At 55.6% G+C, this 115,343-nt stretch carries 102 protein-coding genes, 3 tRNA genes and 4 pseudogenes (1 of these 109 running past the window's edge); 42 read left to right on the top strand and 67 right to left on the bottom strand.

Going from position 1 to position 115,343, the window contains the following annotated elements; genetic code table 11:
* A protein-coding gene (locus tag H3L92_RS02145; RefSeq protein WP_085364969.1) for an S-methyl-5'-thioinosine phosphorylase crosses the window boundary here: on the top strand, positions 1-299 show its final stretch. 415 nt of this gene lie to the left of the window's left edge; 299 of the gene's 714 nt are visible here — the last part of the coding sequence; its start codon lies off the left edge, out of view; it ends in the stop codon at positions 297-299.
* Positions 300-409: 110 nt separating this feature from the next.
* The gene (gene mog, locus H3L92_RS02140; RefSeq protein WP_115336276.1) at positions 410-991 is read left to right on the top strand and encodes a molybdopterin adenylyltransferase; all 582 of its coding nucleotides are present in this window, start codon (positions 410-412) and stop codon (positions 989-991) included.
* Positions 992-1,214: 223 nt separating this feature from the next.
* Here mog and xerD read toward each other — a convergent pair whose 3' ends face one another.
* The 5 genes from xerD to H3L92_RS02115 form a co-directional block, all read right to left on the bottom strand.
* Positions 1,215-2,105 carry a site-specific tyrosine recombinase XerD gene (gene xerD, locus H3L92_RS02135; RefSeq protein ID WP_085364971.1) on the bottom strand — a complete coding sequence of 297 codons (891 nt, stop codon included), beginning with the start codon at positions 2,103-2,105 and terminating at the stop codon, positions 1,215-1,217.
* Positions 2,106-2,114: 9 nt separating this feature from the next.
* Positions 2,115-2,315, bottom strand: a complete 201-nt coding sequence (locus tag H3L92_RS02130; protein ID WP_085364972.1) for a hypothetical protein — start codon at positions 2,313-2,315, stop codon at positions 2,115-2,117.
* Positions 2,316-2,364: 49 nt separating this feature from the next.
* Complete coding sequence (locus H3L92_RS02125) at positions 2,365-2,826, bottom strand: methylated-DNA--[protein]-cysteine S-methyltransferase (RefSeq protein WP_085364973.1); 462 nt, start codon at positions 2,824-2,826, stop codon at positions 2,365-2,367.
* A 131-nt stretch (positions 2,827-2,957) separates the two neighbouring features.
* A complete protein-coding gene (locus tag H3L92_RS02120) occupies positions 2,958-3,542 on the bottom strand; it encodes a GNAT family N-acetyltransferase (RefSeq protein ID WP_085365141.1) in 585 nt (194 codons plus the stop codon).
* An 11-nt stretch (positions 3,543-3,553) separates the two neighbouring features.
* Positions 3,554-3,994, bottom strand: coding sequence for a peroxiredoxin (locus H3L92_RS02115; RefSeq protein ID WP_085364974.1), 441 nt, complete (start codon positions 3,992-3,994; stop codon positions 3,554-3,556).
* A 234-nt stretch (positions 3,995-4,228) separates the two neighbouring features.
* On the opposite strand from H3L92_RS02115, the gene H3L92_RS02110 reads away from it, so the two are divergent.
* From H3L92_RS02110 to H3L92_RS02095, 4 genes are all read left to right on the top strand, one after another.
* Entirely contained in the window at positions 4,229-5,509 is a 1,281-nt protein-coding gene (locus H3L92_RS02110) for a NupC/NupG family nucleoside CNT transporter (RefSeq protein WP_085364975.1), read from the top strand.
* 111 nt (positions 5,510-5,620) lie between these two features.
* Positions 5,621-6,229: a riboflavin synthase subunit alpha gene (locus tag H3L92_RS02105; protein WP_085364976.1), complete on the top strand. Its 609-nt coding sequence runs from the start codon at positions 5,621-5,623 to the stop codon at positions 6,227-6,229.
* Positions 6,230-6,674: 445 nt separating this feature from the next.
* Complete coding sequence (locus H3L92_RS02100; protein ID WP_085364978.1) at positions 6,675-7,409, top strand: glutathione peroxidase; 735 nt, start codon at positions 6,675-6,677, stop codon at positions 7,407-7,409.
* Positions 7,410-7,634: 225 nt separating this feature from the next.
* Positions 7,635-9,089 carry a dihydrolipoyl dehydrogenase gene (locus H3L92_RS02095; protein WP_085364979.1) on the top strand — a complete coding sequence of 485 codons (1,455 nt, stop codon included), beginning with the start codon at positions 7,635-7,637 and terminating at the stop codon, positions 9,087-9,089.
* A 249-nt stretch (positions 9,090-9,338) separates the two neighbouring features.
* Here the strand turns inward: H3L92_RS02095 and H3L92_RS02090 are convergent, their stop codons facing one another.
* On the bottom strand, positions 9,339-9,911 hold the full coding sequence (locus tag H3L92_RS02090; protein WP_085364980.1) for an ACP-like domain-containing protein: 573 nt from the start codon (positions 9,909-9,911) through the stop codon (positions 9,339-9,341).
* 361 nt (positions 9,912-10,272) lie between these two features.
* Between H3L92_RS02090 and H3L92_RS02085 the strand changes: the two genes are divergently transcribed.
* Positions 10,273-10,638, top strand: a complete 366-nt coding sequence (locus tag H3L92_RS02085; RefSeq protein WP_174222534.1) for a DUF4870 family protein — start codon at positions 10,273-10,275, stop codon at positions 10,636-10,638.
* 124 nt (positions 10,639-10,762) lie between these two features.
* A complete protein-coding gene (gene trmA, locus H3L92_RS02080; RefSeq protein WP_085365143.1) occupies positions 10,763-11,854 on the top strand; it encodes a tRNA (uridine(54)-C5)-methyltransferase TrmA in 1,092 nt (363 codons plus the stop codon).
* Between the two features lie 56 nt (positions 11,855-11,910).
* Here trmA and H3L92_RS13100 read toward each other — a convergent pair.
* Positions 11,911-12,071 (bottom strand): annotated as a pseudogene (locus tag H3L92_RS13100) (signal peptidase); the annotation flags it as partial.
* Here H3L92_RS13100 and recO point away from each other — a divergent pair.
* Positions 12,060-12,806, top strand: a complete 747-nt coding sequence (gene recO / locus H3L92_RS02075; protein WP_085364981.1) for a DNA repair protein RecO — start codon at positions 12,060-12,062, stop codon at positions 12,804-12,806. The pseudogene H3L92_RS13100 and the gene recO sit on opposite strands and share 12 nt — an antisense overlap.
* Before the next feature lie 70 nt (positions 12,807-12,876).
* Positions 12,877-13,608 carry a pyridoxine 5'-phosphate synthase gene (pdxJ, locus tag H3L92_RS02070; protein WP_085364982.1) on the top strand — a complete coding sequence of 244 codons (732 nt, stop codon included), beginning with the start codon at positions 12,877-12,879 and terminating at the stop codon, positions 13,606-13,608.
* Here the strand turns inward: pdxJ and H3L92_RS02065 are convergent.
* Positions 13,602-13,756, bottom strand: a pseudogene (locus H3L92_RS02065) (lipoprotein signal peptidase). The gene pdxJ and the pseudogene H3L92_RS02065 sit on opposite strands and share 7 nt — an antisense overlap.
* Before the next feature lie 26 nt (positions 13,757-13,782).
* Here H3L92_RS02065 and acpS point away from each other — a divergent pair.
* The 4 genes from acpS (at position 13,783) to H3L92_RS02045 (ending at position 19,850) form a co-directional block, all read left to right on the top strand.
* The gene (gene acpS / locus H3L92_RS02060; RefSeq protein ID WP_085364983.1) at positions 13,783-14,160 is read left to right on the top strand and encodes a holo-ACP synthase; all 378 of its coding nucleotides are present in this window, start codon (positions 13,783-13,785) and stop codon (positions 14,158-14,160) included.
* Between the two features lie 123 nt (positions 14,161-14,283).
* Positions 14,284-16,722 (top strand): NAD-dependent DNA ligase LigA, encoded by a 2,439-nt coding sequence (gene ligA, locus H3L92_RS02055; RefSeq protein WP_085364984.1) that lies wholly within the window; start codon positions 14,284-14,286, stop codon positions 16,720-16,722.
* Between the two features lie 145 nt (positions 16,723-16,867).
* Positions 16,868-17,740: a UTP--glucose-1-phosphate uridylyltransferase GalU gene (gene galU, locus H3L92_RS02050; protein WP_085365144.1), complete on the top strand. Its 873-nt coding sequence runs from the start codon at positions 16,868-16,870 to the stop codon at positions 17,738-17,740.
* Positions 17,741-17,867: 127 nt separating this feature from the next.
* Positions 17,868-19,850, top strand: coding sequence for a DNA topoisomerase IV subunit B (locus H3L92_RS02045; protein WP_085364985.1), 1,983 nt, complete (start codon positions 17,868-17,870; stop codon positions 19,848-19,850).
* A gap of 97 nt (positions 19,851-19,947) precedes the next feature.
* Here the strand turns inward: H3L92_RS02045 and H3L92_RS02040 are convergent, their stop codons facing one another.
* A complete protein-coding gene (locus H3L92_RS02040) occupies positions 19,948-21,609 on the bottom strand; it encodes an electron transfer flavoprotein-ubiquinone oxidoreductase (RefSeq protein WP_115336275.1) in 1,662 nt (553 codons plus the stop codon).
* A 412-nt stretch (positions 21,610-22,021) separates the two neighbouring features.
* Here H3L92_RS02040 and H3L92_RS02035 point away from each other — a divergent pair, with 412 nt between their 5' ends.
* Positions 22,022-24,778 (top strand): S8 family serine peptidase, encoded by a 2,757-nt coding sequence (locus tag H3L92_RS02035; protein WP_085364987.1) that lies wholly within the window; start codon positions 22,022-22,024, stop codon positions 24,776-24,778.
* Positions 24,779-25,100: 322 nt separating this feature from the next.
* On the opposite strand, the gene H3L92_RS02030 is transcribed toward H3L92_RS02035, so the two are convergent.
* Positions 25,101-25,904, bottom strand: coding sequence for a competence/damage-inducible protein A (locus H3L92_RS02030; RefSeq protein ID WP_085364988.1), 804 nt, complete (start codon positions 25,902-25,904; stop codon positions 25,101-25,103).
* A 140-nt stretch (positions 25,905-26,044) separates the two neighbouring features.
* Here H3L92_RS02030 and argG point away from each other — a divergent pair, with 140 nt between their 5' ends.
* Together argG and H3L92_RS02020 are read left to right on the top strand one after the other, a co-directional pair.
* Positions 26,045-27,394 carry an argininosuccinate synthase gene (gene argG, locus H3L92_RS02025; RefSeq protein WP_085364989.1) on the top strand — a complete coding sequence of 450 codons (1,350 nt, stop codon included), beginning with the start codon at positions 26,045-26,047 and terminating at the stop codon, positions 27,392-27,394.
* 482 nt (positions 27,395-27,876) lie between these two features.
* Complete coding sequence (locus tag H3L92_RS02020) at positions 27,877-28,560, top strand: pseudouridine synthase (protein WP_085364990.1); 684 nt, start codon at positions 27,877-27,879, stop codon at positions 28,558-28,560.
* Positions 28,561-29,589: 1,029 nt separating this feature from the next.
* Here H3L92_RS02020 and H3L92_RS02015 read toward each other — a convergent pair.
* The 11 genes from H3L92_RS02015 to H3L92_RS01965 form a co-directional block, all read right to left on the bottom strand.
* Positions 29,590-30,291 carry a hypothetical protein gene (locus H3L92_RS02015; RefSeq protein ID WP_085364991.1) on the bottom strand — a complete coding sequence of 234 codons (702 nt, stop codon included), beginning with the start codon at positions 30,289-30,291 and terminating at the stop codon, positions 29,590-29,592.
* 84 nt (positions 30,292-30,375) lie between these two features.
* Positions 30,376-31,605 (bottom strand): HlyD family type I secretion periplasmic adaptor subunit, encoded by a 1,230-nt coding sequence (locus H3L92_RS02010; RefSeq protein ID WP_085364992.1) that lies wholly within the window; start codon positions 31,603-31,605, stop codon positions 30,376-30,378.
* Between the two features lie 88 nt (positions 31,606-31,693).
* Positions 31,694-33,844 (bottom strand): type I secretion system permease/ATPase, encoded by a 2,151-nt coding sequence (locus H3L92_RS02005; protein WP_085364993.1) that lies wholly within the window; start codon positions 33,842-33,844, stop codon positions 31,694-31,696.
* A gap of 42 nt (positions 33,845-33,886) precedes the next feature.
* Complete coding sequence (locus H3L92_RS02000) at positions 33,887-35,143, bottom strand: TolC family protein (protein WP_115336355.1); 1,257 nt, start codon at positions 35,141-35,143, stop codon at positions 33,887-33,889.
* 346 nt (positions 35,144-35,489) lie between these two features.
* Entirely contained in the window at positions 35,490-36,062 is a 573-nt protein-coding gene (locus tag H3L92_RS01995) for a 50S ribosomal protein L25/general stress protein Ctc (protein WP_085364994.1), read from the bottom strand.
* Positions 36,063-36,129: 67 nt separating this feature from the next.
* Positions 36,130-37,116: a ribose-phosphate pyrophosphokinase gene (locus H3L92_RS01990; RefSeq protein ID WP_115336354.1), complete on the bottom strand. Its 987-nt coding sequence runs from the start codon at positions 37,114-37,116 to the stop codon at positions 36,130-36,132.
* 208 nt (positions 37,117-37,324) lie between these two features.
* Positions 37,325-37,400: transfer RNA gene (locus H3L92_RS01985), tRNA-Gln, on the bottom strand.
* A gap of 9 nt (positions 37,401-37,409) precedes the next feature.
* A tRNA-Gln gene (locus tag H3L92_RS01980) sits at positions 37,410-37,485 on the bottom strand.
* A gap of 17 nt (positions 37,486-37,502) precedes the next feature.
* On the bottom strand, positions 37,503-38,345 hold the full coding sequence (gene ispE / locus H3L92_RS01975) for a 4-(cytidine 5'-diphospho)-2-C-methyl-D-erythritol kinase (RefSeq protein WP_174222546.1): 843 nt from the start codon (positions 38,343-38,345) through the stop codon (positions 37,503-37,505).
* Between the two features lie 15 nt (positions 38,346-38,360).
* Positions 38,361-38,954 carry a lipoprotein insertase outer membrane protein LolB gene (lolB, locus tag H3L92_RS01970; RefSeq protein ID WP_085364997.1) on the bottom strand — a complete coding sequence of 198 codons (594 nt, stop codon included), beginning with the start codon at positions 38,952-38,954 and terminating at the stop codon, positions 38,361-38,363.
* Between the two features lie 147 nt (positions 38,955-39,101).
* Positions 39,102-40,958, bottom strand: coding sequence for a tetratricopeptide repeat protein (locus tag H3L92_RS01965; protein WP_085364998.1), 1,857 nt, complete (start codon positions 40,956-40,958; stop codon positions 39,102-39,104).
* Between the two features lie 169 nt (positions 40,959-41,127).
* On the opposite strand from H3L92_RS01965, the gene H3L92_RS01960 reads away from it, so the two are divergent.
* Positions 41,128-41,730: an NUDIX hydrolase gene (locus tag H3L92_RS01960; RefSeq protein WP_085364999.1), complete on the top strand. Its 603-nt coding sequence runs from the start codon at positions 41,128-41,130 to the stop codon at positions 41,728-41,730.
* A gap of 457 nt (positions 41,731-42,187) precedes the next feature.
* On the opposite strand, the gene H3L92_RS01955 is transcribed toward H3L92_RS01960, so the two are convergent.
* The 3 genes from H3L92_RS01955 to H3L92_RS01945 form a co-directional block, all read right to left on the bottom strand.
* Positions 42,188-43,963, bottom strand: coding sequence for a transferrin-binding protein-like solute binding protein (locus tag H3L92_RS01955; protein ID WP_085365000.1), 1,776 nt, complete (start codon positions 43,961-43,963; stop codon positions 42,188-42,190).
* A gap of 489 nt (positions 43,964-44,452) precedes the next feature.
* Entirely contained in the window at positions 44,453-45,985 is a 1,533-nt protein-coding gene (locus H3L92_RS01950; protein WP_085365001.1) for a phospholipase D family protein, read from the bottom strand.
* A 242-nt stretch (positions 45,986-46,227) separates the two neighbouring features.
* Positions 46,228-47,649, bottom strand: coding sequence for an MFS transporter (locus H3L92_RS01945; RefSeq protein ID WP_085365002.1), 1,422 nt, complete (start codon positions 47,647-47,649; stop codon positions 46,228-46,230).
* Positions 47,650-48,072: 423 nt separating this feature from the next.
* On the opposite strand from H3L92_RS01945, the gene dapC reads away from it, so the two are divergent.
* Both dapC and H3L92_RS01935 read left to right on the top strand, forming a co-directional pair.
* Entirely contained in the window at positions 48,073-49,263 is a 1,191-nt protein-coding gene (gene dapC / locus H3L92_RS01940) for a succinyldiaminopimelate transaminase (protein WP_115336274.1), read from the top strand.
* 346 nt (positions 49,264-49,609) lie between these two features.
* The gene (locus H3L92_RS01935; RefSeq protein ID WP_085365004.1) at positions 49,610-50,509 is read left to right on the top strand and encodes a DMT family transporter; all 900 of its coding nucleotides are present in this window, start codon (positions 49,610-49,612) and stop codon (positions 50,507-50,509) included.
* 334 nt (positions 50,510-50,843) lie between these two features.
* Here the strand turns inward: H3L92_RS01935 and ilvC are convergent, their stop codons facing one another.
* From ilvC to H3L92_RS01910, 5 genes are all read right to left on the bottom strand, one after another.
* Positions 50,844-51,857, bottom strand: coding sequence for a ketol-acid reductoisomerase (gene ilvC / locus H3L92_RS01930; RefSeq protein ID WP_085365005.1), 1,014 nt, complete (start codon positions 51,855-51,857; stop codon positions 50,844-50,846).
* Between the two features lie 33 nt (positions 51,858-51,890).
* A complete protein-coding gene (locus H3L92_RS01925) occupies positions 51,891-52,196 on the bottom strand; it encodes a putative quinol monooxygenase (protein WP_085365006.1) in 306 nt (101 codons plus the stop codon).
* Positions 52,197-52,310: 114 nt separating this feature from the next.
* Complete coding sequence (gene ilvN, locus H3L92_RS01920) at positions 52,311-52,802, bottom strand: acetolactate synthase small subunit (protein WP_085365007.1); 492 nt, start codon at positions 52,800-52,802, stop codon at positions 52,311-52,313.
* Complete coding sequence (ilvB, locus tag H3L92_RS01915) at positions 52,802-54,580, bottom strand: biosynthetic-type acetolactate synthase large subunit (protein WP_085365008.1); 1,779 nt, start codon at positions 54,578-54,580, stop codon at positions 52,802-52,804. The genes ilvN and ilvB overlap by 1 nt, the downstream gene beginning before the upstream one ends.
* A 368-nt stretch (positions 54,581-54,948) precedes the next feature.
* Positions 54,949-55,024: transfer RNA gene (locus H3L92_RS01910), tRNA-Arg, on the bottom strand.
* A gap of 253 nt (positions 55,025-55,277) precedes the next feature.
* On the opposite strand from H3L92_RS01910, the gene H3L92_RS01905 reads away from it, so the two are divergent.
* Both H3L92_RS01905 and H3L92_RS01900 read left to right on the top strand, forming a co-directional pair.
* Positions 55,278-56,132 carry a c-type cytochrome gene (locus H3L92_RS01905; protein WP_085365009.1) on the top strand — a complete coding sequence of 285 codons (855 nt, stop codon included), beginning with the start codon at positions 55,278-55,280 and terminating at the stop codon, positions 56,130-56,132.
* 172 nt (positions 56,133-56,304) lie between these two features.
* Positions 56,305-57,738 carry an NAD-dependent succinate-semialdehyde dehydrogenase gene (locus H3L92_RS01900; protein ID WP_085365010.1) on the top strand — a complete coding sequence of 478 codons (1,434 nt, stop codon included), beginning with the start codon at positions 56,305-56,307 and terminating at the stop codon, positions 57,736-57,738.
* Positions 57,739-58,208: 470 nt separating this feature from the next.
* Here H3L92_RS01900 and H3L92_RS01895 read toward each other — a convergent pair whose 3' ends face one another.
* Complete coding sequence (locus H3L92_RS01895) at positions 58,209-59,336, bottom strand: NAD(P)H-dependent flavin oxidoreductase (protein WP_259345790.1); 1,128 nt, start codon at positions 59,334-59,336, stop codon at positions 58,209-58,211.
* Between the two features lie 92 nt (positions 59,337-59,428).
* Positions 59,429-61,891 carry a heavy metal translocating P-type ATPase gene (locus tag H3L92_RS01890; RefSeq protein ID WP_085365011.1) on the bottom strand — a complete coding sequence of 821 codons (2,463 nt, stop codon included), beginning with the start codon at positions 61,889-61,891 and terminating at the stop codon, positions 59,429-59,431.
* Between the two features lie 314 nt (positions 61,892-62,205).
* Between H3L92_RS01890 and H3L92_RS01885 the strand changes: the two genes are divergently transcribed.
* Entirely contained in the window at positions 62,206-62,355 is a 150-nt protein-coding gene (locus H3L92_RS01885) for a hypothetical protein (protein WP_169710483.1), read from the top strand.
* 188 nt (positions 62,356-62,543) lie between these two features.
* The gene (gene pyrG, locus H3L92_RS01880) at positions 62,544-64,172 is read left to right on the top strand and encodes a CTP synthase (protein WP_085365012.1); all 1,629 of its coding nucleotides are present in this window, start codon (positions 62,544-62,546) and stop codon (positions 64,170-64,172) included.
* A 230-nt stretch (positions 64,173-64,402) separates the two neighbouring features.
* Here the strand turns inward: pyrG and H3L92_RS01875 are convergent, their stop codons facing one another.
* From H3L92_RS01875 to H3L92_RS13555, 3 genes and pseudogenes are all read right to left on the bottom strand, one after another.
* Positions 64,403-65,023, bottom strand: a complete 621-nt coding sequence (locus H3L92_RS01875) for a Smr/MutS family protein (protein WP_085365013.1) — start codon at positions 65,021-65,023, stop codon at positions 64,403-64,405.
* Positions 65,024-65,136: 113 nt separating this feature from the next.
* Entirely contained in the window at positions 65,137-65,865 is a 729-nt protein-coding gene (locus tag H3L92_RS01870; RefSeq protein WP_085365014.1) for an SDR family NAD(P)-dependent oxidoreductase, read from the bottom strand.
* Positions 65,866-65,997: 132 nt separating this feature from the next.
* Positions 65,998-66,144 (bottom strand): annotated as a pseudogene (locus tag H3L92_RS13555) (signal peptidase); the annotation flags it as partial.
* A 103-nt stretch (positions 66,145-66,247) separates the two neighbouring features.
* Between H3L92_RS13555 and H3L92_RS01865 the strand changes: the two are divergent.
* Both H3L92_RS01865 and H3L92_RS01860 read left to right on the top strand, forming a co-directional pair.
* On the top strand, positions 66,248-66,643 hold the full coding sequence (locus H3L92_RS01865; protein ID WP_085365015.1) for an energy transducer TonB: 396 nt from the start codon (positions 66,248-66,250) through the stop codon (positions 66,641-66,643).
* 74 nt (positions 66,644-66,717) lie between these two features.
* Positions 66,718-67,128 carry a hypothetical protein gene (locus tag H3L92_RS01860; protein ID WP_085365016.1) on the top strand — a complete coding sequence of 137 codons (411 nt, stop codon included), beginning with the start codon at positions 66,718-66,720 and terminating at the stop codon, positions 67,126-67,128.
* Positions 67,129-67,197: 69 nt separating this feature from the next.
* Here the strand turns inward: H3L92_RS01860 and H3L92_RS01855 are convergent, their stop codons facing one another.
* A complete protein-coding gene (locus H3L92_RS01855) occupies positions 67,198-68,268 on the bottom strand; it encodes an AI-2E family transporter (RefSeq protein WP_085365017.1) in 1,071 nt (356 codons plus the stop codon).
* 143 nt (positions 68,269-68,411) lie between these two features.
* Between H3L92_RS01855 and purM the strand changes: the two genes are divergently transcribed.
* The 4 genes from purM to H3L92_RS13090 all read left to right on the top strand — a co-directional run bounded on the left by purM (position 68,412) and on the right by H3L92_RS13090 (position 71,696).
* Positions 68,412-69,449 carry a phosphoribosylformylglycinamidine cyclo-ligase gene (gene purM, locus H3L92_RS01850; protein ID WP_085365018.1) on the top strand — a complete coding sequence of 346 codons (1,038 nt, stop codon included), beginning with the start codon at positions 68,412-68,414 and terminating at the stop codon, positions 69,447-69,449.
* A gap of 78 nt (positions 69,450-69,527) precedes the next feature.
* Entirely contained in the window at positions 69,528-69,764 is a 237-nt protein-coding gene (locus tag H3L92_RS01845; RefSeq protein WP_085365019.1) for a hypothetical protein, read from the top strand.
* A gap of 263 nt (positions 69,765-70,027) precedes the next feature.
* Positions 70,028-71,563, top strand: coding sequence for a BCCT family transporter (locus H3L92_RS01840; RefSeq protein WP_085365020.1), 1,536 nt, complete (start codon positions 70,028-70,030; stop codon positions 71,561-71,563).
* A gap of 4 nt (positions 71,564-71,567) precedes the next feature.
* Entirely contained in the window at positions 71,568-71,696 is a 129-nt protein-coding gene (locus H3L92_RS13090) for a hypothetical protein (RefSeq protein ID WP_257066568.1), read from the top strand.
* A 203-nt stretch (positions 71,697-71,899) separates the two neighbouring features.
* On the opposite strand, the gene rpoD is transcribed toward H3L92_RS13090, so the two are convergent.
* The 8 genes from rpoD to H3L92_RS01800 form a co-directional block, all read right to left on the bottom strand.
* Positions 71,900-73,855: an RNA polymerase sigma factor RpoD gene (rpoD, locus tag H3L92_RS01835; RefSeq protein ID WP_085365021.1), complete on the bottom strand. Its 1,956-nt coding sequence runs from the start codon at positions 73,853-73,855 to the stop codon at positions 71,900-71,902.
* 154 nt (positions 73,856-74,009) lie between these two features.
* Positions 74,010-75,785 (bottom strand): DNA primase, encoded by a 1,776-nt coding sequence (dnaG, locus tag H3L92_RS01830; protein WP_085365022.1) that lies wholly within the window; start codon positions 75,783-75,785, stop codon positions 74,010-74,012.
* Between the two features lie 73 nt (positions 75,786-75,858).
* The gene (locus H3L92_RS01825; protein WP_085365023.1) at positions 75,859-76,305 is read right to left on the bottom strand and encodes a GatB/YqeY domain-containing protein; all 447 of its coding nucleotides are present in this window, start codon (positions 76,303-76,305) and stop codon (positions 75,859-75,861) included.
* Between the two features lie 252 nt (positions 76,306-76,557).
* Complete coding sequence (gene rpsU / locus H3L92_RS01820; RefSeq protein WP_085365024.1) at positions 76,558-76,770, bottom strand: 30S ribosomal protein S21; 213 nt, start codon at positions 76,768-76,770, stop codon at positions 76,558-76,560.
* A gap of 717 nt (positions 76,771-77,487) precedes the next feature.
* Positions 77,488-78,288 carry a pyruvate formate lyase 1-activating protein gene (gene pflA, locus H3L92_RS01815; RefSeq protein ID WP_085365025.1) on the bottom strand — a complete coding sequence of 267 codons (801 nt, stop codon included), beginning with the start codon at positions 78,286-78,288 and terminating at the stop codon, positions 77,488-77,490.
* Positions 78,289-78,441: 153 nt separating this feature from the next.
* Complete coding sequence (gene pflB, locus H3L92_RS01810; protein WP_085365026.1) at positions 78,442-80,727, bottom strand: formate C-acetyltransferase; 2,286 nt, start codon at positions 80,725-80,727, stop codon at positions 78,442-78,444.
* A gap of 411 nt (positions 80,728-81,138) precedes the next feature.
* Positions 81,139-82,512: an FAD-binding oxidoreductase gene (locus H3L92_RS01805; protein ID WP_115336273.1), complete on the bottom strand. Its 1,374-nt coding sequence runs from the start codon at positions 82,510-82,512 to the stop codon at positions 81,139-81,141.
* 135 nt (positions 82,513-82,647) lie between these two features.
* Positions 82,648-82,941, bottom strand: coding sequence for a hypothetical protein (locus H3L92_RS01800; RefSeq protein ID WP_085365028.1), 294 nt, complete (start codon positions 82,939-82,941; stop codon positions 82,648-82,650).
* Positions 82,942-83,420: 479 nt separating this feature from the next.
* On the opposite strand from H3L92_RS01800, the gene H3L92_RS01795 reads away from it, so the two are divergent.
* Positions 83,421-83,900 (top strand): FKBP-type peptidyl-prolyl cis-trans isomerase, encoded by a 480-nt coding sequence (locus H3L92_RS01795; RefSeq protein WP_085365029.1) that lies wholly within the window; start codon positions 83,421-83,423, stop codon positions 83,898-83,900.
* A 151-nt stretch (positions 83,901-84,051) separates the two neighbouring features.
* On the opposite strand, the gene H3L92_RS01790 is transcribed toward H3L92_RS01795, so the two are convergent.
* From H3L92_RS01790 to pyrF, 9 genes are all read right to left on the bottom strand, one after another.
* On the bottom strand, positions 84,052-84,897 hold the full coding sequence (locus tag H3L92_RS01790) for an RnfABCDGE type electron transport complex subunit B (RefSeq protein WP_115336272.1): 846 nt from the start codon (positions 84,895-84,897) through the stop codon (positions 84,052-84,054).
* Between the two features lie 363 nt (positions 84,898-85,260).
* The gene (locus H3L92_RS01785; RefSeq protein ID WP_085365030.1) at positions 85,261-85,986 is read right to left on the bottom strand and encodes a GntR family transcriptional regulator; all 726 of its coding nucleotides are present in this window, start codon (positions 85,984-85,986) and stop codon (positions 85,261-85,263) included.
* A gap of 87 nt (positions 85,987-86,073) precedes the next feature.
* Positions 86,074-86,493, bottom strand: coding sequence for an OsmC family protein (locus H3L92_RS01780; protein ID WP_085365031.1), 420 nt, complete (start codon positions 86,491-86,493; stop codon positions 86,074-86,076).
* Between the two features lie 3 nt (positions 86,494-86,496).
* A complete protein-coding gene (gene rraA / locus H3L92_RS01775) occupies positions 86,497-86,991 on the bottom strand; it encodes a ribonuclease E activity regulator RraA (protein WP_085365032.1) in 495 nt (164 codons plus the stop codon).
* A 155-nt stretch (positions 86,992-87,146) separates the two neighbouring features.
* Positions 87,147-88,148, bottom strand: coding sequence for an ADP-glyceromanno-heptose 6-epimerase (rfaD, locus tag H3L92_RS01770; protein WP_085365033.1), 1,002 nt, complete (start codon positions 88,146-88,148; stop codon positions 87,147-87,149).
* Between the two features lie 43 nt (positions 88,149-88,191).
* A complete protein-coding gene (locus tag H3L92_RS01765) occupies positions 88,192-88,776 on the bottom strand; it encodes an ATPase (protein ID WP_085365034.1) in 585 nt (194 codons plus the stop codon).
* Complete coding sequence (locus H3L92_RS01760) at positions 88,757-88,939, bottom strand: hypothetical protein (RefSeq protein WP_085365035.1); 183 nt, start codon at positions 88,937-88,939, stop codon at positions 88,757-88,759. The genes H3L92_RS01765 and H3L92_RS01760 overlap by 20 nt, the downstream gene beginning before the upstream one ends.
* Before the next feature lie 33 nt (positions 88,940-88,972).
* On the bottom strand, positions 88,973-89,935 hold the full coding sequence (rfaE1, locus tag H3L92_RS01755; RefSeq protein ID WP_085365036.1) for a D-glycero-beta-D-manno-heptose-7-phosphate kinase: 963 nt from the start codon (positions 89,933-89,935) through the stop codon (positions 88,973-88,975).
* A gap of 70 nt (positions 89,936-90,005) precedes the next feature.
* Entirely contained in the window at positions 90,006-90,743 is a 738-nt protein-coding gene (pyrF, locus tag H3L92_RS01750) for an orotidine-5'-phosphate decarboxylase (RefSeq protein WP_085365037.1), read from the bottom strand.
* A 200-nt stretch (positions 90,744-90,943) separates the two neighbouring features.
* Here pyrF and mnmC1 point away from each other — a divergent pair, with 200 nt between their 5' ends.
* On the top strand, positions 90,944-92,581 hold the full coding sequence (mnmC1, locus tag H3L92_RS01745; RefSeq protein WP_085365038.1) for an FAD-dependent 5-carboxymethylaminomethyl-2-thiouridine(34) oxidoreductase MnmC1: 1,638 nt from the start codon (positions 90,944-90,946) through the stop codon (positions 92,579-92,581).
* Between the two features lie 157 nt (positions 92,582-92,738).
* Here the strand turns inward: mnmC1 and H3L92_RS01740 are convergent, their stop codons facing one another.
* The 4 genes from H3L92_RS01740 to H3L92_RS01725 all read right to left on the bottom strand — a co-directional run bounded on the left by H3L92_RS01740 (position 92,739) and on the right by H3L92_RS01725 (position 95,604).
* On the bottom strand, positions 92,739-93,173 hold the full coding sequence (locus H3L92_RS01740; RefSeq protein ID WP_085365039.1) for an ExbD/TolR family protein: 435 nt from the start codon (positions 93,171-93,173) through the stop codon (positions 92,739-92,741).
* 3 nt (positions 93,174-93,176) lie between these two features.
* The gene (locus H3L92_RS01735) at positions 93,177-93,836 is read right to left on the bottom strand and encodes a MotA/TolQ/ExbB proton channel family protein (protein WP_085365040.1); all 660 of its coding nucleotides are present in this window, start codon (positions 93,834-93,836) and stop codon (positions 93,177-93,179) included.
* Positions 93,837-93,927: 91 nt separating this feature from the next.
* The gene (locus tag H3L92_RS01730) at positions 93,928-94,857 is read right to left on the bottom strand and encodes an energy transducer TonB (RefSeq protein WP_085365041.1); all 930 of its coding nucleotides are present in this window, start codon (positions 94,855-94,857) and stop codon (positions 93,928-93,930) included.
* Between the two features lie 294 nt (positions 94,858-95,151).
* Positions 95,152-95,604: an RrF2 family transcriptional regulator gene (locus H3L92_RS01725; protein WP_085365042.1), complete on the bottom strand. Its 453-nt coding sequence runs from the start codon at positions 95,602-95,604 to the stop codon at positions 95,152-95,154.
* Positions 95,605-95,682: 78 nt separating this feature from the next.
* On the opposite strand from H3L92_RS01725, the gene H3L92_RS01720 reads away from it, so the two are divergent.
* From H3L92_RS01720 to H3L92_RS01710, 3 genes are all read left to right on the top strand, one after another.
* On the top strand, positions 95,683-96,045 hold the full coding sequence (locus H3L92_RS01720; protein WP_085365043.1) for a hemerythrin domain-containing protein: 363 nt from the start codon (positions 95,683-95,685) through the stop codon (positions 96,043-96,045).
* A gap of 171 nt (positions 96,046-96,216) precedes the next feature.
* The gene (locus H3L92_RS01715; protein WP_085365044.1) at positions 96,217-97,371 is read left to right on the top strand and encodes an NnrS family protein; all 1,155 of its coding nucleotides are present in this window, start codon (positions 96,217-96,219) and stop codon (positions 97,369-97,371) included.
* Positions 97,372-97,558: 187 nt separating this feature from the next.
* A complete protein-coding gene (locus H3L92_RS01710; protein WP_085365045.1) occupies positions 97,559-99,427 on the top strand; it encodes a potassium transporter Kup in 1,869 nt (622 codons plus the stop codon).
* A 71-nt stretch (positions 99,428-99,498) separates the two neighbouring features.
* Here the strand turns inward: H3L92_RS01710 and H3L92_RS01705 are convergent, their stop codons facing one another.
* The 4 genes from H3L92_RS01705 to H3L92_RS01690 are packed head-to-tail and all read right to left on the bottom strand — an operon-like array spanning position 99,499 to position 104,155.
* Complete coding sequence (locus H3L92_RS01705; RefSeq protein WP_085365046.1) at positions 99,499-100,728, bottom strand: glycerate kinase; 1,230 nt, start codon at positions 100,726-100,728, stop codon at positions 99,499-99,501.
* A 38-nt stretch (positions 100,729-100,766) separates the two neighbouring features.
* A complete protein-coding gene (locus H3L92_RS01700; protein WP_085365047.1) occupies positions 100,767-102,365 on the bottom strand; it encodes an SLC13 family permease in 1,599 nt (532 codons plus the stop codon).
* A gap of 21 nt (positions 102,366-102,386) precedes the next feature.
* A complete protein-coding gene (locus H3L92_RS01695; RefSeq protein ID WP_085365048.1) occupies positions 102,387-103,877 on the bottom strand; it encodes a sensor histidine kinase in 1,491 nt (496 codons plus the stop codon).
* On the bottom strand, positions 103,874-104,155 hold the full coding sequence (locus H3L92_RS01690) for a hypothetical protein (RefSeq protein ID WP_143824301.1): 282 nt from the start codon (positions 104,153-104,155) through the stop codon (positions 103,874-103,876). The genes H3L92_RS01695 and H3L92_RS01690 overlap by 4 nt, the downstream gene beginning before the upstream one ends.
* Positions 104,156-104,493: 338 nt before the next feature.
* Here H3L92_RS01690 and argC point away from each other — a divergent pair, with 338 nt between their 5' ends.
* The 6 genes and pseudogenes from argC to H3L92_RS01660 all read left to right on the top strand — a co-directional run bounded on the left by argC (position 104,494) and on the right by H3L92_RS01660 (position 108,172).
* Positions 104,494-105,537: an N-acetyl-gamma-glutamyl-phosphate reductase gene (argC, locus tag H3L92_RS01685; RefSeq protein ID WP_085365050.1), complete on the top strand. Its 1,044-nt coding sequence runs from the start codon at positions 104,494-104,496 to the stop codon at positions 105,535-105,537.
* A gap of 57 nt (positions 105,538-105,594) precedes the next feature.
* Complete coding sequence (gene grxD / locus H3L92_RS01680; protein WP_085365051.1) at positions 105,595-105,903, top strand: Grx4 family monothiol glutaredoxin; 309 nt, start codon at positions 105,595-105,597, stop codon at positions 105,901-105,903.
* Between the two features lie 188 nt (positions 105,904-106,091).
* Positions 106,092-106,748 (top strand): 7-cyano-7-deazaguanine synthase QueC, encoded by a 657-nt coding sequence (gene queC, locus H3L92_RS01675; RefSeq protein WP_085365052.1) that lies wholly within the window; start codon positions 106,092-106,094, stop codon positions 106,746-106,748.
* Positions 106,745-107,167 carry a 6-carboxytetrahydropterin synthase QueD gene (queD, locus tag H3L92_RS01670; RefSeq protein ID WP_085365053.1) on the top strand — a complete coding sequence of 141 codons (423 nt, stop codon included), beginning with the start codon at positions 106,745-106,747 and terminating at the stop codon, positions 107,165-107,167. The genes queC and queD overlap by 4 nt, the downstream gene beginning before the upstream one ends.
* A 3-nt stretch (positions 107,168-107,170) precedes the next feature.
* A pseudogene (locus tag H3L92_RS01665) lies at positions 107,171-107,543 on the top strand (DUF1304 domain-containing protein).
* Positions 107,540-108,172 carry a 7-carboxy-7-deazaguanine synthase QueE gene (locus tag H3L92_RS01660; RefSeq protein ID WP_085365054.1) on the top strand — a complete coding sequence of 211 codons (633 nt, stop codon included), beginning with the start codon at positions 107,540-107,542 and terminating at the stop codon, positions 108,170-108,172. The pseudogene H3L92_RS01665 and the gene H3L92_RS01660 overlap by 4 nt, the downstream one beginning before the upstream one ends.
* Before the next feature lie 211 nt (positions 108,173-108,383).
* Here the strand turns inward: H3L92_RS01660 and H3L92_RS01655 are convergent, their stop codons facing one another.
* The 7 genes from H3L92_RS01655 to H3L92_RS01625 form a co-directional block, all read right to left on the bottom strand.
* Positions 108,384-109,178 (bottom strand): ABC transporter ATP-binding protein, encoded by a 795-nt coding sequence (locus tag H3L92_RS01655; protein ID WP_085365055.1) that lies wholly within the window; start codon positions 109,176-109,178, stop codon positions 108,384-108,386.
* Entirely contained in the window at positions 109,175-110,080 is a 906-nt protein-coding gene (locus tag H3L92_RS01650) for an ABC transporter permease (protein ID WP_085365056.1), read from the bottom strand. The genes H3L92_RS01655 and H3L92_RS01650 overlap by 4 nt, the downstream gene beginning before the upstream one ends.
* Positions 110,081-110,189: 109 nt before the next feature.
* Positions 110,190-111,203 carry an ABC transporter substrate-binding protein gene (locus H3L92_RS01645; RefSeq protein WP_085365057.1) on the bottom strand — a complete coding sequence of 338 codons (1,014 nt, stop codon included), beginning with the start codon at positions 111,201-111,203 and terminating at the stop codon, positions 110,190-110,192.
* Positions 111,204-111,583: 380 nt separating this feature from the next.
* A complete protein-coding gene (locus H3L92_RS01640; RefSeq protein ID WP_372338516.1) occupies positions 111,584-112,255 on the bottom strand; it encodes a hypothetical protein in 672 nt (223 codons plus the stop codon).
* Between the two features lie 429 nt (positions 112,256-112,684).
* On the bottom strand, positions 112,685-113,023 hold the full coding sequence (gene erpA, locus H3L92_RS01635) for an iron-sulfur cluster insertion protein ErpA (RefSeq protein ID WP_085362710.1): 339 nt from the start codon (positions 113,021-113,023) through the stop codon (positions 112,685-112,687).
* A gap of 170 nt (positions 113,024-113,193) precedes the next feature.
* A complete protein-coding gene (hemH, locus tag H3L92_RS01630; protein WP_085365059.1) occupies positions 113,194-114,204 on the bottom strand; it encodes a ferrochelatase in 1,011 nt (336 codons plus the stop codon).
* Between the two features lie 121 nt (positions 114,205-114,325).
* A complete protein-coding gene (locus tag H3L92_RS01625) occupies positions 114,326-114,754 on the bottom strand; it encodes a YqaA family protein (RefSeq protein ID WP_085365060.1) in 429 nt (142 codons plus the stop codon).
* 258 nt (positions 114,755-115,012) lie between these two features.
* On the opposite strand from H3L92_RS01625, the gene H3L92_RS01620 reads away from it, so the two are divergent.
* Entirely contained in the window at positions 115,013-115,261 is a 249-nt protein-coding gene (locus tag H3L92_RS01620) for a hypothetical protein (protein ID WP_085365061.1), read from the top strand.
* Positions 115,262-115,343: the final 82 nt, after the last annotated feature.

Below are 115,343 nucleotides of genomic sequence, written 5' to 3'. Positions count from 1 at the left end.
TGCTCGAACACGCCGCAAGCCACAACACGCCCGTGCACAGCCGCGCCGTTTACGGCTGCCTGCAAGGGCCGCGCATGCCCACCCGCGCCGAAGTGCGCCGCTACCGCAACGACGGCATCGACATTATCGGCATGACCGGCATGCCCGAAGCCGTGCTCGCCCGCGAACTCGGCCTGCCCTACGCCCACCTGTGCGGCGTAACCGGCATCGCCTGCATGAACGGCGGCCGCGAAGCCGCGTGCAACCTCGACGACATCCACGCCATCGAAAAAATCCGCCGCCTGCTGGTGGATTTGTAAACTGCCGTTTCAGACGGCCCTAGGGTCTGTTGACAATGAACCTTGGCAAAACCCCAATCAGGCCGTCTGAAAACCAAGCACCGCCACCGCGCACCAAACAAGGAGCCGCCATGCCGCACCCCCTTCCCACCGTTACCGTCGGCCTCGTTTCCGCCAGCGACCGCGCCAGCAGCGGCGTGTATGCCGACGAAGGCATCCCCGCCCTGAAACAATGGCTGCAAGCCGCCGTAAAAAACCCGCTCAACTTCGCCGAAGCGCTGGTTGCCGACGAACAGAGCGCCATCGAAGCGGTGCTGCGGCGCATGGCCGACAGCGACGGCTGCGACCTGATTTTCACCACCGGCGGCACCGGCCCCGCCCCGCGCGACGTTACCCCCGAAGCCACGCTGGCGGTTACCGACAAAGAAATGCCCGGCTTCGGCGAGCAGATGCGCCAAATCAGCCTTTATTATGTGCCGACCGCCATCCTGTCGCGCCAAACCGCGGGCATACGCGGCAAATGCTTAATCGTCAACCTGCCCGGCCGTCCCAAAGCCATCGCCGAAACCTTGGGCGGCGTACGCGGGGAAAGCGGGGAAATCAAAGTCCACGGCCTGTTTGCCGCGATTCCGTATTGCGTCGAACTAATCGGCGGGGCGTTTATCGAAACCGACGAAGCGGTGTGCAAAGCGTTCAGGCCGAAACAGAAATAACGCCGAATGCCCCGTTTATCCTAACTATTTTTATAGAAACAAAAAGGAGGCCGTCTGAAAACCTTTTCAGACGGCCTTCGGCCTTTGCAAAATCACTTTCAATATCTTAAAACCTCTGCGTCATGCTCGGGCTTGACCAAGTATCTTTTTGCTTCAAAAGAAATACCCAACACTCGAATCAAGCCCGAGTATGGCAGCATTTGGGCATTTCAGACGGCCTGCCCTAACCTCGCGGATGGTGTTCCCGCACGATGCTCTTCAGCCGCTCGTTGGCAACATGGGTGTAAATCTGCGTGGTGCTGATGTCGGCATGGCCGAGCAAGAGCTGCACCACGCGCAAATCGGCGCCGTGGTTCACCAAATGGGTGGCGAAGGCATGGCGCAGGCCGTGGGGGCTGAGGTGCTGTATGCCGGCGCCCTCGGCATATTTTTCCACTATCATCCATGCCAGTTGGCGGCTGATGCCGGCACGTTTCTGGCTCACAAACAATTCGTCGCAGATTCGGTTTTTCAATAATTGCGGCCGCGCTTCGGCCAGATAGCGCTCTATCCAATACACGGCTTCGGCACCCAGCGGCACGATGCGCTGTTTGCTGCCTTTGCCGATGGTATTGATGATGCCTTTGCCGAGGTTGGCTTCGTTCACTTTCAGCTTCACCGCTTCGCTCACGCGCAGGCCGGTGGCGTAGATTAATTCGAGCAGGGCTTTGTCGCGCAGGCCGTGCGCCGATTCGGTGTCGGGCGCGTTTAACAGCGCCTCGATTTGCGCTTCGGTAATCAGTTTGGGCAGCGTTTGCGCCTGCTTGGGCGCGCTGAGGCGGCGGGTGGGGTTGTCGGCGCGCTGTTCGGTTTCGAGCAGCCAGCCGTAGAGCCGCTTGCAGGCCGACAGCGCGCGGGCCTGCGAGCGTGTTTTTTCGTCGGGGTGGTAAACGGCGGCGGCCAAATCGGTACTTTGCGCGGTCTGCCAGTCCAACCCCTGCGCGCGCAGGCGGCCGGCGATTTTTTCCAAATCGCGGCGGTAGGCATCGAGCGTGTTTTGGCTCAAACGGTGGTTCAGCCACAGGTGTTCGAGCAGGCGTTCGGCAAGGGTGTCGGGGTGTTTTTCAGACGGCATAAACGGGGTTCACAGGGCGGCCGTTACGATAATCAAGGCAAAAACCGCAACGATGGCCGCCAGAACGCTTAACATGGCGGCTTTGGCGGCTTTGGCCTTAACCGCCGCCAAATGCGCTTCCGCCCGCGCTTTGCCGGCCTGCGCTTCGGCCAAAAGGATTTCCGTCTCGGCCAGGCGTTTCTGTAAATCGGGTTGGTGGTTTTCGTTCATATTTAAATTTAAAGCATTGCGGTTGCGTTTTTTTCAGACGGCCTGCGGGTTATATGTCCACGCCTTCGTGTTTCAGCAGCCAGCGTTTGATATTGAGCGCGTCGCCCTCGCCGCTGGAAAAGCCGCCCAAGCCGTGTTTGGCAACAACGCGGTGGCAGGGCACCACCAGCGCCAGCGGGTTTTTGCCGCACGCGCCGCCGACGGCGCGCGGGTGGCTGCCGATTTTGCGGGCAATGTCTTGGTAAGTCATCACCTGACCGGCGGGGATTTCGGCAATCGCCTGCCACACTTTGCGCTGGTAGGCCGTGCCCTGCTCCGAAACGGGCTGGTTAAAGTTTTTCAGACGGCCTGCAAAATAGTTGTCGAGCTTGTTCTGCCACGCTTCGGGCAGGGGATACGGCGCATATTCGGGCTTGCCGGAAAGATGCAGTTCGAGCAGGTTGTTTTGCCCGTCGAAAACCAGCGTGATGTTGCCGAACGGGGCGGCGTATAAACAGGGATAGCGGTTCATAATGCCTACTTATGCTTACTTTGGCCGTCTGAAAACCCGCAGCCGGATTTTCATTGTTTTTTAAACCATAGGGCGTGCAGTCAGAAAGCGTTGCGGCGTTATGACTACACGCCCTAGCGAATAACACGCGTTCAGCCGGCCAAACCCAAACGCGCCGCCAGCCGTTCTTTAACCTGCGGCCATTCGGCGTGGGTCAGGCTGTACATCACGGTGTCGCGCACACTGCCGTCGCGGCGCACCTGCTGGCCGCGTATCACGCCGTCTTTTTGCGCGCCCAGCCGTTCGATGGCCTGTTGCGAGCGGGTGTTCAGGTTGTCGGTACGCCAGCCCACGGTTTGCACGCCCAGCGTGTCGAAAGCATGGCGCAACAGCAGGTATTTGCAGGTGGTGTTGGCGCGGCTGCGCCAGTAGCTTTGCGCATACCATGTGTAGCCGATTTCCAGGCGTGCGGCGGCGGGAATGATGTCGTGATAGCTGGTGCTGCCGATAACTCTGCCGCAGGTTTCGTCTATCACGGCGAAGGCCAGACGGTCGGGGGTGAGCAAGGCTTTGCGGATATAGTCGGCGGTTTCGTGCGGCTCGGGCACCGAGGTAACCACCAGCCGCCACAGTTCGCCGTCGGCTGCGGCTTCGCGCAGGCCGTGTTCGTGCTGCATACCCAGCGGCTCCAAACGGATGCCGTTCAAGCCGAGGGTTACGGGTTGCGGGGTATTCACGGCTGTTGCTTTCAAGACAGGTTTTGCAGGGTTTCCAGCACTTCCTGCGCATGGCCGGCCACTTTCACTTTGCGCCATTCGCGGATGATTTCGCCGTTGCGGTCGAGCACGAAAGTGCTGCGCTCGATGCCCAGCGATTCTTTGCCGTAGAGTTTTTTCAGTTTGATTACGTCGAACATTTTGCACACGGTTTCGTCGGCGTCGCTCAACAGCTCGAACCGGAAACCCTGTTTGGCGCAGAAATTCCGGTGCGACTTCACGCCGTCGCGCGAAATGCCTGCCACGGTATAACCCAATGCTTCAAACTGCGCCAGGCGGGTGTTGAAATCCAAACCTTCGGTGGTGCAGCCGGGCGTGCTGTCTTTCGGGTAGAAATAAACCACCAGCGGCAGATGTTCGGACGACACGAAATCGCGGCCGGCGCTGGAAGGCAGGGTGAAGTGGTATGCCATATTTGCCCTTTCTTGAAGAAATGTTTTCAGACGGCCTTATCTTATATCATTTCGGGCGGGTGCAAAAAGCCTTATATAGCGGATTAAATTTCAATTAAGACAAGGCAGGCAGCACAAATTAAAGGCAGCGCCGTATTATTTGAAATCCAACCGCTACCGGCCGTCTGAAAATTCCGCCACGGCTTTACGCGCTCCTTTATAATGTGGGCAATTCGTCAAAAAAGGAAAAGCGAAATGGGCGTTTTGAACAGTTTGTTGGGCATGGCGGTGCTGATTGCGATTGCGGTGCTGCTCTCCACCAACCGCAAAGCCATCAATATCCGCACGGTGGCGGGCGCGTTTTTGATCCAAGTGGTGCTGGGCGCGCTGGTGCTGTATGTGCCGTGGGGGCGCGACGGCCTTTTGGCGGTGTCGGAAGGCGTGGGCAAGGTGATTGCCTACGGCGGCGACGGTGTGAGCTTTTTGTTCGGCGGTTTGGTGTCGGACAAAATGTTTGAGGTGTTCGGCGGCGGCGGTTTCGTGTTCGCCTTTCGCGTGCTGCCGATGATTGTGTTTTTCTCGTCGCTGGTGGCGGTGCTGTATTACATCGGCGTGATGCAGATTCTGATTAAAATCATCGGCGGCTTTCTGCAAAAAATGCTGGGCACCTCGAAAGCCGAATCGATGTCGGCGGCGGCGAACATTTTCGTGGGCCAAACCGAAGCGCCGCTGGTGGTGCGCCCGTTTATCCGCAAAATGACCGAATCGGAACTGTTTGCCGTCATGAGCGGCGGCCTGGCTTCGGTGGCCGGTTCCGTTTTGGGCGGCTACGCGCAGATGGGCGTTCCGCTGCCCTACCTGATCGCCGCTTCGTTTATGGCCGCGCCCGGCGGCCTGCTGTTTGCCAAACTGTTGGTGCCGGAAACCGAAAAACAGCAAACCGAAGCGGAAATCGACGCCGCCGCCGATGAAGAGGAAAAACCCGCCAACGTGATTGATGCGGCAGCGGGCGGCGCGGTAACGGGGGCGCAGATTGCCATGGCGGTAGGCGCTTCGCTGCTGGCGTTCGTGGCCTTAATCGCCATGCTCAACGGCCTAATCGGCGGCGTGGCGGGCTGGTTCGGCTACGGCGGCCTAACCCTGCAAACCATTTTGGGCTGGCTGTTTGCGCCGCTGGCGTGGGTAATCGGCGTGCCGTGGCACGAAGCGGGCATCGCCGGCTCGTTAATCGGCCAAAAAGTGGTGGTGAACGAATTTGTGGCCTATTCCGAATTCGTGAAATACTTACGCCCCGAATCGGCCGTTAAGCTGAGCGAAAACACGCAGGCGATTATTTCGTTTGCCTTGTGCGGCTTCGCCAACCTGGGTTCCATCGCCGTGCTGGTGGGCGGCCTGAGCATCATGGCGCCCAACCGCCGCAAAGACGTGGCGCGCCTCGGCCTCAAAGCGGTGGTGGCCGGCTCGCTGTCGAACCTGATGAGCGCGGTGATTGCCGGTTTGTTTATCGGTTTGTCGGGCGCGGCCATTATCGGTTAAAACCAGGGCAAGGCCGTCTGAAAACGCAGTTTCCGAAAGGAAACAAGTTTCTGCGAAGCTAAAACAAACTTTCAGACGGCCTGTTTGATTGATAAAAGGAAACCACAGTTTATGTTTACCGGCATCGTTCAGGGCATGGGGCACATCGCCGCCGTGCACGCGCCCTCCCCCGACTTCCGCACCTACACCGTCGAGCTGCCCGAAGAAATGGCGCACAACCTGCAAACCGGCGCTTCCGTTGCCAATAACGGCTGCTGCCTCACCATCACCAAAATCAACGGCCGGCTGGTGGATTTCGACCTGATGGGCGAAACGCTGGCCAAAACCAACCTCGGCGCACTAAGCGTGGGCAGCCCCGTCAACCTCGAGCGTGCCGCCCGCTTCGGCGACGAAATCGGCGGCCATCTGATGAGCGGCCACATCATCGCCACCACCACCATCACCCGCATCGAAGAGAGCGCACACAACCGCACCGTATGGTTCGCCCTGCCGCCCGAATTAAAGCCCTATATCCTCACCAAAGGCTTTGTGGGCTTAGACGGTTGCAGCCTCACCATCGGCAGCGTAACCGACGGCGAATTCAACGTGCACCTGATACCCGAAACCCTGCAACGCACGCTGTTCGGCAGCCGCCGCGCAGGCGACGTGGTCAACATCGAAATCGACCCGCAAACGCAGGCAGTAGTGGACACGGTGGCTAGAATGTTGGCGCAGCGTTAACCCGCTTGAATAGGCTTTGTGCAACCCTTATCGGTTTTTAAACGCTGGTTTCATACCCGAAATTAATCCGAATATCTTATTGTTTAAAACGCCAACTACTCCGGATGCCATAGGGTTTTGCCGGCTTTCAGACGGCCTTCCCGTATTTGCCCGGAGGCCGTCTGAAATCTTTTGCTTGAACACTATGCCATACTGCCTCGACCGTAAATTCCGGTAAACCCAACTGGCCTTCTCTGCAAGCGCCCTGATATCTGAAACCTGTCGCCAAACTAAAATTTAACATTTTGTTGTCTTGATATTTTATCAACCTCTTATCAAATAGTTTTTCATAATTAAGATTATTTGAACTATAAATTATCCAAATCAACATGAAGGGCGTACAATCCGCTCCAGCGCTTTTGATGCACCTTTTTTTATCAACCTTATCATTGTTTAGGAGTTCCAAATGGCATTAGTAGACCGCACCGGCCAACAAGTCCCCAGCGTTGTATTCCACACCCGCGCAGGCGATGCTTGGAAAGACGTTTCCACCGACGATTTGTTCAAAGGCAAAAAAGTAGTGGTGTTCTCGCTGCCCGGCGCATTCACCCCCACCTGTTCTTCCACCCACCTGCCCCGCTATAACGAGCTGGCCAAAGAATTCAAAGCCCGCGGCGTTGACAGCATCTTGTGCGTATCCGTAAACGACACTTTCGTGATGAACGCATGGCTGGCCGACCAAGAAGCCGAAAACATCATCGTTGTGCCCGACGGCAACGGCGAATTCACCAAAGGCATGGGTATGCTGGTGAGCAAAGAAGGTTTGGGCTTCGGCGACCGCTCTTGGCGTTATTCTATGCTGGTTAACGACGGCAAAATCGAAAAAATGTTTATCGAGCCGGAAAAAGAAGGCGACCCCTTTGAAGTTTCCGATGCCGACACCATGCTGAAATTCATCGACCCCAACTGGAAACAGCAAGAATCCGTTGCCATCTTCACCAAACCCGGCTGCCCCTTCTGCGCCAAAGCCAAGCAACTGCTGCAAGACAAAGGCTTGGACTACGAAGAAATCGTTTTGGGCAAAGACGCCACCACCGTTTCCGTGCGCGCCATCACCGGCAAAACCTCTGCCCCGCAAGTGTTTATCGGCGGCAAATACATCGGCGGCAGCGAAGAGCTGGAAGCTTTTCTGGCCAAATAATCCGCTGATTACCGTGGTTTGAACGCCACCTGCAAACGTGCCGTTATCCACCCGTAACGGCACGTTTTTCAAATATTCAGACGGCCAAAATGCAATGCAGGCCGTCTGAAAAACCGCAGCAGATTTACGCAAACCGGCATTGCAGGCCGTGGTTCCGGTTTTCTTAAATTTCTTGCTTATCCGTTTTAAAGGCCGTCTGAAACGGCACCCCAAAAGGACAACATCATGAAACAACTCCAAGCAGACGTAGTGGTTATCGGCGGCGGCACCGCCGGCATGGGCGCGTTCCGCAACGCCCGCTTCCACACCGACAACGTTTACCTGATCGAGGGCCACGCTTTCGGCACCACCTGCGCCCGCGTCGGCTGTATGCCCTCCAAGCTCCTGATTGCCGCCGCCGAAGCGCGCCACCATGCCCTGCACACCGATCCGTTCGGCATTCATTTAGACAAAAACAGCATCACCGTTAACGGTGCAGAAGTGATGAATCGCGTGAAATCAGAGCGCGACCGTTTTGTCGGCTTTGTGGTCAGCGACGTAGAAGAATGGCCGGCCGACAAACGCATCATGGGCAACGCCAGATTTATCGACGAACACACCGTCCAAATCGACGACCACACCCAAATCAAAGCCGACCGCATCGTGATTGCCACCGGCTCGCGCCCCGTTATCCAGCCGCAATGGGAAGCGTTGGGCGACAAGCTGATTATCAACGACGACGTATTCTCTTGGGACACCCTGCCCGAAAGCGTGGCCGTATTCGGCCCCGGCGTAATCGGTTTGGAACTCGGCCAGGCCCTGCACCGCTTGGGCGTGAAAACGGAAATCTTCGGCGTGGGCGGCTCATTGGGCGGCATCACCGACCCCGTGGTGCTGGCCGAAGCCAAAGCCATTTTCAGCGAAGAGCTGCCGCTGCATTTGGATGTTGATCCCGAAAAAACCGAAGTCAAACTCAATCAGGAAGGCAAAGTGGAAGTACACTGGGTGTGCGGCGGCGAGCGCGGCGTGTACACCGCCGACTACCTGCTGGCCGCCATCGGCCGCCGCCCCAACGTCGATAAAATCGGGCTGGAAAACTTAAACATCGAATTGGATGAGCGCGGCGTGCCCAAAGCCCACCCGCTTACCATGCAAACCAGCATTCCGCACATCTTTATCGCAGGCGACGCCTCCAACCAGCTGCCGCTGCTGCACGAAGCCAGCGACCAGGGCAAAATCGCGGGCGACAATGCCGGCCTCTACCCCAACATCGCCAACGGCCTGCGCCGCAGCCCGCTGGGTGTGGTGTTCACCAATCCGCAAATCGCCATCGTCGGTCTGCGTTATGCGCGCGTGTTCGAGCGCTATAAAAACCCCGAGTGCGTGGCAATCGGCGAAGTGTCGTTCCGCAACCAGGGCCGCAGCCGCGTGATGCTGGTTAACAAAGGCCACATGCGCGTGTATGCCGAACAAGGCACCGGCCTGTTTATCGGCGCCGAAATCGTCGGCCCCGCCGCCGAACATCTGGCGCACCTCTTGGCTTGGGCACACCAGCAAAAGATGACCGTGCCGAAAATGCTCGATATGCCCTTCTACCACCCCGTTATCGAAGAGGGCCTGCGCACCGCCCTGCGTGATGTGAACAGCAAACTGAAGCTGGGCGAAGTGCATACCGAATGTGCCGAATGCCCGGGCGCATAAGCCTGAGACCAAGGCAGTTTTGCAAAGGTCTCGAAACGGTTACTAAACAAGTGGAGGCCTTTGCAAAATTCTTTGAGGCCGTCTGAACATCCAGTTATCGTCATTCCCGAGTAGGCGGGAATGACGGAAATCAGGTTTTTCAGGTGGTGTTGAATTTTGCAAAGGTCCCAAGTGGCTTTGCTATAGCATCAAACATCAAACAAGGCCGTCTGAAAATATTCAGACGGCCTTGTTTGATTTCACGGGCGTTTATTTTTTAGCCGGTGCTTTTTTCGCAGGCGCTTTGGCGGGCGCGGCGGCTTTGTTCAGTTTGGCGGTGGCCGCTTTGTCGAGCACGCAGCCGCGGGTTACGATTTGCGACACTTGCTGCTGTTGGCCGTTTACGGTTTCCACAGCCGCTTGGGTGAGCATATTGCCGTCCACTTTATCCACATTGGCGGCAGTGGCTTTGCTTGCCGACCAAGTGATGCCGCCGCCGGCGAAGATGTTTTGGTCTTCATTGCCCACTACGCGGAACAGACCGGGAGAAACCTTGTCTTGATATTTAACTTGGGCAACCACTACTTCGCCGTTTTTGAAACCATACATCACGTTCAACGGGTTTTGGCCTTTGTCGCCGCATTTGTAGGCCACTTCTTTTTTACCGTCGATGGAATCAACCTGAACGGTTTGCGGGCCTTGGGCTTGGGGTGCCGGCTGCTGTTGCGCGGCAGGCGCGGGAGCGGGTTGGGCTTTGGGCTTGTCTTTGCCGAACATACCGCAGGCGCTCAGGGCGGCTACCATGGCCAGAGCGGGAACAATGGTTTTCAAATTTGATTTCATAAAGTTACTCCGTTAATCGTTTTATTCAAATTGCGCCGGTACGGCACAGACGGGTATTGGGCAACCATAACAGATAAAAAGTTCCTTGTCTTTTGCGCGCCGCGCCGCAAAAAGGGCTTGTGTGCGCAAACCGTGCCGTCTTTGTCCTTATGCCGTTGATTTGGCTTTTGTTTTATGCCGTATGAAAAAACAGTTCAAAACAAGTAAAGATTTCCCCTGCCCAGCCCGTGCGGCAAAACGGCGGCCGCTGCGGCTTGCGCCGCCTATAGACAACAACCGCGCCCGGTTGCTTTATAATAGGCTTGCGGTCTGCTGTTCCAGCCTGCCTCCGCCCGCGATCCAACCGAGAAAGGAAACTGCCATGAGCAACAATGTTATCGAACACAACAGCCCCTCGCCGGGCGACAGCCTGCGTACCTACACCATCATCATCTACGCCCTTTACGCCCTGTCGCTGGTTAACGGCGTCACCGCACTGGTGGGCGTGATTATGGCCTATTTGAAGCGCGACGAAATGGCGGGCACGGTTTACCACAGCCATGCGCAATATCTGATTAAAACTTTTTGGTACACCCTGCTGGGTATGTTAATCGGCTGGATCACGATGTTTATCTTTATCGGCTTCGCGGTTATTCTCGCGGCGAGCGTGTGGTTTATCTACCGCATGGTGGCCGGATTTATAAAACTGCTCGACAACCAGCCCGTTTCGCCCGACGGCTGGCTGTAAACCAATGTTGGGCTTGTTTTCAGACGGTCCCTCCCTTACAGGCCGTCTGAAAACAAACTGCCCGAAAGCGGAAAAACCGTATTTCCGCTATATAATCACCCTCTTTCCCACGATTGCCGCAACCATGACCGATTCTGCCTACCAGCAACAGCTAAACGGAAAAATCCGCCGCATCGAGCAACTGTTCGCGCCGCTGCCCGTGCCCGATTTGGAAGTGTTCGACTCCCCCGAACGGCACTACCGTATGCGCGCCGAGTTCAGGGTTTGGCACGAAGGCGAAACCATGTTTTACGCCATGTTCGAGCAGGGGCGCAAAGCCGGCGGGGCAACCATGCGGCGCTGCGACAGCTTTGCCCCCGCCTGCGAAGCCATCAACCGCCTGATGCCGCGCCTGCTCGCAGCGGCCGACCGTGTGGGCGTGCTGAAAAACCGCTGGTATCAGGTGGAGTTTCTCGCCACCCTGAGCGGCGAAATGCTGGTTACGATGATCTACCACAAAAAGCTCGACGACACCTGGCGCGCCGCTGCCGAAGAGATGCAAAACGAGCTAGGCATCGCCGTTATCGGCCGCAGCAAAGGGCAGAAAATCGTGCTGAAGCAGGATTTCGTTACCGAAAAACTGCATGTAAACGGCAACCCGTTCGTTTACCGCCAATACGAAGGCAGTTTCACCCAGCCCAACGCCGCCGTTTGCGAAAAAATGCTTGCCTGGGCGTGCGGGGTGGCGCAGCACATCGGCGGCGACATGCTGGAACTCTATTGCGGCAACGGCAACTTCACCCTGCCGCTCGCGCGCAGTTTCGATAAAGTGCTGGCCACCGAAGTGTCGAAAACCTCGGTGCAGGCGGCGTTGTGGAATATAAAAGCGAACGGCAGCGGCAACGTGAAAATCGCCCGTTTGTCGGCCGAAGAATTTACCGAAGCCTACACCGGCGCGCGCGAGTTCCGCCGCCTGCAAGAACAAGGCATCGTGCTGGCCGACTACCGCTTTTCCACTATTTTCGTCGACCCGCCGCGCGCCGGCATCGACGGCGAAACCCTGAAACTGGTGCGGCAGTTCGACCATGTGATTTATATTTCGTGCAACCCCGAAACCCTGCGCACCAACCTCGACACGCTGGCGCAAACCCACCGCATACGCCGCATGGCGCTGTTCGACCAGTTTCCGTTCACCCCCCACATCGAAAGCGGGGTGTGGCTGGAAAAGTGCAGATAAAGCGCATTCAAGGCCATCTGAAAGATTTCAGACGGCCTGAGACCTTTGCCCCCCGGATGTGGATACCGTTCAAGGCGTAGCAGCGCAGCGAGTGCGGCCATACCACACGATAGGCAGGCGAGCGAGCAGCACACAACGCAGAAATGCGCCGCAGATGGGGGTTTTGCAAAGGTCTAGGCCTGCCGCAACCGGATAAACCGTTAATATGCCCGCCCAAACCCACCGCATCAACCACGAACCCGCTTTCCTGCTCACCGCCAAACCCTGGCGCGAAAGCAGCCTGTGGCTGGAAATGTTCAGCCGCCGCTACGGGCGCGTGGCCCTGCTCGCCCGCAGCGCCCGCACGCGCCAGAGCGAGCTGCGCGGCGTGTTGGTGCCGTTTGTGCCGGTGAGCGCATCGTGGTACGGTTCGCAGGAGCTGAAAACCCTGCACCGCGCCGAATGGCTGGGCGGCTGGCGGCAGCCGCAGGGGCGGTCGCTGTTCAGCGGGCTGTATGCCAACGAATTGGTATATAAACTCACCGCCCGCGAAGACCCGCACCCCGCCCTGTACGACGCACTCCACACCCTGATGCGCGTGGTGGCCGAAGAGCCGAACCACGTTGCCGCCCTGCGCCGCTTCGAGTGGGCGTTGCTAACCGAACTGGGCTTCGCCCCCGACCTGCAAAACGACGAACACGGCCAACCCGTTACCGCCGGGCAAACCTACTGGCTGCGCCCCGAGCACGCCCCGCTGCCGCTGGCACAGGCCGGCGGTTTGCCGCAGCACGAAGCGCAAGGCGTTGCGGTGGACGGCAGCACCCTAATCCAACTGCGCAACGGCATTTTCGACAACGGCGAAAGTTTGCAGCAAACCCTCAAACTCACCCGCATGCTGTTGGATTTCCGCCTGCCCGAAGGCATCAAATCGCGGCAGGTTTTACAGCAGATGCAGGCGTTTCAGACGGCCTGAATCTTGTGCCCAACCCGCACAGGCCGTCTGAAAACACAACCGAACACCTTCAAAAAAAAGGAACCGAACCATGTTACTAGGCGTAAACATCGACCACGTCGCCACCCTGCGCAACGCCCGCGGCACCCCCTACCCCAGCCCGCTCGAAGCCGCACTGATTGCCGAAACCCACGGCGCCGACCTGATTACCCTGCACCTGCGCGAAGACCGCCGCCACATCAAAGACGCCGACGTATCCGCCATCAAAAACGCCATCCGCACCCGCATGAACCTCGAAATGGCGCTCACCGAAGAAATGCTCGAAAACGCCCTTAAAGTGATGCCCGAAGACGTGTGCATCGTGCCCGAAAAGCGCGAAGAAATCACCACCGAAGGCGGCCTCGACGTTTTGGCGCAGCAAGACAAAATCGCCGCCTTCACCAAAACGCTCACCGAAGCCGGCATCCGCGTTTCCCTGTTTATCGACGCCGACGAAGCGCAAATCCAAGCCGCCCGCGACGTGGGCGCGCCCGTTATCGAGCTGCACACCGGCGCCTATGCCGATGCCGAAACGCCGCAGGCGCGCGCGATGCAATTGCAGCGCATCGAAGAAGGCGCAAACTTCGGCAGCGATTTGGGGCTGGTTGTGAATGCAGGCCACGGCCTCACCATCCACAACGTAACCCCGATTGCCAAAATCCTTGCCATCCATGAGCTGAACATCGGCCACTCGCTGATTGCCCAAGCCCTGTTTCTCGGCCTGCCCGAAGCGATACGGCAGATGAAAGAAGTGATGTTCAGGGCGCGCTCGCTGCCTTATTGAGGCCGTCTGAAAAACCGAGACCTTTGCAAAACTTCCAGATGTGGATGCAGTTCAAGGCGCAGCAGCGCAGCGAGCGCAGACATAACATAGAGTTAGGCGAGCGAGCAGCGCACAACGCAGAAATGCGCCGCAGATGGGAGTTTTGCAAAGGTCTCAACCCGCAAAGGAAACCCTATGATCTACGGAATCGGCACCGACATCGTTGCGCTGGAGCGCATCGAAAAACTGCACAAAAAATACGGCCAAGCCTTCGCCCAGCGTCTGCTCAGCCGCATCGAACTGCTCGAATACCCGCAATCGGGCAGGCCGGCAAACTTTCTTGCCAAACGCTTCGCCGCCAAAGAAGCCTTCGCCAAAGCCGTCGGCACCGGCCTGCGCACGCCCGTGAGCCTGCGCAACATCGGCGTGGGGCACGACGGATTGGGCAAACCCGAATTTATCTGCGAACCCGATTTGCAGCAGTGGCTGCAAGAAAAAGGCATCAAACGCGTGCATTTGAGCATGAGCGACGAAGGCGGCCAGGTGCTGGCGTTTGCCGTGGCCGAAAAATAAGCCCGCCCGCCCGAAACGGCCCGCCTTCTTTTTTCTATACAATCCGGTTTGCATTCAGACGGTCTTGTCCAAGCATCAGGCCGTCTGAAAAACCTTTTATCTTTTTTCAGACGGCCTGATGTTATGAACAACCCCGCCCTCCGCATCCGCGAACTGACCGCGCTGCTCAACCGCTACGCCTACGAATACTACACCCTCGACGCACCCAGCGTACCCGATGCCGAATACGACAAACTCTTTCGCGAACTCGAAGCGCTCGAGGCCGCCCATCCGCAGCTGAAACTGCCCGACAGCCCCACCCAGCGCGTGGGCGGCCAACCGTTGGCGGGCTTTGAGAGCGTGCGCCACGAAGTGCCGATGCTGTCGCTTTCCAACGCATTTTCGCCGCAAAACGAAAACGGCGCGTTCGACCACGCCGAAATGTATGCCTTCGACGAACGCGTGCGCAGCGGCTTGGGCGGCAGGCAGCCCGAATATGTGATCGAGCCGAAATTCGACGGACTGGCCGTCAGCCTGCTCTACCGCAGCGGTGTGCTGGAGCGCGCCGCCACACGCGGCGACGGCTCGGTGGGCGAAGACGTTACCCTCAACGTGAAAACCATCGCCAACGTGCCGCTCAGGCTGCACGGCGGGCAGGTGCCCGAACTAATCGAAGTGCGCGGCGAAGTGCTGATGCTCAAAGCCGATTTTGCCGCGCTGAACGAACAGCAGGCCGCCGCCGGCCAAAAACTGTTTGCCAACCCGCGCAACGCCGCCGCCGGCAGCCTGCGCCAGCTCGATTCGCGCATCACCGCCCGCCGCCGCCTGCATTTTTTCGCCTACAGCATTGCCCGCAGCGAAGGCGGCCCGGCGCCCGCCACGCATTTTGAAGAGCTGGAATATCTGCAAGAACTGGGCTTCAGCCTGCCCGACGGCCACTACGGCGTGTTCCCCGACATGGCCGGCGTGTTGGCGTTTTACGAAGAAATGAGCAAAAAACGCCCGGGCCTGCCTTATGAAATCGACGGCATGGTGGTGAAAGTGAACAGCCTGGCCGAACAACAGGAGCTGGGCTTTATTTCGCGCGCGCCGCGCTGGGCCATTGCGCACAAATTCCCCGCCGAAGAAGCCTTAACCGTGGTGGAAGCCATCGACGTGCAGGTGGGCCGCACCGGCGCGGTAACGCCCGTTGCCCGCCTGCAACCCGTGTTTGTGGGCGGCGTAACCGTTACCAATGCCACCCTGCACAACGAAGGCGAAACGCAGCGCAAAGACGTGCGCGTGGGCGACACCGTGGTGGTGCGCCGCGCGGGCGACGTGATTCCCGAAGTGGTGCGCGTGATTTTCGATCGCCGCCCGATGCGCGAAGCCGCCGCCGTTTCAGACGGCCTGCAAGGCGATATGTTCGACAGGCCGTCTGAAAGCCGCAGCGAACCTCTTTACCCGCAATACCGCCTGCCCGAACACTGCCCGATTTGCGGCAGCGGCATCGAGCGCGAAGAAGGCGAAGCGGTGGCGCGGTGCAGCGGCGGCATGCTGTGCCGTGCCCAGCGTGCGCAGGGGCTGATCCACTTCGCCTCGCGTAAAGCGATGGACATCGAAGGCTTGGGGCAGCGGCAGATCGAGCAGCTGGTGGCGCAGGGTTTGGTGGAACATTTCGCCGATCTATACCGCCTCGACATTCCCGCCTTGCAGCAGATGAAAGAAAACGCCGACAAAAGCGAAACGCAACCGGAAAGCGGCGGCGAACCGCTTTCAGACGGCCAAAAAAACGGCAAAAAACAGTCGCCCGTTAAGTGGGCGCAAAACATTCTGGCCGGCATCGAAGCGAGCAAACAGCCCGACTTGGCACGCTTTCTGTTTGCGCTGGGCATACGCCATGTGGGCGAGCGCACCGCCAAATCGCTGGCACAGGCATTCGGCACGCTCGAAAAAGTGCGCCGCGCCCCTGAACCGCTGTTGGCCTGCCTGCCCGACATCGGCACCGTGGTGGCGCATTCCGTCGCCCACTTTTTCGCCCAAGCCGAACAGCAGGCTATGATAGACGAACTGCTGGCCGCGGGCGTGTCGCCGAAAAACCAGCCCGTTACCCTGCCGCTTTCGCAATATGCCGAACCGCAAAAATGGCTCGCCCGCCTGCCCGGCTACAAAACCAGCGAAACAAAAGCCGCCGCGTTATGGGAGCAGGCCGGCAAAAGCATGGCCGGCCTGATTGGCGACAACGCGCTCAACGCCGAATGGCAACAATGGCGCAAACAGCCCGCCAATCTCGCCCTCTTGAGCGATATAGAAGCGTTTTTGAACGATATGCCGTCTGAAAACGAAGCGCAGCCCGAGAGCGGCAACAGCGCCGTTGCAGGCAAAACCTTCGTGCTCACCGGCACCCTGCCCACGCTCAAGCGCGACGAAGCACAAGCCATGATTGAAGCCGCAGGCGGCAAAGTGTCGGGCAGCGTGTCGAAAAAAACCGACTATGTGGTGGCCGGCGAAGCGGCGGGCAGCAAACTCGAAAAAGCGCAGGCTTTGGGCGTGGCGGTGTTGGATGAAACGCAACTGAAGGCTTTGCTGAATATTGACAAATGAATCAAACCTACCCATCTCTGCCGCAAACCAGTAAAATCCGTAACTTTAAACCGTGCGCCATAATTTTTCAGATGGTCGCCGAATTTAAGCAAACTTAAGCCGCACCGCATGGTCATACATTCAATTATTTGAGGAACCACACATGATCAAACCGATTAAAAAAGCCGTATTTCCCGTTGCCGGCATGGGCACCCGCTTTCTGCCCGCCACCAAAGCCAGCCCCAAAGAAATGCTGCCGATTGTCGATAAACCCCTGATCCAATACGCGGTGGAAGAAGCCGTGGCGGCAGGCTGCACCGAAATGGTGTTCGTTACCGGCCGCAACAAACGCAGCATCGAAGACCACTTCGACAAAGCCTACGAACTCGAAACCGAGCTGGAACAGCGCAATAAAGACAAACTGCTCGAACACGTTAGAGACATCCTGCCGCCCGAAATCACCTGCCTGTATATCCGCCAAGCCGAAGCCCTGGGCTTGGGCCACGCCGTGCTGTGCGCCCGCGCCGCCGTGGGCGACAACCCGTTTGCCGTGATTCTGGCCGACGACTTAATCGACGCCCCGCAAGGCGCGCTCAAACAGATGGTCGATATCTACAACCAAACCGGCAACAGCGTGTTGGGCGTGGAAACGGTGGATCCGTCCCAAACCGGTTCCTACGGTATTGTGGAAGTGGAAAACCTCAAAAGCTACAAACGCATCACCAATATCGTTGAAAAACCCAAACCCGAAGAAGCGCCTTCCAATTTGGCCGTGGTCGGCCGCTACATCCTCACCCCTCGCATTTTCGACCTGCTCACCAACCTGCCGCGCGGCGCGGGCAACGAAATCCAGCTCACCGACGGTATCGCCCGCCTGCTCGACCACGAGTTCGTGCTGGCCCACGCTTTCGAGGGCACGCGCTACGACTGCGGCAGCAAACTGGGCTACCTCGAAGCCACCGTTGCCTACGGCTTGAAACACCCCGAAACCGGCGCGGCATTCCGCGAACTGTTGCAGCAATATACCGGCAAAAACTAAACAGGCGTTTTCCCGGCAACGCTTTAAACCGCTTTCAGACGGCCTGTGATAAAGAAACGGGCCGTCTGAAACCGTTCCGGCTATCTATGCTAAAATCCCGCCCGACTGATCCAACCCCACACCCGCCATGACCACACCCCAATACAGCGAATCGAGCATCACCGTACTCAAAGGCCTGGAGCCGGTAAAAGAACGCCCGGGCATGTACACCCGCACCGAAAGCCCCACCCACATCTGTCAGGAAGTGATCGATAACGCCGCCGACGAAGCGCTCGGCGGTTTTGCCACGCAGATTGACGTGGAAATCCACGCCGACGGCTCGCTCTCGGTGCGCGACAACGGCCGCGGCATTCCCGTCGGCCTGCACCCCGCCGAAAACGTGCCGGTGGTGGAATTGGTGTTTACGCGTTTGCACGCGGGCGGCAAGTTCAACAAAAAAGACGGCGGCAGCGCCTATGCCTTTTCAGGCGGCCTGCACGGCGTGGGCGTGTCGGTAACCAACGCCCTTTCCACCCGCTTGGAAGTAACCGTTAAGCGCGAAGGCAAAATCTGGCGCATCGTGTTTGCCGGCGGCGATGTGGTCGAACCTTTGAGCGAAATCGGCAAATGCGCGGCCAAAGATTCCGGCACCGAAGTGCGCGTGTGGCCGGACGGCAAATATTTCGAAAGCCCGAACTACAGCATCGCCGAGCTGGAGCGGTTGCTGCGCGCCAAAGCGGTGCTGCTGCCCGGCGTTACCGTGTCACTCACCCGCCCCGTTAAAGGCGAAGCCGTGCCGCAAACGCAAACCTGGCACTACCCCGACGGCCTCAAGGGCTATCTCGCCGACTTAATCAGCGAAGCGCAGGAAGCCGTGCCGGTGTTTGCCAGCGAAAACTATATTTCAAACGGCCACGACAGCGATTTCACCGCCGGCGAAGGCGCGGCTTTCGCGCTCACCTGGCTGGAAGACGGCGTGTGCAACAGCGAGAGCTACGTCAACCTGATTCCCACCCCGCTGGGCGGCACCCACGAAGCCGGACTGAAACAGGCCGTGTTCGGCGCGGTGAACAACTTTATCAACCACCACAACCTGTTGCCGCGCGGCGTGAAAGTGCAGAGCGATGATGTATTCGGCCGCGTGGCTTTCGTATTGTCCGCCCGCGTGCTCGATCCGCAGTTCCAAGGCCAAACCAAAGACAAACTCACCAACCGCGACGCGCTCAAGCTGGTGGCCGCGGTGTCGGGCGACCCGCTCGAATTGTGGCTCAACCAAAACGTAGAAGCCGGCAAAAAAATCGCCGAACTCGCCATCCGGCAGGCGCAGGCGCGGATGCGCTCGGTGAAGAAAATCGAAAAGAAAAAAGGCAGCGGCGTGGCGGTGCTGCCCGGCAAACTCACCGACTGCGAAAGCGAAGACATCCGCGAAAACGAGCTGTTTCTGGTGGAAGGCGATTCGGCCGGCGGCTCTGCCAAACTCGCGCGCGACAAAGCCACCCAAGCCATCCTGCCCCTGCGCGGCAAAGTGCTCAACAGCTTTGAAGTCCACCCCGACCAACTGTTTGGCAACGCCGAAATCCACGATATTTCCGTCGCCATCGGCGTCGACCCCCACGGCGCGGGCGACAACCCCGATTTAAGCGGCCTGCGCTACGGCAAAATCGCCATTTTGTCAGATGCCGACGTGGACGGCTCGCATATCCAAGTGCTGCTGCTCACGCTGTTTTACCGCCACTTCCCCAAGCTGGTTTCAGACGGCCACATTTATGTTGCCCAACCGCCGCTTTTCCGCGTGGACGTAAACGCGCAAGGCAAAAACAAACCCGCGCGCAAAATTTATGCGTTGGATCAGGCGGAATTGGACGGCATTTTGGAACGCCTGCAAAAAGAAGGCCTGTCTGAAAACAAATATGCCATCAGCCGTTTCAAAGGCTTGGGCGAAATGAACCCCGACCAGCTCAAAGACACCACCATGCACCCCGACACCCGCCGCCTGCTGCAAGTGCAGATTCCCGACGGCGCGCTCGAAGAAACCCACGGCATTTTCGTGAAGCTGATGGGCAAAGGCGAAGCCGCCGCCCGCCGAGCGTGGATGGAGGCCGAAGGCGATACGGCGCAGGTGGATATCTAACCCGACGGCTGAATCCAGGCCGGCTGGAAAAAACAGGCCGTCTGAAAACTTTTCAGACGGACTTGACACTTTCTGCTGTTTGGCCAAACCCTGCAAACTACATCGCGCCGTAATTCGGGCCGCTGCCGCCTTCGGGGCAGACCCACACGATATTTTGCGTGGGGTCTTTGATGTCGCAGGTTTTGCAGTGCACGCAGTTTTGCGCATTAATCTGCAACTGCGGTTTGCCGTTTTCTTCCACGATTTCATACACGCCGGCAGGGCAGTAGCGCGTTTCGGGGGCGGCGTATTCTTTCAGGTTCACATCGAGCATGGTTTGCGGGTTTTTCAGCTTCAGGTGCGAAGGTTGGTTTTCTTCGTGGCTGAGGTTGGCGAGAAACACGCTGCTCATGCGGTCGAATGTGAGCACACCGTCGGGCTTGGGATAGTCGATGGGGCGGGCGGCGGCGGCTTTTTTCAAAGCGCCGTGGTCGGTGCCGTGGTGTTTGATGGTCCACGGCGTTTTGCCTTTAAACACATATTGTTCCAGCCCGGTGTAGGCCATGGCGGGGAACAGCCCCCATTTGAAGGCGGGGCGGATGTTGCGGGCGGCGTGCAATTCGCGGTAGGCCCAGCTTTGTTTGAACAAATCTTCGTAGGCATAGGCGGTTTTGCCGCCGGTTGATGCTTCTGCCGCCTCGGCGCTTTCCAAAACGGGGAAAACCGCTTCGGCCGCCAGCATGGCCGATTTCATGGCGGTGTGTATGCCTTTGATGCGCGGCACGTTCAAAAAACCCGCCGCATCGCCCACCAGCACGCCGCCGCGGAAGGCGAGTTTGGGCAAGCTTTGCAGGCCGCCTTCGGTAAGCGCGCGCGCGCCGTAGGCAATACGGCGGCCGCCTTCGAAGGTTTTGCGGATTTCGGGATGGGTTTTGAAACGCTGAAACTCTTCAAACGGCGAAAGATAGGGGTTTTGGTAATCCAAACCCACCACAAAGCCCACCGCCACTTGGTTATTGTCGAGATGGTAAATAAACGAGCCGCCGTAGGTTTTGGTGTCGAGCGGCCAGCCGGTGCTGTGCACCACCAGGCCGGGTTGGCATTGGCCGGCGGGCACTTCCCAGATTTCTTTGATGCCGATGCCGTAGGTTTGCGGCTGGCTGTCGCGGTCGAGCGCGTATTTTTGAATCACCTGCTGGCTGAGCGATCCGCGGCAGCCTTCAGCGAACACGGTTTGCTGCGCCCAAAGTTCCATGCCGGGTTGGAATGTTTCGGTGGCTTCGCCGTTTTTGCCCACGCCCATATCGCCGGTGGCAATGCCTTTCACCGAGCCGTCGGGGTGGTAGAGCACTTCGGCGGCGGCAAAGCCGGGGTAGATTTCCACACCGAGGCTTTCGGCCTGCTCGGCCAGCCAGCGGCACAATGCGCCGAGGCTGATAATGTAGTTGCCGTGGTTGTTGAAGTTGGGGGTAACCGGCAGTTTGTAGGCTTTGTTTTTGGTGAGGAACAGCACTTGGTCGGCGGTTACGCTGCGGGTGAGCGGCGCGCCTTGCGTTTTCCACTCGGGCAAGAGTTCGTTGAGCACGGCGGGGTCAAAAACCGCGCCCGATAAAATGTGCGCCCCCACTTCCGAACCTTTCTCCACCACGCACACGCTGGTTTCTCGCCCCGCCTGCTGCGCAAGCTGTTTGAGCCTGATGGCGGCCGACAAGCCCGCGGGGCCTGCGCCGACAACAACGACGTCATACTGCATACTGTCGCGTTCGATGGTTTCGGTCATGGTTGTGGTTCCTGTTGGTTGCGGCGCCTGATTCGGCATGTTTTTTTAACCCCACCCTTTTTCAGACGGCCTGTTATGGTTTTGAAATGCCCGATTATACAGCATAGTGCAATCGTGCCGCCAAAACGGCGGCAAGGTTTCGGGCAGTCTTCTGTGCCGGATCAAATAGCGGTAGAAACCAAGGCCGATGCCTTTGCAAAATGCCTTCAGGCCGTCTGAAAACAACGCCCTGCCCGTTTCTTTCCGATAAATATTAAACATAAAACAGTCAATCAGTTGAAATCTTTTTTATTGATTTGGTGTAAGCATTGCCGCGCCGTGTGCGTCTTATCCGTCAACCCAAAAAAAGCCGAAACAAACGGCCCTTCCGCACGCACAACCCGTTTTACCCACTTCAATCAAAGGTTTAAACATGAACAACCCGAAATACAAACAAACGTTCGTTACCATCGTGTTAAGCTGCCTCGCCGTTTACGCCCATGCCGAAAGCAACACCGCCGCCAACCCGCACGGCTTAATCGGCCTGAACGCGGAAGCCGCCAAACAATACACCGGGCGCGGTGCGAAAGTCGGCGTGTTGGACAGCGGCTTTTTCCACGAACACCCCCTGTTCAACCAAAAAAAACTGCACACGGTGAAATTTACCCTCACCAACCCGCAGGGAAAACAAGAAACGTTTGACCCGTCGGTTTATGAAATCGAGCAGGAAGAAGACGACAAAGGCCAAAAGCGCGATGTTTATTCGTCTCACGGCGGGCAGGTGGCCGGTATTATCGGCGCGAAGCCCCTCCCCGGTTACGGCTATGCGGGCGGCGTTGCACAAAATGCCGACCTTTATACGGCTTCATACGAAGCGCACGATGCAAGCACCGATCTGCCCGACGAACTCTCAACCTCGCTGCTGCTCGGCCAATCGCCGTCTATACGCTACGCCCGCACCGCGCTCGCTGCCGCACTCGAAAAAACCGCCGCCAACAACCTGCTGGCCATCAATAACAGTTGGAACGAAGATTCCGACAGCAACACGGCACGGGAACTGGACGGCAAATACCGGCAAACCGCCACCCAATCCCGCAACAACCCGCTGGTGGGTGCGCTGCAAAAAGCCGCCGGCAACGGCACGCTGCTGGTATTTTCCGCCGGTAACGAAAGCAAAAAACAGCCCGGCGCGCTGGCCGCCCTGCCCCGCTGGCTGCCCGGGCTGGAAAAACAATATCTGTCGGTGGTGGCCGTGGATAGTCAGGCTAAACTGGCATCCTATTCCAACCATTGCGGTGTCAGCAAAAACTGGTGCGTGGCCGCACCCGGCGACTTAACCGTTTTATCGGTTGAAGGTGCGGAAACCAAAACCAAACAGCACACCTTCGCCGAACAAAACGGCACCTCTTACGCCGCCCCCGTGGTAACCGGCTCGCTGGCACTGTTGAAAGAGCGTTTCAACTATTTCACGCCCACGCAAATACGCGACACCCTGCTGACCACCGCCACCGACCTCGGCCCAAAAGGCATAGACGAACAATACGGCTGGGGTTTGGTTAATGCGGGCAAAGCCCTCAACGGCCCAGCCCGCCTGCTCAACGATGAAACCTACACCGTCTCCCGCAACGATGTTTGGTCAAACACCTTAACGGCAGAGCATACGCTTACCAAACAAGGCAGCGGCACTTTAACCTTAGCCGGGCAAAACAACCGCATCAAAAACATCAGCGTCGAGGCAGGCAAACTGGCTTTAAACGGTGCAACATCGGCCGACCGGGTTACCAACCGCGCCGGGCTGGCTGCCGTCGGTTTAACCGTTAACCGCCGCTTCCAATCCGATGCCGGCAGCACGCTCGAAATAACCGGCAAACAAGGCATCACCCTGCAAGGCAGCGGCGCCACCGCCCAACTGGCAGGCAATCTGGCCGTAAACGAAAACCTTATGCAAAACGCCCGCGCAGGCACCACCCTTGCCGAAGTGCTGACTTTAAAAAACGGCGCCACCTACCAAGGCGGTTTCGACCAACTGGCTGCCGGCCCGCTGCTTGAAAAGCTCGGCTTGCGGCAGGATGTTTATTTCACCGACAACGGCATTTCGGTTAAGGCCAACGAAAACAAACCCTTCGCCGACACCCAAGCCGGCGCCGGTGCCCAAAGCGGGCTGGCCGCCTTAAACCGCCTGCGCGACAGCAAACAGGCACTACGGCGCGGCATCTACAACAGCTGGCTGCAACAGGCTGTGGAAACCGGCAACCTGCAAAACCTGCACTACCACATCGGCAACGGCATTTATGCCGACAATTTGGAATCGCTCCGCAACCGCGCGGCAGGCCGTCTGAACGGCTTGGGCGGCAGGCTGGGCGACTACCGCCTCCTTGCCGACGGCGGCACGGGCGTATGGCTGGAGCAGGAACACCAACAACACAAAAGCCGCCGCACCGACCACCGCGAGCAGGTTGGCACCGCCGCCCGCCACAGCGGCTTAGGCATCGCCTACAAAGTGGGGCAAAATGCTTTACTGGCCGGCTCGCTCACCCGTATCCGCGCAGAAACCGACCGTGCGCAGGCATCGTCGCACACCCGCCAAACCGAATTGGGTTTAGCCTTGCGCTATATGCCGCAGCCTGCGGGTTGGTTCGCCGACATCAGCGGCCAAGCCGCCCGAATAGCCTACCGGCAAAATCGCCGCTTCAATAACCAACTATTAGGCTCCGGCAGCAACAGCGGCCGGCTGCTGGGCGGCGGCATACGCGGCGGATACCGCTTTGAAAACAACGGCTGGCAGGCCGAACCCCATATCGGCCTGCAAGCCCTGCATTTGAGCATGAAAGGTTTGAACGAAAACGGCGAATTGGCTACCGCTACCGCGCCGTTCAAACAAACCGACGTCAATCTCGCCACCGGCTTGCGCGTGAAAAAAACATTCTCCGCCGGCAGTTGGCATATCACACCCCATGCCGGTTTCAGCTATATCCGCCGTCTCAACGGCGGCAAAACCACCATCCGCAGCACCTTATCCGGCATAACGGTTGACAGCACCGCAGCCGCAGGCGGCAAAAACCAAACCGCTTCAGACTTGGGCATTACCGTTGAAAAAAGCAAATGGTTTGCCTCCGCCGCCTTTGGGCGCAGCACACCGGGCAACAGCAAAGCCAACCACTGGCAGGCCAAAATCGGTTTGACGTTTTGATTTTGTTTGACCTTAGGCTGAAAGCAACAGGCCCTAAACCTTTGCGAAAACACTTCGAGGCCGTCTGAAAATACCGACTGCCGTCATACTCGTCAGGCTTGACCCGAGTATGACGGCAGTCGGTATTCAGTTGGTCCACTATGGCAAACGCTTTTGCCAAACCCGGGCAGAGATTTTGAAATACAGGCGGGAATCCAGTCGTTTTTTCATAAATTATTGAAATAAAATAATTGATAGTTTTAAGGCTGGACTCCCGCCTGCGCAGGAATGACGGGATTTAAGCTTTTCAGACGGCCTGAAATCTTTGCAACATCTTATCCCCTTATTCGGGCGCACTCATCTCCACCCGCGCCCCTGCCTGCGCCAGTTTTTCCAGCATATCCGCCCAAGCCGCATCCATATGGGCACAAGCTTCGCCCACGGCCTTGATACCGAATTCGATATGCGGCGGCACCTTCTCCCCCCTTCCGTTTACCCAGCCGACGCTGGGCAGGCTGAACGTGCGTATGCCCGCATATTCCGCTTCGATATGCCGCATCACCGGGGCAACGTGCGATTCGGGAATACCGAACACCCACACCGAACGCTGCTCGCTGCGGGTTTGGTGGAAACGGCCGGAATAATAGGTTTCCAACACCCATTCGCCCATAGGCTGCGCCATCACCGGGAAGCCGGGCATGAAATAGTGTTCGCGTATCGAAAAACCGGCGATATCGTTATAACTGTTGGGTATCAGGTCGGAGCCGGCCGGAAAATCGGCCATCAGCAGCCGCTGGCGGTGGGCGGGCGAATCGAGCGCATCGCCGCGTTTGAGCGACACGCCGTCTATCAGCGCCGCCGCTTCGGGGTGGCGCACCAGCGGCACGTCCAACGCATCGGCTGCGGCTTGGCGGGTGTGGTCGTCCAAAGTGGCGCCGATGCCGCCGGTAACGAAAGTCGGCAGGCCGTCTGAAAAACTGCGGCGCAACTGTTTGGCCAAGAGCGGCCTGTCGTCGGGCAGATACTGCACCTGCCCCAAACGCAGGCCGCGCGATTCGAGCAGGTTTTTAAAAAAGGCGAAATGTTGGTCGGCGCGGCTGCCGTGCAGAATTTCATCGCCGATAATAATTAAATTGAAATCAATCATGGCACGCTCTTGGCTGGTTGTTGTGTGAGAACAAGCCGCCCGAAACCGTTTCAGGCTGGACTAACAGGCGGATTCATACAATAATAACCCGTTTTCAGGCCGTCTGAAACGGCATTTCCATATTCGATAGGATTCCCCCCATGAGCCAGCAAAACCACACCATTCTGCAAAACCTGCCCGCCGGCCAGAAAGTCGGCATCGCTTTTTCGGGCGGCCTCGACACTTCCGCCGCCCTGTTGTGGATGAAACTCAAAGGCGCGCTGCCTTATGCCTACACCGCAAACCTCGGCCAGCCCGACGAAGACGACTACAACGCCATTCCGAAAAAAGCCGAAGAATACGGCGCAGTAAAAGCCCGCTTAATCGACTGCCGCGCGCAACTGGCGCACGAAGGCATCGCCGCGATTCAGTGCGGCGCGTTCCACGTTTCCACCGGCGGCATCGCCTATTTCAACACCACGCCCTTAGGCCGCGCGGTAACGGGCACCATGCTGGTGTCGGCCATGAAAGAAGACGACGTGAACATCTGGGGCGACGGTTCCACCTACAAAGGCAACGACATCGAACGCTTCTACCGCTACGGCCTGCTCACCAACCCTGCGCTGAAAATCTACAAACCTTGGCTCGACCAAACCTTTATCGACGAACTCGGCGGCCGTCAGGAAATGAGCGAATTTCTGATTGCCAACGGTTTCGACTACAAAATGTCGGTGGAAAAAGCCTACTCGACCGATTCCAATATGCTCGGCGCGACCCACGAAGCCAAAGATTTGGAATTTTTGAATTCGGGCATCAAAATCGTGAAGCCCATCATGGGCGTGGCGTTTTGGGACGAAAACGTGGAAGTGAAGCCCGAAGAAGTGAGCGTGCGCTTTGAAGAAGGCGTACCCGTTGCGCTCAACGGCAAAGAGTTTGCCGATCCCGTGGAATTGTTCTTGGAAGCCAACCGCATCGGCGGCCGCCACGGCTTGGGCATGAGCGACCAAATCGAAAACCGCATCATCGAAGCCAAATCGCGCGGCATTTACGAAGCCCCCGGCATGGCCTTGCTGCACATCGCCTACGAGCGTCTCGTGACCGGTATCCACAACGAAGACACCATCGAACAATACCGCATCAACGGCCTGCGCTTGGGCCGCCTGCTCTATCAAGGCCGCTGGTTCGACAGCCAAGCCCTGATGCTGCGCGAAACCGCGCAACGCTGGGTGGCCAAAGCCGTTACCGGCGAAGTAACGTTAGAGCTGCGCCGCGGCAACGATTATTCGATTTTGAACACCGAATCGCCCAACCTCACTTACGCGCCCGAACGCCTGAGCATGGAAAAAGTGGAAAACGCCGCCTTCACCCCGCTCGACCGCATCGGCCAGCTTACCATGCGTAATCTGGATATTGCCGACACCCGTACCAAACTGGGCATCTATTCGCAAAGCGGCCTGCTGCAGCTGGGCGAAGGCTCGGTATTGCCGCAGCTGGGTAACAACGAAAAATAGTTTGCCTACTAAAAGGCCGTCTGAAAGCAATGCCGTACAGTTTCTGCGGAATATCTGCTTTCAGACGGCCTTAAACTTGCCAAACCCTCATTTTAGCAACCACTCCGCCATACTCGGGCTTGACACGGATATCTTGAGTTTCAGCAAACTATGAGATACTCGGATCAAACTCGAATATGACATATGCAACATTTCCTAGAGGGTTTAGTCAGAATGCTTGTGAAGCGGTTTTTTGAGGAAAAATCCGCAGATGCAAGGCAAAAAGTGCAGCAAGATTGAACATCTTGTGAGCATTTTAGCTTCGCAAGCCCGCTACGCTACCTAACGCCGCAGGTGCGGATTTTAACCTTGAATTGTCAAACCAAGCGCAACGCCGTCGACTACACTCCCTAAGTTGATTCACTATATAAAATAGATAAAATAGGTTTTCAGACGGCCTTGCAGTACAATCAGGCCGTCTGAAAACCTATCCCACCCTTACCATGCAACTTTTCAAATACCTCCAATCGCAAGGCATCGGCACCCGCAAAGAATGCCTGTGGCTGATTGAAAACGGCTGTATCGCCATCAACGGCGTCCTGTACAGCAACCCGCACAGCACCGTCCAACCCGAAGAAGTAAAAAGCCTCGAAGTAAATGGCGAATCTTTGGCAGTGGTGCCCATGCCCTATTTTTATATCCTGCTCAACAAACCGGCAGGTTACGAAACCTCGCACAAACCGCAGCAATATCCCAGCATATTCAGCCTGTTTCCCGACCATATGCGCCGCCTGCCCATGCAGGCCGTCGGCCGCCTGGATGCCGACACCACCGGCGTTTTGCTGATCACCAACGACGGCGGCTTCAACCACCGCCAAACCTCCCCCAAACACAAAGTGCCCAAACTATACCGTGTTACACTCAAACACGACGCAGACGAAACCTTGTGCACCACCCTGAAAAACGGCGTTTTACTTCACGATGACAACGAATCCGTAGCCGCCGCCGATGCGGTGCTCGAATCTCCCCGAATACTGCTGCTCACCATCACCGAGGGCAAATACCACCAAGTCAAACGCATGGTGGCCGCCGCCGGCAACCGCGTAGAGCAACTCCATCGTAGCAAATTCGGCAACCAAACCACCGAAAACCTACCCGAAGGCGGCTGGAAGTTTATAGTTATGTAAATAATGACCAAAATGACAACAGTATTAAATAATCTTTTTCCTTACAAAACATGATGTTGTTTGATTTTAAGACCGGTTTACAAAACTTAATGCCAAAACTTATGAACTATTATATAATTCACCTGTCTGAGTAACACTTACTCCGAAAGGAGTGAGTAAGTGAGTAAGACGTTTTCCCCGTAATGTGTTTGGCCATCTATACTTTTCCCCTTAGTATAGATGGTTTTTTTTAACCCAAATTTTTAATTAACTATATTAATAATATTAAAACTAACTATTTTCATCAATATTAATACCGCCTCAGCCGCTGCGTAAATATACTCCACACCCACAAACCAAGTATCACGATCAATATTGCTTTCACCATATTTTCACCATATATAGTGGATTAACTTAACTTTCGCTGCATCGTTGCTGCGCCTTAGCTCAAAGAAAACGATTTTGTAAACTGAGACCTTTGCAAAAATACCTCAAGGCCGTCTGAAATACTTAGATTCCTTCATTCCCGCGTAGGCGGGAACCCAGCCTTAAAACTATCAAGCATTTTATTTCAATAACTTAATAAAAAAACAACTGGACTCCCGCCTACGCGGGAATGACGGGAAATAAATTTTTTGTAATGTTTTTTTTAATTTTGCAAAGGTCTCAAACTGCTAAAGCGGCAATAAAATCGGTTGCGTACGCGTGTACTGTCTGCGACTTGCTGCCTTGTATCGAAATAATTGCATCTCCTATAAAACATTCATCGTGTTCATGCCGTTTTAGCCAAACAACCGCCCGCACAACAAAACCGCTGCAAACTTTCTATATTTGCAGCGGTTTTGTTGATGGGTAAACAAGACTTCACAACATTGCCCCAATACCCGGTAAATGCTTCTCTACCGTCATTAGCTTCGCGAAGATATACAGCGAACCTGCGGAACTAATGACGGGATTTAAGCATTTCAGACGGCCTCAAGCTATTTTGCAAAGGCTTCGGCGCCTATGGTTTGCCGTCTTGTATCGGTCGCGAAGAACGATGCTGTTTACTCAGCGGATTTTCTGAATCTGATAATCCAGCCTGTCTACCCTACCGGTTTTATTGTTGGTAACCAATAAAATACGCGGAATAAAAATCTGATAACCCGGCAGATAATATCCTTCGAAGCCTTGTGTTAACTTCATGGTGCCTGTTTGGTTATTCATGGTTAATGTACAGCTCACCCGCTGCATCGCGCCTTTCAGTTTGCGGTGAATCACGGCCGCATCTTCCGATGAGCCCAAACGGCATTGCTCTTTCAGGTCGATTTGCCCGTTTCTGTCAACCAATACGGCCGAGCTTTGAAAAGTGCCGCCGTTTGCATTCCACTGTGCGGGCACCGGGTTGATTTGGATATTCTGCATAACAAACCCTTCTTCACCCATCGCCCATTTCAACTCCCAATGGTTCAACAAAATCAGGCTTTTGGCATCAGGCCGGCCTTTAGTACGCGAGATTTTGTGCTTTACGTTGGCATGCGCCGAAGAAAACCATTTAACATTCGAAAATTTATCGGTTTGGCGGCTGATGTTCACGCCAGCCTGAGTATTATTCTGCTCGGCAACATCATAGGTGATGGATTTGATACGGTGTTCAGCCTTGCCGGCTTCAAACTGGCCGGCCATAGCCAGCAATTGGGCGTCGATATCGTTTGCCGCCCAAGCGGAAAGCGGCAATGACAAGGCGGCCAAAGAAAGCATAATTTTACGCATAGTGACTATCCTCAAGATAATTAAGCCATATTTAGACAATAGGCCGTCTGAAAGTTTCAGACGGCCTGAGTATGTCTGCCAAGATTAACGCTCCCGCAAAGCCTGCTTCATGCGGGTAATCGGTTTGATGAGATATTGGAAAACGGTTTTTTCGCCGGTTTTCACGTCCACCGTTGCCACCATACCGGGAATAATCGGCATATCTTTACCGTTGCGGTCTTTCAGGCTGTTGCTGTTGGTTTGTACCAAAATACGGTAATAAACCTGATTGGGGTCGAGTTTCAGATCGTTTACGCGGGCTTGGTTGCTGCTGCTGACCGTATCCGGGCTGATTAAAGTAACTTTGCCGTCCAAACCGCCGTAAATGGCATAATCGTAGGCACTGATTTTAACCACAGCAGGCAGGCCGGGGCGCATAAACGCAACGTCTTGCGGGCGGATATAGGCCTCTACCAGCAGTTTGTCGTCCAACGGCACAATCTGCAAAATATCCTGCCCCACGTTCACCACGCCGCCCACGGTATTGATTTGGATATTTTTCACAATACCGCGCATCGGCGCACGGATTTGCGAACGTTCCACAGGGTCGGCGCGCATCACCATATTTTCTTTGGCTTGGGCCAATTCCGATTCCGCCTGTACCAACTCGTTATTGGCATCGGCCATGTAGCGGTTTTTACGCTCGGCAATCTGCATGGCCAAATCGCTGGATTCACGCTGCATACGCAGCAGCTCCACTTGCGAAACTACGCCTTGCGCCACCATCGGTGCGGTAATGCCGATTTCTTTATCCAAAGTGGCTTTGCTGATGCTTAAGTTGTGAATGGCTTCGCTGACGGCACGGCGGCGGGCTGCAAAAGCGGCCTGCTCGCGCTGTTTCAATTCGTTGCTGATACCTTGCGGGAAACTTAAATTGGTGCCATAGGCTTCGGCTTTCAAACGCGCAACCATCGCTTCAAGGTTTTGTACTTTGGCTTCGCTTTCACGCAGAATGGCCGAACTGCGGGTGTCGTCCAATCTCAGCAGAACCTGATCTTTTTCAACAATATCCCCTTCTTTAACCAGCATTTCGGTAATAATGCCCGGATCCAAACTCTGCACCACTTGCTCGCGGCTGCTGGGAATAACGTTACCCTGACCGCGGGTTACTTCTTCAATCGGGCTGTTATACGCCCAAATCACAAACACCACCAAAAATACGAAAAACAGAATGATGACCCAAAACTGGCCGCTGTGTTTTTCTTTCTGCAAAGCGGCATTCAGGTCGTTTACCAATGCCAAATCTTTGGATTTAATATTGTTTTCGCTACTCATAATGATAATACCTTTACGGTTTTGTTATAGGCCGTCTGAAAGGTAACGGCTTTATTGTTATGCTGTGATGCGGCAAACCGGTTTCACCTTATGCTGCCGGTTGCAGTTGCTTTTCGTTTTTCCCTTCGTTCTGCATCAGTTTTTGCAGCACCAAATCACGCGGTCCGTCCATCACAACCTTACCGTTATCCATTACGATAATGCGGTTCACGATTTGCAGAACCTGCGGGCGGTGCGTAACCAAAACCATGGTTCTGTCCTTACCCCATTGGGCGACGGCATTCAGCGCCATGCGTTCGGTTGCCTGATCCAAACCCGTAGTCGGTTCGTCCAATAATACAACTTTCGGGTTGCGCAAAGTCATACGGGCCAAAGCGATAATCTGTTTTTGCCCACCCGACAAACCCAAACCGTCTTCACCCAGCGGCATATCCAAACCGCGGGGGTGGCTGCGGATAATACGGTCGAGGCCGAAACGCTTGAGTGCGGTCAGCAAATCTTGGTCGGTGGAATAACCGTCGGTACGCGCCAAGTCCATATTCTCGCGCAGCGTGCCCAAAAACAGACGCGGCGACTGGCTCAACAACACTACCTGATTGCGCAGGAAGTTGGGATCAAGCTGGCGCATATCGACACCGTCGAGCATTACGCTGCCTTTTTCGGCATCATACAAACCGCTGGCCAATTTCAACATCGTGCTTTTACCGCTGCCGATACGCCCCAAAATGCCCACTTTCTCACCCGGGCGGATATTCAAACGCAAATCGGTAACCGCCGCACTGCCTTCCTGCTGGTATTTGAACGACACATTCTCAAATGTAACGTTACCCTGCACATGATCCAACGTGATGTATTGACGCTCGGGGCTGCGCTCAATCGGACGCTCCACAATATTGTTCACCCCTTCCAAAGCAAGTTTGGCCTGCTGGAACCGGGTTGCCAAACCGGCCACTTGCGCCAACGGCGCCAATGCTCGGCCAGATAAAATAACCGAAGCAATCAGTGCGCCCATCGTGATCCTTTCCGCAGGATTTTCCGCGTGAATCAAATAAGTGCCGAGCAATACCAAAAATACGGTATTCAACTGCTGCATACCGGTGGCGAAGTTCACCATAAAATTGCTGGTATCTTTCACCTTAATGGAGGAAGCCGAGGTTTTGGCGGTGTATTCGTCCCAACGCTGTTGCGCCCAAGAGGTGGCATTGTTAGTTTTTAAGGTTTCAATCCCTTCAATCGCTTCAACCGCCAAACCGGAGCGTTGGGAAGACTCTTTCATCGATTCGTTGATATGGCGGGAAAGCGGCCGCTGAACCAACAAACCTACAATCACCACAATGGGAATAATCGTTAACGGAACCAGTGCCAACTTGCCGCCTACTACCGCGATTACTGTGATAAACAATAAGAGAAACGGCAAATCAACCAAAGTTAACAGGCTTGCGCTGGTCATAAATTCACGCACCGATTCAAATTCACGCAGGTTATTGGCATAAGAACCCGAAGATGCCGGTCTGTCGGCCAAACGCAATGCCATTACGCGGCGGAACAGCGCCGAGCTGATAATCAAATCGGCTTTTTTACCGGCAATATCGGTCAAATGGCCACGAATCATTTTAGCGGCAAATTCAAACGTGATTGCCAAAATCACACCGATGCTCAACACCCACAGGGTTTCATAAGCCTGATTGGGAATCACACGGTCATACACATTCATCACGTACAGCGAGCTGACCAACGCTAGAAAATTGATGATGAAAGTGGCGAGAATCACTTGGTAATAGTAGCTTCTAAAGCGCCAAATCACTTTCCAAAACCATGATTTGGGCAAGTGGTATTCCGGCAGTTCCGAACGCATATCGGAAACCATTTTCTGCTTGATAAACCAGCAATAGCCTAAATAGAGAATGGATAATTGGTCATAATCCAATTCTTGAGACAAACCATCGGCTTGGCGGACATGATATTTACGGTTACGGCCCGCACCTTCGATTTTGGTAACTACGGCTGCTTCTTCATTATGCAAAATCAGCACAACCGGCACGGCCAACGAAGGAATATCTTCCAAAGTGCGTTTGGACAACGTGTTTTCAAAACCGTGGCTTTTTAAAACTTCCGAGAGCGAGTGGAAGTTGACGTTCAGTTTTTTATCCCGCACAACCTCCGCGGCAAGCGCCGCTTCAGATACCGGCGCACCCAACAGGCGGGTAGCCAAAGCAATGTGTTCGATAATGGATTTCATAGTAATGTTTTCACGTTAATGTTATTGGATTTTTCATTCAAACTAGCGTGCCGCACCCGCCCAGTTGGCAACCTGCGACTGGGAAACCAGATACTCGAGGGCGGCATCCCGGAAATCGTTACGGGCACTGACGTTTTCCTGCTCGATGCCCGCCAATTCGTTATAAGCCCCCAAAACATCGGTGAGGGTTCGGCGTGCGATTTTGAATTGCAGTTCGTAAGATTTCACAACTTCTTTTTGTGCGGCTATATGCTGTGCAGTGATGTCCTGACGCTGCTCGCTTTGCGCCATGTCGATTTCGGCAGTTCGCGCTTTTTCGGTAACTTCGCGGAGAATCTGCTCCGACTTGGAGTCGGCAGCAATCAGCGCCTGTGCATTCTTATCCACATTATGCCGTGCGGCCATGTCCAACACGTTCCAAGTCAGATTCAAATAAAGCTCTTTGCTGTCTTTGGTGGCCAATCCTTCCAAATTGACTGCCGGCAACCGCGATGCTTTGGTTACATCCAACTCGGCCTTAACACTTTCCCGCTCCGCCTGTTGGGCAAGATAAGACGGGTTCAGCCCTTTATCTTCGCTGTTAAATTTTTTCACGATACCCGAGGCCGAATCACCGGCAAACGGATCTTTCAAATCTGCCGGAGAAATCGGTGAGGTTGTATATTTCGACAACCGGCTCAGCGCCATTTCCATAGTGCGGCGAAGTTGCGCCATAGAGGTTTCCACCTGCAACTGGCGCGAACGGGCTTCAATCAGCTCCGAACGGCGGCCACCGTCGTATTTAACAATAATGCTTAAATCTTTCAAAAGATTGTTGTGGCGGTTCAAGCTTTGACGGCTGACATCCAACGACTCTTTCGCCCGCAATGCCGTTAAATACAGCTTACCGATCTCGCCACCCAATTGTTCTTGGGTTTCAAAATATTTGTGGCCGTAGTAAATCTCTTTGTGTTTATCCCGTCTAACAGCCGCATTGATACCGCCCCAAGAATAAAGATTCAAACTGCCCCGCACACCCAGGCCGTTATCCTTATCGTTGCTGCTGTACTTATGTTTTTGTGTAATAACTTGGGTACCGGTAAGCGCCAATACCGGATAATGGCCGGCACGGGTGGCTTTCGTGGTGCTTTTTGCTGCATTTTCATTGGCTTTCGCCTCCAATAAGGCCGGATCGGAAACCAAAGAACGTTTAAGAATATCTTTCAACCCCTGCGCCCCGGCAGTTTGTAGGCTAAAAAGCAACAGTAGCGGCAAAACCGGCCATTTTTCCAGTTTTCCGCTCAGAGAGAATGGGGACATATTTTTTTTCATTTTTTTATAAAGCCATCGTAATGTTTGCACAACTTCCGACATCTTATAACCGGCAATCTTTGCCATTATTAAAGATAGGACTTTGTACTAATTTTATTAGCATAACACTATATTTAACATTTCCCGGCAAATCTCAGATGAAAGGTAGGGAAAAGCTACCCAAAGTACACAGTAAATCATACTACCACGGAATTGACTATTATTTTATGAATGTCTCCACATCTTTAACAATACCGGCTAAAGACTTTCACGCTTAAAATATTCCGAATAATTATTTTACACAGTAAAGAAAAAATCCCACTGCCGGTGCAATGGGATTTTTTTACTGGGCTGCTTAGCGTTTTTTACCGGTAACGGTAGCAACGGCCAAGTCGGCATTACGTTTCAATGCTACGCTTTGCACGCCTTCGGGGAACTTGATATCAGACAGATGCAGGATATCGCCGGCTACTACATTACCGCAATCCAATTCTAAAGCTGCGGGAATATCTTTAGGCAAAGCCACTACTTCGACGGTGGTGTTCAACAGAGAGACACGGCCGCCTTGCAGTTTAACGGCTTGCGAGGTTTCTGCATTAACAATGTGCAACGGCACACGGATACGCAGCGGTTTGGCGGCATCAACAACTTGGAAGTCGATATGCTGCACTTGCTGGCGGAACGGGTGCATTTGGAAATCACGCACGACAACGTCTTGGGTTTTGCCGTCTAAAGTCAGTTTAATCAATGCGGTATGGAAAGATTCTTTTTCCAATGCATAATATACGGTTTTGTGATCCACTGAGATGGCAACCGGCTCTTGGCCTTCACCGTAAAGTACGGCGGGGGTTTGGCCTTCGCGACGCAGGCGGCGGCTCGCACCAGTGCCCTGGGCATCGCGAACGGTAGCTTGAATTTCGTATGACATAATAAAAATACTCCAAAAGAAACAAAACAGTTGCCGTCGGCCGCGACCAGCTTAAGGCAACATCGGATTAAGGCAGAAACACACTGCCTGCTGTCAACACATCTTCATTAAACAGATATGAAACAGATTCTTCATTGCTGATGCGGCGCACGGTTTCGGCAAGCAGGCCGGCAATCGTTACTTGGCGGATGCGGTCGCAACTGCGGGCAGCTTCAGACAAGGGGATGGTATCGGTAACGACAACCTGATCGATATCGGAAGAAGCGATGCGGGATACGGCTTCACCCGAAAATACAGGGTGGGTAGCATAAGCCAGCACCCGTGACGCGCCCCGCTCTTTCAATGCGGAAGCGGCTTTGCACAAAGTATTCGCGGTATCGATCATATCGTCGACAATCAGGCAGGTTCTGCCTTGGATATCGCCGATAATATTCATTACCTCCGCCACATTGGCTTTAGGGCGGCGTTTGTCGATAATCGCCAAATCAACGTTCAATACTTTCGCCACAGCGCGTGCACGAACCACACCGCCGATATCGGGGCTGACAACAGTCAGATCCTCGATGCGCTGGCGCTGGATATCGTTAATCAGAATCGGTGTGGCGTAAATATTGTCTACGGGGATATCGAAAAAACCTTGGATTTGGTCGGCATGCAAATCAACGGTCAATACACGGTCGATACCGGCAGAATACAGCATATTGGCCACCAGTTTGGCCGAAATCGGCACGCGCACCGAGCGCGGGCGGCGGTCTTGGCGGGCATAGCCGAAATAAGGAATGGCGGCAGTAATACGGCCTGCCGACGCGCGTTTGAGCGCATCGGCCATAGTCAGCACTTCCATCAGGTTATCGTTGGTCGGCGCACAGGTTGGCTGCAAAATAAATACGTCACGGCCGCGCACATTTTCCAGAAGCTCGACTGCGACTTCGCCGTCTGAAAACTTGCTAACGGAAGCATTGCCTAGTGAAATATCCAAATGTTTTACCACTTTTTGCGCCAATTCAGGGTTGGCATTACCGGTAAACACCATCAAACTGTCGTATGCAGCCATATCTTCATCACCTGGGGTTGTGTTGGATTTGTGCTCGGAAAACATCACGCTTCCTTCCGCTTTTGGCCTCGCGGCCGGAAACCGACATTATACGCCCGAGCATGGTGCATTCAAAGCCCCTGCCTGCAATTATCGGTTTTCAGACGGCCTTATGCACGCTCCCCGCACAATATAAAAAGCGTGCGAGAAACTCACACGCTTTTCCGATTGGCTGGGGAGGAAGGATTCGAACCTTCGCATGCTGGAATCAAAATCCAGTGTCTTAACCACTTGACGACTCCCCAATTCGGGGTTGGCTGGGGAGGAAGGATTCGAACCTTCGCATGCTGGAATCAAAATCCAGTGTCTTAACCACTTGACGACTCCCCAACACAATAAAACTTTGCCTATACCTGCAACGGGTGATGGGTGAGACCCTTCACGCAATATGCTTCATAGTTTTCCGAAATTTGCCCGAACGCGGCAGCGGCTTCATCTTCGCTATCGAAAGTGGCAAACAGGCAGGCACCGGAGCCTGTCATTAATGTTTTGCCTAATTTTTCAAGTGCCCGATAAGCTTCCGAAACTGCGGGATATTCCTGAAAAACCACCGCCTGCATATCGTTTCTGAACGGTTGCAGCGATTCGAAAGACGGCATTATGCTGGGTTCGGAATTTCGTGTCAAGCGTTCGTGAGAAAAAATCACGGCTGTGCTGACGTGCACGGGCGGCTTCACCACCACATACCATTGCCGCGGAATATGCAGCTCGGTTAATTGCTCGCCTATGCCTTTGGCAAATGCGTTTTTACCGAATATGAAAAAAGGCACATCCGCACCAAGCTTCACACCGATGTCTATCAACTGCTGCTGCGTCAGCATACAGCGCCACAGCTTATTCAGCACCATCAGCACGGTAGCGGCATCGGAACTGCCGCCCCCCAAACCGCCGCCCATCGGAATGCGCTTTTCCAACCAGATATCCGCACCGCACAGGCCGTCTGAAAAAGGCTCCAAAGCAGCAGCGGCACGATAGGTTAAATCCGCTTCGGCAGGCACGCCGGTAATCGGGGTGTGCAATATGATTTGCTCGTCATTGCGCGGGGCGATGTAAACCGTGTCGCACAAATCAATCAGGCAGAATATGCTTTCCAACTCATGATAGCCGTCGGCACGGCGGCCGGTGATGCGCAAATCCAAATTCAGTTTGGCCGGAGCAGGATAAGCCTGCGCGCCGGCAGGCACAATCAGCGCCATAATATCCCCTTAGCTGCGGGCCGCACACTGCGCGGGGGCATTGGCATCTTTGGTTTTTTCCATTTGGTCAAACACCAGTCGCAGGGTTAGTTTGGAGCTTTCGAGCAACAGTATGCGCGGCGTGCCGTTTTCATTCAGCGAACGCGAAATGGTCCATTCAAACTGCTGCAAACGGCCGTCGGGCAAAAGCTGGTAAGGGGCGTTTTTCACCCATTGGCCGTTTGCCCACACATGCAGGTATTGCACCGGCATGGGGAAACCCAACAATTGTTCGCTCAATTCCTGCGCGGTGGCGGCCTGGTATTTTTTGCCTTTGCTGTCAACGGCCAACACGCCTATGCTGTCTTGACAAAGCTGCCCCAAGGTGTTGCCCAGCGGGGTGTTGACATTGATGGTTTGGACTTGGTTTTGGTAAGTCCAGTCGAAATTGGCATATGAGCCTTTTTCATTCACTTTCACCGCCAACCGGCCATCGGCGGCGAAATCGCCGATATCGGTTTGCGCACGCCAACTTGCTTTATCAGCCAAACGCGGCTGGGCACAGGCGGCGAGCAGTAATGCGGCGGCGCTGCACAAAATAAACTTGGTGTGTTTGTTTTTCATGAAATACCTATATGATTGTTTTTTTCAGACGGCCTGAGAAATTTGAAACGGCCGGCTCTCACTATCAGGCTTGACCGGCAAATCAGCGGTTAAGTTCATTTAAGGCCGTCTGAAAATAAAATACCGGCTGTTTTACTACCTGCGCACTTATTTTCTGCGGTTGGTTTTCGAACCGGCTGCCGGCAGCTTCACACCCAAGCGCTGCAAGGTTTTTTGCAGCACTGCATCGTCGGCTCCTTTGTTCAAACCTTCACGCCATACGGATTTGGCTTTCTCCTGCTGGCCGAGTTTCCACAACACTTCACCCAAATGGGCGGCCACTTCGGGATCGGGAAACTGGGCGTATGCGTACTCGAGATACGGCAGCGCCGACTGTGCATCGCCTTTCAGATAATATGCCCAGCCCATACTGTCGTTGATGGCGGCGGATTCCGGCTCTTGCTGGTAGGCGGCCTGAATCAGCCTGAAAGCTTCTTCCACATCATATTCGGGCAACGAAAACATGGTGTAGCCCAACGCGTTCAAACCGGCGGCGCTGTTCGGATTCAGCTCGAGATAACGGCGCAAATCGGCCACGGCTTTTTCAGGCTGGCCGAGTTTGTCGGCATACAGCATGGCGCGCTGGTAGAGAATATCGGGCAAACGCTCTTTGCCGCCCGGCTGTTTTTCTGCATTGGCTGCCAAAGCGTTTAATTCGACCAGCGCCTCGCGCGGGCTGTTGTGCTTGCTCAAGGCAAACAGATACACCCGCTGCACGTCGCTCATGCTGAAAAAGCGGCCTTGCTGCTCCGGCAGGCGTTGGGCGCGGCGGGCTTCTGCCAGCGCTTTGCTGCCGTTGCCCTGCTCGGCTTCGATAGAGGCTTTGAGCACGGCTTTATCAAACACATATTCGGGCGCGGTGATTTTATCCACCCAGGATTTGGCCTGTTTGAAATCTTTCACATCGGCATAGCGCATCGCACCGATTACCGCGGCACGGCTTTTCTGCTCGCTGGTGCCGATGCGGTAGGCTTTGTCGAGATAGCTTCCCACCGTTGAAATATCTTCTTCGCGGCTAACCGACAAAATGGCCGCCTGAATGTATAAATCGGCATTCGGGTTTTGGTTCAGCAGGGTTTGCAGGCGCTGGTAGGCTCTGTCGTTTTGGCCGTCGGCTATCAGGCTGCTGATTTCCATTTCCTGCCACACCGGCGACAGTTTGGCGGTGTCGGTTTCGGTAAAGAAGCGGCGCAGGATTTTCGGGCTGTGCTGCGCCACCAAACGCAGGGTGGCTTCGGTGGGCGGCAGGATTTCGGTGTCGAGCTTGGCCAAACGCTGCAAAGCATTCACGGCATCGCGCTCTTTATTGTTTTGCGCGCTGAAAATCAAATCGGCAATGGCCGCTTCAGGCAAATCGGCATAGCGTTTAGTGGCTTTGTGCACGTCTTTACCGATTTTTCCCGCCAGCTGTGGCTGCTGCACACTGATTTGCGACAACAACAAGAAAATGCGCCGCACCTGCTCTTCGTTTGCGTGTTTCAGAATATCGTCCAAATCTTTGCCGGTGCGGTCGGTTTTGCCGGTAACCAAATCACGCGCCCACGCCATGCGTTTTTGCGCGTTGCCCGGCACAGGCTCGATTTCGCGCCATTTCTGGTAAATCTGTTCCGCCTGTTGATAGGCGTTCAGCGAAACCGCCATCTCCATCGCACGCTCGGCCACCTCGGGGCTTTTGGTGCGGTTGAGCATCACCAGATAAGTGGCCAGCGCCGTGCCGGGTTCGCCTTTCTGCAAGGCCATTTCACCGCCCAGCAAGGTAAACATATCGTTGGCACGCTCGACGATACCCGCACGGCGTTCGTATTCCAAAGCCCGCTCTTCGGGCGAATAAAGGCTTTTTTTCGCAGCTTGCTGCACGGCCTGCGGCGGCTGCTTGGGCGTTTCGCCCACGGCATAAACGCTGCCTGCAAACAGCAGCATCACCGCCAGCGCGGCGGAATGGATTTCGGTTCGGCCAAAAAACATACACTTTCCTTAATGGCGGGCAAAACCGGCACGTTTTCAGACGGCCTGTACCCCGATATACAAATGTGCAATACTTTATCACAAGCCCGCGGCTTTGTTGATATTGCCTACCGAACCCTACCTATGTAAAAGTATGCAGGCCGTCTGAAAACAACAGATAACACACATCATGACCCACGCCGAACTAACCCGATTTTTCCGCCATGCCGCCGATTATCCCGCCGCAACCCGCAACCTGCGCAACGCCCTGATTAACGGCATCGAAATGCACGAGGCCGCCGTATTGCTGGCCGTGGTGTTCCGCGAGCGGCAATGGCAGGTTTTACTCACCCGCCGCACCGCCACCCTGCCCCACCATCCCGGCCAAGTTGCCTTTGCAGGCGGGCGGCGCGACGATAGCGACACCGACCTCACCCACACCGCCCTGCGCGAAACCGCTGAAGAAACGGGCATCACCGCCGGCTACTGGCAAACCTTTCCGCCGCTGCCGCCTTATTTCACTCCGTCGGGCTATACCGTTTCGCCCGTGCCGGCATTAAGCACCACCAATCCGCCCGTTTACCCGAATGCCGACGAAGTGGACGAGGTTTTCTATCTACCGCTCGATTTCGCCCTCGATAAAAAACTTTACCGCCGCCGCGACTTCAGCCATAACGGCCAAACCATTTCCACCCCTTTTCTGCCCTATCTGCATTACGATATTTGGGGCATGACGGCGATGATTCTTTATGATTTGGCAGAAAGATATGAGCAACACAGGGGGCGCGGATAAAGCCCGAGACCTTTGCAAAATTCATTCAAAAACATCACCAAAAGTTTCTTTTTCGTCATACTCGGGCTTGACCCGAGTATCCCACTTCCTTCAGAAATTCTGAAAACCAGAGACCTTTGCAAAAATACCTTGAGGCCGTCTGAAATGCTTAAATTCCGTCATTCCCGCGTAGGCGGGAATCCAGCCTTAAAACTATCAAGCATTTTATTTCAATAACTTATGAAAAAAAACGACTGGATTCCCGCCTACGCGGGAATGACGGGAAATAAATTTTTTGTGATGTTTTTTAATTTTGCAAAGGTCTCAACCAATTAAAGATACTCGGGTCAAGCCCGAGTATGACGCAGGTGTTTTAATTTATAGCGAAACCAATCAAAAAGAATCAGGCCGTCTGAAATCCGAAAAGATTTCAGACGGCCTGCCTTACATTACAGATTAGCCCGGTAAAAACACCGGCTTACGGCCGTTTGGCGCCATAGCCGCCGATAAGCTGCTTGGTGTTGCCGTCATTTTTCAAGCCGTAAGTACCGCCAATTTCGGCAGCTTGCGCACCGTAGAATTTACCCAACAGCCGGCCTGTCATTTGGTTGTCTGCCGTGGCGGCGGTGCCTGTAAAGCTGTTGCTGTTGGCAGACCATGAAGCCGAGCCTTTCATGTTGTAGCCGGAAGCCTCTTCCGATTTGCGCACGCCGTTAGTTAAATCGTGGAAATGGGCGTTGCTGGTTTCAAAACGCAAACCTTTTTTGGCAAAATCAGCCACGGCTTTCACATCGGCAGTCAGCTGACGGTCGGCTTTATCTTTTTCAACCAAATAAGCCGTGGTAATACCGGTATAAGTTGCCGTGCCGCTGGTGGGCATATCGGCAACTGGGGTTTCATTACCTACACTTTGATAAGCATGGCTAATATTGTTATTCATATCAACATAATGGGCAAAAGTTTGATAAGTCCAACCGGCAGCAGCAGGATCATGCAAAGTGATACGCACCCCATTTGCAAATTTAATAACATATACCCCGTCAAATTTTTTATCGAAAGCCAATTTATCTTTGTCTTTCTGAACATAGGCAATACCTTCAACGGCATCCAACGTTTTTGCAGCACTGGCAGGCATACCATCAATTGCGTTATTGCTATTGGCATCTAGCACAACGCGCAAAAGCATTTGGTCTGTCAGTTTCGGCTCATACTTTTCTATAACAGACCAAGCCTCACTGTCACCATTATTATTGTATTTTTCCCATGCTGAGGCCAACTCGCCAGCATCTTGCATATTTTTATTATATTGATCTTTCAACTTATCAAGAGCATCTTTCATTCCTTGCTCAGTAAATTTTTCCTGCTCCTTCTTAGCTAACTCCAAAGCATAATCATATTTAAAATCAGAGGTGTATGTAGGGCGCAAATTTTGAACAACTTTCTTAGCCTCTGCAATTGCCTTAGGATCGGCCTCAGGATCTTTAATTATCTTCCAAGCCTCATCCAGCTTCGTATAATCCGATTTGATTCCTTCGTCTAAAGTAGTTTTTACTTCTGAATATACGCCCTTTTCCTTTCCGAACAAAGGGGCAATATCTTCTAAAGTCGAGCCGGCTGATGTGTATTTGGTGATGGAGGAGTTGGGAGTGCGATAATTAACTTGGGTGGCAGGAGACTCTGCCGAGTTTGTTAAAACGGCACCATCCAGAACCACTTGGTCATTTTTATTTAAAACCAATGTGCGGATCAAACCGATTTGCGAATCTACAAAGGTCGGTTCATCGTCAACTGTACGCAATTGAAGATGAGGGTTGTGCTGTTGTGCACCCGTAGAAGAAATAAAAGACGTATGCAAAGGCGTAGGCAAATTCAAAGGTGCCAAACTGTTGTTATCGCTGATTTCCGACGTATCAACGGTACTGCTGCCGTCGGTGGAAGTGCCGGCCGATGCAGCAGCCAATGCGTTCAAGGCTGCTTCGAGTTTGTCTTTCTGCTCTTTGCTGATTAAGGATTTCTGGCTATCGCTCAGGCGGTTGTAGCTTTGCGCGGCCGCTTCTACGCTTGCCTTGTCTTCAAGTGTGATTTCGGCAGCTTCGTCCAGCGCTTCGATCATGTTCATTACGTTGCGTGCGGCAACGGCGTTATCGACCAAATCTGTGCTGGTCGAACCGCCTCCCCCGCCTCCGCAGGCAGCTAAAACGGCTGCGCAGGCAATGGTGAGTGCAATGTGTTTTACGGTTGTTTTCTTAGACATGATATCCCCTTAGGTTAATGGTTCGGCCGGCGGAAAAGATTTTCCTTCAGAAATTACAATTCATAACAAATTTGAGAAATTGTAAATTAATGCTTGTTTAAACACAATTGTCATTAACAATTGTACTGGTTTTGCTGAGGTATATATATCTATTTTGCAACATTTGAACGGGGGTTTTGCCCCGGTAACAAAACGGTGATGCGATGCCGGAGCGAGGTTTTCCGGCAGGTGAAAAAAGATACTCGGGTCCAGCCCGAGTATGGCGACGGTTGGGTATTTCAGACGGCCTTATCGGCTTGCAAAGGTTTCAGGCTGAGACCTTTGCAAAAAATGCGTTTTAATCCTGAATTTATTTATGTTTCGTCATACCCGGGCTTGACCCGGGTATCTGTTATTTCTTTTGAAACAAAAAGATGCCCGGGTCAAGCCCGGGCATGACGAAGAGGGTTTAGCCGAAAAGAATTTTGCAAAGGTCTCGGCCTGTTGCTTTTACAGCAATCCTTCTATCGGCAGAATGGAAAGTATTTTTACGGTGATGCGTTTCCAAAAGCCTGCTTCGGGTTCTTTTTTGGAAACGGTGCCGTCTTCCGGGTCTTGCCATTGCAGTTTGTTGTGTTTGCCGAGGGTAACTTTGTAGGCATATGCGGGCGTGATTTCTACCAATCTGCGCTGCATATCCTGCGCCAGCTGCGGGCTTTCGATGACCACGCCCATTTCGGTGTTGAGCCGTGCGGAACGAGGATCGAGATTGAACGAGCCGATAAATATGCGCTGCCGGTCAACGATAAAGGTTTTGGCGTGCAGGCTTGTGGACGAGCTGCCTGTTAAGCCGCGGTCTTTGGTTTTGGGCACGGCATGAACGGCTTTGAGTTCGTATAAATCAACGCCTGATTTAAGCAGGGGCTTGCGGTATTTGGCATAGCCGGAATGTACGGCGGCCACGTCGGTGGCTTGCAGGGAATTGGTGAGCACGGTGATGTCAACACCTTGTTTTTTCAAATCGGCAATGGCTTCGGTGCCGGATTTGGTGGGCACGAAGTAAGGCGATACCAAATAGATTTCTTTTTCGGGCGAGCCTAGGGCTTCGTCGAGTTTGTCGCTGATTTGCGGTTTGTCGCGGGCGCGGTCGAGCGCTTTGGCGGGGTCGTCGCTAACAAGTTTGGTTTTGACGTGCCGCCATTGGATGCGGTTGTTTTTGATGGCTTCGAACAGTTGCGACTGCTCCAAATCGCGGCGGTAGCGGGCGAGGGTTTGGTTGCGGTCGTTATCGCTGATTTCGAGTTCTGCGCGGCCTTTCTCTGCGTTGGCGCGGCGCACGATGCGCTCGAACGGGTAGGCCGATTCGCTCGCCCAGTAGCGGTCGAAATCTTCGGAAACTTCGGTTACGACGCGGCCGGTGGCAAGGATATCGACATCGGCAAAAGCGGTGTCTGCGCCGATGTTGAAGTATTCGTCGCCGATATTTCGCCCGCCGACGATGGTGGCGTGGTTATCGGCGGTGAGCGATTTGTTGTGCATACGGCGGTTGAGGCGCGGAAAATCGGTCAGATAGCCCAGCGCGCGCCATTTGCGTGTGAGAAAGGGGTTGAACAGGCGGATTTCGATATTGGGGTGGCTGTCGAGTGCGGCGAGTATGTTGTCCAGCCCGTTGGTGTTGTTGTCGTCGAGCAGCAGCCGCACGCGCACGCCGCGCTCGGCTGCGCGGTGCAGCATGTTGAAAAGGATTCTGCCGGAAACGTCTTTATGCCAGATGTAGTATTGCAAGTCGAGCGTGTGGTCGGCCGCATCGATCAGGGTGGCGCGGGCAACGAAGGCATCGTGTGCGTCATCGAGCACATAGATGCCCGAAGTATCCGGCTCTAAATCGGCCTGCCCTGCTTTGGCGGGCGTGAGCGCGGAAACGAGGCGCGGCGAGGCGGGCACGTCGAGGTATTGGCTGACTGTGCGGTTTTCTAATGAAGGCAGGCTCATACAACCGGTAAGGATGGCTGGCAGGGTTAATAAAATGATGTGTGGTTTCATGCGTTTTCGGGTGGTGTTCAGACGGCCTGAACACGTTTTCTTGTTGCAGGGTATTCTAGGGTCTGTCAACAATTAACGCAACGGCGGTATTTTTGGTCAAAATCCCCCGTCTGCGGCGTTAGGTAGCGTAGCGGACTTGCGAAGCTAAAATGCTCGCAAGGTGTTCAACCTTGCTGCGCTTTTTGCCTTGCATACGCGGTTTTTGCCTCAAAAAACCGCTTCGCCGGTCACGTCGACAGACCCTACTTTTTTGCTTCGACCAGATTTTGGCCGTCTGAACGGTGCAAACGGACGAATATCAGGCCGGATACAAAGGTAATGGCGCCGGTGGCGGCGAAGGTGCAGCGGAAGGCGGTGTGCAGGTTGCCGCCTGCCAGGCTGCTGCGGCTGAACCATTGCAGCATCAGCGCGCCCAATGCGATGCCGAATCCCATGGCAAGCTGCTGGTTAACCGCCATCAGGCTGTTGCCGCTGCCGGTTTGATAGGGGCGCAAATCGGCAATGGTGAGGGTGTTCATGGCGGAAAACTGTATCGAATTGCACAAGCCTATGCCGAACAGCAGCGCCACCCATACCCACAGGGGCGCGTTGGCAGGCGGCAGTGCTACCGCCGCAATCAGCAGGCCGAGAATGCGGGTGTTGCCGATCAGCACTTTGCGGTAGCCGAAGCGGGTCATAATCGGTTTAATCAGCGGCTTCACCAATAGCGAGGCCAACGCCATCGGCGCCACCAGCCAGCCCGACAGGCTGGCGCTGAAACCGAGCGCCACTTGAAACATCAGCGCCAATAAAAACGGCGCCGAGCTGATGCCTAAGCGGCTGGCCAGATTTCCGCCCAGCCCGATGCGGAACGTGCGCACCTGAAGCAGGTGGCCTGCATAAATCGGGTCTTCGTCGCGCTTGGCGTGTTCGCGGTAAAGCCACAATGCCGCTGCTCCGAACGCCGCCAGCAGCACCGAAAACAGCAACGCTCCGGGGTGGGTGATGATTTCCACCGACAAACTCAGGGCGCAGGCTGCGGCGGCAAACAGCAGAAAGCCCACCATATCGAAACGGCCTTTCTCGCCTTTGATGTTGGGCATAACTTTCAAAGCCAGCCAGATGCCCAATGCTCCGATGGGCAGGTTAATCAGAAAAATCCAGTGCCAACTTGCATATTCCACCAGATAGCCGCCCACCAGCGGCCCCAATATCGGGCCGATTAGCGCGGGCATCACGGCATAATTGATGGCATTGAGCAGCTGCGATTTTTCATACACCCGCATCAGGGTCAGCCGCGGCACCGGCGCCAGCATCGAGCCGCCCAGCCCCTGCACCACCCGCGCCAGCACCAGCATGGGCAGGTTGGGCGCGGCGGCGCACAGCAGCGAGCCGGTCATAAACAGCCCCATTGCGGTAACAAACACATTGCGCGTGCCGAAACGGTCGACCAGATAACCGCTCAGAGGTATCAGCAGCGCCAGCGTCAGCACATAAGCAATCACCGCCGACTGCATATTGAGCGGCGATTCGTTCAAACCGGCCGCCATTTTCGGCAGCGCGGTGTTGAGTATGGTGGTATCGAGCATCTGCATGAAGATGGCAACGGCCAGCAACATGGGCAGATATTTTGACGGTGCGGATCGGGTGGTCATGGAGCGGTTGGACAGGCCGTCTGAAAACATGCGGGCGGCGTTTTGCTGAAAACCGGATTGTACGCGAAAGCGCAACGGCTTGATATAAGGTTTGCTTTTGTTTTCATGGCACTATATGAATCCACTTAAATTTTCGGTACAAAGCAACAAGCCGAAGGCGGTACAGATAAGTCAAGCTACTTATTAACAACAGTTTTCGTCATACTCGGGCTTGACCCGAGTATCTCACTTTCTTAAAAAACTTCTAAAATCCAAAAAGATACTCGGGTCAAGCCCGAGTATGACGTGTGTACTTTTTTTCTTAAGTTGATTGGCCATATAACCATTCAACCGCCCTCAACAAGCCGACGGGCTTTACTGCTGACGGAGTCCCGCCCTTGCAACCGCACGCCCCGCGCGATTGATGTTAAGATACGCATTCTTTTCAATAGCACGCCGTCCGAACCCACACTTATGAACCCGTTACTCGACACCCTCAAACCCTATCCTTTCGCCCGTTTGCGCGAAGCCATGGCCGGGCTGGAGGCGCCCGCCGGCACCGCCCCCGTGCCGCTGCACATCGGCGAACCCAAACACCCCACCCCCGCCGTGATTACCGACGCGCTTACCGCTTCTTTGGCCGAGCTTGAAAAATACCCCCTTTCCGCCGGGCTGCCCGAACTGCGGCAGGCCTGTGCCGGCTGGGCGGCGCGCCGCTACGACGGCCTGCAACTCGACCCCGAAACCGAAATCCTGCCCGTGCTCGGCAGCCGCGAAGCACTGTTTTCGTTTGCCCAAGTGGTGCTGGAACACGTTTCAGACGACCCCAAACCCGCCGTTGTCAGCCCCAATCCGTTTTATCAGATTTACGAAGGCGCCACCCTGCTCGGCGGCGGCGAAATCCACTTTGCCAACAGCCGCGCCCCGCGCTTTCTGCCCGACTGGAGCCAAGTGCCCGAAACCGTGTGGCAGCGCACCAAACTGGTGTTCGTTTGCTCGCCCGACAACCCCAGCGGCAGCGTGATGCAGCTTGACGATTGGGCGGAACTCTTCGCTTTGCAAGACCGGTACGGCTTCGTTATCGCTTCCGACGAATGCTATTCCGAAATCTATTTCGGCGGCAACAAACCCATCGGCGGCCTGCAAGCCGCGCAGCAGCTCGGCCGCAGCAACAAAGGCATCGTGATGTTTACCAGTCTCTCCAAACGCTCCAACGTGCCCGGCCTGCGCTCCGGCTTCGTTGCGGGCGACGCAGAGCTTCTCAAAGCCTTCCTGCTCTACCGCACCTATCACGGCAGCGCCATGAGCATCCCCGTGCAGCGCGCCAGCATCGCCGCTTGGAACGACGAAGCCCACGTTATCGAAAACCGCCGCCTGTATCAGGAAAAATTCGACAAAGTGCTGCCTATCCTGCAAACCGTTTTCGACGTGCGCCTGCCCGACGCTTCGTTTTATATCTGGCTGAAAGTGCCTGACGGCGACGACTTAGCCTTTGCCAAAACGCTGTGGCAGCAGGCCGCCATCCAAGTGTTGCCCGGCCGCTTCCTGGCCCGCGACACCGAACACGGCAACCCGGGCGCGGGTTATGTGCGCATCGCGCTGGTGGCCGATGTGGAAACCTGCGTTAAAGCGGCCCAAACCATTGCGGCTCTATACCGCCGCTAAACGGCTGCCATAACGGCAGGGTGTTTGATGCGCCCTGCTTCTTAATCTGTGCTGCCGGTGCAAACCGCTTACAGGCCGGAATCTTTGTAAAAAACCCGAAGGCCGGCACCTTTGCAAAAATACCCCTAATGCCGTCAGAAATGCTTAAATTCCGTCATTTCCGCGCAGGCGGGGATCTAGCCTTAAAACTATTAATTATTTTATTTCAATAACTTATTAAATGCCGGATTCCCGCCTACGCGGGAATGACGATGGTTGAATATTTCAGACGGCCTAAACAACTTGCAAGGGTCTCAGGCCGTCTGAAACCCAATCTGCCTACTCCAACCCGCCGCTGTTCTGAATCATGCCGACACCCCCGTCATTATTAAAAAACCTTCCCTTTCTGATCACGCCGCCGCTGCTGTGGGCGGGCAATGTGATCGTTGCGCGCGCCGTGCGCAACGATATTCCGCCGCTCACCCTTTCGTTCGGCCGCTGGGTGATTTCGCTGCTGATTCTGCTCCCCTTCGCTTGGGCAGCCATGCGCCGCGACCGCTCTTTATACCGCCGCCACGCCAAACTGGTTGTCGGCACCTCGCTTACCGGCATCGCGGCCTTCAACACTTTGGTCTATACCGGTTTGCACCAAACCACAAGCACCAACGCATTGCTGCTCAATTCGTGTATTCCCGTGCTGATTATGCTGATCGGCTCGTTGTTTTACGGGCAGAAGCTGAACCGTTTCCAAACGGCGGGGCTGCTGCTGTCGCTGTTCGGTGTGTTGGTGATTGTTTTGCGCGGCCAAGCGGGCAATTTGTGGGCGCTGCGCTTTAACCCGGGTGATTTATGGGTGTCGGCCGCGGTGGTGTGCTGGGCGTTCTACACGCTGTGGATGCGGCAAATGCCCGCCGAAATCAACCGCACCGGCCTGACCGCCGTGCAGATTATGCTGGGGTTGCTGGTGCTGTTGCCGCTGTGGCTGTGGGAACGCGCTGCCGGTGCGCCGGTTTATTGGAACGGCAATGCGCTCGCCGGTTTGGCTTATGTGGGCATTTTTCCGTCGGTGGTGGCCTATCTGTGCTACACAGCCGCCATCGCCCGTGTCGGTGCCGTACGCGCCGGATTGAGCATACACCTGATGCCGGTGTTCGGCACGCTGCTGGCCGTTACCCTGTTGGGCGAATCCCTCCATCTTTACCACTTGATCGGCGTTGCCGCGATTTTCGGCGGGATTTTATTGAGCAGTAAAAGAGCGGCGGGCTGAAGTTTACCCCCCTTTTCCGGCACTTCGGGGTTTTGCAAAAACTACAGGCCGAGGCCTTTGCAAAATTCTTTGAGGCCGTCTGAAACATCCGGTTATCGTCATTCCCGCGCAGGCGGGAATCCAGCCTTAAAATCATCAAGTATTTTATTTCAATAACTTATGAAAAACGACTGGATTCCCGCCTGCGCGGGAATGACGGAATACAAACGTTTTCAAGTTAAAATTGGTTTTTGCAAAGGTCTCAGGCCGTCTGAAAACTTTTCAGACGGCCTGTATTCGAACGGCGTCAGCAAAACGGTTTAAACAACCCGCTTGTTTTCTGCCATTATGCCGATTAGTTTTTATCCAGATCAACCAGTTTGTTTTTGGCAATCCACGGCATCATGCTGCGCAGTTGTGCGCCCACTTTTTCGATTTGGTGGTCGGCATTCAGACGGCGGCGGGCGGTCATGCTGGCGTAGTTGGTGGCGCCTTCCTGAATGAACATTTTGGCGTATTCGCCGCTTTGGATGCGGTAAAGCGCTTTTTTCATCGCTTCTTTGGTGGCCGGCGTAATCACTTCGGGGCCGGTAACGTATTCGCCGTATTCCGCATTGTTGGAAATCGAATAGTTCATGTTGGCGATACCGCCTTCATACATCAAATCTACAATCAGCTTCAGCTCGTGCAGGCACTCGAAGTAGGCCATTTCGGGGGCGTAGCCGGCTTCAACCAGGGTTTCGAAGCCGCATTTCACCAGCTCTACCGCGCCGCCGCACAATACGGCTTGTTCGCCGAAAAGATCGGTTTCGGTTTCTTCGCGGAAGTTGGTTTCAATCACGCCGCCTTTGGTGCCGCCGTTGGCTGCGGCGTAAGAGAGGGCGATGTCGCGGGCTTTGCCGGAGTTGTCTTGGTAAACGGCAATCAGGGTGGGCACGCCGCCGCCTTTGAGGTATTCGCTGCGCACGGTGTGGCCGGGGCCTTTGGGGGCGACCATAATCACATCAACGTTTTTCGGCGGTACGATTTGGTTGTAGTGGATGTTAAAGCCGTGGGCGAAGGCCAAAGCGGCGCCGTCTTTCAGGTTGGGGGCGATTTCGTTTTTATAGACAACGGGTTGGTTTTCGTCGGGCAGCAGAATCATCACCACATCGGCGGCTTTGGTGGCGTCGGCCACGCTGCGCACGTCGTGTCCGGCAGCAACGGCTTTGTTCCATGAGCCGCCCTGACGCAGGCCGATCACCACGTTCACGCCCGAATCTTTCAGGTTGGCCGCATGGGCGTGGCCTTGCGAGCCGTAGCCGATGATGGCTACGGTTTTGCCTTTGATGAGGGACAGGTCGGCGTCTTTATCGTAATAAACTTGCATGTTGTTTCCTTTAGGGATGAATGTTTGAAAAAGTTATCGGTTGGCGTTGTCGGAAATATCGTGCATCAGCACGATGTCCACGCTTTCGGTTTTGCCTTCGATGGCTTTTAGAAAGTTTTGGAAATGCGCGCTTTGGCCGTGCTCGTCCACCGCTGCCTGCGATTGCCAGATTTCGAAAAACACCACACGGTTCGGGTTTTCGATGTCTTGATGCAGATCATAACGCAGGTTGCCTGCTTCTTGGCGGCTGGCCAATACCAGTTGCTGAAACACGCCGAGCAGCTCTTGGCGGTGTTCGGGTTTGACAACAATGGTGGCGGCAATTTTAACGGTTTGCATGGCGGCTTCCTTGTTTTTCAGACGGCCAAATTAACCTTGATAGGCTGTCTGAAAAGGTTTCCGGCGTTTCAGACGGCCTTGGATCTGCTCGCTTAGGCCGTCTGAAAAGCCTGTTTAAATTCTCAAAATCCGCTCGCCCCTGCCGATGCCTGCGGCACCGGTGCGCACGGTTTCGAGAATCGCGGTTTTGCCTACGGTTTCCAAAAACGAATCCAGTTTGTCGCTGGAGCCGGTGATTTCGACGGTGTAGGTTTTGTCGGTAACGTCCACTACGCTGCCGCGGTAGATTTCGGTAAGGCGCAGGAATTCGTCGCGGTCTTTGCCCAGCGCGCGCAGTTTCACCAGCATCAGCTCGCGTTCGACAAAACGGCTTTCGTTCAAATCAACCACTTTCACCACTTCAACCAGTTTGTTGAGCTGCTTGGTGATTTGCTCCAGCACGGTGTCGTCGCCGTGGGTAACGATGGTCATGCGCGACAGGGTTTTGTCTTCGGTGGCGGCCACGGCCAATGAATCGATGTTGTAGTCGCGAGCCGAAAACAAGCCCACCACGCGGCTCATCGCGCCTGATTCGTTTTCCATCAGGATAGATAAAATATGTCGCATTATGGCACGCTCCTTGTGTCGTAATCACGGTCTTTCACATCGTTTACATCGGAATCTTTTGGCGTTTCGCGCATGTGCGGCGGCAGCACCATTTCGTCCAAACCTTTGCCGTTGCCCACCATCGGGAACACGTTTTGTTTTTTGTCGGTAATGAAGTCGAGGAACACCAAACGGTCTTTCAGCCTTACCGCTTCGCGCAACGCGCCTTCCACGTCGGATTTCTTCTCCACGCGGATACCGACGTGGCCGTAGGCTTCGGAAAGTTTCACAAAATCGGGCAGCGAGTCGAAATAGGTTTCCGATTCGCGGTTGCTGTAATAAAGCTCCTGCCATTGGCGCACCATGCCCAGATAACCGTTGTTGAGGGTAACGATGTTAACCGGAATACGGTATTGGAAGCAGGTGGAAAGCTCTTGGATATTCATCTGAATCGAGCCTTCGCCGGTGATGCAGAACACATCCTGATCGGGTGCGGCCAGTTTGGCGCCCATCGCATAGGGCAAGCCTACGCCCATCGTGCCCAAACCGCCCGAATTGAGCCATTGGCGCGGGCGCTCGAACGGATAATATTGCGCGGCAAACATTTGGTGTTGGCCCACATCCGAGGTGATGATGGCCAAATTATTGGTAACTTCGGCAAGTTTCTGCACCACATATTGCGGTTTGATGATTTCGCCGTCGTTATCGAACCACAAACAGTTGCGGCCGCGCCATGCTTCGAGGGTTTGCCACCATTTTTCGAGGGCGGCGGGCGTAATCACCAGCTCTTGCTTTTTCCACAAGCAAGTCATTTCGGTTAATACGTTTTTCACGTCGCCCACAATCGGCACATCCACCCGCACGCGCTTGGCGATGCTTGAGGGATCAATGTCGATATGAATGATTTTTTTGGCTTTTTCCAAAAATTTAGACGGCACCGACACCACACGGTCGTCGAAACGCGCGCCAACCGCCACCACCACGTCGGCATTCTGCATCGCCAAGTTGGCCTCATAGGTGCCGTGCATACCCAACATGCCGAGATATTGGCGGTCGCCGGCCGGGTAAGCGCCCAAGCCCATCAGCGTGCCGGTGCACGGTACGCCGGTCAGGCGCACAAAATCGATAAGTTCCTGATGCGCATTGCCCAGCACCACGCCGCCGCCGAAATACACCAGCGGACGCTTGGCCGAAGCGAGCATCTGCACGGCCTTTTTGATTTGGCCGGTGTGGCCCTGTGTAACGGGCTGATAGGAACGGATGAAGATATCTTCCTGCGGATAGCTGAATTTCGCCATCGCCTGGGTAACGTCTTTGGGAATATCCACCACCACCGGACCGGGGCGGCCGCTGGCGGCGATTTGAAATGCCTTTTTAATGGTAACGGCCAGTTCGTTGATATCGGTTACCAGAAAGTTATGCTTCACGCACGGGCGGGTGATGCCCACGGTATCCACTTCCTGGAACGCATCGGTGCCGATGGCGGGCGTACCCACCTGGCCGGTAATCACCACCAACGGAATCGAATCCGAATAGGCCGTGGCAATACCGGTCAGCGCATTGGTGGCGCCGGGGCCGGATGTTACCAAGGCCACGCCCACCTTGCCGCTGGTGCGCGAATAAGCATCGGCGGCATGTACCGCGGCCTGCTCGTGGCGCACTAAAATATGTTTGAACTTATTAAGCTGGAAAAGCGCGTCGTAGATTTCGAGAACCGCGCCGCCGGGATAACCGAAAACGTATTCCACGCCCTCGGCCTTTAGACTCTGCACGAGTATTTGTGCACCTGATAACTGCATATCTGCCTCTTTTTTCTGCGTGTAAACCAATAGGGGAAGCCGACTCCGCCACAGCACCTGTAATGCAATTTCTGCAGGCAGCGGTTTAGGGTACGCGCATTGCAGAAAAACAGCGGCAGCCAAGCAGCCCAATCAATTGATTCAGACGCTTGAGCGTTTATCGAAGTAAAAGAGCTTGAAAGATAACCTAAACACTCTATCCAAGCAAGACAAAAACTTTCATTTGCAGGCAGAAAAAATTCATATATGTTTTAATGTTTGATTTACAACAAAATAAATCGGTATCGGCAAAGAAAATCGGCTTTCAGACGGCCTTGAAAGCCAATCGGGCAGCACCGCATAAAAACGGAGCTGCCCGACAACCGAACTGGCGCACCCAACAGGGATCGAACCTGTGACCTCCAGCTTCGGAAACTGACACTCTTCCAACTGAGCTATGGGTGCGGAAAGGCCGACAGATTAACGCAAAACGCCCTTTTTGGCAAAAGTTATTTCATGCACGCCGCCCCGCCTTTTGCACACGGCATGTAGGCGGATGTAGTAATCGGCATTTTTTTGAGAAAGGTTAAACTTAAAGATTGGAAAGCCGCCGCGAATTCAGTATAATCCAGCAAATTATTGTTAATGCAAATTAACAGAACCAACAATTACAATCCCTTATCCTCACAACCTACCAAAAACGGCGAGGCCCAACCACATGAACCACTTGAGCAACAACAAAGCCCGAGGCTCTGCGTTAACTCCGCTTATCGGCGGCATCGTAATCCTGCTTGCAGTATTGTTTTTTCTGGTCAAACTGGCAACCAGCGGCTATTACAGCGATGTAGAGGCTTCCACGCCCTCCGCCACCCAAACCCGTATCATGCCCGCAGGCAGCGTTACCATGGGCGACGGCACACCCGTCGGCCAACGCACCGGCGAGCAGATTTTCAACAAAATCTGTATCCAATGCCACGCCGCCGACGGCAATATCCCCAACGCTCCCCGCGTAACCCACAATAACGAATGGGCGCCGCGTATCGCCAAGGGTTTCGAAACCCTGTTCAACAACGCACTCAACGGTTTTAACGCCATGCCGGCCAAAGGCGGCCAGGCCGACCTGACCGACGACGAACTCAAACGCGCCATCGCCTATATGGCCAACCAATCCGGCGGCAACTTGGAAGCCCCTGCCGTAGGCGCGGCCTCAGGTGCTGCCGCTTCGGGTGCCGACGCTTCGGCCGCTTCTTCTGCGGCTTCCGATTCCGCCGGTGCAGCGGCGCCGGCTGCCGTCACCGCATCGGCCGACGGCAAGAAAATTTTCGACACCACCTGCGTTGCCTGCCACGGTGCGACTTCTGCCATTCCCAATTCGCCTAAAATCACCAAAAACGACGAGTGGGCACCGCGCATCAAACAAGGTAAAGAAACCCTGTTCAAACATGCGCTCGAAGGCTTCACCGGCCCCGGCGGCAGCCTGATGCCCGCCAAAGGCGGCAACGCCAATCTGACAGACGACGAAGTGAAAGCCGCGGTAACCTATATGGTTAACCAATCCGGCGGTAAAATTTGATCAGCTTCATACTCAAATGTTTTTTAAAAGCGTACTATTCAGGTACGCTTTTTTATTTGGGCCGACCGCTGCCGCAACCTTTTCAGACGGCCTCAACCCTATCCGGCATAAAACGGAAAATCACATTTTCCCGCCCGGCCGTGCCGCACGCCGCTTTCACAGGAAACCAGCCATGAACGCCATCGAACAACTGCTTAACCATCCCGACGTCCGCACCACCCCGCTTTCGGACGGCCTAAAAATCCGCAACCCCGCCACCGGCGACACGCTGGCCTACGTCCGCACCACTTCCGTGCCGCAGCTGAACCACATTATCGCCAAAGCCCAAACCGCCCAAACCGAGTGGGCGGCGAAAAGCGCGCTGGAGCGCGCCGACATACTCTGGTGCTGGTACCGCCTGATGAAGGAAAACAAAGAAAACCTCGCCCGCCTGATGACGATGGAACAAGGCAAAAGCCTGGCCGAGTCACTGGGTGAAATCGACTACGCCGCAGGGTTTATCCGCTGGTTTGCCGAAGAAGCCCGCCGCATCGACGGCGATATTCTCACCAGCCTGAAACCCACCCAAAAACTGATGGTTATCAAACAGCCCGTCGGCGTAACCGCGGCCATCACCCCGTGGAACTTCCCAGCCGCCATGATTACCCGCAAAGCCGCGCCTGCGCTGGCGGCAGGCTGCGCCATAATTGTCAAACCCGCCAGCCAAACGCCCCTGAGCGCCTACGCCCAAGCCGTATTGGCCTACCGCGCAGGCATTCCGCAAGACTTGTTTGCGGTTGTGAACGGCAAAGCCGCCGACATCAGCAACACTTTCACGCAAAACCCGATTATCCGCAAAATCAGCTTCACCGGCTCCACCGAAGTGGGCATACAGATTTTCCGCAACAGCGCCGAACACATTAAAAAACTCAGCCTCGAGCTGGGCGGCAACGCCCCCCTGCTGGTTTTCGACGATGCCGACCTCGACAAAGCCGTCGAAGGCACCATGCTCAGCAAATTCCGCAACAGCGGCCAAACCTGCGTGTGCACCAACCGCGTATATGTGCAGGCCGGCGTTTACAACGAATTCTGCCGCCGCCTCGCCGTGCAGGCAGGCCGTCTGAAACTCGGCAACGGTTTGGACAAAGGCGTGCAGCAAGGCCCGTTAATCGATGCAGACGCGGTGGCCAAGGTGGAAGCATACATCGCCGATGCGCTCGAAAAAGGCGCGCAATGCTTAACCGGCGGGCGGCGCAGCCCGTTGGGCGGCACGTTTTTCGAGCCGACGGTGTTAAGCGGCGCCACCGCCGATATGCTTTTGGCCCGCGAAGAAATCTTCGGCCCGCTCTGCCCCGTGTTCAAATTCGAATCGGAAGCAGAAGCCGTTGCCCAAGCCAACCGCACCGAAGCCGGCTTGGCCGCCTACCTGTTTACCCGCGACACCGCCCGCCAATGGCGCGTGGCCGAAGCACTCGAATACGGCATGGTGGGCATCAACACCGGCATCATCAGCAACGAAGTAGCGCCTTTCGGTGGCATCAAAATGAGCGGTTTGGGCAGGGAAGGCAGCAAATACGGTATAAACGAATATCTCGAATTGAAATATCTGTGTTTGGATATCGGCTGAATATCTGCCGGCAAAGAAACGGACAGGCCGAAACCTTTGCAAGTCGCTCAGGCCGTCTGAAATGCCCGATTGCCGTATTCACCGTCATACTCGGGCTTGACCTGAGACCTTTGCAAAAACACGTTTTAACCCTGAATTTATTTATGTTTCGTCATACCCGTGCTCAGCCCGGGTATCGGTTATTTCTTTTGAAACAAACAGATGCTCGGGTCAAACCCGAGCATGACGAAGATATTATAGTGAATTCAAATAAAAACTCCGAAATGAAATAACTGCATTCAAACTTGCAATTGGGCGATATGCTAAAGAATCGTTTTACCCTACTTCGGCATTCTTATTTTAATCCACTATAAAATACCGGCATGAACTGAAATTTCTGCAAAATTTTCAGGCCGTCTGAAAGCATATAACGCATACTTTCAGACGGCCTAAATATCTTTATAAACCTTTTATATCAATAATTTATTTTCCTATCGCTCACTATCTTCCGGCACATTTCCCCAGCCCGCCATGATTCTGCCGATAATTTCCGCCGCGCTGCCGGTTTCGGCCAGCGGCGCATTCTGCCCCGCCCACAACGAAGAAAATTCGTCGGAACCCTGTTTCTCCGCCGCCGCTTTCAACGGTGCGGCCACAGCCTGCGCCAGCGGGAAAGGCGGTGCAGCGGGATTGATGGGGCCGGCTTCGCGGATAAAGCGGTTGACGATGCCGCGCGCGAAGCCGCCGCTGAACAGGTTGGTTAGAGCGGTGTGTTCGGCACGGCTGCTTTGCAGGGCGGCGCGGTGCAGGGGCGAGGTGTCGGCCTCGTCGGCCAGCATCAGCGCGGTGCCGATCTGTATGCCTGCCGCGCCCAAATCACGGGCGGCGCGGGCGGTGGCGGCATTGCAGATACCGCCTGTTGCCACCACCGGCACGCTTACGGCCGCGCAAACTTGCGGCAGCAGGCTGAACGTGCCCGACTGGGTGGTTAAGTCCCTGCTGAGAAACATGCCGCGGTGGCCGCCTGCTTCCAAGCCTTGCGCGATAATAATGTCGGCGCCGCCGGCCTCGAGCCTGCGGGCTTCTTCCACTGTGGTGGCGCTCGACATCACCACGGCACCGCTGCTTTTCACTTTGTCCAACAATGTCTGCTCGGGCAGCCCGAAATGAAAGCTGACCACGGCCGGGCGGTAACGCAGCACGATTTCCGCCTGCTCTTCGCCAAACGGCTGCCTGCCGCCGCCTGCGGCAACGTCTGCTTCGCTCAAGCCGAATTCGCGGTAAAACGGTTGCAGCGCCTGCAACCATGCCGCCTGTTGTGTGGCATCGGCTTGCGGCTGTTTGTGGGCGAAAAAGTTAATGTTGAACGGCCGGTCGGTCTGCCGCCGCACGGCTTCGATTTCGGCACACAAGCGCTCGGCCAGCAACATGGCGGCGGGCAGCGAACCCAGCACGCCGGCACGGCAGGCGGCAACGGCCAGCCTGCTGCCCTGCACGCCCGCCATCGGTGCCTGAATCAGCGGCAGGCGGGTTTGAATCAGCTTCAACAAACGGGAAACGGTATTCATGGTTTGCTCCTGTGTTTGTGCCAAGCGGCAGGTTTTCTTTTTCCGCAACATCGCCCGAAGCCTTTGCACGGTTTCCGTTGAGCCATTGATTTGCGACTAAAGCACGGTCGTGAAGTGTTTAAGGTAAATTGCCTGCCATATTTTCAGACGGCCTCTTTTTTCAACAGCCTTAACGCATTGGCCACCACCACCAGCGAGCTTAGGCTCATGCCCAGCGCGGCCACCCACGGGGTAACGTAACCGCACACGGCCAAAGGCACCACAATCAGATTGTAAACGCTGGCCCAAATCAGGTTTTGGCGGATAACCGAACGGGTGCGCCGCGCCTGCCGTATGGTTTTCGGCAACACGCGCATATCTTCGTTCAGCAGTATCACATCGGCTCCTTCGCGGGCAACATCAGCACCGCCCGACACGGCAACCGAAACATCGGCCTGCGCCAAAACGGGGGCATCGTTGATGCCGTCGCCCACCATCAGCACTTTGCGCTGCTGCCGTTGCAGGGTTTCCACATAAGCCAGTTTGTCTTCGGGCGAGGCTTCCGCACGGTAGCTGTCCAAACCCAAACTGCGGGCAAGGTTTGCTACGGCGGGGCTGCGGTCGCCGCTGAGCAGGTGCAGCCGCACGCCCTGCGCTTTAAGCTCGGCCAGCATATCGGCAATGCCTGCTTTGGTTTCGTCGGCCAGCAGAAAGGCCGTCTGAAAACCTTGTTGGTTGCCGAGGTAAACCAAACCGCCGCCGTGTTCGATTATGCCCGCTGCGGGCAGGTTGCCGGAGATGCCCGCCACGAAATCCGCCTTACCCAACGCCCAAATTTGCGTTTCGCCGTTTACCGTGAGCCGTGCGCTCACGCCGCTGCCCACATGGTTGGCGCGCTGTTCGGCGCGGATTTCGTGCTGCCCTTCGGCACCCGAACGTTCGGCATAATCCAGAATGGCTTTGGCAACGGGGTGTTCCGACTGGGACTCCAGCACACCGGCAACGGCAGCGGCCAGGGGGCTGTTCAGACGGCCTAACGGGCGCGCCTCGATAACCGATAAAGTGCCCCGGGTTAAGGTGCCGGTTTTATCAAACACCACATCGTCAATCTGGGCCAGCGTTTCCAAACTGCCGCTGCCGCTGATCAAGATGCCGTCTGAAGCGAGCACGCCCGTGGAAGCGGCCAGCGCGGTGGGCGTAGCCAGCGAAAGCGCGCACGGGCAGGTAATCACCAAGAGCGACACGGTAATCCACAACGCCTGCATGGGGCCGGCGTATATCGTCCAACCCACGAAAACCGGCACGGCCAACAGCAGCAGGCGCGATAAAAAGAAAGCGGCGTATTTGTCGGCCAGCTCGGCCAAACGCGGTTTTTGCGCCAAAGCGCGGTCGAGCAGTTTCACAATGTGCGCCAACCGCGTGCCGCCGCCCACTTGGTCGGTGCGGATAACCAGCGGGCCGGATGTGTTGAGCGTGCCCGCCACCACCGCCTGCCCCGCCTGTTTGGGCAGAGGCAGGCTCTCGCCGGTGAGCATGGCTTCGTTTACCTCGCTCTCGCCGGCCAGCACCGTGCCGTCCACCGGAATCACTTCGCCGGGATACACCGCCACCACGTCGCCCGGGCGCAGCTGCACCACCGCCGCCTCTTCGGCCGTTTCGCTTTCGGGATAACCGCCCAGCTTATGGCAAAACGCGGGCACCAGCTTCACCAGCCGCTCGGCCGCATCTCCCGCCTTGCGCCTTGCGATCTGCTCCATATAGCGGCCGCCGAGCAGAAAAAACACAAACATGGCAATCGATTCGAAATACATACCCTGCCCCGCCCCGCTGAACAGGCTGTACACGCCGGCCGAAAACGTCAGAATCAGCGCCACCGCCACCGGCGTATCCATGCCGGTGCGGCGGTTTTTGAGGTCGCGCCACATACCGCGGTAAAACGGCACCGCCGAATAAAGCATCGCCGGCAGCACCATCAAAAACGAACCCCAATGCAGCACGTTCAAATAAACCGGCTCGATTTCATTGCCGTAAAGATATTCGGGCACGGCGAACATCATCGTCTGCATCATCGACAAACCCGCCACCGCCAAACGTATCAGCGACTGCTTGCGTTCGGCCTGCGCCTGTTCTTCCATTTTATGGGCATCGTAAGGCAAGGCGCTGTAACCGCTTTTCTGAATGCGCAGCAGGATATCGGAAAGCAGCACGCGGCTGTTGTCCCACAACACGCGCACGCGGCGGGTGCTGTAGTTCAAATCTGCCCGCAACACCCCCGCCGTGCGCAGAAGCTGCTGCTCGATCAGCCACACGCAGGCGGCGCAGGTAATGCCCTCCAGCATCAGCACCGCCTCGCGCTCTTCGCCCGAGCCCGCCTCCACAAAACCGGCCTGCACTTCCGGCAGATCGTAAAGCTTCAGGCGGTCGAGAATTTCCTGCGGCGGCAGCGCCGCTTTTTCGGCATCGGCCGTACGCTGTTTGTAGTAATTGCCCAGCCCCGCATCGATAATCCCCTGCGCCACGGCCTGGCAGCCCGCGCAGCAGGTGTCGCGCGGTTCGTTTTCGTAAACCACGGTTAAAGAAACGTTGTCGGGCACATCCAGCCCGCAATGAAAGCATGTTTTTTTCATGGGCTGGAATTGTACGCGCAGCGCTTGGCGCGGGCAACGACGCGCCGCCCTTTCAGACGGCCCGGGCTTTCCGCCCCGCCGTATCTTTCGCTTCCATTATCCGGTCAGCAATGTTAGCCGTTTCAAACCATTGATTACATAAATTTACAACACTATTCTCTAAAAATATCAATTTATTGTCATAAAAATTGACAACAAAGTTTTAATATTTAAAAATATTGCCTGAAAATAAAAAAACAGGCTCCGCAAGCAATTCAAAAAAGCAAGCTCATAAATCAACACATATCCAAACGTTTCTTTACTCGGAGATACCCATGATTGACCGCCTGATGCCCATTTTCGCCGTTATCGGTGTGCTGTCCATGCTCGGCTACACCGGCCTGGCGGCTTGGGCCATTTACAACAGCCTGTTTTCAAACAAGAAAAAAACCACCCAAACACACACGCAACACACCGCCGTTTAAACGGCAACACACGGGCGGATAAAAAAACAGCCGTCAGGCATACCCGCTCCGCGCATAACGGCTGCGTTGCCGCACTGCCCCGCCCGCTCAAAACAGGCCGTCTGAAAGGTTTTCAGACGGCCTGCGCCTTATTGAAAACACCCTTCTTTCAAGGTAAAATCGCGCATTCAAAACGAGCGGTAAAAATCATGACCAAGTTTATTTTCGTAACCGGCGGCGTCGTATCTTCATTAGGTAAAGGTATCGCCGCCGCTTCTATTGCCACCATTCTCGAATCGCGCGGCTTGAACGTTACCATGCTCAAGCTTGACCCCTATATCAACGTCGATCCCGGCACCATGAGTCCGTTCCAGCACGGCGAAGTATTCGTTACCGAAGACGGCGCCGAAACCGACCTCGATTTGGGCCACTACGAACGCTTTATCAATTCCACCATGCTGCGCCGCAACAGCTTCAGCGCAGGCCAGGTTTACGAACAGGTGATCGCCAAAGAACGCCGCGGCGACTATTTGGGCGGCACCGTGCAGGTTATCCCCCACATCACCGACGAAATCAAACGCAAAATCCACGAAGGCGCGGCGGGGCACGATGTGGCCATCGTCGAAATCGGCGGCACCGTGGGCGACATCGAATCGCTGCCTTTTCTGGAAGCCATCCGCCAGATGCGCAGCCAGCTCGGCCGCAACAACACCTTATACGTGCACCTGAGTTATGTGCCCTATATCGCCGCCGCCGGCGAAATCAAAACCAAACCCACCCAACACTCGGTGAAAGAATTGCGCGAAATCGGCATCCAGCCCGACGTGTTGATCTGCCGCATGGACCGCATTCTGCCCGAAGAAGAAAAGCGCAAAATCGCCCTGTTCTGCAACGTGGAAGAGCGCGCGGTGGCGGGCAGCTATGATGCCGACAGCATTTACGAAATCCCTGAAATGCTGCACAACCAGGGCATCGACAACATTATTTGCGAGCAGTTGCAGCTCAACGTGCAGCAGGCCGATTTGACCGAATGGAAAAAAATCGTTTACGCCATCAAAAACCCCAAACACACCGCTAAAATCGCCATGGTCGGCAAATATGTGGATTTGACCGAATCCTACAAATCGCTGACCGAAGCCCTGAAACACGCCGGTATCCACACCGAAACCGACGTGCAGATTACCTATGTGGACAGCGAAGCCATCGAAAAAGAAGGCACCGGCTGCCTGCACGATATGGATGCCATTCTCGTGCCCGGCGGTTTCGGCGTGCGCGGCGTGGAAGGCAAAATCGCCGCCGTCAAATACGCGCGCGAAAACAATATCCCCTATTTGGGCATCTGCCTCGGCATGCAGATTGCGCTGATCGAATACGCCCGCGACGTGGCCGGCTTACAGGGCGCCAACTCCACCGAGTTCGACCTGAAAACCCCGTATCCCGTTGTGGCGCTGATCGACGAATGGCAAACCGCCGACGGCAGCGTGGAAAAACGCGACGAAAACGCCGATTTGGGCGGCACCATGCGTTTGGGCGCACAGGAAGTCGAATTAAAACCCGACAGCCTTGCCGCCAAAATCTACGGCAGCACCGAAATCAAAGAACGCCACCGCCACCGCTACGAAGTGAACAACAACTTCGTGCCCGAGCTGGAAAAAGCGGGGTTGGTGATCGGCGGCGTATCCGCCGGCCGCGAACGCTTGGTGGAAACCATCGAGCTGCCCGGCCACCCGTGGTTTTTCGCCTGCCAGTTCCACCCCGAGTTCACCTCCACCCCGCGCAAAGGCCACCCGCTGTTTACGGCCTATATCAAAGCGGCGCTGGCGAATAAAAAAGTTTGACGTGGCCTGCCGTTAAAACCGAAAGCACCCTGTTCAGGGTGCTTTTTTGTTGCCGCAATATGCCAACCTTTGCCAAATTCATGTCGGTATTTTTAAAACCTCTGCGTCATGATCGGGCTTGACCCGGGCATCTCTTTGTTAAAAAAGAACTGGCCGATACTCGGGGCAAGCCCGAATATGACGGTATTCAAGCATTTCAGACGGCCTGGGCAGCTTGCAAAGTCCCCCGCCTAACTTTCCTGCTCCCACGAACGGTTGCGTTTGAGCAAAACCCTAACCGCACCGTCGTTGCCCGGGCGCGGCTCGGCATAAGCCAGCACGTCGGGATGGGCCATCAGCCAGCGGCGCACCAGATTTTTCAGCACGGGTTTGTAGCCCGAAGAACCCAAACCGCTGCCGTGGACGATTTCGCCGCACACGCCGCGTTTTTTGGTGAACTCGATAAACTCGTTCAACACCTGCTGCGCTTCTTCCTGCGTGTAGCCGTGCAGGTCCACATCGGCCACCACCGGCCAATGGCCGCTCTGCAAACGGCGGATGTCGTTTTTGCCCTGCCCGTTTTTGCTGAAGGTGGCGGGCGGTTCGTCGGTTCCGCCGTCGCCCACATAAAAATAATCTTCCGCCGCTAAGGCCTCCGCTTGGGTTTTGCGCGGTTTGATCGGCGATACGTCGCGCGGCGGCGCGTAGCGGTTGCTGTTTTTCAACGGGGTAACGCCGGCCATTTCTTTGGCGAAATCCACCTGTTGCGCCGCCTGTTTGCGTGCCGCCGCTTCGGCTTCTGCCTTCGCCTCGGCGGCCTGTTTGGCCTGTTTGCCCAGAGTTTTTAAAACGGATTGGAAATCGTTGCTCATATTTGCTGCTTTCTATCATCGGGTTTTCAGACGGCATCAAGGCCGTCTGAAAAATATAGCGGATCAACTTAACGAGAGCCGAACCCTCCATCTTTTTTATTTATATCATACATTTAACGCAGACGGCGCACATCGTCGGTAACTTCCGTGCCGAAGTTTTCGCTTGCAATCATTGCGGCAATTTCGGCGGCGGCTGTTTCGGGGCTGCTTAAGCCGCCTTCTGATTTCAAGTCGATAAAACGCCGCACCATCGGAAAATCCGCCTCATGCGCCCGGCGGATTTCGTTTTGCATGGCGGTATCGACCACGCCCGGGGCGATAGAGGCGATCTGCACGCGCGGATGCCGTTCGGCGGCAACGCAGCGGGCGTGGTGGTCGAGCGCGGCTTTGGCGGCACCGTATACGCTCCAGCCCGGATAAGCATTGCGCCCTGCCCCGCTGCCGATATGGGCGATTTTCAACACCGCCCGTTCGGGCTTGCAGCCGATCAGATGGTTGGCCAACAAAATGGGGGCGGTAATGTTCAGCGGCACGGCAGCAGCAATTTCGGCGGCCTGCTGCCGCCCCGCTACGGCGTTGGGCGCAACGGCGGCGGCATTGTTGATTAAGATGATTTCGTCCGCGCCCTCGATAAACCGCTCCAAAAAACCGCCGGCCAGCCAAGCCGAAAGTGCGGCGGTATCGCTTAAATCAATCCGCTGCTCTGCCAGTTTTTCAAACGGCCTCAAACCCGCCTGCCGCCGCGCCAAGCCCAATACGCCGCAACCTGCCTGTAAATAGTGTCCGGCCAACGCTTTGCCCAAGCCGCTGCTGTGGCCGGTGATGATGGTTTTGGTGTTCATAACACGCCCGCCTGTGGTGTGGAAAAACGTATTCTACCGCTCCGCAGGCGGTTTTGCCGAGGCCGTCTGAAAACGGGGCGCGGTATCCAAGCAAGGTGTTTTGCGGTATATTGAACGCCCTTTTCCGGCAAACTGAGACCTTGGCAAAACTGTCGGATGTGGATGCAGTTCAAGGCGTAGCAGCGCAGCGGGCGCAGACATATCATATACAAGGCTAAGCGGGCGAGCAGCGCACAACGAAGAAATGCGCCGCAGACGGGAGTTTTGCAAAGGTCTCAAACGGTTTCAAAAACATATGCCGCCATATCTGTTTATCTACCGCACGCCCCAGGCAGGCCGTCTGAGAAGCCTGCACCAACGTGTTTGACAGGAGGAAAGCACAATGAAACGGCAAAACAAGCTTTTGGCAGGCTGCTTAATGCTGCTGCTTGCAACGGCAGCATGGGCAGAAAACCGCATACCTGCCGGCTCTGTACGGATTCCTAACCCGAACTATCCGGCGAAGTCTCTTGAAAGAGGAGAGCAGGGAGAAGTGTTGCTGCTGGTTACCGTATCGCCGCGGGGCATGAGAAGCGTAAAGATAGGGGAATCCAGCGGCTATCCCCTTTTGGACGAGGCGGCATTGCAGGCGGCAAAGCATGGTACTTATCCCAAAAGCGGGCGATGGACGATATTTTCCCTGCCGGTTCAGTTCACCATACGGGAAGAAACACCACCACCGACCGAAGAAGAAATGCGGAAAATTTTTGAAAACGGCCGCGTGCAGCCCAAACCCTAAAGGCCGTCTGAAATGCCTTCATTCAAACCTGTAATCATCACCACCACACCCACGTGTGAAGAAAAGGAACTGCAATGTTTAAACGCCCTGAAGAACTGATTGTAGCCGTGTTGGCGGCTTTGTGGGTGGTGCTCACCTATCTGATTGCCAATTATTTCGGCGCGCCTGTGCAAACCAAACTGCTGATTTCGGCGTTGACGCTGATTTGCGTAACCGTATGCTTCGTGCTGTGGCAGCGCAACCTGAGCCGCACGGTTTGGCCGTTTTTTCTGGGGCTGCTGACTGCCTGCTGGTGGCCGTATCTCGATTGGCTGGCGGTGCGCGATATTTTGGTTCCCGGGGCGGAATCTTCGGCCATCGTTATCAGCAAACCCTGGTATGCGGGCTGGACGTTTAAAATCATCATCGCCATCGTGCCCGTGGTGCTGGGCTATGCGGTGAAATGGAAGCTGCACAACAAGCAGAAGCACAAAGCAGTAGATTAACGCTCGGTTAACGCAAAGGCCGTCTGAAAAATTTTTCAGACGGCCTTTGCGTTTATTGGCACGGCACGGTTACTTGTGGTTGTAAAACCAGCTTTTGAAATACACGTCCGCACCTTCGCGCAGCAGCACCAGCGTTACCGCCGCCAGCGGCAGGCCGACGAGCATGCCCACGAAACCCATCAGCTGCCCGAACGCCATCAGCGAAAAAATCACCCAGAAAGGCGAAAGGCCGATACGGTCGCCAACGATTTTCGGCGTGATGAAAAAACTCTCTAAAAACTGGCCGACGGCAAACACCGCCCACACCATCAGCAAACCCTGCCACGAGCCGAACTGTAACAGCGCGGCAACAGAAGCGAGCAGCAGGCCGGTAAACGCGCCCAAATACGGCACAAACACCAAAATGCCCGCAATCATGCCGATGGCAAAACCCGAATCCAGCCCCACCAGCATCAGGCCGATGCCGTAAACCAAGCCCATAATCAACATCACCATCAACTGCCCGCGCAGAAACTCGCCCAGCACCTTATCCATATTGCCGCTGATGCGGACATAGCTGTCGAGAAAGCGGCGCGGCACCAGCGCGCGCACGCCGTGCGACCAGCGCTGCCAGTCGAGCAGAAAGTAATACAGCAGAAACGGCAGCAGCAGCAGGTTGGAAAGCCCCGCCGCCACATTGCCGCCCTGCCGCAGCAAAGTGGGCGCGGCCTTGCGCAGCGCATTGCTCAATTCGCCGGTGTGCGACTGCAACCACGCAGTAACGCTCTGCACGTCGATTTCCACCCGCTCCCCCGCCAAACGGCTTACCCACGGCAGGAGTTTGTTTTGCACAAAGCCCACGATTTGCGGCAGGCGGTCGACCAGGTTGTTAAACTGGTTAATCAGCATCGGCACGATAATCAGCACCAGCGCGAAAATCACGGCCAGCGACAAGATCATCACCACCATCGCGGCCAGCCCGCGCTTCATGCCCTTGTCGCGCAGCTTTTCCACCAGCGGGTTCAGAATATAGGCCAGCACCGCCGCCACGATAAACGGCGTGAGAATATTACCCAGCGCATAAACCAACCAGACAAAAACGGCCGCCACGGCCGCAGCAATCAGCCACGGCTTGCCGCCGCGAGTTTTTTTGCGATACATAAAACAATTCGTTTGCAGGTTTCAGACGGCCTCAAGCATATCATATTTGGCTTTTCAGGCCGTCTGAAAATGCTTAAGCGGCACAAAATCGGGTAAAATACAGCGCATTTCCCAACCAACCCGAAACAAAGAAAGCCCGAACCATGAGCAACCCGTCTTTGAGCTACCGCGACGCAGGTGTCGATATTGATGCCGGCGACCAACTGGTCGAAAACATCAAACCCTTTGCCAAACGCACCATGCGCCCCGAAGTGTTGGGGGATTTGGGCGGTTTCGGCGCGCTGGTCGAAATCAGCAAAAAATACCAAAATCCGGTTTTAGTAAGCGGCACCGACGGCGTCGGCACCAAGCTGAAACTGGCTTTTGATTGGGACAAACACGACACGGTGGGCATCGATTTAGTGGCCATGAGCGTGAACGATATTTTGGTGCAGGGTGCCGAGCCGCTGTTTTTCCTTGATTATTTCGCCTGCGGCAAACTCGATGTGGCGCGCGCCACCGATGTTATCAAAGGCATCGCGCAAGGCTGCGAAGAATCGGGCTGCGCCCTAATCGGCGGCGAAACCGCCGAAATGCCGGGCATGTATCCCGAAGGCGAATACGATTTGGCCGGCTTCGCCGTGGGCGTGGTGGAAAAAGACCAGGTGATTAACGGCCGCAGCATTACCGCGGGCGACGTGGTGCTGGGTTTGGCCAGCAACGGCGCGCACTCCAACGGCTACTCGTTAATCCGCAAAATCATCGAGCGCGACCAGCCCGATTTGGATGCCGAATTCGACAACGGCAAAACCCTGCGCCAGGCCATCATCGCCCCTACCCGCCTGTATGTGAAGCCGATTCTGGCCGCGCTGCAACAATTCACCATTAAGGGTATGGCGCACATCACCGGCGGCGGCATCACCGAAAACGTGCCGCGCATCCTGCCTGAAAACACCGTCGCCCAAATCGATGCGGGCGCGTGGCAGCTGCCCAAGCTGTTCCAATGGCTGCAACAGGCAGGCAATGTAGAAACGCAGGAAATGTACCGCACCTTCAACTGCGGCATCGGCATGGTGGTGGTGGTGGCCGCCGAAGATGCCGACGCGGTGCAGGCTTTTTTGGCCGAACAAGGCGAAACCGTTTACCGCCTGGGCGAAATCCGCAGCCGCAACGGCGGCGAACACCAAACGCAAGTTGCCTGAACACAGCTTCAGGCCGTCTGAACGCCCTTTAAACATAGCTGCCCGCAATTTTTGCGGGCATTTATCTAGCCAAAGATTATGAACATTATCGAAAAACAAGCGCTGAAGTTTTTGCTGAAACACACGCAGCCGGAACACCAGCAAGAAATGGAACGCTTCGCCGTTACCCATTGGGCGGAATACCGCGCCGGAAAAACCGACTTCAAACAAGTAAAACAGCTGGCCAAACAGGCCCGCCCCATGCTCAAACCCGAAAGTGTGGCGGTCATCACCGAGTTTGCAAAAAAATGGGCGCAGCGGCTGGACTTAAAATAACCTTTTGCTTTAAAAGCGAAACAGGGTTGTTCCGCCAACCTGAAAACAGGCTGAGACCTTTGTAAAAATATTTTCAGGCCGTCTGAAAATATTTTTACAAAGGTCTCAGCCTAAGCTTTTCGCAAAAGCAAACAAAAACAACCGCACCTTTTACATTTTCCAACCCTTAATGCTAAGATACGCCGCATAACAAAACGGCATGATATTTCCGCCAACGTCTTTACTCGCAACCTTTTTTCCCAAACTCCAAGAAAAGGCTGCGTATGTCTGCACAAGAAAATCCCCCGGTTAAACGCCCCAATTATTTTTTATGGACTTCGCTGCTGGTCGGCCTGATGGCGGTTACAGCGGTGGTTAACCCTACCCTGCTCACCGGCACCATCGCAGCGGTGAGCAAGTTTTTCTATCTGAAATTCGACTGGCTGATTATGTGGCTGCCGCTCGCGGCTTTCGGCGTGGGGCTGGCGGTGGCACTGTCGCCGCGTTTCGGCAATATCCGCCTGGGCGGCAAAGACGCCCGCCCCGAGTATTCGTTTCTCTCGTGGATGAATATGCTGTTTACCGCCGGCATCGGCGTGGGCATTGTGTTTTTCGGCCCCATCGAAGCCTTGTGGCACTATTTCCATTCGCCCATCGGCGTTCAGGCGGCAGGGCTGACGGAATATCAGAAAGTGGAAAACGCCATGAGTCTGGCGCTGCACGTTTGGGGCATTCCCGCGTGGTCGCTGTATATGATTGCGGGTTTGGTGATGGCGTATTTCACTTATCAGCATAAAACCGAATGCACGCCCGCCGCACCGCTGCAATATGCGTTCAACCACAAAAAATGGGCGAAGCCGCTGGGTGTTATCGTTACCGGCATGGCGATTTTGTCGATTGCGATGTCGGTTTCCTCATCGATTGCGATGGCTTCGGTGCAGATTGCCTCGGGCTTGAAAATCATCACCGGTTTTTCGTTCGACGCCATCGGCTGGAAAGCGGCGGTGCTGGCTGCGCTGGCCGCGCTCTATACCGCCGGCGCGGTGCTGCCGATTAACAAAGGCATGAAATTTTTGGGCGACTGGACGATTTATTTCTCGGTGTTGCTGCTGTTGTTTGTATTTGCCGTCGGCCCCACACATTATTTTTTGAGCACGATAGCGGTGTCGGTGGGCAATATCCTCACCAAAACGGTGCATCATTCGTTTGAGCTTTATATGTTCCACAACCGCGACTGGGTGGTGTGGTATCCGATGGCTTATTGGGTGTGGTGGGTAACGTGGGCGCCGTTTGTGGGCGTGTTTCTCGCCAAAATTTCCAAAGGCCGCACGCTGCGCGAGTTTGTGTTTGCTTCGGTGATGGTGCCTGCGGGCTTTATCGTGATCTGGTTTTCGGTGTTTTCGGGCTTCAGCCTGCTCGACACGGTGGAAGGCACGGGGCGCTTGGCCGAAATCGCCAACAAGGGCGATTATGAGGGCACGTTTTATTATCTGCTCAATATGCTGCCGCTGTCGGGCGTGACCAAACCGCTGACCATCGTGCTGTTTCTCGGCTTTATCGTAACCACCGTTACCAGCGCGGCGATTTCGCTGGGCATCATGACCAGCGGCGACGGCCGCAGCGAAAACAAATTCCGCGCGGTGGTATGGTGCGTGTTTATGACTTTAATCAGCTATGCGGTGATTTTTACCGGCAAAATGGAAGGCATCAAAGCCGTAGGCTCGTTTTCGGGCTTTCCGTTTGTGTTTGTGATGTATTTGTGGTTTGCCGCGCTGTGGCGGCAGCTCAACCGCGACGTGCCGCGCGTGAGAAAGGAATAGGCAGATGAAAAAAGAGATTTTCTACTGGAACCAAAGCCCGCAGGACAACGCGCTGGAAACCGTGCTGCTGCTGTTGGCGGTGCTGTTTCTGTGTTATGTGGTGAAGCTGGCGTTTTTTGATAAAGATGAATAATGCCGAGATATAGTCAAACCCATTGAATAGCGTTCCGTCATACCCGGGCTTGACCCGGGTATCTTTTTGTTTTTTTTTTTAGAAAAGCAGATACTCGGGTCAAGCCCGAGTATGACGGGAATGATATAAAACAGGTTTTGAAAAACAAAAGGCCGTCTGAAACGTTTCAGACGGCCTTTCCATACCAAACAACCTTGTGTTACCTACTGCTTGTTTTCTTCGCTGTCCAAGAAGCTGCGCAGGCGGTCGCTGCGGGTGGGGTGGCGGAGTTTGCGCAGGGCTTTGGCTTCGATTTGGCGGATACGTTCGCGGGTAACGTCGAACTGTTTGCCCACTTCTTCGAGCGTGTGGTCGGTGTTCATGTCGATGCCGAAACGCATACGCAACACTTTGGCCTCGCGCGGGGTGAGGCTTTCGAGCACTTCTTTGGTTACCTCGTGCAGGCTCGAATACATGGCGGCTTCGGCGGGGGCGATGTTGTTCACATCTTCGATAAAGTCGCCCAGATGCGAATCGTCGTCGTCGCCGATGGGGGTTTCCATCGAAATCGGCTCTTTGGCGATTTTCATGATTTTGCGGATTTTGTCTTCCGGCATTTCCATCAGCTCGGCCAGTTTGGCGGAATCAGGCTCTTCGCCGGTTTCCTGAAGATATTGGCGCGAGATGCGGTTCATTTTGTTGATGGTTTCGATCATGTGCACCGGAATGCGGATGGTGCGCGCCTGGTCGGCAATCGAGCGGGTAATCGCCTGGCGGATCCACCATGTGGCGTAGGTTGAAAATTTGTAGCCGCGGCGGTATTCGAATTTGTCCACCGCCTTCATCAGGCCGATATTGCCTTCCTGAATCAGATCGAGAAACTGCAAACCGCGGTTGGTGTATTTTTTGGCGATCGAAATCACCAGGCGCAGGTTGGCCTGAATCATTTCCTGCTTGGCGGCGGCGGTTTCTTTTTCGCTGATAACCATGTTTTTGTTGATTTCTTTCAACTCTTCGATGGAAATCTGCGTTTCGGTTTCCATGTTGGCCAGCTCGGTTTGCTTTTCGATAATGGCATGGCGGAAGCGGTCGAGCGCGTTGCCCCACACGTTGTTTTTGGCGATTTCGGTTTCCACCCATGCCAAATTGGTGATTTCGGGCAGGAAGTAACCGATGAAATAATCGCGGTCCATATGCACGCGCTCCACGCAGATGTCGCGGATTTCGCGCTCCAGACGGCGGATGCTTTCCACACGCTCGCGCAGGCTGCTGCTCAGGCTTTCGATCTGGCGGGTGGCGAAGCGCACTTCGAGCAGTTTGGAGGCGATGGCGTCGCGGTGCTCGAGATAGGCCTGGTGGCGGCTGTCGTGCTTGGCCAGGGCGGCTACCATATTGTCGTAGTCGGCCTGAATGCGTTCGAAGTGTTCCAACACTTTCTGTTTCAGCTCTTCCAGATTGGTGGCGGCGATGGCTTCCGCGCTGCCTTCGTCTTCTTCATCGTCGTCGCCGTCGTCGCCGTCATCGTCGCTGTCATCGGTGTCGGCGGCGGCCGGGGCGGTTTCGAGGTGGCCCAAACCGAGTTCGTTCAGCAGCACTTCGTTGGGGTCGATAATGGCTTCCACCACTTCGTCGACTTTGATTTCGTCTTCGCGGATGCGCTTGATTAATTCGAGAATCTCGGCAATCGAACCGGGGCAGGCGGAAATGGCCTGCACCATGTTTTTGAGGGCGTTTTCGATTTTTTTGGCGATGATGATTTCGTCTTCGCGGGTGAGCAGGTCAACCTGCCCCATTTCGCGCATATACATACGCACGGGGTCGGTAGTGCGGCCGAACTCGCTGTCCACGCTCGATAAGGCGGCTTCGGCTTCGGCCACCGCGTCGTCGTCGGTGATGGCGGCGGTGTTGTCGCTCATCAGCATTTCTTCGGCATCGGGCGCCTGCTCGGTTACTTGGATACCCAATCCGGCAATCATGCTGACGATATTGTCGATTTGCTCGGCATCCGACATATCGTCGGGCAGCGCGTCGTTGATTTCGGAATAGGTGATGTAGCCGCGCTCTTTGCCCATGATGATGAGCTGGCGCAACCGCGCCCGCTGCTCTTCGAGGGTCAGCGGGCGGTTGTCGTCTTGTTCTTCGTATTCGCTGTCGTGGATATCGGTGTTTTCGTTAGACATAGAATGTTCTCTGGTTAAACGGTTTAACGGGGATGAGGCCGTCTGAAACAATAGAAAAGGGGTTCTGCGGTAGGTGCAAGACGACTCGGTTGCAGTGGTGTGTATGTGTTTTCAGACGGCCTCCGAATCGTGTTCGCAAGCCTGTTTCAAGGTTTCAATGCGCTGCGGGCGTTAATAAGGCCAGCAGCAGTTTTTTTTCGCTTTCGCTCAAACCGCCCTGCCGGTTTTTTTGTTTCAGCATTTCAATTTGGGCGTATTTTAACTCATTCAGCAGCTTTTTCATGCCGAGTTTGAAACTTTCGCAATCTTCTTCGCTGCTGCTTTCCAGCTCTTCCGCGCCGTGCTGCATGTTTTGGAAAATGCGGCTGACGGTGGCTTCGTGGGGCGTGCCGCGCATATGTTCCAAAATCTGTGCGCTGCCCGGCGGCTCTTTTCTGCTGTTGATCAGCTCGGCAAGGTTGGCCAGGCAGGCGAAATCGCCGCTAAGGTTCAGATATTCGGGCAACTCTATATATGCAGCCCATGCGGGATTTATCAAGAGGCTGCGTATCTGCCGCTCTACCAGAGTGGACATCTGCGGCTGCCTAAAGGTTTCCTGCGGCAGCTTGTAGCTTTTCTGCTTCACATGCTGCTTGGGCGCTTCCTGCCCCAGCAGGCGGGCAAGGTTGGCGGGGTCGATGCCCACTTTGTCGCCCAGCTCCTGTTTCAGCAGAAAGGATAACGCGGGGGCGGTAATCTGGGCGAGCAGCGGGGCGCTGGTTTTCACCAGCTCGGCCTTGCCTTCTTGCGTGTTCAGGTTGAGGCCGTCTGAAAGCTGTTCCCAAAAATAGGCCGACAGGGGTTTGCTTTGGTTGAGCAGCGCATCTTCAAACTGCGCTTTGCCATAGGCGCGGATGTAGCTGTCGGGGTCGTGCTCTTCGGGCAGAAACAAAAAATGCAGCGTTTTGCCGTCTTTCAGCTGCGGCAGCGCGTTTTCGAGTGCGCGCCATGCGGCCTTGCGCCCTGCCCTGTCGCCGTCGAAACAGAAATAAATGCTGTCGGTTTGCCGCATCAGGATTTTCACATGCTCGGCGGTGGTGGCGGTGCCGAGCGCAGCCACGCCGTAGCCGATGCCGAACTGCGCCAGCGCCACCACGTCCATATAGCCTTCCACCACCAGAATACGCCCCGCTTCTTTGATGGCGGCGCGGCTTTCGTGCAGGCCGTAGAGATTGCGGCCTTTGTCGAACAGCGGCGTTTCGGGCGAGTTGAGGTATTTCGGCTCGCCTTTGTCGAGCACGCGGGCGCCGAAGCCGATAACCTGCCCGCGCGGGTTCCGTATCGGAAACATGATGCGGTCGCGGAAGCGGTCGTAATGTTTGCCGTCTTTTTCCACCACCATGCCGCTTTCCACCAGCGGGGTGTTGGGATAGGGCTGGAACACCTGCGCCAGCGGCTGCCAGCCGTCGGGCGCGTAGCCCAGGCCGTAATGCTCGATGATTTCGGCGCTCAGGCCGCGTTTGTGCAGGTATTCCTGCGCGCGCGCATCCTGCTTCAGACGGCCCCGGTAAAAAGCGGCGGCGGCCTCGGTGGTTTCTTCCAGCGTTTGCTGTTTTTTCTTACGCTCGGCGCGCTGTTCGGGGTTGTCCTGCCGGGCGTGCGTACGCGGCACGGTCAAACCCGTGCGGTCGGCCAGATACTGCACGGCTTCGGTAAAGCTCAACCCCTGATACTCCATAATAAAACCGATGGCCGTGCCGTGCGCGCCGCAACCGAAGCAGTGGTAAAACTGCTTCTGCGGGCTCACCGAAAACGACGGCGATTTTTCTTTGTGAAACGGGCAGCAGGCCATATAGTTGGCACCGCCTTTTTTCAGCGGCACATGCTCGTCGATAATATCGACGATATCGACTTTGGCCAGCAGCTCGTCTATAAATTCGCTGGGTATCATGGTTTTTTATCTGCGGCCGTCTGAAAAAGCGGCGGCCAAGCCGCACCCCGTTTCAGACGGCCTTGTTCGGCAATCAGGCCGCCAACACCGCTTTCAACGCTTTATTCACTTCGCCCATATCGGCTTTGCCTGCCAGGCGGGTTTTCAAAACGCCCATCACTTTGCCCATATCGGCCATGCCGGCGGCACCGGTTTCGGCCACGGCCTCTGCTACGGCGGCGCGGATTTCCTCTGCCGACATCATCTGCGGCAGATAGCGCTTGAGCACTTCGGTTTCGGCGTTTTCTTTGTCGGCCAAATCGCTGCGGCCGGCATCGGTGTAGATTTTCGCGCTGTCGTTGCGCTGTTTGACCATTTTGGTGATGATGGCCACCACTTTGGCATCGTCGGCTTCCGTGCGTTCGTCCACTTCAAACTGTTTGACGGCGGCGTTGATCAGGCGCACGGTGGAAAGCGTTACGCTGTCTTTGGCGCGCATGGCGGTTTTCATATCTTCGGCAAGTCGGGCTTTCAGGCTCATGGTATCGCTCGGTTAAATTAAACAATCGGTATGGCTTCAATGGTGCCGCCCGGTAAAAAATCAAGTTTTCAGACGGCCTGCGGCTTGTGAAACCCGGCCTGCCGTATAAGGTTTGACGTTTTTTCACGCCGGCAGCTTACATCGCCAACGTTTCGGTATGCAGGCGGGCGGCCATACAAAGCCAAAAACACCGCAAGGCCGAAGCCTTACGGTGTGTATTGCTTTTATCGCATCACAATAGAGTGCGGCGGATTAGTAGAGTTTCGGGGGCAGTTGCTGGCTGCGCAGGCGTTTTTGCAGGCGTTTGGCGGCAGCGGCTTTTTTGCGTTTGCGCTCGGTGGTCGGCTTTTCGTAGGCTTCTCGGGCGCGCAGCTCGGTGAGCAGGCCGGTTTTTTCCACAGCGCGTTTGAAACGGCGCATGGCAACTTCAAAAGGTTCGTTTTCTTTTACACGGATAGCAGGCATTTTTTATTCCTTAATAAAAATCAGGTTACGGGCCGCCGCTTTGTTTTCAGACGGCCTCGGAAATCGGTTTGGGTGTATCGCAGGTTGCGCCGGAACCGGCATGGCGGGATACGCGCCGTGATGTAAACATCACCTCCTAACGGCACGGCAGCAGCGGGCTGCCGTAAAAATTACCCGCCGTATTCGAACGGCGGCAAAAGAATTGGCGGATTATCTTAGCAACGGCTTGGTTTGTCAAGAAAAACGGCGGGATTGCCAGCTTTTTTACCCAAGCATCAGGCTGAGACCTTTGCAAAATTAAAAAACATCACAAAAAATTTATTTCCCGTCATTCCCGCGTAGGCGGGAATCCAGACGCTTGGCATCCAAGTATTTGTTTAATCAATGCTTCAATATTTCCATCTGGATTCCCGCCTACGCGGGAATGACGGGATTTAAGCATTTCAGACGGCCTTAAGGTATTTTTGCAAAGGTCTCAGGCTGTTGTTTTTGCAAACTGCCAAAGTTACCGGGTTGCCAAAAGTTTGTGTTCCGTCCTGCCCAAGTATTCTCTTTTGGCAGGGAAATCAAGAAAATAAAAGATACTCGGGTCAAGCCCGAGTATGACGGTAATAAATAGACGGTAATCATATGGAAACGGATTTCACAAAACCATCAGGCCGTCTGAAAAAACCATGCTGTTTTCTGCTTTCAGACGGCCTCAAGCGTTTTAAAGGCTCACAGGATAATGTTTTTGCCGTAGCCTTCTAAAATTTCTTTGATTTTCAAAACGGTTTCTTTGGGCGGCGGATGCACGCCCTTGAGTTTGTATTCGTCGCCGCACAGCTCCCATTTGTGCGCGCCCAGTTCGTGATACGGCAGAAGCTCCACGGTTTCCACGTTTTCCATGCCGCCAATAAATTCGCCGAGCAGGTTGGCCGAGCGTTCGTCGTCGGTGTAGCCGGGCACAATCACGTAGCGCACGCGCGTGGGCTGGTTGCGCTCGGCCAGATAGCGGGCGAAGTTGAGGGTTTTGGTGTTGGGAATGCCCACCAAAACTTTGTGGATTTCGGGATCAATCTGTTTCAGGTCGAGCATCACCAGATTGGTGTGGTCGAGCAGGTCGTCGAGAATTTCGTCGTAATGCAGGGCGTAGCCGTTGGTGTCGAGGCAGGTGTGGATGTCGTGTTCGCGGCAGGCGGTGAACCAGTCGCGCAGAAATTCGTATTGCAGCAGCGGCTCGCCGCCGGTTGCGGTTACGCCGCCACCGGTGGCTTTGAGATAGTGGCGGTATGACAGCACCTGCTTCATCACCTGCTCCACGGTCAGCTCTTGCGCTTTGTCGGTGTGCATATCCCAGGTGTCGCGGTTGTGGCAATAGAGGCAGCGCATCAGGCAGCCTTGCAGAAACAGCACGAAGCGCAGGCCGGGGCCGTCGACCGTGCCGCAGGATTCGATGGAATGCACGATGGCGGTGCCGTGGTAGCCGCGGTGGCCTTCGTGGTGTTCGTTTTCGGGTTTGATGGTGTAGGTTTGCATGGCGGTTTGCTTTTTTGGTTTTGTTGGAATTACATAGGGCGTAGAGTGTCGGGGAAAACGGGTTTCAGACGGCCTGAATGTATTTTACCCCAAGCCGTCTGAAAAAATGCCGGGCTGCAAACCCGGCATTTTGATAACGAACCCCGAACCGGATTACATGCTTGCCGTAAAGGTGCGGGTAATCACGTCTTGCTGCTGCTCGCGGGTCAGCGAGTTGAAGCGCACGGCGTAACCGGATACGCGGATGGTTAACTGCGGATATTTTTCCGGATGTTCCATCGCGTCCATCAGGGTTTCGCGGTTGAGCACGTTCACGTTCAGGTGTTGGCCGCCTTCTATTTCGCCGGCTTCGTGGTGGAAATAACCGTCCATCAGGCCAGCCAGATTGCGTTCGCGGGATTGCTCGTCTTTACCCAATGCACCCGGCACAATCGAGAAGGTGTAGGAAATACCGTCTTTGGCGAACTCGAACGGCAGTTTGGCTACCGAGCTTAACGAAGCCACCGCACCGTTCACATCGCGGCCGTGCATGGGGTTGGCGCCGGGGCCGAACGGTGCGCCTGCACGGCGGCCGTCGGGGGTGTTACCGGTTTTTTTGCCGTAAACCACGTTGGAAGTGATGGTAAGCACGGATTGGGTCGGAATCGCGTTGCGGTACATCGGGTGGGTGGCCACTTTGCGCATGAAGCGTTCTACCAAATCGCAGGCGATGTCGTCAACGCGGTCGTCGTTGTTACCGAACTGCGGGTATTCGCCTTCTATTTCAAAATCGACAGCAATATTGTTTTCATCGCGCACGGGTTTCACTTTCGCATATTTGATGGCGGAAAGCGAGTCGGCGGCTACCGACAAGCCGGCGATACCGCAGGCCATGGTGCGTTTGATGTCGCGGTCGTGCAGGGCCATCAGCGCGGCTTCATACGAATATTTGTCATGCATGTAGTGGATGATGTTCAACGCGGTAACGTATTGGGTGGCCAACCAATCCATAAAGTTGTCCATTTTCGCCATCACGGTGTCGAAATCCAACACTTCGTCGAGAATCGGCTCGGATTTGGGGCCGACCTGTTCTTTCGATTTTTCGTCCACGCCGCCGTTGATTGCGTACAGCAGGGTTTTGGCCAGGTTGGCACGCGCGCCGAAGAACTGCATTTGTTTGCCGACCACCATCGGGCTGACGCAGCAGGCAATGGCGTAGTCGTCGCTGTTGAAGTCGGGGCGCATCAAGTCATCGTTTTCGTATTGGATAGACGAAGTGTCGATGGATACTTTGGCGCAGAAATGCTTGAAGCCGTCGGGCAGCTGTTCGGACCACAACACGGTGATGTTCGGCTCGGGTGACGGACCCATGTTATACAGAGTGTGCAAGAAGCGGAAGCTGTTTTTGGTTACCAGCGTGCGGCCGTCCAAGCCCATGCCGCCGATGGATTCGGTGGCCCAAATCGGGTCGCCCGAGAACAATTGGTCGTATTCGGGGGTGCGCAAAAAGCGTACCATACGCAGCTTCATCACCAAGTGATCGATCAGCTCTTGCGCTTCGATTTCGGTTAACGTGCCGTTTTGCAGGTCGCGCTCGATAAAGATGTCCAAGAAAGTGGCCACACGGCCGAACGACATGGCGGCGCCGTTTTGCGATTTCACGGCAGCCAAGTAGGCGAAGTAAGTCCACTGCACGGCTTCGCGGGCGTTTTTGGCGGGACCGGAAATATCAAAACCATAGCTCGCGGCCATTTCTTTCATTTGGCCCAAGGCTTTGTGCTGGTCGTTGATTTCTTCGCGGCGGCGGATTACTTCTTCCAAGTTTTTACCGGCTTCCAAATCGGGTTGCAGCGAATTGAACTGCGCCACTTTGTCGGCCATCAAACGGTCGATACCATACAACGCCACGCGGCGGTAGTCGCCGATGATGCGGCCGCGGCCGTAAGCATCGGGCAGGCCGGTCAGCACGCCTGATTTGCGGCAGCGGCGGATATCGGGGGTGTAAACGTCGAACACGCCCTGGTTGTGGGTTTTACGGTATTTGGTGAAGATTTCGGTTACGGTGGGGTTCAGCTCCACACGGTAGATATTGCAGGAATCCTGCACCATTTTCAGGCCGCCGAAAGGCATGATGGAGCGTTTCAACGGTTCGTCGGTTTGCAGGCCGACGATGGTTTCCAAATCTTTGTCGATATAGCCAGGGCCGTGGCTGGTGATGCCGGAAACCACTTGGGCGTCGATTTTATAAGGCTCGTGGGTGCGGTTTTCCACTTTGATGCCTTCCATCACTTCGGCCCACAGTTTGGTGGTGGCTTCGGTGGCCGGCGCTAAAAAGTCGGCGTTACCTTCATAAGGCGTGTAGTTTTTCTGAATAAAATCACGTACGTCAATACTGTTCTCCCACTCGCCGGCTTTAAAGCCGGCCCATGCGGCGGGGCGCTCTTGTGCGGTGGTAGCCATTTTTGAACTCCTTGTTTTTTCAAACGATAAGAAACGGGTTACATGAAACTTAATGGGCACAGAATAGCACTTATTCAAGACGGATGCGCTGCGATTTTATTGAAACAAAATTACTACTTGATATAAATCAGGTAACAAAATGTAGTAGGATAAAACAGCCGGGCAAACTCTGTTACGCAGCAAAAAACAGGCGTAAAATAATTAAATTGTGCGGATTAAAACAGGCCGTCTGAAAACATTTCAGACGGCCTGAAAATTTTTCACGGGCCAACGATTATTTTGGCAGGCTGAAACCTGTGCAAAACCCAAGAAAAGTTTATTTACCGTTATTAGCTTCGCAAAGGCCGCAAGCCGGATATTTCAGACGGCCTGCCCGAATTTTTCACAAGCCTTTGGCCGTCTGAAACAAAACTACGGCAGCAATTTGCCCGGGTTCATAATGCCGCGCGGATCAAGTTCGGCCTTCACCGCCCGCATCAATGCGATTTCCGCCGCACTGCGCACGCTCGGCAGCCATTGCTTCTTCACTATGCCGATACCGTGCTCCGCCGCCACCGTGCCGTTGCAGGCCAACACGTTTTCATACACCACGGCATTCACCGCATCCTCATATTCATACACCCCGTTATCCAGCACGCCGGGCAGGAAAGTGTTGTAGTGCAGGCTGCCGTCGCCCAAATGGCCGAACACCACGATATTGATGCCGGAAAAAGCCGTTTGAAGCGCAGTTTCGCAATCGGCCACAAACCCGGCCACGTTTTCAATCGGCACCGCAATATCGTGTTTGATACTGGCGCCCAGATTGCGCTGTGATGCGGAAATATTTTCCCGCAACGTCCACAAGGCTTGGCGTTCGGTTTCGGATTGCGCCGCCACGGCATTGTCGAAACCGTGCGCCAGCAAAAACTCCGCCAACTCCTCGCCCAAGCCGCCGCTTTCCATCGAATCGGCCAACTCCAGCAGAATATGCCACGGCGCATCAACCGGTTGGCCGATGCGGCTGAAATCCGACGACAACGCCAACGCAAAACGGCTGACCAGCTCGAAGCTGCACAAACGCTCGGCAAAACCGCCCTGCACCAGCGTGAGCAGCTCCACCGCCCGCTCTATCGAATCCACCCCCACCCACACGGTTTCAACGGTTTTCGGCAGCGCAAACAGTTTCAACGTTGCCCCCGTTATCACACCCAGCGTGCCTTCGCTGCCGATAAACAGATGGCGCAAATCATAACCGGTGGTGTTTTTGTGCAGCGGGTGCAGGTGCGAAACCAATTCGCCGTTTGGCAAAACCACTTCCAGCCCCAACACCAAATCACGCATGGTTCCGTAGCGCAACACATTCAATCCGCCCGCATTGCAGGCGATATTGCCGCCGATTTGGCACGACCCTTCGCTGGCCAGACTCAACGGAAACAGCCGCCCCGCCTCCGCCGCCGCTTCCTGCACCGTTTGCAGCACCGCGCCCGCATCCACGGTTATGGCATTGTCGGCCAAATTGATGCTGCGGATTCGGTTGAGTTTGGAAAGGTTCAGCAACACCCCGCCCTCGGGCACGGCAGCGCCGCACAACCCCGTGTTGCCGCCCTGCGGCGTTACCGCTATCCGGTTTTCAAAACAAAACCGCATCAACTGCCGCACCGCAGCCACGCTTTTGGGCTGCACCACCGCATCGGCCGTGCCGGTATAGCGGCTGCGCTGGTCGGTCAGCCAGGCGGATGCGTCTTCTAAGATTTCGTCTGCACTTAAAAATTGCAGCAATGCCGGTTTGATGTGTTGCGGATTCATATTCAGGCCGTCTGAAAAACAGGAAAACCTTCCGAAACGGTTTCGGAAGGACAAAGGCTCGGGCGGAATGGACGCCCAAAACAAAAAGCAGGATACATTGTATCCTGCTTTTTGTTACATATTTTAAAAATATGCTTATTTGGCGGCAGAAGCAGCAGCAGAAGCGGCAGCGTCGGCAGCAGAAGCAGCAGCGGTAGCGGCTGTGTCGGCAGCAGAAGCGGCGGCATCGGTAGCAGAAGCAGCAGCGGCTTCGGTAGCAGAAGCAGCAGCAGAAACTTCAGAAGCGGCAGCGTCAACAGCAGAAGCAGCTGCATCAACGGCAGAAGCGGCTTCGCTGGCAGCAGAAGCGGCGGCAGGAGCGCTGGCTTGCTGACCGCAAGCGGCCAAGAACAAAGACATCAGAGCAGCGGCTAACAGAGATTTTTTCATTTTCAATACCTTTTAAATCGATTTAAAAAACAAATTGACACAGGCACGAACCCGGTCTCATATGGGGGAAAAAGAAATTCATTGCTGAATTCCGGCATTATGCCCGACCTGCTTGGCTAATGCAATGCAACCGGCAACCCAGCGAACCATGAATATGGTAGCTTAGTCATATCAAAGCGGAAATAAGTTCAATATAAATTGCAAATTTCTGCTTTATTTCTGTAATAAAACTAAAGTTTGCATTGAAATTTCAAAATTTTAAATAATCCGATAACAAATAAAACTATTTTCAGAATTATTACGCATTATTTGCCATAATGATGCGCAAAGTGGCAAAAATACAACATTTGCATAATTTTTGACGCACATAACTTGATTTCGCCCGACAAATTGAAACCCGGGGTGCGTGCATAAGTGTGTTATAATCGCCGAAGTTTTATCAAAGAAACCGAATTTTCAAAACAAACAAGGACCTTAGCATGGCTATCCAAAAAAATTCCGTTGTTACCTTGCATTACGAGATGTTTGACGCCAACGACCAGTTACTCGACAAAACCGAACAACCCATCGCCTACCTGCACGGCGGCTACGACGGTATTTTTCCGTTGGTGGAAGAAGCGCTGCACGGCAAAGAGGCGGGCGACGTGGTGGACATTGTGTTGCAGCCCGACGACGCTTTCGGCGAGCAAGACCCCGAGTTGGTGCGTATCGAAGATGTGAGCGTGTTCCCCGTTGAAGTGGAAGTGGGCATGATGTTCGAAGCCGACGACCCCGAAACCGGCGATGTGTGGGTTTACCGCGTAACCGACGTGGCCGACGGCAAAGCCGTGGTTGACGGCAACCACCCGCTGGCCGGTATGAAAATCCGCTTCAAAGCCACGGTTGACAGCGTGCGCGATGCCAGCGAAGAAGAAATCGCCCACGGCCATGTACACGGCGAGCACGGACACCATCATTAATCAAGCCGTTTTTTTAAATAACAACAGGCCGTCTGAAACTTTCAGACGGCCTGTATCGTTATGGGCAGCATCTTTCAATAGAGGCAGAGGGTTTCAGATATTGATAGGAATGTTACCAAGGCCCCAAATTGTTTGGCTGCGGCGGACAAACCTAATCGCGTTTGGCCGCTTTGGCCTCCTGCTCAGCCTTATATTGTCGCAGAAACGCCAATGCCGCCGCTTTTTCTTCTGCCGTGCCGTATTGCAAATCGCGCTGCGCGCGGCGGTAGGCGGCGCGCTCTTTGGCCTCTTTTAGCTGTTTTGCCTGATAAGCTTCGCGGTTGGCCGACACCACCCGTTGCGTTTGCTGCGCTTGGGCGCGCGCCATTGCCTGTGCAATCAGGTCGGCCGGGCTGAACGAGGGAGCGGCCGTGCGGGCCGCAGCGGTTTGCTCTGCCGCTTTGGCTTTAACGGCGGCTTCCCGCTCGGCCAAGCGGGCTTTTTTCTCCTGCAAATCCCTCGCCGTACGCTTTTCGTGCCAGTTAAAACGGGCGCGGGCATATTCGGCTGCGGCTTGGCGCGGATTGACGCCGTGTTCGCCTGCGTTCGCCAGCGGCAGAAAACCGGCTTCGACCGGCTGCATATGGATGCAGTCGACCGGACACGGTGCCACGCATAATCCGCATCCCGTGCATTCGTTGCGGATAACCGTGTGCATCTGTTTGGACGCGCCCATAATGGCATCGACCGGACAGGCTCTGATACAGGCCGTACAGCCTATGCACGCGGTTTCGTCTATCCATGCCAGCGCTTTTTCTTGGATTTTGGCGGGTTGGCGCGGCGACCTGCCGAGCAGGCCGGCAATATCCAGCATAACGGCCTCTCCGCCCGGCGCGCACAGATTGATTTCGGCCTCTCCTTCGGCCAGCGCCTGCGCATAAGGCAAGCAGCCCTGATAGCCGCATTCGCGGCATTGGGTTTGCGGCAGCAGGTGGTCTAAACGTTGGGCGAGGCTCATGGTCGGCAGGCTGGAATCGGAAAAGTGTATTTTAACAGATACCCGGCCTGACCCGGGCATCTTGAGTTTCGGCAACAGGAAATACTCGGTTCAAGCCCGGGTATGGTGCGTGTGCTTTTTCTGAAGTTGGCTGACTGAAACCTTTGCAAACATACCCTTAAGGCCGTCTGAAATGTTTAAATGCCTACGCAGGAATAACGATGGCCGAATATTTCAAACGGCCTTAAGGGTTTCTGACTATATAACATTCAACCCGTAGCCTTCAAAACCATGCTTTTCTGCAAAGATTGCGGCATAAACAAACCGCATCGGGTTAGGATGCGGTTGGCTAACGGGCGCGGGTACGGCTGCGGCCGGTGCGGGTTATTGCTCTTCGCCCAAACCGAATTTCCGCAGCAGGCGCGCCTGGCATTGGCCCAAGTGTTTGCGCATCATTTTGCAGGCACGGTTGCCTTTGCCCGCCACCAGCAGATCGAGGATTTCGCGGTGTTCGCAGTAAGTGTGGCGCAGGCGGTCTTTGGGGGCGTCGAAAACGGCGATAATTAGTGAGGAACGGGCGCACAAGGTGTTGACGATGTCGAGCAGAACCTGATTATCGAGCAGGCGTGCCAGCTCAACGTGAAAGGCGTTGGAAAGGCGGTTCCATGCCACACGGTCGCCGCGTGCGAAGGCGGCTTCTTCTCGCTCTATCATGGCATACAGCGGTTTGGCGCTCTCGGCCAGATCGGGGCGTTCGAGCAGCATATTGATCACGGTTTCTTCCAGCGCGATACGCATTTTGAACACGTCTTCCGTTTCTTTGGCATCGGGCACATGCACGAATGCGCCCCGGTTGGGCAGCAAATCGACGATTTTGTCGTGTGCGAGCAGCGAGAGCGCGCTGCGCACGGTGCCGCGCGAACACACCATCTGCCGGCACAGGTCGGATTCGGTCAGCTTGTGGCCGGGGCGGAGCTGGTGGTCGGTAATTCCGTCGAGAATCTGGGCATACACCCTGAACAGCTCGGAATCGTGCCGCTCTTCCATCGAAGCGGAGGCAGCGGGGGCGTAAAACATGGTGTTGGCATTGTCGCTGTTGTTTTCAATCATACTGCATCTCTTTGGTTTCCAGAGTCATCATAGATGGATTTCAAGGCCGTCTGAACGGTTTTCAGACGGCCTCAATCGGCAAAACCTTTATACTTCTTCAATCAATTCGAAACTGTGCGTTACTTTTGCCGCCTTGCCCAGCATAATCGAGGCGGAGCAGTATTTTTCGGCCGACATCTCCACGGCTTTGGCAATCGCGCTCTCTTTGAGGTTGCGGCCGAACACTTTGAAATGGATGTGGATTTCGGTGAATACGCGCGGAGCTTCGTCTGCCCGTTTGGCGGTAACGGTGGCCTGGCAGTCTGCCACATTCTGCCGCTGTTTTTCGGCAATCATCACCACGTCGATGCTGGAACAGCCCGCCACACCCAATAGCAGCATTTCCATCGGGCTGGGGCCGCGTTTGACGCTTCCTTCCGCCGCCGCGCCTTCCATCACCACGCTGTGGCCGTGCTCCGTGGTGCCGATAAAGCACATCCCGTCAATCCATTTTGAAGTTACCTGCATGTTTTATTCCTGATGAAACGGTTGCTCCGACACCAAAATGCCGTCTGAATCACTATATAGATAATGCCCGGGGGTGAAGGTTACGCCGCCGAAGCTGACCGGCACGTCCACTTCGCCCGCGCCTTCTTTGCCGCTTTTGCGCGGGTTGGTACCCAATGCCTTCACGCCGAAATCGATGGTGTTGATCGCTTCGTTATCGCGTATGGCGCCGAAAACCACCGCCCCCGCCCAGCCGTTGGCGGCGCCTGCGCCGGCAATCATGTCGCCCATCAGCGCGCTGTATAAATCGCCGCCGCCGTCCACCACCAGCACTTCGCCGTCGGAATGGGTGTTCATCAGCTTTTTAACCAAGCCGTTGTCGCGGCTGCACTTTACCGTGCGGATTCTGCCGCAGAAGCGGTAACGGCGGCCGAAATGGCGCAACTGGGTTTCGCACGACGGGGTGTCGGGCGCAATGTCGATCAGGTCTGCGGTGGCGAAATCGTATTGGCTGCTCATGTTTTCTCCTTGTGTTTACAGGCTTCAGACGGCCTGAGAATCTTTTTGGCAAGATACGCCTTAAAATGGAGCGCTATGCCGAAAATACAATACTTGGCCGTCTGAAAACATTAATTATAAAAGATTTTTACCGTTCAGACGGCCTGCCGTGCTTGTTAAAGGTTTTCCAGCATCCACTGCACATAGCGGCTCACGCCTTCGTTTACGTCGAAAAACGCGCCGTCGTAACCCGCTTCGCGCAGGCGCGAGATGTCGGCCTCGGTGAAGCTCTGGTATTTGCCCTTGAGCGCGTCGGGAAACGGGATATAGCGGATAAGCTCTTCTTTCACCAGCTCTTCCAGCGTCATCGCCGCTTTGCCTTCGGCCGAGCGGCAGGCGTTGACGGTGGCGGCTGCCAGCTCGTTAAACTGCTGGCTGCGGCCGGTGCCGAGGTTGAAAATGCCTGATTTTTCGGGGTGGTCGAAGAAAAACAGGTTCACTTTCACCACGTCTTCCACGCTCACGAAATCGCGGGTCTGCTCGCCGTTGCCGTAGCCGTCGTTGGCACCGAACAGGTTAACATAGCCGTTTTCGCGGTATTGGTTGAAGTGGTGGAAGGCCACCGACGCCATACGGCCTTTGTGCTGCTCGTGCTGCCCGTAAACGTTGAAATAGCGGAAGCCCACCACCTGCGCGGTCAGCCCTTCTTTCATGCGGCGGCGCACCACCTGGTCGAATTGGAATTTGGAATAGCCGTAAACGTTGAGCGGCTTTTCCAGCTCGCGCTCTTCGCGGAATATTTCGCCTTTGCCGTACACCGCCGCGCTGGAGGCGTAAAGGTAGGGGATGCGTTCGTCTTGGCACCAATCGAGCAGGTCGAGGCTGTATTGGTAGTTGTTGTCCATCATATAGCGGCCGTCGTGCTCCATGGTGTCGGAGCAGGCGCCGTCGTGGAACACGGCTTCGATGTCGTCGTAGGGCAGCTCGTGCTCGCGCACCTGGCGGATAAACTCGTGTTTGTCGAGATAATGGGCGATTTCGCACTCGGCCAGGTTTTTGAATTTTTCGCCGCGCGAGAGGTTATCGACGGCAACGATGTCGGTGATGCCGCGCCGGTTTAAGGCTTGAACGATGTTGCTGCCGATAAAGCCGGCGGCGCCGGTTACGATGATGGTCATAATGCTTTCCTTTTGTTGCGGCCGTCTGAAAAAAACCGGGCTTTCAGACGGCCGTTAATGTTTGTATCAGCTTCTGCACCCATGCGGGCTGCGTATCGGTTTGCAGATAGATTTTACCGCCTGCGGCATATAACACCAATGCCAACTCTGCCCCGGAATTATCATAAAGATACGCTTCGTCGGCCAATTGCACCGCCACGGCCAGATTGGTGTGGCTTTCGATGAACCGCCTGCGGATGACTCCGTTGTCTATCGGATGGCCGCCGCTGCGGATGCGCGACTGTACGCGTTCGATATGCAAATCGGCGGAAACCAGCCCGATATAGTTCAAAATAACATGAAATCCCTTATCTTTGGCCTGCTGCATACGCCGCAACACCGAAACACCCGACAGTGTGGATTCCATGGAAAACGAAATACCGTTATTTAAAGCCGTCTGAAAAAGTTTTAACGCCTGCCGCCCGGCCTCCATATCTGCGGCCCGCGGGTTGGCAGGATTAAGCTCGGCGGCGATATGGTCGGAATCAATCACCACCGACACGGCATCATGGTTCAAACCGCGCAAAGTGGTTTTGCCCGCACCGTTGGTACCGCAATAAAATACCGCCCTAGCCTGCTTCGGCCTCATGCACAATCTCCGTATGCCCGTCGGGGTGGTGCAATACGACGTTGCCTTTTTCATCGGCAAACGCCAATATTTCGTGTTTGGCTTTTTCGGCTATCCATGCGCGGTGGGCCGCCTGCAATTCGGCCTGCTTGCGTTTGATTTTTTCCAAATCGGGCTGGTACATAGCGCCTCCTTTCAAAGCCGTCTGAAACCGCCGTTATTCCTTTTCGAGCGCTGCGGTCAGCTCGTCAAACGAGCACACCGCCGTGCCCAGTTTGGCCACCACCACGCCTGCGGCGGTGTTGGCGATGTGCATGGCTTCGGGCAGGCTGAAACCGGCGGCCAGCCCCAAGCCCATGCTGGCGATGACGGTGTCGCCCGCGCCGGACACGTCGTACACTTCCTGCGCCCGCGTGGGCCGGTTGACGATTTCGCTGCCGCCGAACAGGGTCATGCCCTCTTCGCTGCGGGTGAGCAGCAGGGCTTCGAGTTCGAGGTGGCGGCGTAGGTGCTGCGCTTTTTCGGTCAGCTCGGCTTCGCTGCGCCAGCTGCCCACCACTTCTTTCAACTCGGCACGGTTGGGCGTGAGCAGGGTGGCGCCGGCATATTTCTCGTAGTCGTCGCCTTTGGGATCGATCAGCACGGGTTTGCCGGCCTGGCGCGCCCATTCTATCATCGAGGCAACGTGCAGCAGGCCGCCTTTACCGTAGTCCGACAGAATCACCACATCGTATTCGGGCAACAGTGCGCGGTATTGGTCTTTTACCGAATCGAGGATTTCGCGGTGCGGCATCTCTTCGAAATCGAGGCGGATCAATTGCTGGTTGCGGGCAACCACGCGCAGTTTCACGGTGGTGGCGATTTCCGAATCGCGCACCAGATGGGCGGCCACGCCGTCCTGCCGCATCAGGCCGTCGAGCACGTCGGCGGCTTCGTCGTTGCCGGTTACCGACAGCAAGGCGGCCTGCCCGCCCAGCGAGGCGACGTTGCGGGCAACGTTGGCGGCACCGCCGGCGCGCTGGTCGGTTTTGCCGATTTTGGCCACGGGCACGGGGGCTTCGGGCGAAATGCGCGATACGTCGCCGAACCAGTAGCGGTCGAGCATCACGTCGCCCACCACCAGCACGCGTGCTCGGGCAAGGCGGGTTGCGAGGGTTTGCGGGTCAGTTGGGAATACCATATTTGTCAGTCCGTTTCTTTGGGTTTCAGACGGCCTCTGCCTAAACTTTTAACATCAGGCCGTCTGAAAATCAGCGCATGGCTTGGGCAGCCTCATTGATTCCGCGCAGCACGGCCACGGGGTCGGCGGCTTGGGTAACGGGGCGGCCCATCACCAGATAGGTGGAGCCGGCCGCCAGTGCCTGAGCCGGTGTCATGATGCGGCGCTGGTCGTCGCTGTTGCCCGCCACGTCGAGGCGGATGCCGGGCGTAACCAGCACGAAATCCCCGCCCAAGTCTCGGCGCAGCGGGGCGGCTTCGTGGGCGGAACATACCACGCCGTCCAAACCCGAGCTTTGCGCGAGTTTCGCCCAACGCAGCACCAATTCTTCCACCGGCGCGTTCAGGCCGATTTCGGCCAAATCGGCCGCTTCCATGCTGGTGAGCACGGTTACGCCGATTAGCAGCGGTTTGTGCGCCTGGTTGGCCACGGCTTCGGCGGCGGCTTCCATCATGCGGCGGCCGCCGCAGGCGTGCATATCGACCATCCACACGCCCATTTCCGCCGCCGCGCGGCAGGCTTTGGCCACGGTGTTGGGAATATCGTGGTATTTCAAATCGAGAAACAGCTCGAAGCCCTGGTTAATCAGGCTTTCGGCCAAGCGGCGGCCGGTGGCGGTAAACAGCTCTTTGCCGATTTTCAAACGGCATAAAGACGGCTCCAGCCTGCGCACAAACGCGAGCGTGTCGTGTTCGTTGGCAAAATCCAGCGCCACAATCACGGGGGCGCGTGCGGGTTCGGCGTTGAAGTCGGCGATTAAGGGGTTCATAACGGTTTCCGTTTGGTTATATGGGTCAGACGGCGGAAAGGGCGGTTTCACGATATGCGGACCTGTCGGCTTGCTGCCCGCCCAGGCCGTCTGAAACAATAAAATCGCCCTGATTTTAACAGCTTTTCCGCGCACTTGGGCGGTATGCGGCCGAAGCGCGTGCTAAAATCGCCCCTTTCTTTTTTCAGACGGCCTGATACATGAACCACCTCGCTTGGAACCGCCCGCCTTCATTATCAGAACTCTCTTGCGCCATTACCGCACACCCCAAACCGCTGTATCTGGTTGTGTGCCTGTCCGCAAACGAAATCCCCGTGTTCAGGCCGTCTGAAAACCCTTCGGCACAAGAAACCGCGTTAAGCCAAGCCATCGAAAGCAAACTCGGCTGCATTCAGTTTAACGCCGCCAATGCGCTATACGACATCTTGCCGGGCGTGCATTTGTGGCTGATGCCGCCTGAAGCCGCCTGCCGCCTCGGCGAACATTTCCCGCAACCCGTGCAATGGCAAACCGAAGCCGTGCCGCAACTGCCGCCGCCAAACGTCAAACCGTGGTTCAAGCCGCCCGAACGCCGCCCCGCAACCCGCGCCATCGTTATCGGCGCAGGCATCGCCGGTGCCGCTACCGCACGCGCGCTGGCGCGGCACGGCCTGCCCGTTACCGTGCTCGAAGCTGCCGAACCGGCCAACGCTGCCTCGGGCAACCGCCAAGGGCTGCTGTATGCCAAGATTTCGCCGCACAACACCGAACAAACCGAACTGCTGCTGTGCGGCTACGGCCACACCCGCCGCCTGCTCGACACCCTGCTGCCCGCACGCGAAAACTGGGGCGGCAGCGGCGTGCTCCATCTCAATCATAACGAAGAAGAAACCCGCCGCAATCTGGCATTGGCGGCGCAAACCCACCACGCCCACCTCTACCGCCCCGTTTGCGCCGAAACGGCCTCGCAATTGGCCGGCATCCCCCTCACGCAAAGCGCGCTTTACTGGCCGCAAGGCGTGTGGCTGAACCCGCCCGCGCTGGTCAACGCCCTGCTCGACCACCCTTTGATCGAACTGCACGCCCGCACCCCCGCGCTAGCCGCCGAATACCGCAACGGCATATGGCAGGTGAAAACCGCCACGCAAACCTTCTGCGGCAGCCATATCATCTACTGCATGGGCGCGCACAGCCCGCTGGCCGCCGCAGCCGACGTATCCGCACTGCCCTACCGCCTGATCCGCGGCCAAACCGATCTGGCCGCCGCCACGCCCTATTCCGCCGCCCTGCGCTGCGCCCTTTCCGCCGCCGGCTACATCAGCCCCGCCTGGCAGGGCGCGCACTGCTTCGGCGCCACCTTTATCCAGCACGACACCGGCAGCGAATGGCGCGCAAGCGATGCCGAAGCCAACCGCCTTACTTTGCGCGAACTGGATGCCAAACTGGCCGGAAATTTATTTTCAGACGGCCTGAGTCCGGACAGGCCGTCTGAAACCCGTTCAAACGGCCCCGCACAACCTTTGCAAGGCCATGCCGCCCTGCGCTGCGACAGCCCCGACCACCTGCCGCTGGTGGGCGCACTCGGCGACATCTATACCATGCAGCAGGCCTATGCCAAACTCGCGCTCGACAAAAACTACCGCATCCACACGCCCTGCCCTTATTTGCCGGGCGCCTACATCAACACCGCCCACGGCAGCCGCGGCCTGGCCACCGCCCCCGTCTGCGCCGCCGCCGTTGCCGCCGACATTCTCGGCCTGCCCAATCCGCTGTCGCAACGCCTGCGCAACGCGCTCTCGCCCAACCGCACGGTTATCCGCGCGGTTATCCGCGGGCAGCCGCTGCTGGCGGAAGCGTGATTCAACCAGATAAAGAGATACTCGGGTCAAGCCCGAGTATGACGAAATATAATAAATTCAGGATTAAAACGGCTTTTTGCAAAAGTATCAGGCCGTCTGAAAAAATCTGTTCAGACGGCCTTTGCCTGCTTTCAAACCAAGCTTTTCCCAATCACGTTTATTTGCCCGAATCGGTTTCGGTGATAAACCCGATTTTGCTGATGCCGGCTTCGCGGGCGGAATGCAGGGCTTGGGCAACCGAATCGTATTCCACGTGCTTGTCGGCGGCGATGGCCACGATTAAATCGGCGTTTTTCGCCTTGGCCTGCTTGAGCTGCTCGGTAACCTCTTCCAAACTCAGTTTGGCCGTGGATTCCGCACCGAGCACATAAGCCCCATCGGCATCAATGCTCAACCGCAGCGGCTCTTTGGGCTGGGTTTCCTGCTTGATGTTTTCCGACGCGGTGGGCAGTTGCAGCGGAATCGAGTGCGTGAGCACGGGCATGGTAATCATAAACACAATCAGCAGCACCAACATCACGTCCACCAAAGGGGTAACGTTGATGTCGGCCATCGGCGCATCGTCGCCGGAATTCATCGAACCGAATGCCATGGCTTAATCCTTATGGTTTAACAGTTGGACATGAAAATCATGGGCGAAGGCATCCATATCCTGAGCCAGCGTTTTGTTGCCGCGCACCAGAAAGTTGTAGGCCAGCACGGCGGGAATCGCCACAAACAAACCGGCGGCGGTGGCCACCAAAGCCTCGCCGATGGGGCCGGCCACGGCGGCAATGCTCATCTGGCCGCTTTGGCTGATGTTAATCAAGGCATGGTAAATGCCCCAAACCGTGCCGAACAGGCCGATAAACGGGGCGGTGGCGCCGATGGAAGCCAGCGCGGTCAGGCCGCCGTCGAACTGGCGCAGGTTTTGGCTCATGCTGTTGCGGATTTGGCGCACAAGATATTCGTTCAGCGGCACGGCGGCGGCGATTTGGTTGTCTTTGTGCAGGCGGTAGCTTTCGCGTGCGCGCACGGCATCCAGCGTTACCGCGCTCATCGGCGACTCTACGGTTTTGGCCTGCTCCACGGCTTCGCTTAACGATTTGGCGTTCCAAATCATCGGCTTCACGGCGGCATTGCCTTTTTTGGCCTTGCTGAGTTTGACGGCGCGCACCACAATCACCGTCCACGTTACGATACTCATCAACACCAGCAGTAAAAACACGCTGATCAACACATAATCGCCTGATTCAAAAACCAATCCTAAATTCATTGCTGTTTATTCCAAAAGTTAGTCAATCAAAATTTTTCGCCGCAGCCGCCGCTTTTTCAGACGGCCACGACACGATATCCGTTTAAAAATATCAATTTAAAGAGAAGTTTACCGACACCGCATATTCAACCCATTTGCCGCCGCTGTTGAAGCTGCCCGAACGGGCCGCACCGGCCGCCGCCCTGTCCAAACGCGCGAAACCGCTGCCTCTGGCCACCTTCACATCGGCAACGCTGCCGGAAGGCGACACCAGCACCCTTAATCTAACCGTGCCTTCTTCTCCGTTTTCTTCCGAAAGCGGCGGATACGGCGGGCGCGGAATAGAACCACTGGCTTTCACGGGGTTGCTGCGGCTGCTGCCCGCACCGCTGCCGCCGCCTTCGCCGTGGCCGTCGCCGCTTCTGCTGCCGCTGCCTTCTCCCCTGCCCGTGCCACGGCCTTCGCCGCTGCCCGATCCGCTGCCTTTGCCCTGTATTTTGGCATAGCCGCTGCCGTCGCCCGTGCCGTCTTTGGCTCTGGCGGGGCCGGCCGCTGCGGGTTTGTCGGATTCAGCCGCCGGTTTTTCAACCGGTGCGGCAGCAGGTTTTTCCGCCGCTTTTTCCACCGGTTTCTCAACCGGTTTTGCTACGGGTTTCTCCACCGGCTCGGGCTTGGTTTTTTCCACCGGTTTGGGTTGTGGCTGCTCTTTGGTTTGGCGGATATCGGCCTGTGTTTTTTGGGTAATCACAGGTTTCAGTTCCGCCTTAGGCGGCTCGGCCGGTTTGGGTTGGGGCTTGGGCGTTTCTTTAGGCTTGGCCGGCTCGGGTTTGGGCTTCGGCGGCGCTGCCGTTTCGGGCGCGGGCGCGCCCGCACCTTCGGCTTGGCCGTCGCCGCCGCCGAAATCGCCCAAATCGACAAATTCGATATGCGCCATCTCAACCTGCTGCGGCGGCCTGCCCTGCCACAGCAAAGCCATCAGCCCGATATGTAAAAAAGCCACCAGCGCGAACGTGGTGGGGGTTAAAATACGTTCATTTTTCATGGCTGAGTATGTTAATAGCAATTATTCCTGTTTGCAACTCATTTAAGGCTTCCGCACACCGATTACCGGAATTTTTACACAAATAAATTACTATAAAAACAGTGACAAAGGTTATCTGAAGTTTCGGCGGGCCGAAGCGGCAGATGCGGTTTTGCGGGGTACGTAACAGCCGCCGCATTTATACCTTCGGGTGAATCCCACATTTAAAAAGCCGAAATTTTTGCAAGTTGTTTAGGCCGTCTGAAAAAAATATTTTCAGACGGCCTTTCAGATTTTTAAAACCCACCCGCCTTGCTACAAACGGTTTTCGGCCAAAATGGAAATTTTCGGCAGATACAACAGATCGCAGGTAGGTTTGTTGAGCAAGTCGGCCAGCGTAAAGCCGTCGAGATAATTCAAAAACGCTTTCATCGCCCCGCCGATTATGCCCGCCAAACGGCAGCCCGGGGTGATCAGGCATTGGTTGTTATCGCCCATGCACTCAACCAGCTGCATCGGTTCCAAATGGCGCACCACCGCGCCGATGTTGATGTGTTCGGGTGCGCGGGCGAGTTTGAGGCCGCCGCCTTTGCCGCGCACGCTGTCGAGAAAGCCGCCTTTCACCAGCGCGGTAACCACTTTCATCAAATGGCTTTTCGATATGCCGTAGGTGTCGGCAATGGTGCCGATGTTGGCTAGGGCATCGTCGTTTACGGCGGTATAAACCAGCACGCGCAGGCCGTAATCGGTGTGTTGGGTTAAATACATGATCGTAATGGGTTTGACTTATCGGCAAGATAAGTTTCATAATATATGAAACTTATAAAATTATCTAGCAGCAACGCCATGAAACCGCTGAAACGCCACCCCGATTTAATCGAACGCTCGCGCGAACACCATCATTCGCTGGCATTGTGCGTGCGTATTCTGCGCAACCCCGCCGATAACCATCAGGCCGACATCGAGGCCCACCTGCCCGACCTATTGATGCATTTTTCTGCCGAAGAAAGCCAGTTCGCCCCGCATTGGCACAACATCGACCCTGCCCTGCGCGCCCGTTTCGAGGCCGACCACCGCCAATTGCGCGCAATGGCCGCCGCGCCGCAATACGGCAGCGAAACATGGAACACCGGGTTTGCGCGCACACTGCGCGACCACGCCCGCTTTGAAGAACGCGAGCTGTTTCCTGCCGTAGAACCGTTTTTATAAAGTATCCGAACTTTTCAGGCGGCCTGTTGCAAAGGCCGCAGCCTGCGATACACACCGTAGGCCGTCTGAAAACTTTCTGCTTTAAGCTTGATAACAAAGAAATTACCGGCGCAAAACAACGGGCCGGCAACACACCGAACGCAAATTTCCCGCTCAATTTCAGGAACCGCCATGAACACTTTCTTTAATCACCCCGTATGGGCAATGGCTTTCAGGCCGTTTTATCCGCTGGCCGCGATTTTCGGCGCGCTGTCGGTGCTGCTGTGGGGCTTGGGTTATCAGGGCACGGCAGAGCTGCCTTCGCTCTATTGGCACGCCCACGAAATGATTTGGGGCTATGCGGGCGCGGTGGTGGTGGGCTTTCTGTTAACCGCCGTCGCCACTTGGACGGGGCAGCCGCCCACGCGCGGTGCGGCGCTGGCGGGCTTGGCCGCCTGCTGGCTGGTGGCACGGATTGCATTGTATTTTCCGCACGGCACGGCTTTAAGCGGCATCGCGGGAACGGTGTTTTTTTGGTATGCGGCGGTGTGTTTGGCTCTGCCGGTTATCCGCAGCCGCAATTCGCGCAACTATATTGCGGTGGCGGCGCTGTTTGTGTTCGGCCTGACCCATGCGCTGTTCCATCTCTATTTGCAACCGTTTCACGCCGCCGCCCTGCTTAACGGGCTGATGGCGGGCCTGATGATGGTGGCGGGCTTTATCGGCTTGGTGGGTATGCGGATCATGCCGTTTTTCACCGCCAAACGTTTGAATATCCCGCAGGTTGCCACGCCCTCTTGGGTGGCGTTGTCGGCCTTGCTGCTGCCCATGCTTGCGGCGGTGCTGATGATGCTGCAAACCGCCCTGCCCGTGGCCGCCGTGGCGGCGGTGGCGGCGGGTATCATCAATATGGTGCAGGTGTGGCGCTGGTGGAACGGCAAAGTGTTGCGCGAGCCTATGCTGTGGGTGTTGTTTGCGGGTTATCTGTTTACCGCGCTCGGCCTGATTACCGGCGGCGCGGCGCAATGGCAGCCGGCCTATCTGAGTTTGGGCGTGCACCTGACCGGCGTGGGCGGCATCGGCCTGCTCACCGTGGGCATGATGGCGCGCACCGCGCTGGGGCACACCGGCAGGGCCATTTATCCCGCGCCCGCATCGGTAACGGCAGCGTTTTGGCTGATGGCCGCCGCCGCCCTGGTGCGTGCCGCCGTTGCGTTTTCAAGCGGCACGGCCTATACCCACGGCATCCGTTTTTCGGCCGTTTTATTCGCCTTATCGCTGCTTGTGTATGCCTGGCGTTATACCCCGTGGCTGCTCTCGCCCCGCGCCGACGGCAAGCCGGGGTAAGGTGTTTCAAGCCAATTACTTAGCAACCGTTCCGTCATAGCTCTTCTTAAGTTGATTTCTATTAATAACGGCTTGAGGCCGTCTGAAAATGTTTCAGACGGCCTTCGTTTTTCAACAACCTTGTTTCGATTGGATTTTTTCAGTAACAGGCGTACACTGCGTTTTTTTATAGCAACCCGGTTCCGTTATGCAACACAAACCGTCTTCCGCCGCAGCCGTTCTGGCTGCTTTGGGTATCGTTTACGGCGATATCGGCACCAGCCCGCTCTACACGTTGAAAGAAAGTTTTGCCGCTTCGCACATCGGCGTGGGCGAAACCGGCGTGTTGGGTTTTGTTTCGCTGATTCTGTGGGCGCTGATTTTGGTGGTTACGCTGAAATACGTGCTGTTTATCCTGCACGCCGACAACAAAGGCGAAGGCGGCGTGGTGGTACTGATGCAGTTGGCGGCGCGCCATTTGCAGGGGCGGTATGCCAAACTGGTTTTGTTTGTGGGCTTGGGCGGTACGGCCTTGTTTTTCGGCGATGCGGTGATCACGCCCGCCGTGTCGGTGCTCTCGGCGATGGAAGGTTTGAGCGTGGCCAACCCCGCCCTGTCGGGTTGGATTATGCCGCTTGCGCTGGGGGTGATTATCGGCCTGTTTGCCATTCAGAAACACGGCTCTTCACGCATCGGCGCGCTGTTCGGGCCGGTGATGCTGGTGTGGTTTTCGGTGTTGGCGGTAACGGGGATTTACCAGATTGTGCAACATCCTGCCGTGCTGAAGGCTTTAAACCCCTATTACGGCTTCTATTTCGCCACCCATCACGGCTGGGGCGGCTTTGTGAGCCTCGGCGCAGTGGTGCTGGCGGTAACCGGCGCCGAAGCACTGTATGCCGACATGGGGCACTTCGGCCGCCACCCGATTCAGACGGCCTGGCTGGGTTTGGTGCTGCCCTCGCTGGCATTGAACTACGCCGGTCAGGGCGCGTTGCTGCTGCGCCGCCCCGATGCCATCGAAAACCCGTTTTTTCTAAGCGTGCCCGAATGGGGCTTGGTGCCGCTGATTATATTGGCCACCGCCGCCACCGTGATTGCCAGCCAAGCGGTGATTTCTGGCGCCTATTCGCTGATCAGACAGGCCATCCAGCTCGGATTTTCGCCGCGTATGCAGATCAGGCACACCAGCGACACCGAAATCGGCCAGATTTATGTGCCTGCCGTCAACTGGATGCTGCTGGCCGCCGTGATTACCGTGGTGCTGGCTTTTCATAGTTCGGGCAACCTGGCGGCGGCCTACGGTATCGCCGCCACCGGCACCATGATTCTCACCACGCTGTTGTTTGCGGTGGTGATGTGGAAAAACTGGCGCTGGCCCAAAGCGGCGGTGCTGGCGCTCACGGCGGTGTTTCTCACTTTCGACCTCACTTTCTTCACCTCCAACCTGCTCAAAATTCCCGCCGGCGGCTGGTTTCCCGTGTTGGTGGCCCTTTTACTGGTGTTCACCTTCAGCACCTGGTTCCGCGGCCGCCTGCTGATGCAGCGCCGGCAAAGCAACCACGGTTTGGCGCTGCTGCCGCTCTTAGACAACCTTTTGGCTTATCCGCCGCAAACCGTGCCGGGCAATGCGGTGTTTATGGTCAGCCATGCCGACAGCGTGCCGCAGGCGCTGCTGCACAACCTCAAGCACAACAAAGTGTTGCACGAGCGCAATTTCCTGCTCACCGTGCGCACGGGCGAAGTGCCTTATGTGGCCGAAAACGAGCGCCTCACTATCACCGAGCTGAACCCGCGCTTCACCCGCATCACCGCCGATTACGGCTTTAAAGAAAGCCCCGGCATGGGCAACATCATGAAAGCCGCACGCTTGCAGGGCTGCGAACTGGCGCTGATGGAAACTTCGTTTTTTCTCTCGCGCGACAGCCTGCACATCGCCGGACGCACGCCCGAAGGCCACATGAACCGCTGGCGCAGCCGCTTTTTCAAATGGCTCTATAAAAACAGCACGCCGGTTACCGATTATTACCGCATCCCCGGCAACCGCGTGGTAGAAATGGGTTCGCAGCTGGATTTGTGAAGCCGGCGGTTATTCCAACGCATGAGGCCGTCTGAAAAGTTTCAGACGGCCTCATGCGTTTATCTGCCAAACTACCAATTGTAGTTTTCTTTATCCATTTTTCTCGCTGCGATGGAAGCGCCCAGCAGAAGCGTGCGCATCATGCGTTCGGTGGCCTCGATCAGCAGGCGTTCGCCATCGACGATGGCCTGTTCCAAACTCATGGGAATCGGCACGATGGAAGCGATGGCGTCAATGCCGATGTCGTACACATCTTGCGCACCTTTGCCCAGCGTGCCGGCCAGCGCCACTACGGGCACGCCCATATTACCGGCGCGCCAGGCGATTTCGGCGGGCACTTTGCCGCGCGGGGTTTGAAAGTCGATCGCGCCTTCGGCGGTAATCACCAAGTCGGCCTTTTTCAAGAGGCCGTTCAAATCGAAACCGGCCAGGCCTGAATCCAGCAAGGCTTCAAAACGGGAAACCAATTGTGCGCCCACCGCAGCCAAGCCCGCACCCAAGCCGCCCGATGCGCCCGTGCCCGATCCTTTGGCAAAATCCACCGAGCCGGCCTGCGGCAAACGGTATTCGGCGAGTTTGGCCGCCCAGTTTTCAAAGCCTTTTTCAAGCTCTTCCACTTGTGCGGGCGTGGCGCCTTTTTGCGGGCCGAACACGCGGGCCACGCCGCGTTCGCCGGTTAAGATATTGTGGGCGTTCAAGGCCATCACCAGTTTGACTTTGCCGTCGCGGATGGCGGCGGGCAGGCCGCTCATATCCAGTGCGGCCACTTGCTGCAAATAACGCCCGCCCTGGCCGACTTCGTTGCCGCTCTGATCGGTAACGCGCGCACCCAAGGCCTGCAAGGCGCCCAGGCCGCCGTCGCTGGTGCCGGAATCGCCGCAGCCGATCAGAATGGTGTGGATATCGTGTTCCAACGCCGCCAAAATCAGCTCGCCCACGCCGTAGGTGGTGGTTTGGGTCGGGTCGCGCATATCGCGCGGCACCAGGCGCAAGCCCGCCGCTGCTGCCATTTCCACTACAGCCACGCCTTCGGCCGTGCCGCCCAACAAGGCAAAATGGGAATTAACCGGCTGCCCCACCGGGCCGGTAACGGTTTTGCGCACCAAGCGCCCTCCGGTTGATTTGGCCAGCATTTCGGCCGTGCCCTCGCCGCCGTCGGGCATGGGAATGGCTTTGATAAACGCGCCCGGTATGGCGCGGCGCACGCCTGCGGAAATGGCTTTGGCCACCATATCGGCATCCAGCGATTCTTTAAAACCGGCCGGTGCGACCAAGATATGTTGAGGAATAGCAACAGTCATTTGAGTTCCTTTCGGCAATAAAATGAAGCGATTAAAAATTATTTAACAAATAGCGGCATACCGAGCAGGGGCCATATAAAGAAGGCAAAGGCCAACACCAGTGCCACGCTGATGGGTGCCAGCCACATGCTCAGGCGCAAGAGGTCGCGGCCGGAATAAGTGGGCGCATCGTCCACTTTGGCATACAGCGCCATCGGTTTGGCCGAACTGCTCATGGTGTGGCAAAAACCTGCGGCGGCGGTGGAAGCGAATGCAGCCGCCACGGCGGATACGCCCACTTCGGGCGCCAGCGACACCACAATCGGAATCAATACGGCCGAACGTGCCGAACGCGATTGGATAACCAAGTGCGCGGCGGTGGAAATGGCCACGATAATCACCACAAACAACACGCCCGCGCCCATGCCGCTGCCGCGTATCGAACCGAGCATACTGTTGGCCGCCCAAGCCGCCGCGCCGCTGGTAACGAGCGCCGAACCCATCGCCAGCGTTGCCGCCATAAAAATCAGCAGCGACCACGGCACCGATTTCAGGGCTTTGCCCAAATCCACCACGCCCAAGCCCGTGCTGCTCATCATCAGGCCGCCGGCCAAGGCGATAATCGCCGGATGGATGCCGTGCGCAGGTTCGGTACACCACAACAAAATCACACCGCCCACCAGCCAGCAGGTTTTCACCTGATCGGGCGTGAACCTGCCGCGTATCGGAATGGTGGTGTGGTTTTGCAGGTCGCTCACCGAAATCGTCAGCGCCTGTTTACGGTCGTCGGCGGAGGTGAACAACATCAAAATCAGCTCCACGCAGATCACGCTGGCCACAACGGCCAAGGGCATGCCGTAAAACATCCAGTTGGTAAACGAAAAGGCGGGGAAGCCGCTGGCGGCAAGAATCTGGCTGGTAATCAGATGTGCGCCGGCGCCCAAATAAGAGCCGACGGCAGAGAGCAGAATCACCGAGGGAAACAGCAAAGCCAGCGCCAACACCAGTTTGCTGCGGTCGCGCAACACCGATGCCAATGCCAGAAAAACGGGCATTGCCAGTGCCGCGCGGCCGGAAGTGGAGGGCACGGCAAAAGCAGTGGCCACCAAGGCCGCACCGCTCAAGTGCATCAGCTGGCGCGGCGTTTTCGCCCCCGAAACGATGAAGGCGGCGGCGCGGGTGGCCAAGCCCGACGCAGTAATGCCCGCCGCCACCACAAACGAGCCAAGCAGCAGCCATACGGTGTCGTCGCCCAGCGAATCGAACAGGATTTTTTCGGGCAGCACGCCCATCACCACCAGCAAAACGGCGGCGCCCAATGCCACATAAGTGTCGTCGATATCGGTAAAAATCCAAAACCACACCGCCACGGCAAACACCGACAAGGTAACCGCACCCTGCGTGTTGAGCGCACCGGCGGCATCGTCGGCCGCCAACACCGTCCACCACACCACCAGCGCCGCCACAATAAAGGCAGCAACGGCGGCAGCGGCGTGTTTGCCCGAAAACTTCGACAGCCAGCTTTTTTCAACGGCATCCTGCTGCACCGCGCCATAGAGGCCGTCTGAATAGCGCGGGTTGTTGAGGTTGAGCGAAGAACGGGTGCGGTAAAAGATTTTCCCGTCCGCATCGTGATCGGAAGAAGAAATACGGTTCATGCTGGTTCTCTCCCTTCCAGATTAGCGTTCTTGCTGCATGGCTTCGATGGCGGCCTGCCGCACCTGAGTTTCTTCGGCTGCTGCGGCAGCGTGCGCCAGCGGGATATCGATGCCGAACACCGTGCCGTGTTCCATGCTCGACTCCACCCAGGCATAACCGCCGTGCGCGTGGGCAATGGCTTTCACCACGGCCAAACCGATGCCCATTTGCGGGCCTTGCAAGTCGGAGCGGCGCACCGCCGGATTAAGCGGCTCGAAAATGTTTTTCGCTTCTTCTTTGCTCAACGGCATACCGTGGTTCACAATCCAAAAGCTGGCCATGCTCTGGCCTTCGGGCGGCCTGCGCACGGAAGCACCGATTTGGATTTCTTCGCCGCCGGCGTTATGCGCCACCGCATTGCGCGCCAAATGGTGCATGGCGGTGAAAATATGTTTGGTATCCATAAACGCGCTGGCATCTGCGGCTTCGGCAATCTGCCAAGTATGCTCGGGATACTGCTTGCGCAGCTGGCCTGCCAGTTTTTCCACAAAACTGTCGAGGCGGGTTTCCTGGTCGTGCAAAAAGCCTTCTCTGCCGCTTTCGAGCAGCAGGGCGAGGTTTTGCGACAAACTCTGCATTTTCGCCAGCGAGCCGTCGAGCATCACCGCCTGCGGCGAGCCTTCGGTCAGCTGTTTTCTCACCTGTTGCAAATCGTGCGCCTGCTCCTGCGCCTGCTCGAGCACTTCATACAAAACGTGGTTTTGTTCCAAATGCGCGCTGCTTAAGCGGTCGAGCATTTTATTGATGGCTTTGGCCAGGCGCGACAATTCGTTGTCGCCCTCTTCAGGCAGGCGGGTGGACAAATTAAACGAGTCGATGCCGTCTGAAAGTCTGGTGAAACGGTGTATCGGCGCCAAAATCTGCCCGGCCACCACCCAAGCGATCGAAACCACCAGCAACAGGCCGCCGAACATCATGCCAAAGAGGATGCGCATATTGCGGTGTACCGCATCGATATTGTTTTGCACGAAATGGGTGTAAAGCATCACGCCTTGCTCGCCGTTGCTGCCGCGCACCACGCTTTTGCCCCAGCGCAGTTGGCCGTCGGCCGTTTCTTCCACGCCCGAGCTTTTCTCGTTGTTAATCATCTTGTTGAGGCGTTCGCGGTCGCCGGCCAAACGCTCGCCCGCGTCTCTCGAGGCGTTGTCCACCACCAGCACATCGGTGGGGGTTACCGCAACAAATGCCTCGCCTTTATCGGGCGTTTGCCGTTCGAGATAGGTTTCCATCAGCGCCGTTACCGAGGTAAACGGCCTGCGGGTCTGCGGGTCGAGCGCTTCGCGCGCAAAAGCGTTGAATTCTTCTGCTTCCTGCACAATCGCCGCGTTGGCATCGGTGTGCACTTGGCGGATAAATATCGAACGCGCGGTTAGAATCAACACCAGCACCATCAGCACCGTGGTCAGCAAAATCCAGCCGGCAATACGCCAGCGTGCCGTGGCAGACAAACCCAAAAGTTTGTTTCGTTTCATTTTTTGCCCCTTTCAGATGTGCCTGCGCTTGCTGCGGCGGGCGTAGGATCTTGGTCGGGATAAATATGCTTCACCGAACGGGGCGTGTAAGAAAGCGGAACTTCCTGGCCTGTTGCACCTTCTTCAAGCCCCTGCTTGCGGGTTTTATCCAACCGGATATCCAACACCGCCGAAGAAAGCTCCGGCGCAGGCACTTCGCGCGTAATCTGCTGCGCCAGTATGGCCACCGCAAGCGGCACGCACAGCACCAATACGATGATGATTAATCTAGATAGCATGGGGCACCTTGCAATAAAAAGTCATTAACATACAAATGAAATAATTTTTGAGAGTGGCAATCATCCTATACCGCCAAGTAAAAAGCTTATTGATTGTGAAAATTCATCATTTACAAAACCGTTCAAACACAGCGCATCGTTTAACAACCGTAAAAATTTATATGCCTATATAAATATTTCGAAAATAAAGTTTTACGGCCGTAATCATCATTTAAAAAACTTCACCGTCGTTTTAATGCGCCGGAAACAGGCCGTCTGAAAAAATCCGCCTTTTCAGACGGCCTGCATGGTTTTAAACTTAGGCTTTTTCCAACCTGCCTTCCACCGAGGATTCCATTATGTCCAACCGCATCAAAGCCGGCATTGTCGGCGCCACCGGCTACACCGGCGTAGAGCTGCTGCGCCTGCTGGCCGCCCACCCAAACGTTGACGTTTGCGCCGTAACCAGCCGCAGCGAAGCCGGCATCGCCGTGGCCGATTATTTCCCCAGCCTGCGCGGCGTGTATGACTTGGCGTTCCAAACACCCGACGAAGCCGGTTTGGCACAATGCGACGTGGTGTTTTTCGCCACCCCCAACGGCGTGGCCATGAAAGAAGCGCCCGCGCTGCTCGCGCAAGGCGTGCGCGTGGTGGATTTGTCGGCCGACTACCGCCTGCAAAACATTCCCGTTTGGGAAAAATGGTACGGCATGGCGCACGCAAGCCCCGAAACCGTTGCCCGCGCCGTGTATGGTTTGAGCGAAATGAACCGCAGCAGCATCGCCCAAGCCCAGCTGGTGGCCAACCCCGGCTGCTATCCCACCTGCGTTTCCCTCGCCCTTTTGCCCTTATTGAAGGCAGGCCGTCTGAAAGAAAACATGCCGCTGATTGCCGACTGCAAATCCGGTGTTTCCGGCGCGGGCCGCAAAGCCAACGTGGGCACGCTGTTTTGCGAAGCGGGCGACAATTTCAAAGCCTACGGCGTGGGCGGCCACCGCCACCTGCCCGAAATCAAGCAAACCATCAGCGGCCTGCAAAGCAACGTGGCCGAGGGCTTGGTGTTCGTGCCCCACCTCACGCCGATGATACGGGGCATGCAGGCCACCATGTATCTGCACCTGCACGACGGCACCGACCCCCACGAACTCTTGGCCGGTTTCTACCACAACAGCCCGTTCGTCGACATCATGCCGCCGGGCAGCACACCCGAAACCCGCAGCGTGCGCGGCGCCAACCTCTGCCGCATCAGCGTGCAGCAGGCGCCGCAAAGCAATGTGTGGATTGTGTTATCGGTTATCGATAATCTGGTAAAAGGCGCGGCGGGGCAGGCCGTGCAAAACATGAACATCATGTTCGGCTTCAACGAAGAAGCCGGCCTTAACAACGCGCCATTGCTGCCCTAACCCGGCAAAGCGCGTATAATCGCCTTGTTTTACACCCATAACTTTCAGGAACCGAGCATGAGCATCCAAGAGCAGATTAAAGAAGTGGTTACCACCCACCGCGTGGTATTGTTTATGAAAGGCACCAAGCAGTTTCCGCAATGCGGTTTCTCTTCGCGCGCCGTGCAGATTCTGCAAGCCGCAGGCTGCGAAGATTTCGTTACCGTTAACGTGCTGGAAAACGAAGCCGTGCGCCAAGGCATCAAGGAATACAGCAACTGGCCGACGATTCCGCAGCTGTATATCAACGGCGAATTCATGGGCGGCTCGGACATCATGATGGAAATGTTTGAGGCAGGCGAACTGCAGGAAGCATTGAAAGCCTAAACCCCAACCCGTTAAAAAACCTCAGGCCGTCTGAAACACACTTTCAGACGGCCTGAAGCCTTTAATCGGTTATAATCACCGTTTGAGACCTTTGCAAAAAAACCAATTCAACTCTGAAAAGGTCGCCGTTTTTCTTCGCCGCACGCGGTTCGCAATCCATCCCGCGACAACAAAACTAGGAACCCGCCATGAACCCTCAAAAAGCCGTGGTCGTCTTTTCAGGCGGCCAGGATTCCACCACCTGCCTGATTCAGGCCATCCGCCGATACGGCAACGACAACGTTGAAGCCATCACCTTCCGATACGGCCAGCGCCACGCCATCGAGCTGGAACGCGCCCGCCGGATCGCCCAAGATTTGGGTGTACGCCAAACCGTGCTCGATTTGAGCCTGATGCAGCAAATCACCCATAACGCGCTAATGGACGAAACCGCCGAAATCCAAGCCCCCGCAGGCGGTGTGCCCAACACCTTCGTCGACGGCCGCAACGCCCTGTTTCTGCTGTACGCCGCCATCTACGCCAAAAGCCGTAACGCCCGCCACCTCATTACCGGCGTGTGCGAAACCGACTTTTCCGGCTACCCCGACTGCCGAGACATCTTCATCAAATCGATGAACGTTACCCTCAATCTGGCGATGGACTACGATTTCCAAATCCACACGCCGCTGATGTACCTCACCAAAGCGCAAACCTGGGCGCTGGCCGACGAATTAGGCTGTTTGGACTATATCCGCGAACACACCCACACCTGCTACCACGGCGTGGCGGGCGGCTGCGGCGAATGCCCGAGCTGCGTGCTGCGCGAGCGCGGTTTAACAGAATACTTGGCGGGCAAAACAGCATGAAAATCACCAAAATCTTCACCTTCGATTCCTCCCATATGCTCGACGGCCACGACGGCAAATGCCAAAACCTGCACGGCCACACGTATTCGCTCGAAATCACCGTTTCAGACGGCCTGATCGAAGCAGGCGCCAAAGCGGGCATGGTGATGGACTTTGCCGACTTGAAAACCATTGTCAAACAAACCGTTATCGAGCCGTTCGACCACGCCTTCATCTACCACGGCGGCAACGCGCGCGAAAGCCAAATCGCCGCCTTGCTGGAGGGCTGGCAGATGAAAACCCTGCGCCTAAACCGCCGCACCACCGCCGAAAACCTGAGTGTGGAAATCTTTGGCCGTCTGAAAAGCGCCGGACTGCCCGTGTGCAGCGTCAAACTGTGGGAAACACCCACCTCGTGCGCCGAATACGAAGGAAACTAAACCATGCAAACCTTAGCAACCATATTGGCCTTAATCGTGGCCGCCGAACATTTTTTATATTATGTATCTCGAAATGTGCAAAATCCCCAGCCCGCAGGCCGCCCGCATTTTCGGTCTGCCCGAAGAATTTATGCAGCAAAAGCGCGTGCAGGTGATGTTCAGCAACCAGGGGTTGTATAACGGTTTTCTGGCCGCCGGCATCGTATGGGCGCAGTTTTTCGCGCCGGAAAATGCCCGTGCCGAAGCCACCTTGCTGTTTCTCGGCTTCGTGATAACCGCCGCCCTTTGGGGAGCCGTTACCTCAAACAAAGGGATTCTCATCAAACAGGGCTTGCCCGCGCTGTTGGCGTTTTTGGCCGTGTGGGGCGCAGCATGACCGAAATCCGCCCCGAAAACCCCGCATACCGCATCGTCGAAATTTTCGAGAGCCTGCAAGGCGAAGGCTACAACACCGGCATGAGCGCCGTGTTTATCCGCTTGGGCAAATGCAATCTCGCCTGCGCCTGGTGCGACACCGATTACCTCACGTTCACGATGATGAGCCTGGCCGATATTTTAGGCCGTCTGAAAAGTTATACCGCCCGCAACATCATCATCACCGGCGGCGAACCGACCATACAGCCTCATTTGGCGGTGTTGCTCGATGCCTTGAAATCGGCCGGCTACCGCCTTTATTTGGAAACCAACGGGTTGAATCCCGCGCCGCCGCAAATCGATTATGTGGCCGCCAGCCCGAAAGCCTGCTACGCGGCCAAGTATGAACAGCAGTGCATTGAAACGGCAGACGAAGTGCGCATCGTGGCCGACGGCGATGTGCTGGCGTTTTGCGCGGCGATGGAGCAGAAAATCCGCGCCGAACATTATTATCTTTCGCCCTGCGAACGAAAAGGCGAAATGAATATCTACGAAACCATCCGCCAAATCGGCCTGTTAAACAGCCGCCCCGATGCCGCCGTACATTGGCAATTGAGCGTGCAAACGCACAAATGGGCGGGGATTGAATAGGGCGGTGGAAAAAACAGGCCGTCTGAAACACCCAATCGCCGTCATACTCGGGCTTGACCCGAGTATCTTATTAATTGGAAAGAAACAGCAGATATTTGCATCCAACCCGGGCGTAATGGTAAATAATTTTTAGCGGTGTTTTTTTGAATTTAAAAAAGTATCAGGCCGTCTGAAACCTTTTAGACGGCCTGTTTATCCACCCTGCCCCGCTTCAATCCAGCAACAAGGCATCGTCCGACACTTTCTCGCCGCGGGTCTGCTCGAACAAATCCAGCAGATCGGGCACATCCATGCCGGCGCGCTGCTCCCCCGCAACGTCCAGCACCACTTTGCCGCGGTGCAGCATAACGGTGCGGCTGCCGTGGTCGAGGGCCTGGCGCATGGAATGGGTAACCATCATTGCCGTCAGTTTGTTTTCGGCGATAATCTGGTCGGTCAGCTCCAGCACGAAAGCAGCGGTTTTCGGGTCGAGCGCGGCGGTGTGCTCGTCGAGCAGCAGGATTTTGCTCGGCTGCAAGCTGGCCATCAGCAGGCTCACGGCCTGGCGCTGGCCGCCCGAAAGCAGGCCGATGCGGTCGGTGAGGCGGTTTTCCAAACCGAGTTTCAGCACGGCGAGCTTTTCGCGGAACAGCTCGCGGTTGGCCTTATTCAACGCAAACTTCAAGCCTCTCTTGCGGCCGCGCGAATACGCCAGCGCCATGTTTTCTTCGATGCTCAGCGCTTCGCAGGTGCCCGCCAGCGGGTCTTGGAACACACGCGCCACCAAATGGGCGCGTTTGTGCGCGGGCAGGCGGGTAACGTCTTGCCCGTCGATATGAATGCTGCCGCTGTCCACCGGCAAATCGCCACTGATGGCATTGAGAAAAGTGGATTTGCCCGCGCCGTTGCTGCCGATAACGGTAACGAATTCGCCGTCTTGAATGTGCAGGCTCATGCCGCGCATGGCGGGGTTTTCAATCGGAGTGCCCGCGTTGAAGGTTACTTTCAAATTATCGGAGCGCATCATGATGTGGTTTTCCTTGTAAGCGAGCGTTTAACCGCCGGCAGGCGCAGGGCGATAACCACCAGCACGGCGGTAATCAGGTTCAAATCGGTCGGGCGCACGCCCAAACTTTGCAGAAATTCGTTGCCCAAGGCAAAAGCAATCAGCAGGCGGTACACCAGCGCGCCCACGATGGCGGCCAGCGTAATCAAGATAATACGCTTACTGCTCAGCAGGTTCTCGCCGATAATCACCGCCGCCAAACCGATAACGATGGTGCCGATGCCGCTGGCCAAATCGGCGCTGCCCGTGGTTTGGGCGAACAGCGCGCCGCCCAAAGCAATCAGGGCGTTGGAAATCGCCATGCCGAGCACCACCATTTTCGAGGTGGCCACGCCTTGCGCCTTGGCCATACGCGCGTTCACGCCGGTGGCGCGCATGGCCAAACCGGTTTTGGTGTTGAAAAACCAATCGAGCAGCAGTTTGGCGATAACCACAAAGCCGGCGATAATCAGCGGCTGCACCCAAAACTGGTTGCTGAAATCGGCGGCCACAAACGGCTCGAACACGCTCGGCGCACCAATCAGCGGGATATTGGGCGTGCCGCCGGTAATCCGCAGGTTAACCGAATACAGAGCCACCATCACCAAAATGCTGGCCAAGAGCGGCAGAATTTTCAACGACACATTCAACCACGCCGTTACCATGCCCGCACAAGCGCCCGCCGCCGCACCGGCAAAGCAGGCCAGCCACGGGTTGACACCCGAACCCACGCATACGGCAAACACCACCGCACCCAAAGGAAAGCTGCCGTCGGCAGTCAGATCGGGGAAATCGAGAATGCGGAACGAAATCAGCACGCCCAGCGCCACCAGCGCATAAATCAGGCCGGCTTCGATACCGCCGAAAAAAGCAATCAAGCTCATGTTTGGTCAAACTTTCTATCAGGTTGCTTGCGTTTTCAGACGGCCGTCTGAAAACACAATCAGCCAACCTTTGCGGTTGGCCAATCGTTTATCAAACCGAATCAACCGGTTACTCTTGCACTTCTTTAGCCTGCTTGAGCAACTCCTCCGGCAGGGCGATGCCCTCGGCGGCGGCGTTCTTTTTACTTAAAAACAGGTCTAAAGTTTCCATACGGGCCGACGGGATTTCGCCCGCTTTCTTGCCGTTTAAGATTTGGAACACCACATCGCCGGTTTTCTTGCCCAAATCATAATAGTTCACCCCCAAAGCGGCCACCGCACCGCGTTTCACGGAATCGGTATCCGAAGCAACCAAAGGTTTTTTCATTTCCACGGCAGCTTTATACATGGATTCGTAAGAAGAAACCACATTGTTGTCGAGCGAAGTGTAAATCAAATCGACTTTACCGTTTAAGCTGCGCGCGGCGGTGAGCACGTCGGAAGAACGCTGCGCAGGGGCCGCCACCACATTGATGCCTTGAGACGAGAGCTTGGCTTTAAGCTGATCCAGCACGATGGTGGAATTCACTTCGCCCGGGCTGTACACATAACCCACGTTTTTCACCGCAGGCACAAGCTTTTTCATCAAATCGATTTGCGGCTCCAGCGGCAGCTCATCGGAAACACCGGTTACATTGGTGTTGGAAGCCTCCCAACCCGGCACCAGCTTTGCCGCCACGGGGTCGGTTACGCCGGCATAAACCACGGGAATGGTTTTGGTGGCGGCCACCACAGATTGCGCGCTCGGCGTTGCAATCGCCACAATCACGTCGGGATTGCTGCCGGCAAATTTCTTGGCAATCTGCGCCGCATTGGCGGTGCTGCCTTGTGCGCTTTGAAAATCAACCGTCAGGTTTTTACCCTCTTCGTAACCCTTGCTTTTCAATTCGTCGATCACCCCTTTGCGGACGGCATCCAAGGCGGGGTGCTCCACAATCGCCGTGATGGCTATTTTTTTATTGCCTGCCGCGGTAGAGGTGCCCGATGCCGCAGGCGCGGCGGCTTGCTCGGCGGGAGAACAGGCAGCCAGCAGCAAAGCGGCCACGGTGCCTAAAACATATTTTTTTGCGGGTTGGTGGTTCATTGGAAGTTTTCCTTATTGATAAAGCAGGTGCCTGGGCACGAACTGTGTAATGGTATTTTAATTTTTTTAAAAAATCACCGCCCGTACAGGCGGGCGGCTGTAAATCTCCACACCAATAATAATTTAATATTTTAAAAAATAAATAATATTTAAATTTAAATTTCAAATTTAACATTATCTTTTAAATAAAAAATCAATTATGGATTTTTTTAAAGAAAAATATGGTTATCTGTCAACATATCGCTCCGCCTAAATACCGAGACCTTTGCAAAACGGAATAATCCTTGAAAACAATAAGGCAGGCCGCCGCAAACCAAACAACAAGGCCGTCTGAAAAAACTTTCAGACGGCCTTCATATGTGTTTGAAGGAATAATCTGCTTACTTTCCCGACTGGCCGAGAAAATAACCTGCCGCAATCAAAATAATCACAACAACCAAGATAACGCCGCCGGTAATCAAGGCTTTTTCACCTTTGAACCACGACATCCAGCGCGGCATGCCCAGCTCCTTCTCCATTTTCTCTTCCAGCTCCGCGCGTATTTGTTTGCGCAGGCGTTTTTCTTCGGCCAGTTTTTCCAGCTGCATACGGTGCGCGATTTCCTGCTGCTTCTTATGCTCGAAAGCCACTTTTTCTTCCCACTCGATGCGTTTGCGCGCGATAACGGCTTCGGTAGCGGTTGCAAAATGCAGGCGGCAGGTGGGGCATTCCGCAGTTTCTTCAGGATTGTCTATCATGGTACGGCACACCGGGCATTGGTCGACGATGGGCTGAACCTTATCTTCCTCTTCGGTGTCGTCGGGCATCAGCTCGAGCGAGTGGCGGATAATCACATCCAAACCCAGATAGCTGAAATATTGCTGGGCGTTTTCGCGTTCGTCTTTGGTGCAGTTTTCCGCAATAATGGCCTGAGGACGTTCGGCCAATGCCTGAATCAGGTCATTGGCTTCATTTTCCGGCAGGTTGTCGAGCAGGCAGGCGTTGATACGCTCGCGGTCGATACCGGGCGGATAAGATACATAAACGTCATAAAATTTCTGTTGACTCATTATTTTTCCGTTAAATCTATTCTATTTCTGAAGTTCAGACTTCAATTTCCAGCCATACTTTATTATTTTAAAGAAAACAAATATTTGGAAAATTCGGTTTCTTTTGGTTGTTAAAATACGCAAATATGTAAACAGTAAGGTTATGCGATTGCAGCGGCTTTGTCAGCCGGCTGCATACAAGCGGTATTTATTTGCGATTAAATCAAACAGACACTAACGGCAAGGTTTCTTCTGCACGGCGATTTTAACCCGTGCAGCCGATACGCGTGATTTGAAAAAGTAATGCCGACGATTATAACCAAGCATTCTCATCGCCGTGAATTATTTTCCCCTTATTCCTTTAAACAGGCCAAAGAAAAATTGATTTAACACAAAGCCGAAACCCCGGCTGCCCTGCCCTTGGTCTTGCGCGGGCGGCCGGATTGCCGGGAATCAAACGGAAAACGATGAACCGCAACCGCAGGTGGTGGTGGCGTTGGGATTGCGGATAACGAATTGCGAGCCTTGCAGGCTTTCGGTGTAGTCGATTTCGGCACCCACCAGATATTGGTAGCTCATGGGATCCACCAAAAAGGTTAAGCCGTTTTTTTCGATTTCGAAATCATCGTCGTTTTTGATTTCATCGAAAGTAAAGCCGTATTGGAAACCCGAGCAGCCGCCTCCGTTCACGAAAACGCGCAGTTTCAGATCGGGGTTGTTTTCTTCGGCGATTAGGTCGGCCACTTTGGCGCAGCAGCTTTCGGTAAAGATGATGGGGGTTTCTTCTGACATGATGTGCTTCCTTAGTTTTGTGATAGTTTGCGGCTATTGTCGCGCAAACGGGCTGCTTAAGCAAGTTAGGGCGGCGGCCGGAATTTCAATATGTGGTAAAGCCGGTTAACGCCGTTTTTATCCGCCGGTTCAACGGTAGAAAATACGGCGGCCGTCTGAAAACATATCCTTTAACGCCAGCCTCTGAGGTTGCGTTCCACCAGCGCGGTTAAGGCATCTATCCATGCCGCATCGGTGTTCAGGCACGGGATATAACGGTATTGCCGCCCGCCTGCCTCGTGAAACTGCTCGCGGCCGGCTATGGCGATTTCTTCCATGGTTTCCAAGCAGTCGCTGACAAAACCGGGGCAGAACACGTCTAAATCAAGCACGCCCTGCTTGGGCAGCCGGTCAAACAGCTCCTGCGTGCCCGGCCCTATCCATTTGGCCTTGCCGAACTGGCTTTGAAACGAAACGACATAATCGTTTTCGCCGATAGACAAAGCTTTGGCCAACAGGCGCGCGGTTTCGTGGCATTCGTGCGGATAGGGGTCGCCGTCGTCGCTGTTTTTCTGAGGAATGCCGTGAAAACTCAACATCAGCTTGCCGCCGCGCCCGTGCTGCGCCCAATAGGCTTCGATATGCTGCTTCATGGCGGTGATATAGCCTTCGTCGTTATAAAAACGCGACACGGTACGCACGCTCATTTGGTTGCGCTGCTGCAAAAGTTCACCAAATACTTTGTCGAGTGCCGCGCCCGTGCTGGAAGCGGCATACTGCGGGTAAAGCGGCACAACCAGCACCTGCATCACGCCTTGCGCCCTCAGCTCGCGCAAAACCTGAGGCACGCCGGGGTTGCCGTAACTCATGGCGTGGCGCACGATAACATCCGGCAGCCGCTGCGCCAGCAGTTCGGCCTGCTTTTCCGTATAAACCGCCAGCGGCGAACCTTCGGGCAGCCAAACTTTTTCATAACCGTGGGCGCTTTTTTTCGGGCGCAGGGTCAGCACCACGCCGTGCAGTATCGGCTGCCATAACGGTTTGGGCAGCTCCACCACGCGCTTGTCCGACAGGAAATCGCGCAGGTAGGGTTTGACCGCAGCAGCCGTCGGCGCAGCCGGTGTGCCGAGGTTCATCAGCAGCACAGCGGTTTTGTTTTGCTGCCCGTAAGGCAGTGCGGGTTCGGGTAAAAAACTCGGCATGGTGTTTATCCTATCGTTTTTTTCAGACGGCCTGTTTAAGTTTGGCGTATGCGGGCGTATTGCTATATTCCTATCAATACCTGGCAAAATTTTTCCGATGCTGAAGTTTGGCCCGCTAAGCTCAAGCCGTAAATGCCGCTCCGTTCCAAGCCTGTATGCCGCCGAGCAAAATGCCGTAGCGTATCAGTTTGCCCACCGTCAAAATCAGGCAGCATTTCCAAACATTCAGGCGCAGCCAGCCTGCCGCAATCGGCAGCCCGTCGCCCACAACGGGCACCCAGGCCAAAAGCAGCGTCCAAATACCGTATCGGTTCAGAAACTTAAATATTTTTTCAGACGGCCTTTTCTTATCGGGCAACAATCTGCCCATACCATACGATACAATACTGCCCGCCCCGTTGAAAAAGCCCGCCACCAGCCACGCACCCAACCAAGCTTCCGGATAGCGGAGCACAAAAGCGGTGAAAGCGGCTTCAGACGTACCGGGCAGAATGGTGGCGGATGTGAAAGCAGATGCGGCCAAGGCGGCATAAAGCCAGAATAATTCCATAGCAGGCGGTCGGCACGGCAGAAAAATGCGTATTGTAATGCAAAGCACCCGGCCGACGACGGTTTTTTATACCGCACCACAACATTACCATGCCGTACTATGCCGTTAAACCGCCACAGCTGCCACCCGTATGCCGCTTGTTGACCTAATCCGCAGTTTTGTGAAAATAACCGAAATTTGTTCGAATTTTTGTTAAAACCCGTGCCGCTTGCGATAGGCTTCGCACCGAGGCCGTCTGAAACATAACCCGAACATAATTTGGCCACCCAAACCGAACCTGCAAATTTCAGCCGCTTTTCGTTAAAAAAAGATAAGCAATGTTTGGTTTTACGCAGGCAAGGCAGTGCATGGAAAGTTGAAACAAACCAGCCCATACAAAATGACAACGTAGTAAATATGCAACAAGGCACGTCTTTAAAATCCGGCAAAAAAGCTCGTCTGCCCGGCATGATAAAACCAGCCTTCCGCCGGCAAGATTTAAAAAATCCGACAGAAATTGTTTTTTAACTTTTTGTATTTAATAAAAACAACCCCGGCATTCCGCAAATATCAAGCGCGGGCGACTGCAATGGTTTGATAGAAAACGGCG

This window comes from Neisseria dentiae (assembly GCF_014055005.1).
GTDB lineage: Bacteria > Pseudomonadota > Gammaproteobacteria > Burkholderiales > Neisseriaceae > Neisseria > Neisseria dentiae.
Note: the sequence above shows the minus strand (reverse complement) of the source record. Positions and strands in the feature narration are given on the sequence as shown.

Bases quoted from the DNA above. Each gene is read 5' to 3' on its own strand.
- mog (WP_115336276.1), top strand. From the start codon at position 410: ATGCCGCACCCCCTTCCCACCGTTACCGTCGGCCTCGTTTCCGCCAGC.
- xerD (WP_085364971.1), bottom strand. From the start codon at position 2,105: ATGCCGTCTGAAAAACACCCCGACACCCTTGCCGAACGCCTGCTCGAA.
- H3L92_RS02130 (WP_085364972.1), bottom strand. From the start codon at position 2,315: ATGAACGAAAACCACCAACCCGATTTACAGAAACGCCTGGCCGAGACG.
- H3L92_RS02125 (WP_085364973.1), bottom strand. From the start codon at position 2,826: ATGAACCGCTATCCCTGTTTATACGCCGCCCCGTTCGGCAACATCACG.
- H3L92_RS02115 (WP_085364974.1), bottom strand. From the start codon at position 3,994: ATGGCATACCACTTCACCCTGCCTTCCAGCGCCGGCCGCGATTTCGTG.
- H3L92_RS02110 (WP_085364975.1), top strand. From the start codon at position 4,229: ATGGGCGTTTTGAACAGTTTGTTGGGCATGGCGGTGCTGATTGCGATT.
- H3L92_RS02105 (WP_085364976.1), top strand. From the start codon at position 5,621: ATGTTTACCGGCATCGTTCAGGGCATGGGGCACATCGCCGCCGTGCAC.
- H3L92_RS02100 (WP_085364978.1), top strand. From the start codon at position 6,675: ATGGCATTAGTAGACCGCACCGGCCAACAAGTCCCCAGCGTTGTATTC.
- H3L92_RS02095 (WP_085364979.1), top strand. From the start codon at position 7,635: ATGAAACAACTCCAAGCAGACGTAGTGGTTATCGGCGGCGGCACCGCC.
- H3L92_RS02090 (WP_085364980.1), bottom strand. From the start codon at position 9,911: ATGAAATCAAATTTGAAAACCATTGTTCCCGCTCTGGCCATGGTAGCC.
- H3L92_RS02085 (WP_174222534.1), top strand. From the start codon at position 10,273: ATGAGCAACAATGTTATCGAACACAACAGCCCCTCGCCGGGCGACAGC.
- trmA (WP_085365143.1), top strand. From the start codon at position 10,763: ATGACCGATTCTGCCTACCAGCAACAGCTAAACGGAAAAATCCGCCGC.
- recO (WP_085364981.1), top strand. From the start codon at position 12,060: ATGCCCGCCCAAACCCACCGCATCAACCACGAACCCGCTTTCCTGCTC.
- pdxJ (WP_085364982.1), top strand. From the start codon at position 12,877: ATGTTACTAGGCGTAAACATCGACCACGTCGCCACCCTGCGCAACGCC.
- acpS (WP_085364983.1), top strand. From the start codon at position 13,783: ATGATCTACGGAATCGGCACCGACATCGTTGCGCTGGAGCGCATCGAA.
- ligA (WP_085364984.1), top strand. From the start codon at position 14,284: ATGAACAACCCCGCCCTCCGCATCCGCGAACTGACCGCGCTGCTCAAC.
- H3L92_RS02045 (WP_085364985.1), top strand. From the start codon at position 17,868: ATGACCACACCCCAATACAGCGAATCGAGCATCACCGTACTCAAAGGC.
- H3L92_RS02040 (WP_115336275.1), bottom strand. From the start codon at position 21,609: ATGACCGAAACCATCGAACGCGACAGTATGCAGTATGACGTCGTTGTT.
- H3L92_RS02035 (WP_085364987.1), top strand. From the start codon at position 22,022: ATGAACAACCCGAAATACAAACAAACGTTCGTTACCATCGTGTTAAGC.
- H3L92_RS02030 (WP_085364988.1), bottom strand. From the start codon at position 25,904: ATGATTGATTTCAATTTAATTATTATCGGCGATGAAATTCTGCACGGC.
- argG (WP_085364989.1), top strand. From the start codon at position 26,045: ATGAGCCAGCAAAACCACACCATTCTGCAAAACCTGCCCGCCGGCCAG.
- H3L92_RS02020 (WP_085364990.1), top strand. From the start codon at position 27,877: ATGCAACTTTTCAAATACCTCCAATCGCAAGGCATCGGCACCCGCAAA.
- H3L92_RS02015 (WP_085364991.1), bottom strand. From the start codon at position 30,291: ATGCGTAAAATTATGCTTTCTTTGGCCGCCTTGTCATTGCCGCTTTCC.
- H3L92_RS02010 (WP_085364992.1), bottom strand. From the start codon at position 31,605: ATGAGTAGCGAAAACAATATTAAATCCAAAGATTTGGCATTGGTAAAC.
- H3L92_RS02005 (WP_085364993.1), bottom strand. From the start codon at position 33,844: ATGAAATCCATTATCGAACACATTGCTTTGGCTACCCGCCTGTTGGGT.
- H3L92_RS02000 (WP_115336355.1), bottom strand. From the start codon at position 35,143: ATGTCCCCATTCTCTCTGAGCGGAAAACTGGAAAAATGGCCGGTTTTG.
- H3L92_RS01995 (WP_085364994.1), bottom strand. From the start codon at position 36,062: ATGTCATACGAAATTCAAGCTACCGTTCGCGATGCCCAGGGCACTGGT.
- H3L92_RS01990 (WP_115336354.1), bottom strand. From the start codon at position 37,116: ATGGCTGCATACGACAGTTTGATGGTGTTTACCGGTAATGCCAACCCT.
- lolB (WP_085364997.1), bottom strand. From the start codon at position 38,954: ATGAAAAACAAACACACCAAGTTTATTTTGTGCAGCGCCGCCGCATTA.
- H3L92_RS01965 (WP_085364998.1), bottom strand. From the start codon at position 40,958: ATGTTTTTTGGCCGAACCGAAATCCATTCCGCCGCGCTGGCGGTGATG.
- H3L92_RS01960 (WP_085364999.1), top strand. From the start codon at position 41,128: ATGACCCACGCCGAACTAACCCGATTTTTCCGCCATGCCGCCGATTAT.
- H3L92_RS01955 (WP_085365000.1), bottom strand. From the start codon at position 43,963: ATGTCTAAGAAAACAACCGTAAAACACATTGCACTCACCATTGCCTGC.
- H3L92_RS01950 (WP_085365001.1), bottom strand. From the start codon at position 45,985: ATGAAACCACACATCATTTTATTAACCCTGCCAGCCATCCTTACCGGT.
- H3L92_RS01945 (WP_085365002.1), bottom strand. From the start codon at position 47,649: ATGTTTTCAGACGGCCTGTCCAACCGCTCCATGACCACCCGATCCGCA.
- dapC (WP_115336274.1), top strand. From the start codon at position 48,073: ATGAACCCGTTACTCGACACCCTCAAACCCTATCCTTTCGCCCGTTTG.
- H3L92_RS01935 (WP_085365004.1), top strand. From the start codon at position 49,610: ATGCCGACACCCCCGTCATTATTAAAAAACCTTCCCTTTCTGATCACG.
- ilvC (WP_085365005.1), bottom strand. From the start codon at position 51,857: ATGCAAGTTTATTACGATAAAGACGCCGACCTGTCCCTCATCAAAGGC.
- H3L92_RS01925 (WP_085365006.1), bottom strand. From the start codon at position 52,196: ATGCAAACCGTTAAAATTGCCGCCACCATTGTTGTCAAACCCGAACAC.
- ilvN (WP_085365007.1), bottom strand. From the start codon at position 52,802: ATGCGACATATTTTATCTATCCTGATGGAAAACGAATCAGGCGCGATG.
- ilvB (WP_085365008.1), bottom strand. From the start codon at position 54,580: ATGCAGTTATCAGGTGCACAAATACTCGTGCAGAGTCTAAAGGCCGAG.
- H3L92_RS01905 (WP_085365009.1), top strand. From the start codon at position 55,278: ATGAACCACTTGAGCAACAACAAAGCCCGAGGCTCTGCGTTAACTCCG.
- H3L92_RS01900 (WP_085365010.1), top strand. From the start codon at position 56,305: ATGAACGCCATCGAACAACTGCTTAACCATCCCGACGTCCGCACCACC.
- H3L92_RS01895 (WP_259345790.1), bottom strand. From the start codon at position 59,336: ATGTTGCGGAAAAAGAAAACCTGCCGCTTGGCACAAACACAGGAGCAA.
- H3L92_RS01890 (WP_085365011.1), bottom strand. From the start codon at position 61,891: ATGAAAAAAACATGCTTTCATTGCGGGCTGGATGTGCCCGACAACGTT.
- H3L92_RS01885 (WP_169710483.1), top strand. From the start codon at position 62,206: ATGATTGACCGCCTGATGCCCATTTTCGCCGTTATCGGTGTGCTGTCC.
- pyrG (WP_085365012.1), top strand. From the start codon at position 62,544: ATGACCAAGTTTATTTTCGTAACCGGCGGCGTCGTATCTTCATTAGGT.
- H3L92_RS01875 (WP_085365013.1), bottom strand. From the start codon at position 65,023: ATGAGCAACGATTTCCAATCCGTTTTAAAAACTCTGGGCAAACAGGCC.
- H3L92_RS01870 (WP_085365014.1), bottom strand. From the start codon at position 65,865: ATGAACACCAAAACCATCATCACCGGCCACAGCAGCGGCTTGGGCAAA.
- H3L92_RS01865 (WP_085365015.1), top strand. From the start codon at position 66,248: ATGAAACGGCAAAACAAGCTTTTGGCAGGCTGCTTAATGCTGCTGCTT.
- H3L92_RS01860 (WP_085365016.1), top strand. From the start codon at position 66,718: ATGTTTAAACGCCCTGAAGAACTGATTGTAGCCGTGTTGGCGGCTTTG.
- H3L92_RS01855 (WP_085365017.1), bottom strand. From the start codon at position 68,268: ATGTATCGCAAAAAAACTCGCGGCGGCAAGCCGTGGCTGATTGCTGCG.
- purM (WP_085365018.1), top strand. From the start codon at position 68,412: ATGAGCAACCCGTCTTTGAGCTACCGCGACGCAGGTGTCGATATTGAT.
- H3L92_RS01845 (WP_085365019.1), top strand. From the start codon at position 69,528: ATGAACATTATCGAAAAACAAGCGCTGAAGTTTTTGCTGAAACACACG.
- H3L92_RS01840 (WP_085365020.1), top strand. From the start codon at position 70,028: ATGTCTGCACAAGAAAATCCCCCGGTTAAACGCCCCAATTATTTTTTA.
- H3L92_RS13090 (WP_257066568.1), top strand. From the start codon at position 71,568: ATGAAAAAAGAGATTTTCTACTGGAACCAAAGCCCGCAGGACAACGCG.
- rpoD (WP_085365021.1), bottom strand. From the start codon at position 73,855: ATGTCTAACGAAAACACCGATATCCACGACAGCGAATACGAAGAACAA.
- dnaG (WP_085365022.1), bottom strand. From the start codon at position 75,785: ATGATACCCAGCGAATTTATAGACGAGCTGCTGGCCAAAGTCGATATC.
- H3L92_RS01825 (WP_085365023.1), bottom strand. From the start codon at position 76,305: ATGAGCCTGAAAGCCCGACTTGCCGAAGATATGAAAACCGCCATGCGC.
- rpsU (WP_085365024.1), bottom strand. From the start codon at position 76,770: ATGCCTGCTATCCGTGTAAAAGAAAACGAACCTTTTGAAGTTGCCATG.
- pflA (WP_085365025.1), bottom strand. From the start codon at position 78,288: ATGCAAACCTACACCATCAAACCCGAAAACGAACACCACGAAGGCCAC.
- pflB (WP_085365026.1), bottom strand. From the start codon at position 80,727: ATGGCTACCACCGCACAAGAGCGCCCCGCCGCATGGGCCGGCTTTAAA.
- H3L92_RS01805 (WP_115336273.1), bottom strand. From the start codon at position 82,512: ATGAATCCGCAACACATCAAACCGGCATTGCTGCAATTTTTAAGTGCA.
- H3L92_RS01800 (WP_085365028.1), bottom strand. From the start codon at position 82,941: ATGAAAAAATCTCTGTTAGCCGCTGCTCTGATGTCTTTGTTCTTGGCC.
- H3L92_RS01795 (WP_085365029.1), top strand. From the start codon at position 83,421: ATGGCTATCCAAAAAAATTCCGTTGTTACCTTGCATTACGAGATGTTT.
- H3L92_RS01790 (WP_115336272.1), bottom strand. From the start codon at position 84,897: ATGAGCCTCGCCCAACGTTTAGACCACCTGCTGCCGCAAACCCAATGC.
- H3L92_RS01785 (WP_085365030.1), bottom strand. From the start codon at position 85,986: ATGATTGAAAACAACAGCGACAATGCCAACACCATGTTTTACGCCCCC.
- H3L92_RS01780 (WP_085365031.1), bottom strand. From the start codon at position 86,493: ATGCAGGTAACTTCAAAATGGATTGACGGGATGTGCTTTATCGGCACC.
- rraA (WP_085365032.1), bottom strand. From the start codon at position 86,991: ATGAGCAGCCAATACGATTTCGCCACCGCAGACCTGATCGACATTGCG.
- rfaD (WP_085365033.1), bottom strand. From the start codon at position 88,148: ATGACCATCATCGTAACCGGCGCCGCCGGCTTTATCGGCAGCAACATC.
- H3L92_RS01765 (WP_085365034.1), bottom strand. From the start codon at position 88,776: ATGAGGCCGAAGCAGGCTAGGGCGGTATTTTATTGCGGTACCAACGGT.
- H3L92_RS01760 (WP_085365035.1), bottom strand. From the start codon at position 88,939: ATGTACCAGCCCGATTTGGAAAAAATCAAACGCAAGCAGGCCGAATTG.
- rfaE1 (WP_085365036.1), bottom strand. From the start codon at position 89,935: ATGGTATTCCCAACTGACCCGCAAACCCTCGCAACCCGCCTTGCCCGA.
- pyrF (WP_085365037.1), bottom strand. From the start codon at position 90,743: ATGAACCCCTTAATCGCCGACTTCAACGCCGAACCCGCACGCGCCCCC.
- mnmC1 (WP_085365038.1), top strand. From the start codon at position 90,944: ATGAACCACCTCGCTTGGAACCGCCCGCCTTCATTATCAGAACTCTCT.
- H3L92_RS01740 (WP_085365039.1), bottom strand. From the start codon at position 93,173: ATGGCATTCGGTTCGATGAATTCCGGCGACGATGCGCCGATGGCCGAC.
- H3L92_RS01735 (WP_085365040.1), bottom strand. From the start codon at position 93,836: ATGAATTTAGGATTGGTTTTTGAATCAGGCGATTATGTGTTGATCAGC.
- H3L92_RS01730 (WP_085365041.1), bottom strand. From the start codon at position 94,857: ATGAAAAATGAACGTATTTTAACCCCCACCACGTTCGCGCTGGTGGCT.
- H3L92_RS01725 (WP_085365042.1), bottom strand. From the start codon at position 95,604: ATGTATTTAACCCAACACACCGATTACGGCCTGCGCGTGCTGGTTTAT.
- H3L92_RS01720 (WP_085365043.1), top strand. From the start codon at position 95,683: ATGAAACCGCTGAAACGCCACCCCGATTTAATCGAACGCTCGCGCGAA.
- H3L92_RS01715 (WP_085365044.1), top strand. From the start codon at position 96,217: ATGAACACTTTCTTTAATCACCCCGTATGGGCAATGGCTTTCAGGCCG.
- H3L92_RS01710 (WP_085365045.1), top strand. From the start codon at position 97,559: ATGCAACACAAACCGTCTTCCGCCGCAGCCGTTCTGGCTGCTTTGGGT.
- H3L92_RS01705 (WP_085365046.1), bottom strand. From the start codon at position 100,728: ATGACTGTTGCTATTCCTCAACATATCTTGGTCGCACCGGCCGGTTTT.
- H3L92_RS01700 (WP_085365047.1), bottom strand. From the start codon at position 102,365: ATGAACCGTATTTCTTCTTCCGATCACGATGCGGACGGGAAAATCTTT.
- H3L92_RS01695 (WP_085365048.1), bottom strand. From the start codon at position 103,877: ATGAAACGAAACAAACTTTTGGGTTTGTCTGCCACGGCACGCTGGCGT.
- H3L92_RS01690 (WP_143824301.1), bottom strand. From the start codon at position 104,155: ATGCTATCTAGATTAATCATCATCGTATTGGTGCTGTGCGTGCCGCTT.
- argC (WP_085365050.1), top strand. From the start codon at position 104,494: ATGTCCAACCGCATCAAAGCCGGCATTGTCGGCGCCACCGGCTACACC.
- grxD (WP_085365051.1), top strand. From the start codon at position 105,595: ATGAGCATCCAAGAGCAGATTAAAGAAGTGGTTACCACCCACCGCGTG.
- queC (WP_085365052.1), top strand. From the start codon at position 106,092: ATGAACCCTCAAAAAGCCGTGGTCGTCTTTTCAGGCGGCCAGGATTCC.
- queD (WP_085365053.1), top strand. From the start codon at position 106,745: ATGAAAATCACCAAAATCTTCACCTTCGATTCCTCCCATATGCTCGAC.
- H3L92_RS01660 (WP_085365054.1), top strand. From the start codon at position 107,540: ATGACCGAAATCCGCCCCGAAAACCCCGCATACCGCATCGTCGAAATT.
- H3L92_RS01655 (WP_085365055.1), bottom strand. From the start codon at position 109,178: ATGATGCGCTCCGATAATTTGAAAGTAACCTTCAACGCGGGCACTCCG.
- H3L92_RS01650 (WP_085365056.1), bottom strand. From the start codon at position 110,080: ATGAGCTTGATTGCTTTTTTCGGCGGTATCGAAGCCGGCCTGATTTAT.
- H3L92_RS01645 (WP_085365057.1), bottom strand. From the start codon at position 111,203: ATGAACCACCAACCCGCAAAAAAATATGTTTTAGGCACCGTGGCCGCT.
- erpA (WP_085362710.1), bottom strand. From the start codon at position 113,023: ATGTCAGAAGAAACCCCCATCATCTTTACCGAAAGCTGCTGCGCCAAA.
- hemH (WP_085365059.1), bottom strand. From the start codon at position 114,204: ATGCCGAGTTTTTTACCCGAACCCGCACTGCCTTACGGGCAGCAAAAC.
- H3L92_RS01625 (WP_085365060.1), bottom strand. From the start codon at position 114,754: ATGGAATTATTCTGGCTTTATGCCGCCTTGGCCGCATCTGCTTTCACA.